Origin of the sequence: Sphingobium sp. SA916 (assembly GCF_002894065.1) — a bacterium.
Lineage (GTDB): Bacteria > Pseudomonadota > Alphaproteobacteria > Sphingomonadales > Sphingomonadaceae > Sphingobium > Sphingobium fuliginis.
Genome location: NZ_LXYF01000025.1, coordinates 1 through 101,299 on the forward strand (window position 1 = coordinate 1; position 101,299 = coordinate 101,299).

General features: G+C 66.0%; 99 protein-coding genes and 1 pseudogene. 51 read left to right on the forward strand and 49 right to left on the reverse strand.

Translation table 11 applies throughout. The annotated features are described in order from the left end of the window. The first annotated feature begins 174 nt into the window (after positions 1-174). Entirely contained in the window at positions 175-1,080 is a 906-nt protein-coding gene (locus A8G00_RS05495; protein ID WP_025551769.1) for a histone deacetylase, read from the forward strand. A 95-nt stretch (positions 1,081-1,175) separates the two neighbouring features. Here A8G00_RS05495 and A8G00_RS05500 read toward each other — a convergent pair whose 3' ends face one another. From A8G00_RS05500 to hisB, 7 genes are all read right to left on the reverse strand, one after another. Next, complete coding sequence (locus A8G00_RS05500; RefSeq protein WP_048575361.1) at positions 1,176-1,757, reverse strand: hypothetical protein; 582 nt, start codon at positions 1,755-1,757, stop codon at positions 1,176-1,178. A gap of 77 nt (positions 1,758-1,834) precedes the next feature. Continuing rightward, complete coding sequence (locus A8G00_RS05505; protein WP_048575360.1) at positions 1,835-2,155, reverse strand: phosphoribosyl-ATP diphosphatase; 321 nt, start codon at positions 2,153-2,155, stop codon at positions 1,835-1,837. A gap of 42 nt (positions 2,156-2,197) precedes the next feature. After that, positions 2,198-2,434 (reverse strand): PEP-CTERM sorting domain-containing protein, encoded by a 237-nt coding sequence (locus tag A8G00_RS05510; protein ID WP_025551763.1) that lies wholly within the window; start codon positions 2,432-2,434, stop codon positions 2,198-2,200. Between the two features lie 161 nt (positions 2,435-2,595). Then, positions 2,596-3,360 carry an imidazole glycerol phosphate synthase subunit HisF gene (gene hisF / locus A8G00_RS05515; RefSeq protein ID WP_044661851.1) on the reverse strand — a complete coding sequence of 255 codons (765 nt, stop codon included), beginning with the start codon at positions 3,358-3,360 and terminating at the stop codon, positions 2,596-2,598. Next, positions 3,357-4,094, reverse strand: a complete 738-nt coding sequence (hisA, locus tag A8G00_RS05520; RefSeq protein ID WP_044661852.1) for a 1-(5-phosphoribosyl)-5-[(5-phosphoribosylamino)methylideneamino]imidazole-4-carboxamide isomerase — start codon at positions 4,092-4,094, stop codon at positions 3,357-3,359. Before hisA ends, hisF begins: the two co-directional genes overlap by 4 nt. Continuing rightward, complete coding sequence (gene hisH / locus A8G00_RS05525; protein WP_025551759.1) at positions 4,091-4,708, reverse strand: imidazole glycerol phosphate synthase subunit HisH; 618 nt, start codon at positions 4,706-4,708, stop codon at positions 4,091-4,093. Before hisH ends, hisA begins: the two co-directional genes overlap by 4 nt. Further along, positions 4,705-5,292, reverse strand: a complete 588-nt coding sequence (gene hisB / locus A8G00_RS05530) for an imidazoleglycerol-phosphate dehydratase HisB (RefSeq protein ID WP_099185917.1) — start codon at positions 5,290-5,292, stop codon at positions 4,705-4,707. The genes hisH and hisB overlap by 4 nt, the downstream gene beginning before the upstream one ends. A gap of 98 nt (positions 5,293-5,390) precedes the next feature. Between hisB and A8G00_RS05535 the strand changes: the two genes are divergently transcribed. The 4 genes from A8G00_RS05535 to gmk all read left to right on the forward strand — a co-directional run bounded on the left by A8G00_RS05535 (position 5,391) and on the right by gmk (position 8,428). After that, positions 5,391-5,867, forward strand: coding sequence for an SspB family protein (locus tag A8G00_RS05535; RefSeq protein WP_044661853.1), 477 nt, complete (start codon positions 5,391-5,393; stop codon positions 5,865-5,867). 67 nt (positions 5,868-5,934) lie between these two features. Further along, entirely contained in the window at positions 5,935-7,320 is a 1,386-nt protein-coding gene (gene fumC, locus A8G00_RS05540; RefSeq protein WP_099186004.1) for a class II fumarate hydratase, read from the forward strand. 49 nt (positions 7,321-7,369) lie between these two features. Beyond that, positions 7,370-7,711, forward strand: coding sequence for a hypothetical protein (locus A8G00_RS05545; protein ID WP_048575357.1), 342 nt, complete (start codon positions 7,370-7,372; stop codon positions 7,709-7,711). A 51-nt stretch (positions 7,712-7,762) separates the two neighbouring features. Further along, entirely contained in the window at positions 7,763-8,428 is a 666-nt protein-coding gene (gmk, locus tag A8G00_RS05550; RefSeq protein WP_025551753.1) for a guanylate kinase, read from the forward strand. Between the two features lie 287 nt (positions 8,429-8,715). On the opposite strand, the gene A8G00_RS05555 is transcribed toward gmk, so the two are convergent. The 4 genes from A8G00_RS05555 to A8G00_RS05570 form a co-directional block, all read right to left on the reverse strand. Continuing rightward, entirely contained in the window at positions 8,716-9,783 is a 1,068-nt protein-coding gene (locus A8G00_RS05555) for a class I SAM-dependent methyltransferase (RefSeq protein WP_099185916.1), read from the reverse strand. Next, positions 9,773-10,675 carry a prolipoprotein diacylglyceryl transferase gene (lgt, locus tag A8G00_RS05560; protein WP_170825636.1) on the reverse strand — a complete coding sequence of 301 codons (903 nt, stop codon included), beginning with the start codon at positions 10,673-10,675 and terminating at the stop codon, positions 9,773-9,775. Before lgt ends, A8G00_RS05555 begins: the two co-directional genes overlap by 11 nt. Positions 10,676-10,951: 276 nt before the next feature. Then, positions 10,952-11,242 carry an acyl carrier protein gene (locus tag A8G00_RS05565; RefSeq protein ID WP_025549642.1) on the reverse strand — a complete coding sequence of 97 codons (291 nt, stop codon included), beginning with the start codon at positions 11,240-11,242 and terminating at the stop codon, positions 10,952-10,954. A 28-nt stretch (positions 11,243-11,270) separates the two neighbouring features. Further along, positions 11,271-12,278, reverse strand: a complete 1,008-nt coding sequence (locus A8G00_RS05570; RefSeq protein WP_061936224.1) for a GNAT family N-acetyltransferase — start codon at positions 12,276-12,278, stop codon at positions 11,271-11,273. Between the two features lie 88 nt (positions 12,279-12,366). Between A8G00_RS05570 and A8G00_RS05575 the strand changes: the two genes are divergently transcribed. The 19 genes from A8G00_RS05575 to A8G00_RS05665 all read left to right on the forward strand — a co-directional run bounded on the left by A8G00_RS05575 (position 12,367) and on the right by A8G00_RS05665 (position 36,287). Next, the gene (locus tag A8G00_RS05575; RefSeq protein WP_099186003.1) at positions 12,367-13,878 is read left to right on the forward strand and encodes an acyl-CoA ligase (AMP-forming), exosortase A system-associated; all 1,512 of its coding nucleotides are present in this window, start codon (positions 12,367-12,369) and stop codon (positions 13,876-13,878) included. Further along, on the forward strand, positions 13,875-15,107 hold the full coding sequence (locus tag A8G00_RS05580) for a pyridoxal-dependent decarboxylase, exosortase A system-associated (protein ID WP_099185915.1): 1,233 nt from the start codon (positions 13,875-13,877) through the stop codon (positions 15,105-15,107). The genes A8G00_RS05575 and A8G00_RS05580 overlap by 4 nt, the downstream gene beginning before the upstream one ends. A gap of 146 nt (positions 15,108-15,253) precedes the next feature. Then, positions 15,254-15,898 (forward strand): XrtA/PEP-CTERM system exopolysaccharide export protein, encoded by a 645-nt coding sequence (locus tag A8G00_RS05585; protein WP_044661858.1) that lies wholly within the window; start codon positions 15,254-15,256, stop codon positions 15,896-15,898. Between the two features lies 1 nt (position 15,899). Next, positions 15,900-17,411 carry an XrtA system polysaccharide chain length determinant gene (locus A8G00_RS05590; RefSeq protein WP_025549647.1) on the forward strand — a complete coding sequence of 504 codons (1,512 nt, stop codon included), beginning with the start codon at positions 15,900-15,902 and terminating at the stop codon, positions 17,409-17,411. Between the two features lie 13 nt (positions 17,412-17,424). Then, positions 17,425-18,372 (forward strand): P-loop NTPase, encoded by a 948-nt coding sequence (locus A8G00_RS05595; RefSeq protein WP_099185914.1) that lies wholly within the window; start codon positions 17,425-17,427, stop codon positions 18,370-18,372. Continuing rightward, on the forward strand, positions 18,372-19,958 hold the full coding sequence (locus A8G00_RS05600) for a hypothetical protein (protein WP_099185913.1): 1,587 nt from the start codon (positions 18,372-18,374) through the stop codon (positions 19,956-19,958). The genes A8G00_RS05595 and A8G00_RS05600 overlap by 1 nt, the downstream gene beginning before the upstream one ends. 30 nt (positions 19,959-19,988) lie before the next feature. Then, entirely contained in the window at positions 19,989-21,224 is a 1,236-nt protein-coding gene (locus A8G00_RS05605) for an XrtA/PEP-CTERM system-associated ATPase (RefSeq protein ID WP_099185912.1), read from the forward strand. Between the two features lie 7 nt (positions 21,225-21,231). Then, positions 21,232-22,077 (forward strand): XrtA system polysaccharide deacetylase, encoded by an 846-nt coding sequence (locus A8G00_RS05610; RefSeq protein ID WP_025549651.1) that lies wholly within the window; start codon positions 21,232-21,234, stop codon positions 22,075-22,077. Continuing rightward, a complete protein-coding gene (locus A8G00_RS05615; RefSeq protein ID WP_099186002.1) occupies positions 22,074-23,135 on the forward strand; it encodes a FemAB family XrtA/PEP-CTERM system-associated protein in 1,062 nt (353 codons plus the stop codon). The genes A8G00_RS05610 and A8G00_RS05615 overlap by 4 nt, the downstream gene beginning before the upstream one ends. After that, entirely contained in the window at positions 23,132-24,361 is a 1,230-nt protein-coding gene (locus A8G00_RS05620) for a TIGR03087 family PEP-CTERM/XrtA system glycosyltransferase (RefSeq protein WP_099185911.1), read from the forward strand. Before A8G00_RS05615 ends, A8G00_RS05620 begins: the two co-directional genes overlap by 4 nt. Beyond that, positions 24,361-25,881 (forward strand): exosortase A, encoded by a 1,521-nt coding sequence (gene xrtA / locus A8G00_RS05625; RefSeq protein ID WP_099185910.1) that lies wholly within the window; start codon positions 24,361-24,363, stop codon positions 25,879-25,881. Before A8G00_RS05620 ends, xrtA begins: the two co-directional genes overlap by 1 nt. A gap of 10 nt (positions 25,882-25,891) precedes the next feature. Next, positions 25,892-27,787, forward strand: a complete 1,896-nt coding sequence (locus A8G00_RS05630; RefSeq protein ID WP_099185909.1) for an XrtA/PEP-CTERM system amidotransferase — start codon at positions 25,892-25,894, stop codon at positions 27,785-27,787. 159 nt (positions 27,788-27,946) lie between these two features. Further along, positions 27,947-29,296 carry a sugar transferase gene (locus A8G00_RS05635; protein ID WP_048575347.1) on the forward strand — a complete coding sequence of 450 codons (1,350 nt, stop codon included), beginning with the start codon at positions 27,947-27,949 and terminating at the stop codon, positions 29,294-29,296. A 3-nt stretch (positions 29,297-29,299) separates the two neighbouring features. Then, positions 29,300-30,445, forward strand: coding sequence for a glycosyltransferase family 2 protein (locus A8G00_RS05640; protein ID WP_099185908.1), 1,146 nt, complete (start codon positions 29,300-29,302; stop codon positions 30,443-30,445). Between the two features lie 110 nt (positions 30,446-30,555). Further along, on the forward strand, positions 30,556-31,308 hold the full coding sequence (locus tag A8G00_RS05645; RefSeq protein ID WP_099185907.1) for a bifunctional 2-polyprenyl-6-hydroxyphenol methylase/3-demethylubiquinol 3-O-methyltransferase UbiG: 753 nt from the start codon (positions 30,556-30,558) through the stop codon (positions 31,306-31,308). Between the two features lie 2 nt (positions 31,309-31,310). Next, on the forward strand, positions 31,311-32,663 hold the full coding sequence (locus A8G00_RS05650; RefSeq protein ID WP_253257923.1) for a hypothetical protein: 1,353 nt from the start codon (positions 31,311-31,313) through the stop codon (positions 32,661-32,663). Then, entirely contained in the window at positions 32,660-33,799 is a 1,140-nt protein-coding gene (locus A8G00_RS05655) for a glycosyltransferase family 4 protein (RefSeq protein ID WP_103000265.1), read from the forward strand. Before A8G00_RS05650 ends, A8G00_RS05655 begins: the two co-directional genes overlap by 4 nt. Beyond that, on the forward strand, positions 33,796-34,548 hold the full coding sequence (locus tag A8G00_RS05660; RefSeq protein WP_099185905.1) for an FkbM family methyltransferase: 753 nt from the start codon (positions 33,796-33,798) through the stop codon (positions 34,546-34,548). The genes A8G00_RS05655 and A8G00_RS05660 overlap by 4 nt, the downstream gene beginning before the upstream one ends. Beyond that, a complete protein-coding gene (locus A8G00_RS05665) occupies positions 34,548-36,287 on the forward strand; it encodes an MFS transporter (protein WP_099185904.1) in 1,740 nt (579 codons plus the stop codon). The genes A8G00_RS05660 and A8G00_RS05665 overlap by 1 nt, the downstream gene beginning before the upstream one ends. 91 nt (positions 36,288-36,378) lie before the next feature. Here A8G00_RS05665 and A8G00_RS05670 read toward each other — a convergent pair whose 3' ends face one another. Both A8G00_RS05670 and A8G00_RS05675 read right to left on the reverse strand, forming a co-directional pair. After that, positions 36,379-38,106 carry an amidohydrolase gene (locus tag A8G00_RS05670; protein ID WP_099186000.1) on the reverse strand — a complete coding sequence of 576 codons (1,728 nt, stop codon included), beginning with the start codon at positions 38,104-38,106 and terminating at the stop codon, positions 36,379-36,381. A gap of 53 nt (positions 38,107-38,159) precedes the next feature. Next, positions 38,160-39,029, reverse strand: coding sequence for an NAD(P)-dependent oxidoreductase (locus tag A8G00_RS05675; protein ID WP_025549659.1), 870 nt, complete (start codon positions 39,027-39,029; stop codon positions 38,160-38,162). Positions 39,030-39,126: 97 nt separating this feature from the next. On the opposite strand from A8G00_RS05675, the gene A8G00_RS05680 reads away from it, so the two are divergent. After that, complete coding sequence (locus tag A8G00_RS05680; protein WP_044661875.1) at positions 39,127-40,374, forward strand: threonine ammonia-lyase; 1,248 nt, start codon at positions 39,127-39,129, stop codon at positions 40,372-40,374. A gap of 372 nt (positions 40,375-40,746) precedes the next feature. Here the strand turns inward: A8G00_RS05680 and wrbA are convergent, their stop codons facing one another. Together wrbA and A8G00_RS05690 are read right to left on the reverse strand one after the other, a co-directional pair. Further along, positions 40,747-41,346 (reverse strand): NAD(P)H:quinone oxidoreductase, encoded by a 600-nt coding sequence (gene wrbA, locus A8G00_RS05685; RefSeq protein ID WP_061936259.1) that lies wholly within the window; start codon positions 41,344-41,346, stop codon positions 40,747-40,749. 126 nt (positions 41,347-41,472) lie between these two features. Beyond that, positions 41,473-42,192: a pirin family protein gene (locus A8G00_RS05690; RefSeq protein WP_099185903.1), complete on the reverse strand. Its 720-nt coding sequence runs from the start codon at positions 42,190-42,192 to the stop codon at positions 41,473-41,475. Positions 42,193-42,299: 107 nt separating this feature from the next. On the opposite strand from A8G00_RS05690, the gene A8G00_RS05695 reads away from it, so the two are divergent. Continuing rightward, entirely contained in the window at positions 42,300-43,193 is an 894-nt protein-coding gene (locus tag A8G00_RS05695) for a LysR family transcriptional regulator (protein WP_044661877.1), read from the forward strand. A 209-nt stretch (positions 43,194-43,402) separates the two neighbouring features. Beyond that, the gene (ctrA, locus tag A8G00_RS05700) at positions 43,403-44,110 is read left to right on the forward strand and encodes a response regulator transcription factor CtrA (protein WP_025549663.1); all 708 of its coding nucleotides are present in this window, start codon (positions 43,403-43,405) and stop codon (positions 44,108-44,110) included. A 284-nt stretch (positions 44,111-44,394) separates the two neighbouring features. On the opposite strand, the gene A8G00_RS05705 is transcribed toward ctrA, so the two are convergent. The 3 genes from A8G00_RS05705 to A8G00_RS05715 all read right to left on the reverse strand — a co-directional run bounded on the left by A8G00_RS05705 (position 44,395) and on the right by A8G00_RS05715 (position 47,127). Continuing rightward, complete coding sequence (locus A8G00_RS05705; RefSeq protein WP_048575340.1) at positions 44,395-44,811, reverse strand: hypothetical protein; 417 nt, start codon at positions 44,809-44,811, stop codon at positions 44,395-44,397. Between the two features lie 281 nt (positions 44,812-45,092). Next, positions 45,093-45,776, reverse strand: coding sequence for a hypothetical protein (locus A8G00_RS05710; protein WP_099185902.1), 684 nt, complete (start codon positions 45,774-45,776; stop codon positions 45,093-45,095). Positions 45,777-45,876: 100 nt separating this feature from the next. Further along, positions 45,877-47,127: a S8 family serine peptidase gene (locus A8G00_RS05715; protein WP_099185901.1), complete on the reverse strand. Its 1,251-nt coding sequence runs from the start codon at positions 47,125-47,127 to the stop codon at positions 45,877-45,879. A 163-nt stretch (positions 47,128-47,290) separates the two neighbouring features. On the opposite strand from A8G00_RS05715, the gene A8G00_RS05720 reads away from it, so the two are divergent. Together A8G00_RS05720 and A8G00_RS05725 are read left to right on the forward strand one after the other, a co-directional pair. Continuing rightward, on the forward strand, positions 47,291-47,779 hold the full coding sequence (locus A8G00_RS05720; protein ID WP_044663090.1) for an RNA polymerase sigma factor: 489 nt from the start codon (positions 47,291-47,293) through the stop codon (positions 47,777-47,779). Next, on the forward strand, positions 47,776-48,471 hold the full coding sequence (locus A8G00_RS05725) for an anti-sigma factor (RefSeq protein ID WP_099185900.1): 696 nt from the start codon (positions 47,776-47,778) through the stop codon (positions 48,469-48,471). The genes A8G00_RS05720 and A8G00_RS05725 overlap by 4 nt, the downstream gene beginning before the upstream one ends. Before the next feature lie 292 nt (positions 48,472-48,763). On the opposite strand, the gene A8G00_RS05730 is transcribed toward A8G00_RS05725, so the two are convergent. From A8G00_RS05730 to A8G00_RS05755, 6 genes are all read right to left on the reverse strand, one after another. After that, a complete protein-coding gene (locus A8G00_RS05730) occupies positions 48,764-51,550 on the reverse strand; it encodes a TonB-dependent siderophore receptor (RefSeq protein WP_099185899.1) in 2,787 nt (928 codons plus the stop codon). A gap of 186 nt (positions 51,551-51,736) precedes the next feature. Then, positions 51,737-52,501, reverse strand: coding sequence for a metallophosphoesterase (locus A8G00_RS05735; protein WP_099185898.1), 765 nt, complete (start codon positions 52,499-52,501; stop codon positions 51,737-51,739). 43 nt (positions 52,502-52,544) lie between these two features. Beyond that, a complete protein-coding gene (gene dcd / locus A8G00_RS05740; protein ID WP_044661884.1) occupies positions 52,545-53,099 on the reverse strand; it encodes a dCTP deaminase in 555 nt (184 codons plus the stop codon). Positions 53,100-53,105: 6 nt separating this feature from the next. Further along, positions 53,106-53,564 (reverse strand): cytidine deaminase, encoded by a 459-nt coding sequence (locus A8G00_RS05745; protein WP_025549402.1) that lies wholly within the window; start codon positions 53,562-53,564, stop codon positions 53,106-53,108. Further along, positions 53,561-54,226, reverse strand: a complete 666-nt coding sequence (locus A8G00_RS05750; protein ID WP_099185897.1) for a glycoside hydrolase family 25 protein — start codon at positions 54,224-54,226, stop codon at positions 53,561-53,563. The genes A8G00_RS05745 and A8G00_RS05750 overlap by 4 nt, the downstream gene beginning before the upstream one ends. Positions 54,227-54,258: 32 nt before the next feature. Continuing rightward, entirely contained in the window at positions 54,259-54,741 is a 483-nt protein-coding gene (locus A8G00_RS05755; protein WP_025549400.1) for a UPF0262 family protein, read from the reverse strand. A 122-nt stretch (positions 54,742-54,863) separates the two neighbouring features. Here A8G00_RS05755 and A8G00_RS05760 point away from each other — a divergent pair, with 122 nt between their 5' ends. Then, positions 54,864-56,345, forward strand: coding sequence for a replicative DNA helicase (locus tag A8G00_RS05760; protein ID WP_025549399.1), 1,482 nt, complete (start codon positions 54,864-54,866; stop codon positions 56,343-56,345). Between the two features lie 103 nt (positions 56,346-56,448). On the opposite strand, the gene A8G00_RS05765 is transcribed toward A8G00_RS05760, so the two are convergent. From A8G00_RS05765 to A8G00_RS05800, 8 genes are all read right to left on the reverse strand, one after another. Continuing rightward, positions 56,449-56,844, reverse strand: coding sequence for an MAPEG family protein (locus A8G00_RS05765; protein WP_025549398.1), 396 nt, complete (start codon positions 56,842-56,844; stop codon positions 56,449-56,451). Positions 56,845-57,048: 204 nt separating this feature from the next. Further along, positions 57,049-57,840 carry a phosphoadenylyl-sulfate reductase gene (locus A8G00_RS05770; protein WP_044661887.1) on the reverse strand — a complete coding sequence of 264 codons (792 nt, stop codon included), beginning with the start codon at positions 57,838-57,840 and terminating at the stop codon, positions 57,049-57,051. Further along, a complete protein-coding gene (locus tag A8G00_RS05775; RefSeq protein WP_099185896.1) occupies positions 57,833-58,273 on the reverse strand; it encodes a DUF934 domain-containing protein in 441 nt (146 codons plus the stop codon). The genes A8G00_RS05770 and A8G00_RS05775 overlap by 8 nt, the downstream gene beginning before the upstream one ends. Then, positions 58,266-59,897 carry a nitrite/sulfite reductase gene (locus A8G00_RS05780; RefSeq protein WP_103000266.1) on the reverse strand — a complete coding sequence of 544 codons (1,632 nt, stop codon included), beginning with the start codon at positions 59,895-59,897 and terminating at the stop codon, positions 58,266-58,268. Before A8G00_RS05780 ends, A8G00_RS05775 begins: the two co-directional genes overlap by 8 nt. Positions 59,898-59,900: 3 nt before the next feature. Continuing rightward, positions 59,901-60,197 carry a DUF2849 domain-containing protein gene (locus A8G00_RS05785; RefSeq protein ID WP_044661890.1) on the reverse strand — a complete coding sequence of 99 codons (297 nt, stop codon included), beginning with the start codon at positions 60,195-60,197 and terminating at the stop codon, positions 59,901-59,903. Beyond that, the gene (cobA, locus tag A8G00_RS05790; RefSeq protein ID WP_025549393.1) at positions 60,194-60,982 is read right to left on the reverse strand and encodes a uroporphyrinogen-III C-methyltransferase; all 789 of its coding nucleotides are present in this window, start codon (positions 60,980-60,982) and stop codon (positions 60,194-60,196) included. Before cobA ends, A8G00_RS05785 begins: the two co-directional genes overlap by 4 nt. Before the next feature lie 127 nt (positions 60,983-61,109). Then, a complete protein-coding gene (gene astD, locus A8G00_RS05795) occupies positions 61,110-62,543 on the reverse strand; it encodes a succinylglutamate-semialdehyde dehydrogenase (RefSeq protein ID WP_099185894.1) in 1,434 nt (477 codons plus the stop codon). 145 nt (positions 62,544-62,688) lie between these two features. Then, positions 62,689-64,083, reverse strand: a complete 1,395-nt coding sequence (locus A8G00_RS05800) for a protein adenylyltransferase SelO (RefSeq protein ID WP_099185893.1) — start codon at positions 64,081-64,083, stop codon at positions 62,689-62,691. Between the two features lie 40 nt (positions 64,084-64,123). Here A8G00_RS05800 and A8G00_RS05805 point away from each other — a divergent pair, with 40 nt between their 5' ends. The 5 genes from A8G00_RS05805 to A8G00_RS25045 all read left to right on the forward strand — a co-directional run bounded on the left by A8G00_RS05805 (position 64,124) and on the right by A8G00_RS25045 (position 68,586). Beyond that, on the forward strand, positions 64,124-64,993 hold the full coding sequence (locus tag A8G00_RS05805) for an alpha/beta fold hydrolase (protein WP_025549390.1): 870 nt from the start codon (positions 64,124-64,126) through the stop codon (positions 64,991-64,993). 15 nt (positions 64,994-65,008) lie between these two features. Continuing rightward, positions 65,009-66,160: a glycosyltransferase family 4 protein gene (locus tag A8G00_RS05810; RefSeq protein WP_025549389.1), complete on the forward strand. Its 1,152-nt coding sequence runs from the start codon at positions 65,009-65,011 to the stop codon at positions 66,158-66,160. Positions 66,161-66,254: 94 nt separating this feature from the next. After that, positions 66,255-67,658 (forward strand): nitronate monooxygenase family protein, encoded by a 1,404-nt coding sequence (locus A8G00_RS05815; protein WP_025549388.1) that lies wholly within the window; start codon positions 66,255-66,257, stop codon positions 67,656-67,658. Then, positions 67,658-67,870, forward strand: a complete 213-nt coding sequence (locus tag A8G00_RS05820; protein WP_061936289.1) for a DUF2093 domain-containing protein — start codon at positions 67,658-67,660, stop codon at positions 67,868-67,870. Before A8G00_RS05815 ends, A8G00_RS05820 begins: the two co-directional genes overlap by 1 nt. 560 nt (positions 67,871-68,430) lie before the next feature. Next, a complete protein-coding gene (locus tag A8G00_RS25045; RefSeq protein ID WP_172451795.1) occupies positions 68,431-68,586 on the forward strand; it encodes a hypothetical protein in 156 nt (51 codons plus the stop codon). 87 nt (positions 68,587-68,673) lie between these two features. Here the strand turns inward: A8G00_RS25045 and A8G00_RS05825 are convergent, their stop codons facing one another. The 5 genes from A8G00_RS05825 to A8G00_RS05845 all read right to left on the reverse strand — a co-directional run bounded on the left by A8G00_RS05825 (position 68,674) and on the right by A8G00_RS05845 (position 73,779). Further along, positions 68,674-70,356 carry an acyl-CoA dehydrogenase family protein gene (locus A8G00_RS05825; protein ID WP_099185892.1) on the reverse strand — a complete coding sequence of 561 codons (1,683 nt, stop codon included), beginning with the start codon at positions 70,354-70,356 and terminating at the stop codon, positions 68,674-68,676. Continuing rightward, complete coding sequence (locus A8G00_RS05830) at positions 70,353-71,219, reverse strand: enoyl-CoA hydratase (RefSeq protein ID WP_099185891.1); 867 nt, start codon at positions 71,217-71,219, stop codon at positions 70,353-70,355. The genes A8G00_RS05825 and A8G00_RS05830 overlap by 4 nt, the downstream gene beginning before the upstream one ends. Positions 71,220-71,230: 11 nt before the next feature. Next, entirely contained in the window at positions 71,231-72,013 is a 783-nt protein-coding gene (locus A8G00_RS05835; protein ID WP_099185890.1) for an SDR family NAD(P)-dependent oxidoreductase, read from the reverse strand. Beyond that, a complete protein-coding gene (locus A8G00_RS05840; protein ID WP_099185889.1) occupies positions 72,010-73,263 on the reverse strand; it encodes a CaiB/BaiF CoA-transferase family protein in 1,254 nt (417 codons plus the stop codon). The genes A8G00_RS05835 and A8G00_RS05840 overlap by 4 nt, the downstream gene beginning before the upstream one ends. Positions 73,264-73,404: 141 nt before the next feature. Then, positions 73,405-73,779, reverse strand: a complete 375-nt coding sequence (locus tag A8G00_RS05845) for a cytochrome c family protein (protein ID WP_025549382.1) — start codon at positions 73,777-73,779, stop codon at positions 73,405-73,407. Positions 73,780-73,914: 135 nt separating this feature from the next. Between A8G00_RS05845 and A8G00_RS05850 the strand changes: the two genes are divergently transcribed. Beyond that, on the forward strand, positions 73,915-74,787 hold the full coding sequence (locus A8G00_RS05850; protein WP_025549381.1) for a DMT family transporter: 873 nt from the start codon (positions 73,915-73,917) through the stop codon (positions 74,785-74,787). Positions 74,788-74,939: 152 nt separating this feature from the next. Here the strand turns inward: A8G00_RS05850 and rplI are convergent, their stop codons facing one another. The 3 genes from rplI to rpsF are packed head-to-tail and all read right to left on the reverse strand — an operon-like array spanning position 74,940 to position 76,210. After that, positions 74,940-75,536, reverse strand: coding sequence for a 50S ribosomal protein L9 (rplI, locus tag A8G00_RS05855; RefSeq protein ID WP_025549380.1), 597 nt, complete (start codon positions 75,534-75,536; stop codon positions 74,940-74,942). 13 nt (positions 75,537-75,549) lie between these two features. Beyond that, positions 75,550-75,774, reverse strand: a complete 225-nt coding sequence (rpsR, locus tag A8G00_RS05860; protein ID WP_004212076.1) for a 30S ribosomal protein S18 — start codon at positions 75,772-75,774, stop codon at positions 75,550-75,552. Positions 75,775-75,787: 13 nt separating this feature from the next. Beyond that, entirely contained in the window at positions 75,788-76,210 is a 423-nt protein-coding gene (gene rpsF, locus A8G00_RS05865; protein ID WP_025549379.1) for a 30S ribosomal protein S6, read from the reverse strand. A gap of 290 nt (positions 76,211-76,500) precedes the next feature. Between rpsF and A8G00_RS05870 the strand changes: the two genes are divergently transcribed. Then, the gene (locus tag A8G00_RS05870; RefSeq protein ID WP_025549378.1) at positions 76,501-77,904 is read left to right on the forward strand and encodes a GntP family permease; all 1,404 of its coding nucleotides are present in this window, start codon (positions 76,501-76,503) and stop codon (positions 77,902-77,904) included. Positions 77,905-77,939: 35 nt separating this feature from the next. Here the strand turns inward: A8G00_RS05870 and A8G00_RS05875 are convergent, their stop codons facing one another. From A8G00_RS05875 to A8G00_RS05895, 6 genes and pseudogenes are all read right to left on the reverse strand, one after another. Continuing rightward, positions 77,940-78,299, reverse strand: coding sequence for an RcnB family protein (locus A8G00_RS05875; protein WP_025549377.1), 360 nt, complete (start codon positions 78,297-78,299; stop codon positions 77,940-77,942). Between the two features lie 396 nt (positions 78,300-78,695). Then, entirely contained in the window at positions 78,696-78,866 is a 171-nt protein-coding gene (locus A8G00_RS25050; protein WP_172451796.1) for a hypothetical protein, read from the reverse strand. 194 nt (positions 78,867-79,060) lie between these two features. Next, positions 79,061-80,266 (reverse strand): ABC transporter permease, encoded by a 1,206-nt coding sequence (locus A8G00_RS05880; RefSeq protein ID WP_025549376.1) that lies wholly within the window; start codon positions 80,264-80,266, stop codon positions 79,061-79,063. A 70-nt stretch (positions 80,267-80,336) separates the two neighbouring features. Further along, the gene (locus A8G00_RS05885; RefSeq protein WP_025549375.1) at positions 80,337-81,038 is read right to left on the reverse strand and encodes an ABC transporter ATP-binding protein; all 702 of its coding nucleotides are present in this window, start codon (positions 81,036-81,038) and stop codon (positions 80,337-80,339) included. 5 nt (positions 81,039-81,043) lie between these two features. Then, positions 81,044-82,597, reverse strand: a pseudogene (locus A8G00_RS05890) (efflux RND transporter periplasmic adaptor subunit); the annotation flags it as partial. A gap of 11 nt (positions 82,598-82,608) precedes the next feature. Beyond that, positions 82,609-84,078, reverse strand: a complete 1,470-nt coding sequence (locus A8G00_RS05895) for an efflux transporter outer membrane subunit (RefSeq protein ID WP_103000267.1) — start codon at positions 84,076-84,078, stop codon at positions 82,609-82,611. Positions 84,079-84,206: 128 nt separating this feature from the next. On the opposite strand from A8G00_RS05895, the gene fabD reads away from it, so the two are divergent. From fabD to mltG, 6 genes are all read left to right on the forward strand, one after another. Next, complete coding sequence (gene fabD, locus A8G00_RS05900; protein WP_061936395.1) at positions 84,207-85,142, forward strand: ACP S-malonyltransferase; 936 nt, start codon at positions 84,207-84,209, stop codon at positions 85,140-85,142. A gap of 8 nt (positions 85,143-85,150) precedes the next feature. Continuing rightward, positions 85,151-85,957: a crotonase/enoyl-CoA hydratase family protein gene (locus tag A8G00_RS05905; protein ID WP_103000269.1), complete on the forward strand. Its 807-nt coding sequence runs from the start codon at positions 85,151-85,153 to the stop codon at positions 85,955-85,957. A gap of 1 nt (position 85,958) precedes the next feature. After that, positions 85,959-86,699, forward strand: a complete 741-nt coding sequence (gene fabG, locus A8G00_RS05910; RefSeq protein ID WP_025549370.1) for a 3-oxoacyl-[acyl-carrier-protein] reductase — start codon at positions 85,959-85,961, stop codon at positions 86,697-86,699. 236 nt (positions 86,700-86,935) lie between these two features. After that, positions 86,936-87,169 carry an acyl carrier protein gene (locus A8G00_RS05915; RefSeq protein ID WP_007689016.1) on the forward strand — a complete coding sequence of 78 codons (234 nt, stop codon included), beginning with the start codon at positions 86,936-86,938 and terminating at the stop codon, positions 87,167-87,169. Positions 87,170-87,348: 179 nt separating this feature from the next. Next, the gene (gene fabF, locus A8G00_RS05920) at positions 87,349-88,608 is read left to right on the forward strand and encodes a beta-ketoacyl-ACP synthase II (protein ID WP_103000268.1); all 1,260 of its coding nucleotides are present in this window, start codon (positions 87,349-87,351) and stop codon (positions 88,606-88,608) included. Between the two features lie 10 nt (positions 88,609-88,618). Further along, positions 88,619-89,590: an endolytic transglycosylase MltG gene (gene mltG / locus A8G00_RS05925; protein ID WP_061936315.1), complete on the forward strand. Its 972-nt coding sequence runs from the start codon at positions 88,619-88,621 to the stop codon at positions 89,588-89,590. 215 nt (positions 89,591-89,805) lie between these two features. Here mltG and trpE read toward each other — a convergent pair whose 3' ends face one another. After that, complete coding sequence (trpE, locus tag A8G00_RS05930) at positions 89,806-91,308, reverse strand: anthranilate synthase component I (RefSeq protein WP_025550383.1); 1,503 nt, start codon at positions 91,306-91,308, stop codon at positions 89,806-89,808. Positions 91,309-91,333: 25 nt separating this feature from the next. Continuing rightward, positions 91,334-93,283, reverse strand: coding sequence for a peptidylprolyl isomerase (locus A8G00_RS05935; protein ID WP_099185882.1), 1,950 nt, complete (start codon positions 93,281-93,283; stop codon positions 91,334-91,336). Between the two features lie 194 nt (positions 93,284-93,477). On the opposite strand from A8G00_RS05935, the gene tpiA reads away from it, so the two are divergent. The 3 genes from tpiA (at position 93,478) to A8G00_RS05950 (ending at position 96,449) form a co-directional block, all read left to right on the forward strand. Continuing rightward, positions 93,478-94,218 carry a triose-phosphate isomerase gene (tpiA, locus tag A8G00_RS05940; RefSeq protein WP_099185881.1) on the forward strand — a complete coding sequence of 247 codons (741 nt, stop codon included), beginning with the start codon at positions 93,478-93,480 and terminating at the stop codon, positions 94,216-94,218. Between the two features lie 124 nt (positions 94,219-94,342). Beyond that, positions 94,343-94,723 (forward strand): preprotein translocase subunit SecG, encoded by a 381-nt coding sequence (gene secG, locus A8G00_RS05945; RefSeq protein WP_061936325.1) that lies wholly within the window; start codon positions 94,343-94,345, stop codon positions 94,721-94,723. Positions 94,724-94,814: 91 nt separating this feature from the next. After that, positions 94,815-96,449 (forward strand): CTP synthase, encoded by a 1,635-nt coding sequence (locus A8G00_RS05950; protein ID WP_044661906.1) that lies wholly within the window; start codon positions 94,815-94,817, stop codon positions 96,447-96,449. A 34-nt stretch (positions 96,450-96,483) separates the two neighbouring features. Here the strand turns inward: A8G00_RS05950 and A8G00_RS05955 are convergent, their stop codons facing one another. Then, positions 96,484-97,620, reverse strand: a complete 1,137-nt coding sequence (locus tag A8G00_RS05955) for a PQQ-dependent sugar dehydrogenase (RefSeq protein ID WP_099185880.1) — start codon at positions 97,618-97,620, stop codon at positions 96,484-96,486. A gap of 198 nt (positions 97,621-97,818) precedes the next feature. Between A8G00_RS05955 and rimP the strand changes: the two genes are divergently transcribed. The 5 genes from rimP to A8G00_RS05980 all read left to right on the forward strand — a co-directional run. Continuing rightward, the gene (gene rimP, locus A8G00_RS05960) at positions 97,819-98,343 is read left to right on the forward strand and encodes a ribosome maturation protein RimP (protein WP_044663095.1); all 525 of its coding nucleotides are present in this window, start codon (positions 97,819-97,821) and stop codon (positions 98,341-98,343) included. A gap of 12 nt (positions 98,344-98,355) precedes the next feature. Beyond that, entirely contained in the window at positions 98,356-99,927 is a 1,572-nt protein-coding gene (gene nusA, locus A8G00_RS05965) for a transcription termination factor NusA (RefSeq protein WP_025550393.1), read from the forward strand. A 6-nt stretch (positions 99,928-99,933) separates the two neighbouring features. Further along, entirely contained in the window at positions 99,934-100,170 is a 237-nt protein-coding gene (locus A8G00_RS05970) for a 4-oxalocrotonate tautomerase family protein (protein WP_048577539.1), read from the forward strand. Positions 100,171-100,311: 141 nt separating this feature from the next. After that, positions 100,312-100,968 carry a DUF448 domain-containing protein gene (locus A8G00_RS05975; protein ID WP_044661908.1) on the forward strand — a complete coding sequence of 219 codons (657 nt, stop codon included), beginning with the start codon at positions 100,312-100,314 and terminating at the stop codon, positions 100,966-100,968. A gap of 70 nt (positions 100,969-101,038) precedes the next feature. Further along, positions 101,039-101,299, forward strand: a 261-nt coding sequence (locus A8G00_RS05980) for a translation initiation factor IF-2 associated domain-containing protein (RefSeq protein WP_172451797.1), incomplete at its 3' end; no start/stop codon positions are given.

The window sequence follows — 101,299 nt, forward strand, 5'->3', positions numbered from 1 at the left end:
TGCGCCGCCGGGGCGGGCATGGTCGGCGCGACGGCCGGCGGTTGCGCCACCGCCGGCACCGCGACGGCGCCCAGCAGGGAAATTACGGAAAAACGGATCATTTCAGGACGGTTCATGCTGGACCAGATAGCGCAAAGCCCGCATCGTTCAAACTCGAAGATAGCGGAAAAGATGATGCTGCACGTCGTTCACCATCCGGCCTATGTCTCTCCGGCAACAGCGGGCAGTTCCTTTCGCTTCGACAAATATGGGCTGGTGATGGAGGCGCTGACCATGGCGGCCGCACCCTTTACCGTGCATGAACCCGCCCCCATGCCGCGCGTCTGGATAGAGGCGGTCCACGACCCCGATTATGTCGAGCAGGTCGCGACGCAGACCGTGCCGCGCGAAAAGGAAAGACGGATCGGTTTTCCGGTGACGGAGCGGGTGGCGCGCCGTTCCATGCTGTCGCCCGGCGGCACATGGCTGGCGGCGCGGCTCGCCATGCGCCATGGCTATGCGGCCAATGCTGCGGGCGGCAGCCATCATGCACTGCCCGGCAGCGGCGCGGGATATTGCGTGTTCAACGACCTTGCCATCGCTGCCAACCGGCTGATCGCGGAGGGGGATGCGCACCGGATATTGATCCTCGACCTCGACGTGCATCAGGGCGACGGCACGGCCGTGCTGACCGGCGGGCGAGGGGACATATTCACCCTGTCCATCCATGCGGACCGCAACTTCCCCGTGCGCAAGGCCCGCTCGACACTCGACATCGGCCTGCCCGACGGCACGGGCGATGAGGCTTATATGGAGGCGCTGATGAGGGCCCTCCCGCCCGTGCTCGACGATTTCCGGCCTGATCTGATCCTCTACCAGGCCGGGGTCGACCCGCATGAAGACGATCGCCTCGGCCGCCTGGCGCTGAGCGATGCCGGGCTGGACCGCCGCGACCGCGCCGTGATGCGCGCCGCGCGCCGCCGCGGCATCCCGCTCGCCAGCACCATGGGCGGCGGCTATGGCGAAGACCGCATGGCCATCGCCCGGCGCCACGCCGATTGCATGATCCGCCTGGCGGAAGAGGTGGGTGATGGCCGATAGCTGCCGCTGAGCGCGCCGCGTTCCTGCGAAGGCTCTCACGAGCCATTTGCCTGTTCAGCAAGGCAAGCGGAAAGTCGGCAAACCCCCTTCCGCGCTTAATGCAGCGTTGCCTCCCCCGTGGCGTCGGAACCGGCGGCCTGCCTGCTCTCCATGATTTTAGCCGCGACCAGTCCTGCCGCGACCAGCGCCGCGAAATCGCTGAAGGCCAGATAAAGGATATAGCCCCAGGGCGCATGGTTGAACACCGCTTGCCCGATATGCAGCCACAGCACGGCCGCCAGCGCGAACAGGACCGTCGCTCTCGCCCGTCCAGCCAGATCGCCGCTCACGATCCGCAGCATCAGCGCAATGACGATGCCGACGACCAGCGCCAGGATCAGGCCGCCGATCAGCGCCCCGGCATCGGTCACCGGAAATCCGCTATTGTTGTAGAAGACCGTGGCGACCGGCCCCTTGCCATAGAGGATGGTGCCCTGCGCGGTCGCCGGGTCGGGAATCACATAGACGCCGGTGCCCGACGGCGTCAGCGCCTGCGCCAGGGCCGCCTGCAAATTGCTGCCGGCGGCGGACTCCGCGCGATGAAAGGCGAGCGCGCTCAGCGGCGTCCCCCAGAAGAGGAAGCCGACGAGATACATGGCGACGCCGCCGATCAGGCCGCCCAACAGGGTCTTGAACATATGCCCTCCTGTCCTCTCAACGATCGAGAGGCTGACGGACAAACGCCGGAACGGCAATATCTTTCCGGGAAGGGCGCTCAATCGCCCTTGCGCGACGCCTTTTCCGCAATCCCCGACACGCCCTCGCGCCGATCGAGTTCGTCCAGCACTTCGTCCAGCGAGATGTCGAGGTCGGCCAGCAGCACCAGCAGATGGAACAGCAGGTCTGCGCTTTCGCCGATCGCGCCTTCGCGGTCCGCCGCCATGGCGGCGATCACCGTCTCCACGGCCTCTTCGCCCAGCTTCTGGGCGATCTTGCCGCGCCCCCTGGCGGTCAGCTTGGCCACATAGGACTGATCGGGATCGGCCTGCCGCCGCTGGCGGATGGTCCGTTCAAGATTAAAAAGGGTCGCGCGCATGGCGCCATCAAGCGCCACGCGCGCAAACCGTCAAACGAAAACTTACTTGCGCTTGCGACGGGCGACGAAAACCCGCGCGCCCAGCACCGCGGCGCCAAGGCCGAACAGCGCCATCTGCTCCGGTTCGGGCACCGGCGTCGGCGTGCCGCCGGACGAGGAACCGCCCGAGCTGCTGGAGCCGCCGCACTTCTTGCCCCAGCACCAGGTCGCTTCCGCCGGAGCCGCCGCGCCCATCAGAGCGGCCACGCCAGCGGCCAGAAACAGCTTGTTCACATTCATCATCTTCACCCCGCTATTGATTGAGTCAGGTGCGGGAAGAGGTGCAGGCACCGTGCCAGTTCCATTAATTGGAGGCGGAACGGGGCCATCATGGTTAACATAGGCCTGCCGATCTGGGTTAATGTAAAGACAACCGACGCTTTTCGGCGGAATCGGGTCGGTCAGGCGGTCCGGACGGCAATGCCGGCGGCCGCCAGCGCCTGATGCGCTTCAGCAATGCTATGTTGACCGAAATGAAATATGGACGCCGCGAGCACCGCGCTGGCATGCCCCTCCACCACGCCTTCGACCAGATGATCGAGCGTCCCGACGCCGCCGCTGGCGATGACCGGAACCGAAACCGCATCGGCAATGGCGCGGGTAAGGGCAAGGTCATAGCCCGCCTTGGTTCCGTCCCCGTCCATGGACGTGACCAGCAGTTCGCCCGCGCCCAGTTGGGCAAGCCGCACCGCATGCTCCAGCGCATCGATGCCGGTCGGCTTGCGGCCGCCATGGGTGAAGATTTCCCAGCGGCCATCGCCCACCCGCCGCGCATCGACCGAGCCGACGACGCACTGGCTGCCGAAGCGGTCGGCGATGTCCGCCACCACCTCGGGCCGGGTGACGGCCGCGCTGTTCACCGCGACCTTGTCCGCACCCGCGAGCAGCAGGGCGCGGGCATCCTCCGGACTGCGCACGCCCCCGCCCACCGTCACCGGCATGAAGCAGACCTCCGCCGTGCGCCGGACCACGTCGATGATCGTGCCGCGCGCCTCATGCGTGGCGGTGATGTCCAGGAAGCAGAGTTCATCCGCGCCCGCCGCGTCGTAAATCTTCGCCTGCTCGACCGGATCGCCCGCGTCGCGCAGATCGATGAAGTTCACGCCCTTGACCACGCGGCCATTGGCGACGTCCAGGCAGGGGATGACGCGGGTGCGGACGGTCATGCGGCCGCCTGCGCCACCGCCAGCGCCGCCTTCAGGTCCAGCCGCCCGTCATAGAGCGCGCGGCCCGTGATCACGCCTTCAATGCCCTCGTCGGCATGCAGGCTCAGCACCCGGATGTCCGCGATCCCCGCGACGCCGCCGCTGGCGATCACCGGAATGTCCGTGGCGCGGGCCAGATCGACGGTCGCATCGATGTTGCAGCCCTTGAGCAGGCCGTCGCGGCCGACATCGGTGAACAGCAGGCTGGCGACGCCCGCATCCTCGAACCGGCGGGCAAGGTCGACCACCGGCATGTCGGACTTCTCCGCCCAGCCGTCCGTCGCGACGAAGCCGTCCCGCGCATCCACCGCGACCACGATCCCGCCGGGAAAGTCCCGTGCCGCCGCCTTGACGAAGCCCGGGTCCTTCAGGGCCGCCGTGCCGATGACGATGCGCGACACGCCCAGGTCGAACCAGCGCTCCACCGCCTCCCGGTTGCGGATGCCGCCGCCCAGCTGCACATGGCCGGGAAAGGCCGCCACGATGGCCTCGACCGCTTCGGCATTGACCGCATGGCCCGCGAAGCTGCCGTCCAGATCGACTACATGCAGATGCTGCGCGCCCGCTTCCGCGAACAATATCGCCTGGGCGGCGGGATTGTCGCCATAGACGGTGGCGCGGTTCATGTCGCCTTCGGCCAGGCGCACGACCTGGCCGCCCTTGAGGTCGATGGCAGGGAAAACGATCAGGCTCATGGACGCCAATCCAGAAAACGGGAGAGGAAGGAAAGGCCGTAGCTCTGGCTCTTTTCCGGGTGAAACTGACAGCCAATGATGGTGTCGCGCGCCACCGCCGCGACCAGCGGCCCGCCATGATCGGTGACGGCGGCGACATGCGCCGGGTCGGCGGCTTCGAAATGATAGCTGTGCAGGAAATAGGCCTCGCCCGCTTCCAGCAGCGGAGGCGTGCCGCGCAGGGCCACGTCGTTCCAGCCCATGTGCGGCACCTTGATCGCCGGATCGCGCGGCTCGATCAGCCGGACGGTGCCGCCTATCCAGCCCAGCCCCTCGTGCCGGCCGAACTCTTCCCCCGCATCGGCCAGCAACTGCATGCCCACGCACACGCCCAGAAAGGGGACGCCGCGCTGGCGGACGGCCTCGTTCATCGCCTCCACCATGCCGGGAATCGCGACCAGCGCATCGCGGCAGGCGCGGAAGGCGCCGACGCCCGGCAGGACGATGCGGTCCGCCCCCGCCACGACATCCGGATCGGCGGTGATGACGGCGTCGTCCGCCCCCGCCTTGCGCAGGGCGTTGTGCACCGAATGAAGGTTGCCCGCACCATAGTCGATCAGGGCAAGCGCGGTCACAGCATTCCCTTGGTGGAAGGAATGGCGTCGGTCTTGCGCGGGTCGATCTCCACCGCCTGCCGCAACGCGCGGGCAAGGCCCTTGAAGCAGCTTTCGACGATATGATGGTTGTTGCTGCCGTAGAGATTTTCGATGTGCAGCGTGATCCCGGCGGCCTGGGCGAAGCTGTGGAAGAAATGCTCCACCATCTCGCTGTCCCATTCCCCGATGCGCTGCACGGTGAAGTCCACCTTGAACACCAGCCAGGGGCGTCCCGAAATGTCCAGCGACACGCGGGTCAGCGTCTCGTCCATCGGGGAATAGACGCTACCGTAGCGGGAAATGCCGCGCTTGTCGCCCAGCGCCTTCGCCACCGCCTCGCCAATGGCGATGGCCGTGTCCTCGGTCGTGTGATGCTGGTCCACATGCAGGTCGCCGACGGTCTTCACGTCCATGTCGATCAGCGAGTGACGCGACAGTTGCTCGATCATGTGATCCAGGAAACCGATGCCCGTCGAAACGGTGTAGATGCCGGTGCCGTCCAGGTTGACGGTCACGTCGATCTGCGTTTCCGCAGTGTTGCGGTGAATGTCGGCCGTGCGCATGGCAGCGCCCTATAACGAAGTGGACGGCCGTTGCAATGTGGCGTTGCACCTATAGCGCGCACTTGACCCGCGCCGCCGCGCCGTTAGGACATTGGCGCATGAGCGACGACCTGCCCGACAGCCTGATTCCCTATGACGAAATCGTGCAGGAGGCCCTGCGCGCCGTCGTCGGCCGCGTGCTGGGGGAAATCGAACGGACGGGCGGCCTTCCCGGCGCGCATCATTTCTACATCACGTTCAAGACGCAGGCGGCCGGAGTCGATATTCCACGCCATCTGGTCGAACGCTTCCCTGACGAAATGACCATCGTCCTCCAGAACAAATTCTGGGACCTGAAGGTCAGCGACGACGCCTTCGGTGTCAGCCTGACCTTCAACCAGGTGGCGGCGCATCTGCATATTCCCTTCGCGGCGATCACGGCCTTCGTCGATCCGGCGGTGAATTTCGCGCTCCAGTTCCAGGCGCAGGCCGACATTGCGCCCGAACCGCATGAAGAGGCGGAAAATGACGCGCCGCAGGTGACGACGGAGGACGGCTCCAATGTCGTGACCGTGGACTTCGGCAAGAAGAAATAAGGCTGGAAACAGGGGCGGGGGCTCCCCAGATTGACGGCACTCCGGCGACATCATGGGAGTGCCCGACTTGAACGACAGCCGCACCGAAACCGACAGCATCGGCGCCATCGAAGTGCCCGCCAGCGCCTATTGGGGCGCGCAGACCCAGCGGAGCATCGAGAATTTCCCCTTCGGCCCCGGAGAACGCATGCCGATCGGCATCGTCCACGCGCTGGCTATCGTGAAGCAGGCGGCGGCGCGGGTCAATCGAGGACACGGACTCGATTCGGGCCTGGCGGATGCAATCGAGGCGGCGGCGGCGCAGGTCGTCGCGGGCAACCATGACGACCAGTTCCCGCTCGTCATCTGGCAGACCGGCAGCGGCACCCAATCCAACATGAACGTCAATGAGGTGATCGCGGGCATCGCCAATGAGGCCCTGACCGGCAAGCGCGGCGGCAAGAGCCCGGTCCACCCCAACGACCATGTGAATATGGGCCAGTCGTCCAATGACAGCTTCCCGACCGCCCTGCACATTGCGGCGGCGCGGGCCGCCACGGCGGCCCTGTTCCCGGCGCTCGACCGGCTCCACGCCGCCCTCGACGCCAGGGCGAAGGCGTGGGAGGGCATCGTGAAGATCGGCCGCACCCATCTGCAGGACGCGACGCCGCTGACGCTGGGCCAGGAATTTTCCGGCTACGCCCATCAACTCTACCGCAGCCGCAAGCGGATCGAGCCGGCGGTCATGCACGGCATGATGGCGCTGGCGCAGGGCGGCACGGCGGTCGGCACCGGCCTCAACGCGCCCGCGGGCTTCGACGTGGCGGTGGCGAAGGAAATCGCGGCGCTGACCGGCCTGCCGTTCCGGACCGCCGACAACAAGTTCGAGGCGCTCGCCTCCAACGATCCGCTGGTGCACCTGTCCTCCACCCTGGCGACGCTGGCAGTGGCGCTGACCAAGATCGCCAACGACATCCGCCTGCTGGGCAGCGGCCCGCGCTCCGGCCTTGGCGAACTGGACCTGCCGGCCAATGAACCGGGCAGTTCGATCATGCCCGGCAAGGTCAATCCCACCCAGTGCGAGATGCTGACCATGGTCGCCGCGCAGGTCATCGGCAATCATCAGGCGGCGACGGTCGGCGGCCTGCAGGGGCATCTGGAACTCAATGTCTTCAAGCCGATGATCGGCGCGGCGGTGCTGCGGTCTATCCATCTGCTCAGCGTCGGCATGGACAGTTTCGCAGAACGCTGCGTCGACGGGCTGGAGGCGAATGAGAGGCGGATTGCCGAGCTGGTCGACCGGTCGCTGATGCTGGTCACCGCGCTCGCGCCCGAAATCGGCTATGACAATGCCGCCAGGATCGCGAAACACGCCCATGCCGAAGGGCTGACGCTGAAGGAAGCGGGCCTGCAATTGGGGTTGGTCGATGGGGAAAGCTTCGACCGGCTTGTCCGGCCCGAAAATATGGTCTGATCCACATCGGCATGGTGGAACCGGTCGCGCTGCGGTACATTGATGTCCCATGAGGAAAAAATCGCCCGACCAGCCGCTGATCGCCGTCCGCCCGCCCCGCAAGGACGGGCTGCTCAGAAAGGCGGCCCGCGTCGGTGCGACCGTCGTCGCGGCGCGGGTGGCCGCCGATACCGGCAAGAAGGGCGTGATCGGCCTGCTGGCGGGCATGGGGGCCAAGCGGCTCATCATGCGTCATCCCATGGGCACGCTGTTCGTGACGGGCGCCTATATGGCCGGAAAGGTCTATGAGGCGAAGCGCGAGGCGGATCGCAAGCGCAAGGTCAAGGCCCTGCCGGACGGCAGTCCGCCGCCGATCCTGATCGAGGAAGCGCGCAAGGCCCGCAAGGGCTGACGGCGCGACAGTCCCCCTTGCCAAATCCCGTCCATGACGCCAAGAGCGGCCATGGCCGACAGCATCTCCATAGAGACGCCCGATTTCAAGCGCCGCGGCGTCCTGTTCGTTCTTTCCTCGCCCTCTGGCGCCGGTAAATCCACCATCGCGCGCAAGCTGCTGGCTGCGGAGCCGGATCTTGCCATGTCGGTTTCCGCGACCACGCGGCCGATGCGGCCGGGGGAGGTCGACGGCAAGGATTATCATTTCGTCGATCTGGAGGAATTCCGGCGGATGACCGCCGATCACGAATTTCTGGAATGGGCGCATGTCTTCGGCCAGCGCTACGGCACGCCCCGCGCTCCGGTGGAGGCGATGCTGAAGTCCGGCCGCGACGTTCTGTTCGACATCGATTGGCAGGGCGCGCAGCAACTCCACCAGATTGCGGGCGGTGACGTGGTGCGGGTGTTCATCCTGCCGCCGTCGATGGAGGAACTGGAGCGTCGCCTGCGCGGTCGGGCGACGGACAGCAATGAGGTGATCGAAGGCCGCATGGCCCGCGCGGCGGGAGAGATCGCGCACTGGGACGGCTATGATTATGTCCTGTGCAATGTCGATGCGGAAGATTGCTTCCGGCGCGTCCAGACGATCCTGCACGCCGAACGCATGAAGCGCAGCCGCCAGACGGGTCTGATCGGCTTCATCCGCAGGCTCAGCCGCTATCATCAGGAAGATTGAGGGATTTGGGTGTACCATGCGCCTGCGAAGGCAGGAACATGACAGGTTTCAATCCCGCCGGGTCATGCCCGGGGATGATCGCCAGAGCATCGTGCGCAAAAGTGGGAACCGGTTTTGCGTTTAAAACGATGCGACGACAAAAGCTTGGAGCGCGCGGCCTGCGTACGATTTAACGCAGCGCGCTCTAGAGCAGATTCCGATCCGATTGCATCGGCTCGACTGCTCTAAGTTTTTGTTTTGTCGTGTTTTCCGAGTCAGCAGATGATTCCATCTGCTTGGAAAACGCTCTAACCCTCAAACCCCGCCGGTTCCGCCCAATCCGGATGCACCCAGGCCATCGCCTTGAACAGCGTCCCCATGGCATCCCCGGCGGTCAGCCGCAGGCGGGCTGCCTCCACCTCCTCGGCGCGGGCCGGCGTCGTGCGGGCGAGCTGATCGGCGCGGGCGTCGATGCCCAGCCGGCGCAGGAAGGCGCCCTGACCGACCGGCCCCATCACCCGAAGCCCCGCCTGCCGCGCCATATTGCCGATCATGGTGAAGTCGACATGGGTGGTGAGGTCGCTTTCGCCCGGCTCCAGAAAGGGGTCGGCGAAGCGGTGCGCTCGCACCGCCTGCAACGTGTCCCCCAAGGCCGGCCCCTCATAGCCATAGTCGACGATGATCGCGGCGCCGCCCTGCCGGGCGATCCTGTGCGCGAGTTCCAGCGCGACCGCGGCCCCGGCCAGCGGCGTTTCCAATATCGCGCCTTCCGGCGCTTCGGCGGCGAGGGCAGGGATGCCCGACTCGACGCGGCGATAGCCAGCCATGGGCGCGAAACGATCAGGTTCGCCCGGATCGGGGCAGATCACCACCCGTTCGCGCCATTCCTTTCCGCAGCGCACGATCTGGCGCACGGGCAGCGCGTCGAAAAATTCGTTGGCGACGACCAGCAGCGGCCCCTGTTCGGGCAGGCTGGAGACAGTGTCGTGATGGAAGATGTTGGGGATGATCGTCCTTTGCCGCTCCCGCAGGCTGGGGCTGGTCTCCACGAAATGCACCCGTGGGACGAGCGACAGGCCGGCCATGGCCCGGAGGGCATCGGAAGCGAGCGTGCCGCGCCCGGGGCCTAGTTCGACATAGCCGATCTCCGGCCGGCTGCCCGACCGCATCCAGACGTCCGCCAGGCATAGTCCGACCAGTTCCCCGAACATCTGGCTGATCTCCGGTGCGGTGGTGAAGTCGCCGGCGGCGCCCAGCGGGTCGCGAGTGCCGTAATAATGCTGGTTCGCCTCCGCCATATAATGGGCGATGGAGATCGGCCCGCCCGACGCGATCTGGCGCGCCAGGCGTTCCGACAGGCTGGGTTCAGCTGACACTCGCGCTGCCCGCGACCGGTTCCACGCGCACGCGGCGGCTCCTGGCGGTGAAGATCAGGTACAGGCCGCCCAGGATCATCGGCACGCACAGCCACTGGCCCATGTGCAGGCCGGTGCGCGCGGCGAATTCCATGAGCTGCGCGTCGGCCTCGCGGAAATATTCGACGCCGAAGCGGAAGATGCCATAGCCAAGCAGGAAGATGCCCACCAGCATGCCGGGCTTGTAGCGGGCGCGGGTCTTCCAGAAGGCGAAGGCGAGGATCAGGAACAGCACTATGCCTTCCAGGAAAGCCTCGTAAAGCTGGCTCGGATGGCGGGGGAAGGCGCCGCCGGTCGGGAAGACGATCGCCCAGGGCACATCGGTTTCCTTGCCCCACAGCTCCCCGTTCACGAAATTGGCGAGGCGGCCGAAGAACAGGCCGAAGGGCACGCAGCAGGCCACGAAATCATGGATGCGCAGCCAGGAGAGCTTCTCCTTGCGCGCCATGTAAAGGATGCCGAGCGACACGCCGATGGCCCCGCCATGGAAGGACATGCCGCCGTTCCACAGCTTGAAGATGTCCAGCGGATGGCGGAGGATTTCGGGCTGGTAGAAGAAGACATAGGCCAGCCGCCCGCCGATGATGATGCCCAGCGTCGCGTAGAAGATCATGTCGTCGGCATGGCGGCGCGCCATGGGCGAACCGGGCTGGGCGATCAGCTTCAGCAGATACCAGTAGCCGATCAATATGCCCGCCAGATAGGCGAGGCTGTACCATTTCAGCGTGAAGAAGCCGAGGTCGAGCGCGACAGGGCTGAGGCCGAGCTGGTCGAAGCGGATGGCGCCCGAAGCGGCGGCGGCAAGGTCAAGGATCAAGTTGGCGTTCCCCTTGGGAAATTCGGCCCCCGCCATAGAGCAAGGTGGGGGACGGAGGAAAGGGAGGAAGTTGACCGGGCCGGTTCATGAAGTCCGAACGACGCTCCCGGCCATGGTGGTGGCGAGTTGCGGCGGCCTTGAGACGGAAAGGGCGCCACTCGACCAGACAGGGGGCTTGGCATGCGTCAGGACCGACCTTGCAATCCTGCCTTCCCCAACGAGGGATCGGGCATCCCCGCCATCCGACCGTCCTCACCCCTTCGAAATCCGCCAGCGCCGGGAAACCTGCTTCCACAAACCGCAAACCGAAATTCAGCCCCCGATCTTCGCCCGCGCAAAGGCGACGAGCGACCCGAACGTCTCGAACGTATCGCCGTCTATATCCTCGTCCTCGATCAGGATGCCGAAGCGGTCCTCCATCTCGGTCAGCAGGCCCGCAACGGCCATGGAGTCCAGTTCCGGCAGCGCGCCGAACAGCGGCGTATCCGCATCGAAGGCGTCCACCCGGTCCTGCGACAGGGCCAGCACATCGCGCAGCAAGGCGCGCATCATCGTTTCAATATCCATTGCCCGGTCGACCGGTTGTGCATTGTCCGCCCGCATGATGGGCGCCTACCTAGTCGTTCCGCCGCTAACCTACAAGCGCCGAAATGGCCGCACGCGCGGCGGGCAGCCAGACCGAAGCGCGTCGGGGGTTGAAGAAATCCAGCCGGTAGAGCGTTTCCCGTTCCTCCATCCAGTCGGTCTTGTAGCCATTGTCGCCCGTTCCATAATCGATCGTCGCGACATGATCGCGATCGATGGCGTGCGCGAACATCGCATGGCTGAGCAGGCTGCCGGGGGAGGCGCCGTCGAACGCCTGATCATGGGCCAGCTTGTGAATGAGGGCGGTGCCGTTCTCCACCGTCCACAGCTGGGTCGCCACCGGCTGCTCCTCCAGCCGCGCAAAGCCCAGCCGGAGCGTCCCGGCGGCGCTTTCCCGCTGGGCCAGCGCATGGAGAAAGCCGAGATCGGCCTCCGGCTTCTTCCAGCTTCGTTCCTGCACGGCGGCATAGTCGCGCCACAGCGCCTCGGTCAGCCGGTCCGCGATGCTGAGGGTGAAGCGGCTCGCGCGGTTCTTGCGCGCGATCAGCGTACGCAGGCGGCCGGGCCGTTGCGCCCAATATTGCTCGAAAGTCCGCCCATTCAGGTGCAGCATATGCCGCCCCCCCATCGGCCGCCGGACGCTGAACCAGCCTGCACGGCGAAAGGCGTCGAGCAGCATGTCCGACGCGGCCGTGACCGGATAGAGGTCGATCTGGGCGCTGTCCGTCAACAGAGACTGGGCGATGACTTCGATCAGGCGACGACGGACGGTCTCGTCCGAAGGGCCAAGGAAGACCGGCCCCCAATCGAAGCTGTACCAGTTGGCGAGCGCGCCCAGCCGTCCCGCTCCGGACGAAAGCAGGAAAAGCCATGCCTGACACTCCCCCTCCAACGCCTGGAAGATGCGGACGTCCGTCGTGGAAAAGCAATGCGCATGGAGCGATTCGAACCAGTCGATGCGGTCGAACAGCGACGGCGTGCCGGCGCGGTCGAGCGCTGAACCCAGCACCTGACGCGCTTGGGCGACGCTGCGATATTCCCTTGCGACCAGCAAACCATTATCTCCCCGTCGACAGCATCGCCTTTAGGAAAAAAGTCTGGAGATGGAGTTAAGCGATTCCCCCGCGCCCATGGCGGACCCCATGATCGATGGCGCGCAGGTGCGGCCGATCGACCATCTGCTGCTTCGCGGCGACGCGGAACGGCCCGCGCTGGACGGGCGGTCGGGCACGCAAAGCTATGCGGATCTGGAAGCGACATTGGGGCGGCTGGCGGCATGGCTTGCCCGATTCGGGCTGGACAAGGGCGCGCGAGTCGCAAGCTGGGTCGCAAAGGGCCCGGTCGCGGCCCTGATGCCGCTCGCCGCGCCCCGCGCCGGGCTGGTTCATGTGCCGGTCAATCCGCTGCTCAAACATGCCCAGGTCGCGCACATATTGGCGGACAGCGGCGCGTCGCTGCTGATCGGGACGGCCAGCCGTCTGGCGACCCTGACGCCGGGCGACGTGCCGGGGCGATGCGACCTGCACCGGGAGGATGATGCGGCCTGCGCGATGAGCGGCGGGGAGGCGCTGGCCCCGTCCCATGCCGCGCCCGACGAACTGGCCGCAATCCTCTACACCAGCGGATCGACCGGGCGGCCCAAGGGCGTGATGCTGAGCCACGCCAATCTCTGGCTGGGCGCGGTGTCGGTGGCGGAATATCTGAAGCTGACGGCGGAGGACCGGACGCTTTGCGTGCTCCCCTTCAGCTTCGATTATGGGCAGAATCAGCTGTTTTCCACATGGTTCGCCGGCGGATGCGCCTGTCCGCTCGATTATCTGACGCCGCGCGACGTGGTGAAGGCGGTGGATCGGTGGGACATCACCACCCTCGCGGGGGTGCCGCCGCTCTGGGTGCAGTTGACCGAACTGGACTGGCCCGCCGATGTGGCGGCGAAGCTCAGGCGGCTCACCAATAGCGGCGGCGCGCTGACGCGGCCCCTGGTGGCGAAGTTGCGGGCGCTGTTTCCGCGCGCGGACCTCTACCCCATGTATGGACTGACCGAGGCGTTCCGCTCGACCTATTTGCCGCCCGCGCTGGTGGAAAGCCGCCCCGACAGCATGGGATCGGCCATTCCCCATGCGGAGATACTGGTCGTTCGCCCGGACGGTTCGATTGCGGGCGACGATGAGCCGGGTGAACTGGTGCATTGCGGGCCGCTGGTGGCGCAGGGCTATTGGCGCGATCCGGCGCGCACGGCGGAACGGTTCAAACCGGCGCCCGTCGGCTCCCACTATGGCGGCATGGCGGTGTGGTCGGGCGATACCGTGCGCCGGGATGCGCAGGGACTGCTTTATTTTGTCGGACGCGATGACGCCATGATCAAGTCCGCCGGCAACCGCATCAGCCCCACGGAGGTCGAGGAAGCGGCCGTCGCGGTGGAGGGCGTTGCCGAAGCGGTTGCGCTGGGCGTCCGGGACGATCGTCTGGGGCAGGCGGTGCTGTTGCTGTTGCGCGGCGCTTCGCCGGAGCTAAAGGCGCAGGTGGAGGCACGGCTTCGGCAGGAGCTTCCCAATTTCATGCAACCGCGCGAGATCGTCATGCTTTCCGAATTTCCCCGCAATCCCAATGGCAAGGTCGACCGTGTGGCGCTGGCGAAGGAATTTGCGGCATGAAGCCGATGGGACCGATCCCGCCCTTCTTCACCGGGGAGGAGGGCATGTTGCTGATCGGCGGCTGCGGCGCGGCGAGCCTGGTGGAGGAGGCCGGCGACACGCCGCTGTTCGTCTATGACATGGGCATCGTAGAGGGGCAGGCGCGGGCCTTCCGCGACGCCATGCCCGCGACGCTGTCGCTCCATTATGCGGTGAAGGCCAATCCCCATGCGCCCCTGCTGGAGCGCATGGCGAAGCTGGTGGACGGCTTCGACGTGGCGTCGGGCGGGGAAATGGCCCGGGCGCTGGAGGCGGGGATGGACGCTGCCCATATCAGCTTCGCCGGGCCGGGAAAGCGCGACGATGAACTGATCGTCGCCATAGACAGCGGCGCGACGATCAACCTTGAGTCGGAGGGGGAGGCGCGGCGGGCCATCGCCCTTGCGGAGCGGCGGGGCAGGACGCCGAAGCTGGCGGTGCGGGTGAACCCGGATTTCGACCTGAAGGGGTCCGGCATGCGCATGGGCGGCGGCGCCAAGCCCTTCGGCGTGGACGCGGAGCGCGCGGCGGCGCTGGCGCGCTGGGTGATCGATGCGGGGGCCCAATGGCGCGGCTGGCATATCTTCGCCGGCAGCCAGGCGCTGGGGGCGCAGGCGCTGATCGAGACGCAGGCGGCAACCATCGATCTCGCCACCCGCCTGTCCGACAGCATCGGCGCGGTGCCCCCGCTGGTCAATCTGGGCGGCGGCTTCGGCATTCCCTATTTTCCGGGCGACGAACGGCTGGACATCCGGCCCATCGGGGACGCGCTGGGCCGGCTGATCGACGGGCGGGCGGACATATTGCAGGGCAGTGCCTTCGCCATGGAACTGGGCCGCTGGCTGGTGGGGGAGGCGGGCGTTTACCTCACCCGCATCGTCGATGTGAAGAAGAGCCAGGGCGAAACCTTCGTCGTCGTCGATGGCGGGCTGCATCACCAGCTCGCGGCGAGCGGCAATTTCGGCACGGTGGTGCGCCGCAACTATCCCATCGCCGTCGCCAATCGCTTCGGGGAAGCGCCCGCGGCGGAGGCCGTAACGGTCGTGGGTTGCCTCTGCACGCCCATCGACAGGCTGGGGGACAAGGTCGCGTTGCCGCCGGTGGAGGAGGGCGACCTGATCGCGATCTTCCTGGCGGGGGCCTATGGCGCCTCGGCCAGCCCGGCGGCTTTTCTCGGTCATCCGGCGCCTCGGGAACTGCTGATCGGCTGATTTTAATCAACTGATTTGCCAATAACTTAACTCCTAACGCTATTTTTACCCTTTCGGGGCAAGAAGGCCGTCGAAGCTGAGTGCTTGACGGTTGCCGGCGCCTCCCTTTGGCGGCTGTCGGCGCGGCCGCGAAAAGGGGTGAATCTATGCGTTTCCTGTCACTTTCCCGTGCGTTGATCGGCATGTCCCTGCCGGCTCTGGCTCTTTCGGGCTGCGCTTCGGGCGGGGGCGCGCCCAATCTGCCGCCGGCGTCCTTCGTTTCGACGCAGGAGGGGCCGGGCGAGGAATATGTGATCGGGCCGCTCGACGATCTCACCATCTTCGTCTGGCGCAATCCCGATCTCGGCGCGAAGGTGCAGGTGCGGCCCGACGGGCGCATCACCACGCCGCTCATTTCCGACATGCCGGCGGTCGGCAAGACGCCCCGGCAACTGGCCGACGACCTGAAGGTGGCGCTGGGCAAATATATCGAAAATCCGCTGGTGTCGGTGATCGTCAACAATTTCTCCGGCACCTTCAGCCAGCAGGTGCGGATCGTCGGCGCGACCGAAAAGCCCGCCTCCATCCCTTATCGCGCCAATATGACGCTGCTCGACGCGATGATCTCGGTCGGCGGCCTTTCCGAATATGCGGCGGGCAACAGGGCGAAGCTGGTCCGCTTCAACAAGGAAACCGGCAAGCAGCAGGAATATCAGGTCCGCCTCGGCGACCTGCTGAAGCGCGGCGACAGCAAGGCGAATGTCATGCTGGCGCCCGGCGACGTCATCATCATTCCCGAAAGCATGTTCTGACATGGCGGCTCTCGTCGACGAACTGCTGGTCATTCTGCATGGCCTCTGGCTCCGCCGCTGGCTGGCGCTGGGCGTGGCCTGGGGCGTGTGCCTGGCTGGCTGGCTGGGCGTGGCGCTCATCCCCAACAGCTATGAATCCAAGGCGCGGGTCTATGTGAACACCCAGTCACTGCTGGAGGACAAGGTGGGCATCACCCAGGTCCAGGCGCAGCAGGACCTCGACAGGGTGCGCCAGACCCTGGCCAGCACGGCCAATCTGGAACGGGTGGTGAAGGAGACCGATCTCAACCGGACGGTCGACGGGCCGCGCGACCTGGCGGCGAAGATCACCGGATTGCGCGAGACCATCACCGTGATGGCGCAGCTTGACCCCAGCATGATCGACATCAGCGCCACATGGGCCGATTCCGGCCTGTCGGACGGCGCCAATGCGCGCATTTCGCAACAGATCGTGCAGAAGCTGGTCGACATCTTCCAGGAAACCAACCTGTCCTCCGACAAGGTGGAGACGCGGCAGAGCCTTGCCTTCCTCGACCAGCAACTGGCGGCGCGGGGCAAGCAGCTTGCCGCCGCCGAACAGCGCCGCGTCGAGTTCGAGCAGCGCTATGCGGGCATGCTGCCGGGCGCCGGATCGATCGGCCAGCGCATGGACGCCGCCCGGTCGGAGATCAACAGCATCGATTCGCAACTCGTGCAGGCGCAAAGCGCGCTGGCGGCGATGAACGGCCAGTTGGCGGGCACGCCGCAGACCTTGCCGGGCGTCGGCGCTTCGGGCGGGCCTTCGGCGCTGGCCCAGGCGCAGGCGGACCTTGCGTCGATGCGGGCGCGGGGCTTCACCAGCAGCCATCCCGACGTGATCGCGGCGCAGCGGCAGGTGGACCTGCTGCGCGGGCAGGGCGGCGGCAGCGCGGGCAGCACGCCCAATCCCGCCTATCTTTCGATCAGGTCGATGCAGGCGGAACGCGCCGCCACGGTGCAGGGGCTTTCCGCCCGCAAGGCGCAGTTGCAGGCGGACCTGAACGCCATGGCTTCGCGCCAGACGGATGAACCCGGCCTCGCCGCCGAGCAGGAACGGCTCGACCGCGACTATCAGGTGCTCAAGACCCAATATGACAAGATGCTGGCGGACCGCGAGGAAATCCGTCTGCGCGGCGATGTGAAGTCGGAAACCGGATCGGTCCAGTTCCGCGTCATCAATCCGCCCAGCCTGCCGACCGCTCCGGCCGCGCCGAACCGGCCGCTGCTGCTGCTGGGCGTGCTGATCCTGGGGCTGGGCGCGGGCATCGGCACGGCCTTTGCCGTGGCGCAGCTCAAGGGCGGCTTTCCCAATGCGGCGCGGCTGGAAAAGGCGCTGGGCGTCTCCGTGATCGGATCGATCAGCCAGACCGTCAGCGCGGCGCAGCAGGCGATGGAGAGGCAGCGGATGAAGTGGTTTGCAGGCGCCAGCGGCGGCCTCGCGGCGCTGTGCCTGCTGCTGATCGTCATCGAATTCGTCCAGCGCGGGCTGGCTTGAGGAGGGACCGGATATGAACAGGCACAAGTCCCTTTCCGGCGGATCGCTGATCGAGCGGGCGACCGAAATCTACGATTTCAGCGCGGCCCTGCGCGGGCGCGCGGCGCCCGCGGTCGAAGTTCCGGCGGGCGAACCCGTGGTGGAGACCGCGCAACCCGCGCCCGCCGCCGTCGAAACGCCGGTCCCCGAAACGCCGGCCCCCGGCTATCGCGCGCCGGACTGGACCGGGCCGGTACAGCCGATCGACCGCATCGCGCTGGTCGAGGCGGGCTATCTGCTGCCCGACGGCCCCGTCACCGCGATGAGCGAGGAGTTCCGGCTGCTCAAGCGCGACCTGCTGGCCGAACTGGCGGGCAATGCGCGGGGCAACCGGGTGCTGGTCTGCTCCGCCCATAGCGGGGAGGGCAAGAGCTTCTGCGCGATCAACCTGGCGCTCAGCCTGGCGGCGGAGAAGGATCGCGAAATCCTGCTGGTCGACGCCGATTTCGGCAAGCCCGGCATCCCGCAGGCGCTGGGGCTGACCGCAGGGCCGGGCCTGATGGACGCGCTGGCCGATCCGGCGATTGCCATCGAGGATTGCGTGCTGCGCACCGACATTCCCTCTCTCTCCGTGCTCCCGGCCGGACAGCGGAGCAACAACGACACCGAATATCTGGCCTCCGCGCGGACGGAAATGCTGCTGGGCCGCCTGACCGAGGGACGGCCCGACCGCATCGTCCTGTTCGATTCGCCGCCCCTGCTGGCCGCTTCTCCTGCGGCTGTGCTGGCCGGCCACGCCGCCGTCGCGCTGCTGGTGGTGCGGGCGGACAGGACGACGGAAGGCGCGCTGCGCGATGCGGCCGGACTGCTCAAGGGCGCGTCCAAGGTGAAGCTGCTCCTGAACGGTGTGAACTTCGCCAGCGGCGGACGGCGTTTCGGCAGCTATTATGCGCATGGCCATGATCGGGAGCATGCGGGCTGATGATCTCTCGCATAACCCTTCTTCTCGCGGGGATCGCCCTGGCCTCGCCCGCCCTTGCGCGGGACGAGCAGCGCAAAGTCGACGTCACGCCCTATCTCGGCATCGACCAGGTCGTCGTCGCGCCGATCCAGGGCGGCGGCGACGTTCTGACCTATACCAACGTCACCGCGGGCGTGACCGCCAGCGTGCAGACGCGGCGGCTGGAAGCCGCTGCGGACCTGCAATATGCACATAGCTTCGGCTGGGGCGATGACCTCAGCGATCAGGACATCATCAGCGGGATCGTCAGCGGCCAATATGGCCTCGCGCGCGGGCTGTCGCTGAATGCAGGCGGCCTGGCGACGCGGGTCCGCACGGACGGGTTCTCGGGCGCGTCGGTGCGCAATGACGGCTATAGCAGCCAGGTCTATGCAGGCTATGTCGGCCCGTCCTATGTCACGCGGCTGGGCGATCTGGACATCAGCGCCTCCTACCGGCTCGGCTATGCGCGGGTCGAGGATGACGTGAATGTCGATTTCCCCGGTGCGCCTCTGGGCAATGGCTTCGCGGAGTCGACCACCCATGACCTGATGGGTTCCGTCGGCGTCGGGCCGGGGGTGTGGATGCCGCTGGGCCTCGTCGCCAGCGCAGGCTACAGCCGGGAGGATGCAAGCCAGCTCGACCAGCGGTTCGAGGACAAATGGGCGCGGCTCGACGCCACCCTGCCGGTATCCCCCACGCTCGCCCTGATCGGCGGCATCGGTTATGAGAAGATCGAGATCAGCCAGCGTTCGCCCTTGCTCGACGGCAATGGCGTGCCGGTAATCTCCTCCAGCGGCCGCTACGTCACCGACGACAGTTCGCCTCGCCAGCTCATCTATGATTTCGACGACATCATCTGGGATGTCGGCGTGCTCTGGCGGCCGAGCCACCGCACCTCGCTGACCGCGCGGGTGGGCGAACGCTATGGCGGCATGACCTATTCGGGCAGCTTCATCTGGCAGGGCCGGGACAAGTCGTTCGCCCTGGTCGTGTTCGACGGCATCGACAGCTTCGGGCGCGTCATCACTTCCGATGTGGCGGCGCTTTCGGGCAGCGACCTCAATATCGTGCGCAATCCCTTCACCGGCGACTTCACCGGCTGCGCCTTCTCCACCAGCGGGGGCGGGCAGTGCTTCAACGATGCGCTGGCCGGGGTCACGGGGGCGAATTTCCGCTATCGCGGCGTGGCGGCCCAGTTCGCGGCGGAGCGCGGGCCCTGGGGCATGGGTGTCGGCCTTGGCTATTCGCAACGCAAGTTCGTGACGCCTTCGGGTGAGACGGTGCTGGTGCGCGGCACGCGGGACCAGAACTGGTACGGCAACGCCTCGCTCACCTATCGCGTCGACAGCCAGTCGAGCATCGATACGGCCGTCTATGCCAATTATTTCGACGCCAGCGGCAACCGGCTTGACGTGCTGAACCTGGGCGCCTTCGCCAGCTATTACCGGCTCGTCACGCGCAATCTGCAGGCGTCCGCCTCGGTCGGCGTCGACAGTGCCAAGGCGGACAATCTGGACGCCGTCATCAACGCCATGGGCCAGCTTGGCCTTCGCTACACATTTTAAGCCAATGCCCCGTCGGGTGGAGAGATAGTCATGTACGACCAGTTCTACGGATTGCAGGGACGCCCGTTCCAGCTGACGCCGGACCCGCATTTCTATTTCGAGAGCGCGACCCATCGCAAGGCGCTGTCCTATCTGGGCTATGGCCTTGCGCAGGGAGAAGGCTTCATCGTCATCACCGGCGACATCGGCGCGGGCAAGACGACGCTGGTCGGGCACCTCATGAACACCATCGACCCGTCGCGCCTGACGGCCGTGAAGATCGTCTCGACGCAGGTGGAGGGCGACGACATGCTGCGCCTTGCCGCGCAGAGCTTCGGCCTGGGCGTCGACGGCATGCCCAAGGCGCAGATACTGAAGCAGATCGAGGGCTGGCTCCATGCGCAGGCGCGAGCGGGCAAGCGGTCGCTGCTGATCGTGGACGAGGCGCAGAACCTGCCCATTTCCGCGATCGAGGAATTGCGGATGCTGTCCAACTTCCAGTTGGGCGGGCAGTCGCTGTTGCAGATATTCCTGCTGGGCCAGCCGGAATTTCGCGACCTGCTGAAATCGCCGGAACTGGAGCAGCTTCGCCAGCGGGTGATCGCCACCCATCATCTGGAACCGATGATGCGGCGGGAGGTCGAACCCTATATACTGCACCGCCTGTCGCTGGCCGGATGGCAGGGCGATCCGCAATTCACGCCGGAGGCTTTCGCCGCCATCTATGCCGCGACCGGCGGCGTGCCGCGCCGGATCAACGTGCTGGTCAGCCGCGTGCTGCTGCTGGGCGCGCTCGACCAGCTTTCGGTGATCGATGCCGAAGTGGTCTATGCGGTGGTGAACGACATGGGCGCGGACGCGGACGTAACGCCGGAACCGATGGCGCGCAGCGTGCTGGACGATGCCGGGGAACTGGCGGACATGCCTGCTGCCGTGCCGTTCGCGGCCGACCCCGCGGTTTCCGACGAGGTTGCGTCCTTGCGCGCCGAGGTGGAGGCGCTGCGGGCCGCCAGCCCCGGGCCGGCCACGGACCTGCTCGATGAGATCGCTTCCCTGCGGGCGGAGATCGACACGCTTCGGGCCGAGAACGACTTTGCCCGCAGCGCGCCGAGCGTCGATCCCGAAGCGCTGAAGGACTGCTTCGCCCTTGTCGAGGAACGGCTTTCCACGCTGGAGTTCCGCGTGACGGAGCAGGACACGGCGCTGCGCCGGGTGCTGACGCTGCTGGTCGAATGGGTCGAGCGCGAGGAAAGGCTGGGCGAAACGCAGCAAAGCGCCGCCGCCTGACGGACCCATGCTGAACGCCCTATCCGTCGATGTCGAGGACTGGTTCCAGGTCGGCGCTTTCGAGCGCACGATCCGGCGCGAGGATTGGGCGGGCCTGACCCATCGCGTCGAGCGCAACACCGATGCGGTGCTGGCGCTGTTCGAGGAGGCGGGGGTCAGCGCGACCTTCTTCACGCTTGGCTGGGTGGCGGAGCGCTATCCGGCGCTGATGCGGCGCATCAGCGCGGCGGGGCATGAGGTCGCCAGCCATGGCTATGACCATAAGCGGGTCTTCACCTTCGACGGGGCGCAGTTCCGCGCCGACCTGCGCCGGTCGCGGGCGATCCTGGAGGATGCGACCGGCCAGGCGGTGACGGGCTATCGCGCGCCCAGCTTTTCCATCGACCGGCGCAACCCCTGGGCGCATGAGGTGCTGGCGGAGGAAGGCTATGCCTATTCCAGCAGCGTCGCGCCGATCCGGCACGATCATTACGGATGGCCCGAAACGCCGCGCTTCGCCTGGCGGCCGGTCAAGGGATCGCCGCTGGTCGAACTGCCCGTGACCACCGCGAGGTTCGCGGGGCGGACGCTGGCGGCAGGCGGCGGCGGCTTCTTCCGGCTGCTGCCCTATGGTTTTTCGCGCTGGGCGATCCGGCAGGTGAACCAGCGGGATGGGCGGCCGGCGATCATCTATTTCCATCCGTGGGAGATCGACCCCGGCCAGCCGCGCGTCGAGGGCGCGCCGTTGCGCTCACGGGTGCGGCATTACAGCAATCTGTCGGTCATGGCGGCCAAGCTGCGTCGTCTGACGCGGGACTTTTCATGGACCCGCGTGGATGCGCTGGCGGCGCAGGAAGCGGAGCGGGCGGCATGATGGCGGGGGAAATGCTCGTCACCGCGCTGGACCTCGACGATCCGGCGCAGCGGAGCGCGGCGGATAAATTCGTGATGGCGCATCCGGCGGGGACGCCCTTCCACCGGCCGGCCTGGTTGACGGGCGTGGAGCGTGGGACCGGCAATCGGGCGCACATGCTGGCCGCCGTGGCGCCTTCGGGGGAGATGGCCGGGCTGCTGCCGCTGCATCATGTGAAAAGCGCCCTGTTCGGGCAGGCTCTGGTGTCGTCGGGCTTCGCCGTCGACGGCGGCATTCTCGCCAGCGATCCGGCGGCGGTGCCTGCTCTGGCCGCAGCCTGCGAGGGCATGGCGCGGGACGGCCGCATCGCCTCGGTCGAAATCCGTGGCGGTCCGGCGCCGGGCAGGGGCTGGGCGCTGCATGAGGGCAGCCATCTGGGCTTTGCGCGCCCTATCGCGGCGGATGATGAGGCGGAACTGCTCGCCGTGCCGCGCAAGCACCGGGCGGAGCTGCGCAAGGCGCTGGCCAATGACGCGCTGCGCGTCGAGATCGGGCGGGAGGCGCGGCATCGACAGGCGCATTACCGCGTCTATTCGGAAAGCGTACGCAATCTCGGCACGCCGGTCTTCCCGGCACGGCTGTTCCGCGAAGTGCTGGCGGCCTTTGGCGAGGATGCGGACATATTGGCGGTCTATGAGGGGGAACGGCCGGTTTCGGCGGTGCTGACCCTCTATCATCAGGGGCGGGTCATGCCCTTCTGGGGCGGCGGCATTGCGGATGCGCGGCGGCTGCGGTCGAACGAACTCATGTATTTCCGGCTGATGGGTCATGGCCGGGCGCGGGGCATGCGCGTCTTCGACTTCGGCCGTTCCAAGACAGGCAGCGGACAGGCGGCGTGGAAGAAGAGCTTTGGCTTCGACCCCGTGCCGCTTTCCTATCATAGCTGGTCGGCCACGGGCGAGCGGCGGGACATCGATCCCAACAGCCCGCACTATCAGCGGCGGATCGACCTCTGGAAGAAGCTGCCTCTGCCGGTTGCGAACCTCATCGGACCGCTCATCGCGCGGGGGCTGGGGTGAGGGGGGACATCCTCTTCCTCTGCCATCGCATCCCCTTTCCGCCGGATCGGGGCGACAAGATCCGGTCCTATCATCTGCTGGAGCGGATGGCGGAGGTCGCGCCCGTCCATGTCGGCTGCTTTGCCGACGATGCGCGGGACATGGGCTTTGCCCCCGACATGGCGAAGCTGACAGCCAGCCAGTGCGTGCTGATGCGCGACCGCTCGCGCATCATGGCGGGTCTCAGAGGGCTGGCGAAGGGGCAGCCCCTGCTGGTGTCGCTGTTCGATCATCCCGATCTGCATCGCTGGGTCGCGAAGACGCTGGCGGAACGGCCCATTGCGGCGGTCGTCACCTATTCGGCGCAGATGGCGCATTTCGTGCCCATGCTGCCGGACGGGGTGCGCTTCGTCATGGATTTCGTGGATTTCGATTCGGCCAAATATGCCGCTTATGGCGCGCAGGGCTCCGGCCCCATGGCCTGGATCAACCGGCGCGAAGGGCGCATGCTGCTGGACTTCGAGCGGAAGGTGGCTGAACGCGCCGACCTCTGCGCCTTTGTGAGCGAGGCGGAGGCGGCGCTGTTCCGGCGCGAAAGCGGGCTGGGCCCCGATAGAATCGTTGGCATCGACAATGGCGTCGCGCTGGACTTTTTCGATCCCTCGGCGGATTTCCCCGCCGTGGATCGGCCGGACGGGCGGCTGCTCGTCTTCACTGGCCAGATGGACTATCGCCCCAATGTCGAGGCGGTGGAGAGCTTTGCCCGCGAAACCCTGCCCGCGATCCGCGCCCGCTGTCCGCAGGCGCTTTTTGCCATTGTCGGCCGCAATCCCACGAAATCGGTGCAGGCGCTGGCGGCTTTGCCCGGCGTGATCGTGACCGGCGCCGTGCCCGATGTCCGCGGCTGGCTGGCGGCGGCGGACGTGGTGGTGGCGCCGCTGCGGATCGCGCGGGGTATCCAGAACAAGGTGCTGGAGGCGATGGCCATGGCGCGGCCCGTCGTCGCCTCCCCCCAGGCCGCCGAAGGGATCGACGCCCGCGATGGCGAGCACCTGTTGATCGCCGCCGACCCGGGGCAGGAGGCGGAGACGCTTCTTGCGCTGCTCGCCGATCCAACCCGCGCCGCGCGCCTTGGCCATGCGGCGCGATCCCGGATGGAGGAGCGCTACCGCTGGTCCGCGACGCTGGCGAAGCTGCCGGACATGCTGTTCGGATCGCCGGGCGCCGCCGACATGAGGGCCGCGTGATGGAAAGCGCGCTCCCCATGCGGCCGGAGGTGAAGCTGTCCGGCTGGCGCGGTCATCTGACGGCGTTCGCCATCATCGCCGGCACGATCCTGGCGCTGTTCCACCGCGACCTGCTGGGCATGATGGCGATCTGGTGGAACGCCTCGACCTATGGCCATTGTCTGTTCGTGCCGTTTCTTGTCGCGTGGCTGGTGCAGCAACGTTTGCCCGGCCTGCGCCGGCTGGAGCCATCCGCCTGGGCGCCGGGGCTTATCTGGCTGGGGCTGGGCGCTTTCGCCTGGATGCTGGGCGCGGCGGCGGGCGTGGCCGTGCTGCGGCACGGCGCGCTGATCCTGATGTTGCAGGGTTCTGTCATCGCGCTGCTGGGACCGGCCGTGGCGCGGGCGCTGCTCTTTCCGCTGTTCTACGCCTTCTTCATGGTGCCCTTCGGCGAGGAGATCGTCGCGCCCCTGCAACTGGTGACGGCGCATATCAGCATGATCCTGCTCGGCCTGACCGGTATTCCGGCGCAGATGCAGGGCATCTTCATCACCACGCCCAATGGCTATTTCGAGGTGGCGGAGGCCTGTTCCGGCGCGAAGTTCGTGATCGCCATGACGGCCTATGGCCTGCTCGTCTGCAATGTCTGCTTCACCAGCTGGAAACGGCGGGTCGCCTTCATGATCGGCGCGCTTTCCCTGTCGATATTGGCGAACGGCGTGCGCGCCTTCGCCACCATCTTCGTCGCGGAAGTGACCACCATCGATGCGGCGGCGGGCTTCGATCATGTGGTCTATGGCTGGCTGTTCTTCGCCGTCATCATGATCGTGGTGATGGCGATGGCCTGGCCCTTTTTCGACCGGCAGCCCGGCGATCCCTGGTTCGATCCCGAACATCTGCGCCATGAAGGCCATGCTTCGCCGGGCGCCGTCGCGGGCGGCGCGCTGGCGATGATCGTGGCCGCGCCCCTGTGGCTGGCGGCGAGCGCGGCGGTGGGCCAGCCTCTGCCCGGCGCACCCGCCATGCCGGAGGTCAAGGGCTGGGTCCGAAGCGACGAACCGCCGCTCCCGCTCTGGCGGCCGCGCTTCGACGGCGCCGATTATCTGGCCATGGCGAGATACCGCAATGCGGAGGGACAGGTGGTCGATCTCGCCATTGCGACCTTCGACCGGCAGGATGAGGGGCGCGAACTGGTCGGCTTCGGTCAGGGCGCGGCGGGCACCGACAGCGGATGGACCTGGTCGCAGCCCGCCGCCGCGCCCGAAAATGCGCGCGGCGAGCAGATCACCGGCCCGGGCCGGCTGGTGCGCCATGTCGTCAGCTTCTATGCCGTCGGCAAGGGCCAGCCCACCGGCAGCGCCCATCTCGTCAAGCTGGAGACGATGAAGGCGCGCCTGCTGGGCAGTGACCAGCGCGCCGCCGCCATCATGGTTTCGGCAGAGGAACGGGCAGGCCGTCCTTCGGACGCCGCCATTGCCGCCTTCCTCCATGATCTGGGCGATGTGAAGGATTTGGCTGACCGCAGCCTCCGAACCCGCTAAGACCCTTCGAATGTGCGGAATTGCGGGCATTTTCCACCTTGAAACGGCCAAGCCGGTCGATCCGGCGCGGGTCGGGTTGATGCTGGACGCCATGCCGTGGCGCGGGCCGGACGACAGCGGCATCTGGACCGCGCCCGGCGTCGGGCTGGGCCATCTGCGCCTCTCGATCATCGATCTGGGCAGCGGCGCGCAGCCCATGCTGACGGAGGATGACAGCCTGGCCGTCGTCTTCAACGGCGAAATCTATAATTTCCGGGAAGTCCGCACGGAACTGGAGGCCAAGGGCCACGTCTTCCGCACGCATAGCGATACGGAGGTCATCCTGCACGGCTATCGCCAATGGGGCGAGGCCTGCGTAGAGAAGTTCAACGGCATGTTCGCCTTTGCCCTGTTCGACGCGCGGGCGCAGGCGCTCTGGCTGGTGCGCGACCGGCTGGGGGTGAAGCCGCTCCATTATGCGCTGCTGTCCGACGGCAGCCTGATCTTCGGTTCGGAACTGAAGAGCCTGCTCGCCCATCCCCTTTTGCGGCGTGCGCCGGACCTGTCGGCGGTCGAGGATTATCTCGCTTACGGCTATGTGCCCGACGACGCCTGCCTGGTCGCGGGCGTGCGCAAGCTGGGCGCGGGCGAGACGCTGCGCATCGTGCGCGGGCGGCCCCTGCCGCAGCCGCAGCGCTATTGGGACGTCAGCTTCGCCGACCGCAGCAGGGCGAGGCCGGAGGCGCTGGAGGAGGAACTGGTCGCGCTGATGCGACAGGCGGTCCGATCCCGGATGGTGGCGGACGTGCCGCTGGGCGCCTTCCTGTCGGGCGGAGTGGACAGCAGCAGCGTCGTCGCGCTGATGGCGGAGGCGTCGAAACAGGCGGTCAAGACCTGCACCATCGGTTTCGACGTCAGGGAACTGGACGAGACCGCCTATGCCGACAGGGTGGCGCGGCGCTTCGCCACCGACCATCGCACCCGCATCGTATCGCCCGATGATTATGGGCTGATCGACACTCTGGCGCTCCATTTCGACGAACCCTTTGCCGATGCTTCCGCGCTGCCGACCTACCGGGTGTGCGAACTGGCGCGGGAGCAGGTGACGGTCGCGCTCTCCGGAGACGGCGCGGACGAGGCCTTTGCCGGCTATCGGCGGCATCGGTTCCAGATGCAGGGCGAAAGGCTGCGCTCGCTGATCCCGGCTTCGGTGCGGCAACCGCTGTTCGGGACTTTGGGCCGCTGGTATCCCAAGGCCGACTGGGCGCCCCGCCCCCTGCGCGCGAAATCGACCCTGCTCGAACTGGCGGGGGAGGGCGGGGAAGCCTATGCCGCATCGGTCGGCGTGACGCCCCATGCGCTGCGGCAGCGGATGTTCAGCCAGGACATGAAGACCCGGCTCGGCGCCTATCGGGCGGAAGATCGCTATATCAGGACCATGGCGGAAGCGCCCGCGCGCGATCCGCTGGACCGGGCGCAATATGCCGACATTCGCATATGGCTGCCGGGCGACATCCTGACCAAGACCGACCGGATGAGCATGGCCGTCAGCCTGGAGGCGCGGGAACCCCTGCTCGACCACCGGCTGGTCGAGTTCGCCGCGCGGCTCCCGGTGGCGCAGCGGATTCGCGGGAACAGCGGCAAATATCTGATGAAGAAGGCGATGGAGCCTTTCCTGCCGCAGGACATACTCTACCGCCCGAAAATGGGCTTCGTGACCCCGATCAGCGCCTGGTTCCGTGGACCGTTGGCGGGCGAGGCCACGGCGATCGCCGGAGGATCTGCATTGGCGAAGACTGGCTGGTTCGACGCGAAGATGCTCGGCAAGATCGCGGCGGACCACAAGGCCGCGCTGGCCGATCATGGGCGGCTGCTGTGGCAGTTGCTGATGCTCGACAAGGCTTTGGGAAGGTTGTTTGCGCTTTGATCCGGACGATGCACGCTCCTGCGAAGGCAGGAGCCCGATCGCGAGGTCAGAGCCGGGTTCCCGCCTTTGCAGGAACCTGTTGATCTCCATTCAAACTCTTGAAAGCTGCTCCGACCAGTGCCAACGGAGCGGACACGCCAAGCTGATCAGGGTCCATAAGTGACAGTCTCCAAGGAAATATTGCGGGTGCGCCTGTACCTGCTGTGTCTGCTGGGGGACATGGCGGGGCTTTTCCTGTCCTTTCTGCTCGCCAATTATCTGGTGCTGGGCGCATGGCTGGGCGAACCGGGCAAGCCGCACGGCATCGTCATGTTCGCGATGATCGCGCCGCTTTACGTGCTGCTCGGCGTGCAGGGCGGCGCCTATGGCATCCATATGCTGGAGGATCTGCGGCGCGGCATTTTCCGGGGGTTGATGGCGCTGGCGCAGGCGGCGATGCTGATGCTGCTGATCGTCTATCTGGGGAAGATCGCGGAACAGCTTTCGCGTCTGACCTTCATCGTCGGCCTGGGCATTTCGGCAGTTGGCGTGGCTGCCGTCCGACTCGCCATCGGGCGGCTCGGCGCGCATCTGCTGGGCGAGGTGCCGCATCTGACCGTGGTCATCATGGACGGCGTGACCATCGACACCGGCCCGCACATGCATGTGATCGAGGCTGGGGCAGCCGGCCTGCAGCCCAAGGGGCATGACGCGGACATGGCGGCGCGGCTCGCCGCCGCCGTGGGCATGGCGGAACGGGTGATCGTCGCCTGCCCGATGGAGCGGATGGACGACTGGTCGGTGGCGCTCAAGTCCCTGTCGGCGCGGGGCGAGATCGTCGTGCCGGAACTGCTGCGCTTCGCCCCGGCGCGGGTGGACGAGTTCGACGGTCAGCCGACGATCATCGTCGCGGGCGGGCCGTTCCAGTTCCGCGACCGCCTGATCAAGCGATTCTTCGACATCGTCGTCGCGACGGCGGCCACCATCGCGCTTTCCCCCGTGCTGATCGCGGCGGCGCTGGCGGTGAAGCTGACCAGTCCCGGCCCGATCATCTTCCGCCAGCCGCGCATCGGCCGCGACGCCCGGCCGTTCAACATCTATAAATTCCGTTCCATGCGGACGGAGGCGAGCGACCGGAAGGCCGACAAGCTGACGGCGCGCGATGACGATCGGGTGACGGCTGTGGGCCGTTTCCTGCGCAAGACCAGCATCGACGAGCTGCCGCAACTGTTCAACGTGCTGCGCGGCGACATGAGCATCGTCGGCCCGCGCCCCCATGCGGCCGCCGCGAAGGCCGGCGACCGCCTCTATTGGGAGGTGGACGAGCGCTATTGGGAGCGGCATTGCATCAAGCCGGGCATGACCGGACTGGCGCAGGTGCGCGGCCATCGCGGATCGACCGACCATCATCAGGACCTGATCGACCGGCTCCAGTCGGACCTGGAATATGTCACCAAATGGTCGATCTGGCGCGACCTGCGCATCATCGTCGCGACCATCGGCGTGCTGGTGCACCACAAGGCCTATTGAGGGATGGGCCTGTTGACGGACAGCATCGACCTGATCGCGGCCCTGGCGCTGCTGCTCTCGCTGGCGGCGGTGGCTTGGCCGTTTCTCTTCTACCCCCTGATCCTGCGCCTGCTGCCGACAAAGGCGGAGCAGCCGGCCGCTGGGCCGCCGCCATCCGCATCGCTGCTCTTCTGCGCTTATAATGAGGCAGCGGCGATGCCGGAAAAACTGGCCAATCTGGCGATGTTGAAGGCGCGCCATCCGGCGCTGGAAATACTGGCCTTCGACGACGGCTCGTCGGACGAGACGGCGGCGCTGATCGAAGCGCGGGGCGATCTGGTGACGCTGCTGCGCGGGCCGGGGCGCAGCGGCAAGGCGCATGGCATGAAGCTGCTGGCGGCGCGGGCGCAGGGCGATGTGCTGATCTTCACCGACGCCAATGTGATGCTGGACCCCGACGCCATCGACAATCTGCTGGCGCGCTATGCCGATCCGGACATCGGGGGCGTGCTGGGGTCCCTGCATTATATGGGCGACGGGGAAAGCGCCACAGCCTCGGTCGGGTCGCTCTACTGGCGGATCGAGGAACGGTTGAAGGACGAGGAATCGCGCACCGGCAATGTGCTGGGGGCCGACGGGTCGATCTTCTCAATCCGCCGGGCGCTCTATCCCGACTTTCCCGACAGCGTGCTGGACGATCTGACGGTGTCGATGGCGGTGGTCTTCGCCGGCAAGCGGCTGGTGAAGGCGAAGGACGTGATCGCCCGGGAGCGGCTGGTCGCCGGGCGTGGCGACGAATATCGGCGCAAGGTGCGCATCGCCGCCCGCGCCTGGCATACGCACAGCCATTTGCGGCCGCAATTGCGACGGATGCGCGGGGTCGACAGGTTCAAATATGCCTCGCGCAAGATCGTGCGATGGTTCGGCGGTCTCTTCATACTGACGGGGATCGTCGCGGCGGGGACGCTGGCGATGCGGATTTCCCCGATGCTCTACATGGTTGGCGGGCTGACTGGGGTATTCATCCTGTGGCGCGGGCTGCGGTCCAGGGGCGGACCCTTCGCGGCGGCGGTGGACATCGTGCTCGCCTATTTCGCGACCTTGCAGGGCGTGGCCAAGGCGATGACGGGGCGAACCGTGACTATCTGGAACCCCGCCAAGTCGCGCTGATTCCCGCCTTTGCGGGATGTCGGGCCTGATGGGCCACGCACAACGGAATCGCTCGCCAAAGCGGCGGCATATTGTATAGGCCGGTGCCAACTGCTTTTTGGAGCCAAGGCGTGATCACTTTCCAGCGGGTGGCGAAAGCCGCCGGCAAGCATCTGACCCGGACAATGCTGGCCGTGCGCAAGGCCATGGGCGCGCGGGCGAACCGGGCCTGCCCGGCCTGTGGGCAGGCGGTTGTGGGGTTTTTCCGCTATGGCGACAATGCCGAATGGGGCTGTCCGAACTGCGGCGCTTCCCCGCGCGAACGGTTGATGAACCATCTGATCGCTAGCCATGTGCTGACCGTGCCGGAACAGGGCGCGGTGCTGCACATGGCGCCCAATGAAGGCAGCCTGGTGCGCCGCTTCTCCACCGCCGCCGACTATACGCCCGCCGATCTCGATCCCGGCCGCTACCATGTGCCGAACATGCGGCGCGTCGACCTGATGGCGCTCGATGCCAGCGACCGCTACGACCTTTTCTATGCCAGCCATGTGATGGAGCATGTGCCGGACGATCATGCCGTGCTGCGCAACATCCATCGCGCGCTGAAGCCCGGCGGCGAAGCCTGGCTGATCGTCCCGTTATGGGACAGGCCGACCGAGGATGGCAGCTTCGACATGCCTCCGCGCGAACGCGAACGGCGTTTCGGCCAATGGGACCATGTGCGCCAATATGGCCCGGATTTTGCCGACCGCATCCGGGCCGCCGGCTTCGATCTGGAGGAGATCGACGCCAGCGCCATCGATGCCGATACCCGGCATTATTTTGCGCTGGACGACAGGCTGTTCCGCGCGCGCAAGCCGCTCGCGACCGGCGCCCGGTGAGCATGCCGCCCGGCAGCGCGCTTGCCCGGATGGAGGGGTCGGCGCGCATCCTTGCCCTGATCAAGCTCGCCAATGTCGGGCTGACCCTGATCTGGGGCTTTGCCGTCACCTATGTGTTCGTGCGCGCCCTGCCGCTGCGCGAGTTCCAGTCCTTCCTGCTGCTGGTGGCGTTCGGCAATTTCACCATCTCCGCCGAGTTCGGCCTGACGAGTATCGTCTATGCGCGGCTGCGGCGGCATTGGTTAGGGAATTTGGGGCCGGCGAATTTGGGGCCGGGGAATTCAGGACCGGGCCAGGACGGGGCGGGCGGATTCCGGCTGGAGGAAATGGGCGTCCTGTTCCTGTTCCTTGGCCTGCTGATCGTCGGCGGCCTGGCGATCCTGTCGGTTTCACTGGCGGCGGGCGGATTGCGCACGGGCATGCCGCTGCTGTTCCTGCTCTTCTTCCTCTCCGCCTGTCTCAACCTGCCCGCGCTGCTCGCCAAAAGGGCGCTTGCGGCGGTGGACGGCAATTTCCTCTGGGAAGCGCTGGATTGCCTGCGCCGGGTGATGACCATCGCGCTGCTGCTGTTCATCCTGCAAGGGCTGGACCCGCGCGTCTCCGTCGCCCTGCAACTTTGCGTGAGTGCGGCGGTGATCGGCTATGCCATCGCCCTGGTGCATCGGCGCCTCGGCATGGAGGCGCGGCACTGGCTGTCCTTCAGGGTCGGTGGCGGCCATGTCAGGCGCCATTATCTGCGGGACATCGGCGCATCGGCTGCCTTCACCATTTCCGAAATCCTCGCCTATAACGCGCCCTATTTCACCATCGCCGCCGCGACCCATGACGCGCGGCCGATGTTGATCTTCGACTTTTTCTTCAAGATGTCCCGCTCGCTTTCCATGCTCGTCAGGGCGACGGTGGAGGCGGCCTTGCCCCGGATCACCCGCGCTTTTCATGCGGGCGACGGGGTAAGGCTGCGTCAGTTGATGGTGCGGGCGCTTGGCGCGGCGCTTTTCTTCGCGCTCGCCGCTTCGGCGGCCTTGCTGCTGCTGGGCAAATGGCTGTTCGCAAAGCTGTTCGACGGCCGCGCGGCGATCGACCGGATCGACCTGCTGCTGATCGGCGGGGCGCTGCTGGCGCTCGCCCTGATCTGCGTGTCCGTCTATGTGCAGGGCGCGCTGGGACGGTTCACGCTGCTGCTCGGCCGGTCCTTGCCCTTCCTCGCCGGTTCGCTGCTCAGCGTGCCGCTGGCCCGGATATTCGCGCCGGAGCGGTTCGACCTGCTGTTCCTGATCCTCTACACGCTGACCCTGTTCGCCGCCGCATTCATCCACGGCCTTTCCCTGCGCCAGTTGATGGGGAAGCGCGCATGAAGGTCGCGATGTGCGATCCGTCGCTCTTCACCGGCCGCTATGACGACAGCCTCTGCGCGGCGATGGCGGCAGAGGGCGTGGACGTCACCCTGCTCGGTCGACCGATGCGGGAGACGGATGCCATCGTGCCGCAGGGCTATGGCTATGAGCCGCGCTTCTTCCGCCGGAGCGAGACCCTGCGCCAGCGCATCGGCGAAGGTCGGGCCTTCCGCCTGCTCAAGGCCGCGGAATATGGTTTCAGCTGCGCGCTGGGCGACCTCGCCCCACTGGCCAGGGCCGATGTGGCGCACATGCAATGGCTGCCGCTTGCGCCCGCCGACCGGATCATGTTGCGGCGGTTGAAGGGCAGGACCGCGCTGGTCCATACCGTGCACAATGCCGATGCCTATCATGCCGACGCCGGGGTGCAGGGCAGGGGCTATCGCGGCCTGCTCGACATGTTCGACGCGCTGATCGTCCATGGCGGGACGACGCGGACCGCGCTGGAGCGGCAGGGCATCGATCCGAAACGCATCCATGTGACGCCGCATCCGCCGATGCGACTTGCGACGGCCGGGACGGAGGATCTGGGGCAGGTGCCCGACGCTGTCCTGCCGCGCCTGCTCTTCTTCGGCACGATCCGCCCCTATAAGGGCGTCGACCTGCTGCTGCAGGCGTGCCTGTCGCTCTGGCGCGCCGGGCATCGTTTCGAACTGGTGCTGGCGGGCAAGCCGTTCATGGACGTCGCCCCGCTGCTCGACAGCGTCCATGCCGCCGGCTTTGGCGAGCGGCTGATCGCCGATCTCGCTTTCCTGACCGAACAACGGCTCGACGCCCATATGGCGAAGGCGGACATATTGGTCTTCCCCTATCGGCATATCGACAGCAGCGGCGCTTTCCTGTCGGCCCTGCACCATGGCAAGGCGATGGTCACGTCGGACGCGGGCATGTTCGCCGGCCTGCCGGAGGAAGTCGCCGTCAGGACCCCGGCGGGAAATGCACCCGCGCTTGCGCAAGCCCTCTTGCCCCTCGTAGAAAGCGCGGCCATCAGGCAGGCTTTGGGAGCGCGCGCGCGCACCTATGGAGATTCAATGGGCAATTGGAAGGACATGGCGCTGGCCACCATCGCCATCTACCGCAGCGTGACAGGGAAATGAGCCGCCATGTCCGGGAACTGCGCGACCGGGCGCTGGCGGTGCGGCTGGCGCTGGCGGGGCGGATGCATCAATATCCGGAAATCCAGGCGCTGCGCCGTTTCCTGAGCGCCTTTGCGGTCGATTGCGTGTTCGATGTCGGCGCCAACCGGGGCCAATATGCGACGATGCTGCGCAAGGATGCGGGCTTCGACGGCACGATATTGTCCTTCGAGCCCAATCCGGACATCTTCTCCGAACTGGAACGGAATGCCTCGTCCGACCGTCAATGGCATGTGTTCAACATGGCCCTGTCGGATTTCGACGGCATGGCGAGCTTCAACATCATGGCGGCCGACCAGTTCAGTTCGCTGAAGACGCCGTCCGGGGAACAGGACGCGATCTTCGCCGAACGCAACAGGGTGACGCGCTCGGTCGACATGCAATGCCGCCGGTTGGAAAGCCTGCTGCCCGAACTGAAGCGCGCCCATGGCTTCACCCGACCCTTTCTCAAGATGGATACGCAGGGGCATGACCTGTCCGTCTGCGAAGGCGCAGGCGATGCGCTCCACGACATGGCGGGCGTGCAGACCGAACTCGGTGTCCGGCCGATCTATGAAGGCGGGACCGGCTATCGCGCGATGATCGACTGGCTGGCGGAGCATGGCTTCGTCCCCTCCGCCTTCTTCGCCAACAACAAGGGGCATTTCCCCCTGCTGGTCGAGATGGACGGCATTTTCGTCAATCGGGCGCTGCTGCCGCTGGAAGGCTGATGTTCAATCGGTTGCGCCCCATCAGTGCCACCCGTCTGCTCCTTGCGGGCGCGATCGGGCTGACGCTCTGGCTGGGCGCGACCTTCCTCTGGCATGTGACCTACAGGCAGGGCATCAGCCTGGCGGTCATCCTGTTCCTCGATCAGGATTTTCCGGCGCTTCTGGGCGCGTTGCTGCTGCTGACGCTGGCCGCCCCCTTTGCGGAGGGTCTGGGCTGGCGCCTGCCTGCGCCGCGCGCGCGCATAACGGTGCCGCTGGTGCTGCTGTTCGGCCTGATCGCCTGGGCGGGCCATTACTGGCTGTTCCAGGACTATTCCATCTCCCGCGACGAGGAGGTCGCCCGCTTCGCCGCCGCCTATATGCGGGAGGGTTTTCTGGCCCGCCCGATCCCGATGGAGTGGGAGGCCTATCGCCGGGCGATCATGCCCGAATTTTTCTCCCCCTTCGGCGCGGCGGATTATTGGACCGCGGCCTATCTGCCGGTGAACAGCGCGATCCAGGCGCTGTTCTGGCAATTGGGCGACCCGAATCTGGCCGGGCCGGTGCTGCTGATGGCGGGGCTGTTCGCGCTGTGGCGGGTGGCGCTGCACCTTTTTCCCGACAGGCCCGACGCGGTCTGGGTGACGATGCTGCTGGGCCTGTCTTCGGCACAGCTCTGGGTCACGGCGATGACGCCCTACGCCATGACCGGGCATTTCGCGCTCAACATGATCTGGCTGGCGCTGGTGCTGCGCGGCGGGCTGATCGGGCATCTGAGCGCCGGGGTGGTCGCGCTGGCGGCGGCGGGGCTGCACCAGTGGCATTTCCCGCCGATCTTCATCGCGCCCTTCATTCTCTGGATGCTGCTTGGGAAACGGTGGAAGGTCGCGATCTTCCACATCCTCGTGCTGGCTGCCATCGTCATAGTCTGGGCGAAGCTATGGCCCGCCTTCCTGACGCATGTGCTGGGGCAGCCGACCGACGTGCGTCCTTCCGCAGGCGTGGCGGACAAGGTGGGCAGCCTGTTCGAGCGGTTGGGCGACCGCTGGCAGCCGCTGGTGAATCTCAGCCGCTTTGCCGCCTGGAACAATATATTGATGGTGCCGCTGGCGACGCTGGGCGTCTTCGCGATGCGCTGGCGCAAGGCGATCCGGGGGCAGGAGATCGCGCTGCCGCTGGCGCTGGGCTGCTTCGCCGGATGCGCCCTCGCCCTGGCGCAGGGCTATGGCTGGGGCTATCGCTACGCCCATGGCTTCATCGGGCCTTTCTGCCTGCTGGCGGGCCTTGGCTGGGCGCGTTTCCGGACCGGCGCCATGCGCCCCATGTTCCTGGGCGCGGCCATAACATTGCTCAGCAGCGCCTTTCTCGTGTGGCGGACGCACGGCTTCGTTGCGCCCTATGCCGCAAGCCACAGGATGATCGACGCTTCCAGGGCCGATGTCGTGCTGGTCGACCCGCGCGGCGGGCTTTACGTGACGGACCTGGTGCGCGGACGCAACGGCGTGCCGGGCAAGCCGATGGTGATGAACCTCGGCATGCTGACGCTCGAGCAGGTGGACAATCTCTGCAGGAATTATGTGGTGGAGCTGTTCGACCGCGCGGAGTTCCGGCCCCTTGGCGTACCGCTGGCGCGATGGAATCTGGGGCGCATGGACGCGCTGCGGGCGCATATGAAGGAAGAGGGCTGCGACAAGCCGGTCCAGCCGCCGCTGCCGGAGACGGAGGAAGAAGCGTTCAACGCGGCGGGGGCTGTGCTTTGATCCTGTCGTCGTCCCAGCATTGAGCGGCCAGCATTGAGCGGCCGGCATTGAACGGCCGGCATTGAACGGGATGACGCCATGTCGGCCGCCGCTACTGCCCCTTCACATAGACCCGCTTGCCGCCGATCCACGTCTCCAGCACTTGCGTCCCGCGAATCTCGACCGGGCTTGACGTGGAAATATCCCGGTCGATCAGCAGGAAATCCGCCCGCTGCCCCGGCACCAGACTGCCGAAGCGCTTTTCCGCGAAGCCCGCATAGGCTGCCGTCCTGGTGAACCCGTCCAGCGCCGCCTCGAACCTTACCCGCTGTTCCGGCATCCATCCGCCCGCCGGCTGCCCCGATGCATCTTCCCGTGTCATGGCGGCGGCGATGCCGGGGAAGGGATTGGGGCTTTCCACCGGCACGTCCGACCCGAAGGCCAGCGGCACGCGATTGTCCAGCATCGCCTTCCACGCATAGGCGCCCTTCAGCCGCGCCTCGCCCAGCCGCGCCGTGGCCATGCGCCAGTCGGAGGTCTGATGCACCGGTTGCATCGACGCGACGATGCCATATTGCCCGAAGCGCGGCAGTTCCGCCGGATCGACGATCTGCGCATGCTCGATGCGCCAGCGCCGGTCGCCCTTGTAGGTTTCGCTGAGTTCCTGCACCGCATCCAGCACTTCGCTGTTCGCCGCGTCGCCGATGGCGTGGACCGCGATCTGGAAATTGTCCATCGCGGCCCGGCTCATGATGTTGCGAAGCTGGGTGGACGGGATCATCGCCAGGCCGCGCTGCCCCGGCGCATCGGCATAGTCCGCCTTCAGCCAGGCGCCCCGCGATCCAAGCGCGCCATCCAGGATCAGCTTGATCCCCCCCATGCGCAGATGATCGTCATAGAGCCAGGGCGTCGGCTCAGGCCCGGCGATCACCACCATATTCTCAAGGCCATAGGCATAGGACATGATCCGCACCCGCAGCGCGCCGCGGTCCGCCGAACGGCGAAAGGCCTGCCAGTCGTCGATGCTGGTGCCCATGTCGGCAATGCCGGTAATGCCTTGCCGCAGCAGCGCCTGCTGCGCCTTCTCCAGCGCGATGTCGCGATCCTTGGGCGCTGGCGGGGGCACGACGCGCGTGATCAGATCCATCGCCTTGTCGACGAACACGCCCGCAGGCTTTCCCGCCGCCATTTCGATCCGGCCGCCGGGTGGCGCCTTGGTCGCCGCGGTGACGGCCGCCGCCTTGATCGCCAGCGAATTGGCCCAGCCCGCATGGCCGTCGACCCGTTCCAGCCAGACCGGAACGTCGCTGACCGCAGCATCCAGCTCGGCCGCCGTCGGAAAACGGCCCAGGCCCCAAAGCTCCTGATTCCAGCCCTTGCCGATGATCCATTTCCGGCCCGTATTGGCGGCGGCATAGGCCCTGATCTTCGCCTGCGCCTCCGCCAGCGATTTGGTTTCCGAAAGGTCCAGCGTGATCAGCGACAGGCCATAGCCCATCACATGCCCATGGGCGTCGATCAGCCCGGGGATCAGCGTCTTGCCGCCCGCGTCCAGCTTGAAGTCCGGGCGGCTGGGCTGTGCCTGCTCCGGCTCGCTCTTCTTCCGCTTCCGGGGGCGCGGCTGCTCCGGCTCCCGATAGCGGTCGGGCAGCAGCTTATCCACCTTGCCCTCATCGTCGATGGTGAGCGCCCGGAAACGCACCACGCGGCCATTGGCATCCAGCGCGATGCCGTTCACATTGTCGATGATGCCCGAAGCCAGCGCAGGGACGGGCAGCGTCAGGGCAAGGGCGACGGCAATCCTGCATCCGTTCGCGCGGAGCTTGCCGCAGCGGCGCATTGTCCTTGGGTCAAGCCCGGGGCGGACGGCGCTGCTGGTCATGCCGGCCTTGTTCATGCCCGCGTGATCCGCCGAACGAGCGCGCTGGTGTCCTGCCGGTGGCCCCCCATGGCCTGCACGTCGGCATAGAATTGATCGATCAGTGCCGTCACCGGCAGGGTGGCGCCATTGGCCCGCGCTTCCTCCAGCGCCAGCCCCAGATCCTTGCGCATCCAATCCACCGCAAAGCCGAAATCGAAACTGTCCGCCGCCATCGTCTTCCAATGCTTGTCCATCTGCCAGCTTTGCGCCGCGCCGCCGGAAATCGCCTCGAACAATGTGTCGAGGTCCAGTTCAGCCGCCTGCGCGAAACGCAGCGCTTCGGCCAGGCCCTGCACAACGCCCGCGATGCAGATCTGGTTCACCATCTTGGCGGTCTGCCCCGCGCCTGCCTTCCCGACATGGACAATGCGCGGCGCATAGGCCTGCATGACGATCCGGGCGGCTGCGACCGCGGGCTCGCTGCCCCCGCACATGACTGCAAGGCTGCCCTTTTCCGCCCCGGCCTGACCGCCGGTCACCGGCGCGTCGACGCAATGCAGCCCCCGGCTCTCGCCCTCCACGAACAATTGCCGCGCGATCCGCGCCGACACCGTCGTATGGTCGATGAACAGGCCGCCCGGCTTCATCGAGCGAAAGGCGCCGTCGCGGCCCAGGGTGATCTGGCTCAGATCGTCGTCGGTGCCGACGCAACTGATGACGATCTCCGCATCCTCCGCGGCCTTGGCCGGGTTGATCGCGACCGCGCCGCCATAGGCCTCCGCCCAACGCTTCGCCTTGCCGATGGAACGGTTGTAGACGGTCAGCTCATGCCCCGCCTTCGCCAGATGCCCCGCAATCGGGCCGCCCATGACGCCCAGGCCGATAAACGCGATTTTAGCCATATGCCTCGATCAGTTGGATGCGCGCCCGCAAGCCATAGGCAGAGTTTTCGGTCAGTGCCAGTTCCTTCCGAAGCAATTTTAAGCTAGGTGGCGCGCCATGAACACGCTGAGCAAGATAGAGAGCGCCGTGCCGCTGCCCATTTCCGTCGACGACATCCTCGCGGCGCGGGTGCGAATTTCCGGCTCCGTCGTGCATACGCCGACGCTGGTCAGCCAGACGCTGTCGGCCATGTTCGGCTGCAAAGTGTATCTGAAGTTCGAAAATCTCCAGTTCACCGCCGCCTATAAGGAACGCGGCGCGCTCAATCGCCTGCTCCAGCTGGATGAGGAGGCGAAGCGGAAGGGCGTGATCGGGGCTTCCGCGGGCAATCACGCGCAGGGCCTGGCCTATCACGGCAAGCGGCTGGGCGTGCCGGTCACCATCGTCATGCCCAACACCACGCCCACGGTGAAGGTCACGCAGACACAGGGTCATGGCGCCACCGTCGTCCAGTTCGGCGAGAAGTTCGACGATGCCTATGCCCATGCGCGGCTGCTGGAGGTCGAGCAGGGCCTGACCTTCGTCCATCCGTTTGACGAACCCGACATCATGGCGGGGCAGGGCACGGTCGCGCTGGAAATGCTGGAGGACGCGCCGGAGATCGACACGCTGATCGTGCCCATCGGCGGCGGCGGCCTGTTTTCGGGGGTGGCGACGGCGGCCAAGGCGATGAAGCCCGACATCAAGGTCTATGGTGTGCAGGCGGAGCTTTATCCGTCGATGTACGACTATATCAAGGGCGCCAACCTGCCCTGTGACGGCGATACGCTAGCGGAAGGCATTGCCGTCAGGGAACCGGGCGAACTCACCCGCCGCTTCGTCGAGCGGCTGGCGGACGATGTGCTGCTGGTCAGCGAGCGCCATTTGGAGGAAGCGGTGAGCCTGCTGCTCCAGATCGAGAAGACGGTGGTGGAGGGTGCGGGCGCCGCTGGCCTCGCGGCGCTGCTGACGCACAAGGAACTGTTCGCCGGGCGCAGCGTCGGGCTGATCCTGACCGGCGGCAATATCGATACGCGGCTGCTGGCCAATGTGCTGCTGCGCGACCTGGCGCGCTCGGGCCGGCTGGCGCGGCTGCGCATCATCCTGCAGGACCGGCCGGGCGCGCTGTTCCATGTGGCGCGGATCTTCGACCAGGAAGCGGTCAACATCCTCGAACTGTCGCACCAGCGGATCTTCACCAATCTGCCTGCCAAGGGCCTCAGCCTCGACGTGGAATGCGAGACGCGGGACGGCGCCCATCTGGAACGCCTGATCGCCGCCCTGCGGGCAGTGGGCTATGAGGTCGCGCCGATCGAGGTCGCCTAGCCTGATTAGAAGACTGAGCGAGCAGAAGGGTGGAAAGCGGACACCCGTTTTATCCCTCTCCCTTGAGGGAGAGGGCTGCGCAGACTTGGCAGCCTGCTGCCTTAGTCGTAGTTGGGTGAGGGAGGTGCGATCCAATGGATCGCACGGACCGCAGGCCCGCTCCTCCTCGTCCAGATCAGCCTGGGCTCCTTCATCGCCAGGGCTTCCCGTCCTTCTCAAGGGAGAAGGAAGGTCTTGCACTGGCCACTTCCCGCAAAACCCGAAAATAAAGGGAGCCGGCGCGCAGTCCCATGCGCCGGCCCCCCATTTGCGTTGATGCCTTGCGACCCAAGGCTCTCAACGACTGCACCGTACAGACGGCGCAGCGATGCGTTATCCGTGCAGTTTCAGTGCCGTTTCCGCAACGCGCCGGCCCTGATAGCGTGCGCCCTCCAGTTCTTCCTCGCCGGGCTGGCGGCTGCCGTCGCTATCCGCCAGCGTGGTGGCGCCATAGGGTGATCCGCCGCGGACCTTGTCGACGCCCATCTGCCCGGCAAAGCCATAGTCCAGGCCGACGATCACCAGACCGAAATGCAACAGGTTGGTGATGATCGAGAACAGGGTGGTCTCCTGCCCGCCATGCTGGCTGGCCGTCGAGGTGAAAGCGCCGCCCACCTTGCCGTTCAGCGCACCGCGCGCCCAAAGGCCGCCTGCCTGGTCGAGGAAGGCCGCCATCTGGCTCGACATGCGGCCGAAACGGGTGCCGGTGCCGATGATGATCGCATCATAATCCGCCAGCTCCGCGACAGTGGCGACGGGCGCTTCCTGATCGAGCTTGAAATGAGCGGCTTGCGCCACTTCCAGCGGCGCCGTCTCCGGCACGCGCTTGATGTCGACCTGCGCGCCGGCAGCCGCCGCGCCTTCCGCCACGGCCTTCGCCATCGTCTCGATGTGGCCGTAGGAGGAGTAGTAGAGAACCAGAACCTTTGCCATGAGTATCTCCATTTCGTCTAATGCATTGATCGTAAAAAGGTTTCGAAAAAATCGGCCGCCCGCGCAGAGGGAGGGGGGGAGAAGCGCGGGCGGCCTTTCGGCCCGTCCGGGGGAAGGGGACGGACCTTATTCGCTGTCCACCAGGACGATTTCGGCGTCCTCGATCGCCTTGATGGTGATGGGCGCGCCGCCGATGATCGCAGCGCCGTCACGCGCCTCGAAGATCTGGCCGTCGATCTCGATCCGCCCGGTCGCCGGAACCAGATAGAGATGACGTCCTTCGGCACTGTCGTAGGTCACGCTTTCGCCCGCCCTGACGGTGCCGCCCAGCAGACGGGCGTCGGCGCGGATGCGCAGCGCTTCCACATCCTCGGCATGGCCGCTTGCCAGGACCACCAGCTTGCCGGACCGGTCGCCCTTCGGAAAGGGCTTGGCGCCCCAGCTCGGCTGGCCGCCGCGACAGCGGGGCATGACCCAGATCTGAAAGAGCGTCGTCGTCTCTTCTTCCAGATTATATTCGGCATGGCGGATGCCGGTGCCCGCGCTCATCACCTGGACGTCGCCGGCCTCGGTCCGGCCCCTGTTCCCCAGGCTGTCCTGATGGGTGATCGCGCCCTTGCGGACATAGGTGATGATCTCCATGTCCGCATGCGGATGCGGCGGAAAGCCGGAGCGGGGGCCGATTTCATCATCGTTCCAGACCCGGATCGCGCCCCAGTTCATGCGGGCGGGATCATGATAGTCCGCAAAGGAAAAATGGTGCCGCGCGTTCAGCCAGCCATGGTCGGCATGACCGAGGGACGCGAAGGGGCGGCGTTCGATGCGGCTCCCGACTGTCGTGCTCATATTCAGGCCTTTCGATTGCGTTGCCGGAAGGTTCCGGCTTGCTTTCCGTCAATCTAGCGATCAGGATCGTTTCTTGAATAAGCAGCATTGAAACGGATTGTTTCCTTATGCGTCTTCCCGATTTCGAGGCATGGGCGATGTTCGCCGCCGTGGTCGAGCATCGCAGCTTCACCGACGCGGCCAAGGCGCTGAGCGTTTCCAAGGCTACCGTGTCCAAGGCGGTGACGCGGCTGGAGCAGCATCTGGATACCAGCCTGTTCAGCCGCACCAGCCGCCGTCTGGCCCTTACCGAAAGCGGCAAGCGGCTGGCCGAGCATGCGGCGCGCATCCTGTCGGAAGGGCAGGCGGCGGAGGAAGCGGCGAGGGACGAAACGGCCGAACTTTCCGGCACGGTCCGGCTGGGCGCGCCGATGACCTTCGGCCTGCTCCGCGTCGCTCCGCTGGTCGCCGAATTCACGAAGCAGAACCCGCAGGTGGACATCGACCTCCACCTGTCCGATGCGCGCATCGACCTGGTGGAAATGGGCTTGGATGCGACCATCCGCATTGCCGACATGCCGGACAGCTCGCTCCGCGCCCGGCGCCTGGCCGACGTCAAGCTGCATGTCGTGGCGTCGCCCGCCTATCTGGCGGAAAGGGGACGCCCCACCCATCCGTCCGACCTCGGCAGCCATGATTGCCTCTGCTATTCCAATACCCCGACGCCCGACGTCTGGCGCTTTTCCGGCCCCGGCCAGCAGAATGTCGTGGTGCAGGTGCGCGCCCGGCTGACGGTCAACAGCGGAGAGGCGATGCTGCCCGCGCTGCGCACCGGCGTCGGCATTGCCCGGCTGCCCGATTTCATTGTCGGGGACGCGCTTGCATCGGGCGAACTGGAGGAGATTCTGGTCGACTGGCGGCCGCCGCCATTCGGCATCCACCTGGTCACGCCGCCATCGCGTCTGCGGCCGGCCCGGGTGGACGCCGTGCTCGATTTCCTTACCCGCCATCATGGCTGTTGAGGACTCGTTCCACAGGTGAATCCATCTTGACTCCATCTGAATCATTTCGGCTGCAAAATGTTGAAAACAGATTCAAAATCCCACGACTCGCGGATTCCTGCCGGTTAGCGAAAAATTAACCTTTGTCCTTCAGAAGTTTTTTGGTTAATGAATTGGAGCGGCCGTCGTTCTCTGGGGGTGAACGGGACTGCTACGCAAAGGGGCTTCACATGCGCGTGCTGCTAATCGAAGACGAACCGACAACCGCGAAGGCGATCGAGCTGATGCTCACGACGGAGGGGTTCAACGTCTATACGACCGACCTTGGCGAAGAGGGTCTCGACCTCGGCAAGCTCTACGACTACGACATCATCTGCCTGGACCTGAACCTGCCGGACATGCATGGCTATGACGTGCTCAAGAAGCTCCGCGCGGCGAAGGTGCAGACGCCGGTGCTGATCCTGTCCGGCGTGGCGGAAATGGACAGCAAGGTCCGCTCCTTCGGCTTCGGCGCCGACGATTATGTGACCAAGCCGTTCCACCGCGAGGAACTGATCGCCCGCATCCATGCGGTCGTGCGCCGGTCCAAGGGCCATTCGCAGTCGGTCATCCGCACTGGAAAGCTGGCGGTCAACCTGGACGCCAAGACCGTGGAGGTGGACGGCAACCGCGTCCACCTGACCGGCAAGGAATATGCGATGCTGGAGCTGCTTTCGCTCCGCAAGGGCACGACGCTGACCAAGGAAATGTTCCTGAACCACCTTTATGGCGGCATGGACGAGCCCGAACTCAAGATCATCGATGTCTTCATCTGCAAGCTGCGCAAGAAGCTGGCGCTGGCCTGCGGCGGGGAGAATTACATCGAAACCGTCTGGGGCCGCGGCTATGTGCTGCGCGATCCGGACGAGGCGGAGGAATTCGCGACCAAAGTTGCCTGATCCGAGCCATTGCGACAGGAAGAAAAGGCTGGCGATCCTGACAGGATCGGCGGCCTTTTTCCTTTTTTCGCCTCTACGGGACGGGCTCCTGAAGCGTTTTCCAAGCAGATGGAATCATCTGCTGACTCGGAAAACGCGACAAAACAAAAACTTAGAGCAGTCGAGCCGATGCAATCGGATCGGAATCCGCTCTGGAGCGCGCTGCGTTAAATCGGACGCAGCAAATGAACGTCGCGCAATCCAAACGGCCGAATGCCGATCGTCTGCTCAGGGCAGAAGCGAAATCACCGCCATTTATTGTTGGTGTCCGGCCCCTGTAACCGCGTCCGGAATCCGGGCCGCTTCGTCTCCGCCGATGGCCGGAACGCCTCGGGCACCTGATACCCCTCAGCCGGGCGATCGGCAGGGGTGCGACTTTTCACCACCTCCGGATTGATCTGCGCCTCCAGATGCACGCCGAAGCTCTGTCCCTTCCGCCATGCGATCTTTCCCTGCGCCGGTCGGCAGTCGGGCAGGAGGATGACGACGCTTTCCCCCACGGCAAGGTCGAGCTCGCACCGCCCGCCAAGGCCCATTTCCGACACGTCGCGAACGAGGATGTCGATCTCGCCATAATCCGGATGACGCATGCGCGCCTTCAGCAGCCGACGCTGGCGGTCATGCAGCCGCTTGGAGGCGAAATCGGAATCCGAAACGGACATTCAGTCCCGTATCTCTTCAATATCTGGTGCCGCGACGCACCTATGGCGACCCTTGGCTCCATTCGGCACTGCCGGCCGGACCCATATGAAATGACGGTGTAGACATTCAGGCGCGCCATGAAAAGCGCCATCATCTTAAACCATTTATATCAAAGGCTTTTAGTGTTTCGTTCAGAAAGAGGGAAGGCCGGCGGCCCGATAAGGGTCGCCGGCCTTCGATCAGGCGGTGAGGCGGCAATGCGGCTGAAAGCCGGTCGGGGATATGTCGCCTCCGGGCGAGGTCAGTTGGCCGCCTGATCCGAAGCGGCCGAGCTGGCCGAACCCGAAGCCTGTCCGCTGCCCGAAAGCTGTCCGGAAGCATCGACGGACCCCAGGCCGCTCGCGCCGTTCGCCGCACCGTTGGCCGCGCCCGCAGCGCTGCCGGCGGCGTTGCCTGCTGCCGAACGTGTCCGGTTCACGGCGTTGGCGGCGCGGTCCCGCGCTGCTCCTGCGGTGGCGCTGGCGCGGTCCTTGGTTTCGGCGACGGTTCCAGCGGCCCGGTCCCGCGCCGCGCCGGCCGTGTTGCCGGCCTGGTCGCGCAGGCCGCCCACGGCATTGCGCACATCGCCTGTCCCCAGCGTGTCGGCCGTCAGGCTGCCGCCTGCCGATCCGCTGGCGGAGCCCGAAGCGCTGCCGCTGCGGCTCTTGCCATGGCGGCTGACCGATCCGGAGGCGGAACCGCTGCCGCTGCCATGGCCCGAACCGCTGGCGCCGACACGGCCATTCTCCAGGTCGATGCTGCGGTCGAGGCCGACGCCGCCCGATCCGCCGAGCGTGCCGCCCAACGACCCGCCCGCGCCACCCAGCGCGCCGCCCAGGCCACCGCCCAGCATGCCGCCGCCACCGCCGCCCAGCAACTGGGCAGAGGCGGGCGCGGCCGTCAGGGCGGCAAGAGCGGCGGTTGCAATCAGGAACTTGACTTTCATCGATCGTCTCCTTGTTCGTTGTCGATCCGATGACAGGACAACGCGACGGCGATCGGATTTAATCCCAAAATGTCGGAAAAAACTTTCAAATCATTGAAAATCAATCATTATTTCTGCAATTGCCGCAAATGATGCTAAGGCCGGAGCCCCGCTTCGCCTCCGCCCGCAGGGCCGCCACGCTGCCTTTGGCGAACAGCCGTCCCGCCACCAGCGGCGCAGCGAAGGATGTACCGCGGACTTTACCCTTGCCGCCGTCGGCCCGGGCCGCATTCATGTCCGCCCCCGGTGCGGCGAAATCCACATGACGGGCCCGCCCCGCCTCTGGCAGGACGCGGCCCCGCCCGTCAATGCCGGTGACGGCGATCACCCCGGCATAGGATGCCGGATAGGCCGGCGGCGCGGCCGGCCCGTCATTGCCGACCGCCGCGACCACGGACACGCCACGTTCCCGCGCCAGACGGATGGCGCCGGCCAGCAGGGGATTGTCCGGGCCCACCAGGCTCACCGTCACGACATCGGCCCCGCGCGCCGCCATCCAGCCAAGCGCCCGCGCCATGGCGAAGGCGCTGCCGCCCGCCGGGTCGTCGCCATAGACATCGGCCACCAGCAAGGGCGCGCCGGGCGCTGCGCCCCTTATGCTGCCCGTGCCGCTGATGAGGGAGGCGACCGCCGTCCCGTGCGCGCTGGCGCGGGGAGCCCCTCGGGCGAAACCCCGCTGTTCGACCGGGCCGGTCAGGCTGGGGTGCCGGGCCACCCCGCCGTCGATCAGCCCCGCCGCCTTGCCCCGCACCGACGCGGTTTCCGCGAGCGCGGCGGCGGCAAGACCCATGGAAGCGCCGCTCGGGAAATAGAGATTGTCGGCACTGGCCTGCGCTTCCGGGGCGAGGGACCGGACCTGCTTCAACGCACGCGACAGGCTGCGGCCCTGCGGCACGGTCAGGCGGGTCACGGCAAGGTCCAGCCCCTCTATGGCGGCATCTTCCACGCCATAGCCGGCGGAGCGCAGCGCGGCGACGCTTTCCGGCCGCGCCCCGGTCAGCAATATGACGCCGCGCCGCGCCGGTTCGCGCCGGTCGTCCAGTTCCACCGAATCGGCATGCCGCCGCACCAGATCGTCGATCCGCGCTGCCCGCGCCGCCAACAGCCGATCGGCCAGCCGGGCAGGCGACAGCCGCTCAAGCCCGGCCTGATCCAGCGTTCCTTCCACCCGATCCATCACATGCGGCACGATGCCGCCTGCCTGGCCGCTCACCTGACCCAGGGTGCTGCCCGGGGAAGGCAGCAACTGGGCCTGCCCGGCCGGCGCGGTCAGAAGCAGGCCGGCAACGATCCAACGACGCGCGAATTTCATCTCGACCTCTCCACCGCCGGCACTTCCACCATCAGACTGCCTTCCGGTCCTTTCGCTCTCAAAATGATTCATTGCGAAAAAATTTCCGATACAAGATTCATGCTCAGGGATGAAACGTGCGGCGGCAGCCGTTTCATCCTTCAGGAAGCTGAATGGAGACCGGATGTCGTTCGAAAGCGATCTGTTGGCGATCCTGCCCCGGCTGCGGCGCTTTGCCGCCAGCCTGTCGCGGGATCGCGCCGATGCGGACGATCTCTGCCAGGCGGCGTTGGAAAAGGCGCTCCGGGCACGCGATCAATGGCAGCCGGGGACGAGACTGGATAGCTGGATGTATCGGATCATGCGCAATCTGTGGATCGACGAGGGCCGCTCCCGGCAGCGCGCCGCCCGCACCTTCGCGCCGGAGGAGGCGGGCGAGCATGTCGGCCATGCCGGCGACCGCGATGTGGAGGCGCATGTCATGCTGTCCGATGTCGACCGCGCGATGCAAAGCCTGCCCGACGAGCAGCGGGAGGCCATCGCGCTCGTGCTGGTGGAGGGGCTGTCCTACCGGGAAGCGGCGGAGGTGCTGGACATTCCGATGGGCACGCTGACCTCGCGGCTGGTGCGCGGGCGCGGCGCTTTGATCGAACTGCTGGGGGAAGCGGCATGACGGACATGGACGAAGCCATGCTGATCGCCTTTGTCGACGGCGAACTGGACGAGGTGAACCGGCGGCGCGTCGAACGTGCCGTGGCGGAAGATCCGGCGCTGGCCGCGCGGCTCGACATGCATGTTCGCCTGCGGGAGCGGTTGGCCGGCCATTATGCGCCCATCGAAGCCGAGCCTGTGCCGGCCGCGATGCGGACCTTGTTGCAGGAGGATGCGAAGGTCGTCCCGTTCGCCCCTCCGGTCCCGGCGCGTCGGCGCGTCTGGGCCATGGGCGGCGCCATCGCCGCGAGCCTGCTGCTGGGGCTTGGCGTCGGGCATTTTTCCGGCGGGAGCGACGGTCCGATTTCAATAGAGCAGGGCACGATGGTCGCACAGGGCGAGTTGGCGTCGTCGCTCGAAACCCAGCTCGCTTCCGCGCAGGAGGAAGCGCCGATCCGCATCGGCCTCAGCTTCCGGCGCAAGGGCGGCGGATGGTGCCGCAGCTTCGAAGGGCAGGCCCTGTCGGGCGTCGCCTGCCGCGAGGGGCAAGGCTGGCAGGTGCAGCAGCTCGTCCCGGGCGCGGGACGGGAAGCGGCCTATCGGCAGGCATCCTCGGGCGATGCGCGTCTTATGGCGACTGTCGATGCCTTGATGGACGGCTCCCCCCTCGATGCCGCGCAGGAGAAGGCGGCGAAGGACAGGCGGTGGCAATAGGATAGCTGAAGGAAGGGCGGTATCGGACACCCGCTTTATCCCTCTCCCTTAAGGGAGAGGGCTGCGCAGACTTGGCAGCTTGCTGCTTAGTCGTAGCTGGGTGAGGGGGTCGCGATCCAGGGGATCGCGCGGGCAGCAGGCCCGCTTTCCCCCTTACCAATCAACCCAGCCCCCTTCGCCCCCAAGGCTTCCTGTCCTTCCCCCTCAAGGGAGGAGGAAGGTCTTAAAAGGGCCAAAGCCGGCCCCAATGGCACAGCAAGAACAGGCTAACGCATCCCCATGGCCGCTTCGCTCAAAATTCGAAATTCAACCGCCCATAATAAAATCCGCCGCTGGTCCCATAGGGCGAATATTGGTTGTAAAGGGAAAAGCCGTTGCCCTGTAGCAAAGTGGGCAGCTTGTCTGGATAGATGTTGAACAGATTGTTCGCCCCGGCCGTCAGTTTGATGCCCTTGCGCAGTTCCATCCCCAGTTCCAGGTCGAAGATGACCTTGGGATCGATTTCCGCATCCAGGGAAGGCGTGGTCGGATGGACCATCGTCACCTTGCCGTAGCGCGTGGCGCGCAGGTTCAGGCTGGCAGGCCCCTTGGTCCAGAGGATGTTGGCGATGAACTTGTCGCGCGGCGTGCCCTTGGTGAAGTCGCCCTGTTTCGACCGGCCGATCAGCACCAGCTGGGAATTGGCCAGTACCGGCGGTACGGCATCGACATGGGTGAAGACGGTCTTGTTGAAATTGGCCGACAGGCTGAACAGCGCATTGCCCCAGTCGCCCAGGCCCGCCCGCCAGGTGCTGACCACGTCCAGTCCCCGCGTCCGGGTGTCGGCGGCGTTGGAGAAGTAGAAGCCGCCCGCCGAGGATGTGATGCCCGCCGCCGCCAGCACGCTGCGCACGAGCGGTCCCTGCAGGGTTTCGGACAGCAGGATGCGGTCCCTGATCTTGATCTGATAGGCGTCGACCGTGATGTTGAGGCGCGGTGTCGGCGTGAGGACGATGCCGGCCGAAAGGTTTCTGGACTTTTCCGGCTTCAGCGCCGTGGCGCCAAGCGCGACGGCCGCGGCGGAATCGACCGGCAGTGCGGATACGGGCAGCAACACGCCGCCGACATTGATCGTGCTGGCGGAGGAATAATGCTGCTGTTGCAGGGTCGGCGCGCGGAAGCCGGTGCTGGCCGTGCCGCGCAGCGCCAGGCCGCGCACCGGCTCGATCCGCACCGACGCCTTGCCGGTGTCGGTGGTGCCGAAGTCGGAATAATCCTCATGCCGCCCGGCCAGCGCGACCTCGAACCCCTCCACGACCTGCTGTTCCAGGTTCAGATAGGCGCTCCAATTGTCGCGGCTCCATTTCCCGGCGGAGGAGAGGGGGAAACCCGTCACCCCCTGCGACCCGGATGTCCGCAGCACACCGGCATTGGGACCGGTGGTCGACCGGTATCCGCCGTCGATATAGGAAACGGGGTCGCCCGCACCGATGGCATAGCCGTTCCAGCGATATTCCGCGCCCAGCGCCACCAGCAACGGTTCGGCCAGGCCCAGATCGACCGTCTTCTGAAGGTCGAGATTGGTGGTCCACTCCTTCGACGTGACGGCGCCGATATACATGTCGGTGGGGCTGGCCGGACCGAGCGAGGCGTTGATGACCGAGCTTTCCCGATATTTCACCCAGTTGCGGGAAAAGCTGCTGGACAGATCGTAATGGAATGTGTCGGACAGGTCGCCGCGCAGCCCCGCCGCAGTCTGGAAGTCCTCGTCATAGATGTGGAGATGCGGGCTGTAGCCATTGGGGAACAGTTCGGGGATGTTGTTCGGCGCGTCGGGGAAGCGATAGGTCAGCCAGGCGTCGCTATGCCGGCGCGACGCCGTGCCGAACAGGTAAAGTTCGACCTGATCGCTCACCGGCAGCGACAGGTCATAGGCGAAGTTGATGCCCGACACCTGCGGCTGCCCGCCCCGGTTTACGTCGCGATCGACGGTCGCCTCACGCGGGTCGAGCGCACCCGTGGCCGATGAATAGAGCTGGCCCACCCGCGCATAGAACTGGCCCGGATTGGGCGCGCTGCGATAGGTGCGGCCCTGAAGGAAGGCGTCCAGCGTGAAATGGACATGGCCACCGTCCCCGATGCCGAAGCCCTTGCTGATCTGGAACCGGCCCTGTTCGCCGCCGCCGTCCGCCGTGGCCCCGCCCAGGAAGGACGCGCTGCCGCTGGCATCGTTCTTCAGCAGGATGTTGACCACGCCTGCGATCGCGTCGGACCCATATTGCGCCGACGCCCCGTCGCGCAGCACCTCGATCCGCTCGATGGCGGAGGAGGGGATAAGGTCCAGGTCGGGCGGCGACTGGCCGTTCTGGGTCGTGCCGTTGATGAACAGGGTCGCCGTATTGTGGCGCCGCTTGCCGTTCACCAGCACCAGCAACTGGTCGCCCGCAAGGCCGCGCAGCGACAGCGTCTTGACGGCGAAGCTGGCGCCCGCGCCGCTGTTCGACACGTTGATCGACGGCACCAGCGTGCCCAGCAGGTCGCGCACCGATTGCTTGCCGCTCGCCTCCAGGTCCCTGGCGCTCAGCACGTCGATGGGCGCCAGGCTTTCCGCGACGGTGCGCGTGGTCTGGCGGGTTCCCGTGACGATGATCGGGGCCGAGGCATCGTCCCCATCGGCGGGCGCCATGGCGACCGGGGCCGCCGACGCCCCCGCCACGCCGACCTGCGCAAGCTGGACCGCCAGCGGACTGCGATGGGCGACGGTGCGGTTGGCCGGCACGGCGAGGGCGATGACGCCGACGCCCGCTTCGCTATGCTTGAGCGCGGTTCCGGCCAGCAGCCGTTCCAGCGCGTCTTCGGTCGACAGCCAGCCCTGCACGCGCCGACTGCGGATCGACGCGACCTCATCATAGGGGAAGAGGATGCGCACGCCCGACTGGGTTGAAAGCTGGCGCAGGGCGCTGCTCAGCGGCTGCGGGGCGATGTCGAACTTGTGCCGCTGCGACAGGGTGGCGTCCATTTTCGAGGATGCCATCAGCTCCGTGGGCAAAACAAGGTATGTGGCGAGGGCGAACCCCGCCAGTGCATGGCGAATGCGCATCGATTGTTCCCCTGTTGCAGACGGCTTTTTGCCGTTCCGACATTTTCCAACGAAGAAAAGGTCCCGACCCGCCATCCATTCCGGAGCGGCGGACAGGAACGATCGGATGCGACCGATAAAGGATCGGGAAATCAGCGGGAAATGAGATTATCTTATCATAATATTACAAATGGCGCTCAGCCCGGATCAGGCGCTGGTCTGCAGAAACCAGCGCCGGTCCTTTTCCAACCCGATCGCGGTCAATCGGCCGCTGCGGAAAGCGCCGGTGTCGATGCCGATCCTGTTGGGCTGCACATCCACATCCTCGCTGATGTTGTGGCCATGGACGATCATCTTGCCGAAATGTCGCCCATGGTTCAGGAAATCGCCCCTGATCCACCGCAGATCGGCAGGAATCTGGGCATCAAGCGCGACGCGAGGCCGCACCCCCGCATGGACGAAGAGATAGTCGCCAAGCGGCAGCATATCGGCAAAGTCGTCCAGGAAATCGACATGATCGCGGGGGACATGGGCCAGCATCCACTGCGCCATCGCCTCGTCGCTCATAAGCGCGCTGTCCTCCGCCCCCAGGCCGTAGCTGGCCAGCGTCTCCACCCCGCCATATCGGCGGAAGAGGCGCGCCGCCTGCGCCTTTCCGCGGGCGGCTGCGATGAACATCTCCTCATGATTGCCCTTGAGGAAGCGGATGTCGCCGGTCGAGCGCGCCAGGCCCATCGCCCTTTCCACCACCTGCCGCGACTGCGGGCCCCGGTCGACCAGATCGCCCAGCAGGACCAGCAGCCGGGGCAGGGGATCGCGCTCCGCCTCGTCCAGAGCGATCCGGTCCAGCAATTGGGCGAAAAGGTCGTCGCGGCCGTGAATGTCGCCTATGGCATAGACGCGCCTGTCACCGCCCACGCTGGGGGAGGGCGCATCGTCCCGCGCCTTCCGCCTGCGGAACGGCATCAGCATGGCGGGCTTGCCTCACACATCATGCCGCCACTGTCGCACAGCGTTACAGGCGCGGCAATGTGACGCCCTGCTGCCCCATATATTTGCCCGCGCGGTCGGCATAGCTGGTCTCGCACGGCTCGTTGCCCTTAAGGAACAGGAACTGGCACGCGCCCTCATTGGCGTAGATCTTGGCGGGCAGCGGCGTGGTGTTGGAAAATTCCAGCGTCACATGCCCTTCCCAGCCCGGCTCCAGCGGGGTCACGTTCACGATGATGCCGCAACGCGCATAGGTGGACTTGCCAAGGCAGATCACCAGCACGTCGCGGGGCACGCGGAAATATTCGACCGTCCGCGCCAGCGCGAAGCTGTTGGGCGGGATGATGCAGACGTCGGTCTTGCGGTCGACGAAGCTGTTGGCGGCGAAATCCTTGGGGTCGACCACGGCGCTGTCGACATTGGTGAAGATCTTGAATTCGTCCGCCACCCGCGCGTCATAGCCGTAGGAGGAGAGGCCATAGCTGATGCAGCCGTCGCGCCGCTGGCTTTCCACGAACGGCTCGATCATGCCGCTGGTCCGGGCCTGTTCGCGAATCCACTTATCCGACAATATCGACATGGCTGTTCAGCTCTTTCTGGGGGTGATGCCCAAATCGGCAGGGCCGAAGGCATGGGGCAGGAGTTCGGCGACGCGATGTTCGGCCAGCGCGTCTCCTTCCGGCGCCGCGCAGTAAATGGCAAGCGTGCGCCCGGCCATCTGCTCGGCTTCGTTCATGATCTGGCGACACCGGCCGCAGGGGGTGACGATGGCGTCTCCCGATACGGAGCCGTCCGGCCCGATGGCGCCGCCCACGACCGCGATCGCCTCCACATCGGCAAGGCGGCCCTGCGCGTTGGCCGCCGCCAGCGCCACCGTTTCGGCGCAGAGCGACAGGCCGTAGCTCGCATTCTCGAAATTGCAGCCGGTCACGATCTGCCCGTCGGTCAGCCGCACCGCCGCGCCCACGGCGAAGCGGCTATAGGGCGCGTGGGCATGGCGCATCGCCGTCCGCGCCGCCCCGATCAGCTTTTCCGTCGCATTCATCGCGCCATCACATCCCATCGCACCGGTCCGTCGATGCCGTCGATATGCCGCATATCATTGGCTGTCCACATCACCCATTTGCGCTTCTCGCGATCGGGCGCGAAGAAATTGCGGTCCAGCCATAAGGTCCGGTTGATCCCCGATGCAATGGCATATTGCGCGTCGAAATCGTCGCTGACGTTGAGCAGGACCGGCGTGCCCGCATGACTCTCGATCAGGTTGATCAGCGTATTCAGTTCCGACAGCACCGCGTCCTGTCCCGGCCGCGCCCGGCAGCCCGGCTCGAACGCCAGCCTGATCACCGGCGGCAGCGCGGCATTGTCCCGCGGAACCATGGTCATGAAGCCTGTCGCCTGTTCCGAAGCCCTGGCGCAAAGGCTGAAATCCAGCGCCGCGCCATAGCGCAGCCCCGCCGCCCGCGCGCCTGCCCAGTTCGCCTCGAAGGCCGGATCGCGCAAGCGCCCGCCGCGCGAGGCGCGGATATAGGCGAAATCCGCCCCCTGTGCCGCCAGCGTGCCCCAGTCGATGGAGCCATTGTCCGAGGATACAGACACGCCCTGGGTCGGAAACGCCCCCCGATCCGGCGCCCATTCGCGCGCATAGAGCCATCCGCCCAGGGCCATCAGGCCCAGGACGGCAAGAAACAAGCAAAAACGGGCCATGAAATGGCCGGCACTGATGATACGGATGCCCCTTACCCCTTGATGTGCAGGACGCAGATCAGCGTGAACAGGCGACGGGCCGTATCGAAATCGACCTTGATCTTGCCGTCCAGCCGCTCGATCAGCGTCTCGGCGGCGGCATTGTGGATGCCCCGGCGTGCCATGTCCACCGTTTCGATCTGCTGTGGCGATGCGTTGCTGATCGCCTGGTAATAGCTGTCGCAGATCGCGAAATAGTCCCGGATCGGGCGGCGGAACCGGCCCAGGCTCAGGATGATCGCCTCCAGCGGATCGCCATTTTCCCGACGTATCTCTATGACCAGCCGGCCTTCCTCGACACGCAGGTGCACCTTGTAGGGGCCGGCATAGCCGTCCTCATGGCTGCGCTGCGGCTCGAAATAATTGTCCTCCAGCAGGTCGAAGATGGCGATGCGCCGTTCCTGCTCCACATCGGCATTGCGCCAGAGGATCGTCCGCTCGTCGAGCGTGATATCGATGATGCGCGGATCGGCCATGGACGCTATGGTCAGTGCGGCGACACGCGCCGAAAAGCAAGGGGGACTCTTGTCCACAGCTTTTCCGAATGCTTTCAACGTTCCGCCTTGCAAGGGCGGTTGCTCGGCGCGATGAGGGGACAATGGTCGAACTCGTGCAAATCACCCCCGCCGCAGAAGCCGGCATCACCGAACTCCCCCGCAATGTGGAGGCGGAGGCCGCCCTGCTGGGCGCGCTGATGATCGACAACCGCATTGCCGAGGATGTGCAGCTCAAGCTCAAGCCGGAGCATTTCTTCGAGCCCCTGCACGGCCGCATCTACGAATCCGTGATGAAGCTGGTCGAGCGCGACATGGTCGCCAACCCGGTGACGCTGAAACCGATGCTGGAGCAGGACCCGGCGCTCAAGGAACTGGGCGGCGTCGGCTATCTGGCGCAACTGACGGGCAATGGCGCGGCGCTGCTGGGCGCCCGCGACTTCGCCACGCAGATCTACGACCTTGCCTTGCTGCGACAGCTTGTCCATGTCGGCCGCGAACTCGTTGAAAACGCTCTGGATACCAGCGAGGACGTAAACCCCCGCGAACAGATCGAGCAGGCCGAGGTCGCGCTTTACAAGGTGTCGGAGGGGGAGGGGGAGACCGGGTCGGTCAAGAGCTTCGCCACGGCCACCACCATGGCGGTCCAGATCGCGGAGCGCGCGCTCAACAGCGGCGGGCATGTTTCGGGCATCACCACCGGCATCAACAGCCTGAACGAAAAGATCGGCGGCATGCACAATTCGGACCTCATGATCCTCGCGGGTCGTCCGGGCATGGGCAAGACGTCGCTGGCGACCAACATCGCCTATAATGCCGCCTCGCGCTGGCTGCGCGACAATGCCGACGGCATTCCGCCGGAAAAGAATATGGGCGCGAAGACCGCTTTCTTCAGCCTGGAAATGTCCGCCGACCAGCTCGCCACCCGCGTTCTGGCCGAACAGTCGGGCATCAGCGGCGAAGCGCTGCGCATGGGCAAGATCAGCCGCGCCGATTTCCAGAATCTCTCCCGTGCGGCGCGGGAATTGCAGGAACTGCCGCTGTTCATCGACGACACGCCGGGCCTGACCATCGCCGCGCTGCGCACCCGCGCCCGCCGGCTGAAGCGGCGGCATGACATAGGCTTCGTCGTGGTCGACTATCTCCAACTGCTCCAGGGCACCGGAAAGGGCGACAATCGCGTCAACGAGATTTCGGAAATTTCCCGTGGTCTGAAGACCTTGGCGAAGGAACTTAACTGCCCGGTTCTGGCCTTGTCCCAGCTCAGCCGCGCCGTCGAACAGCGCGAGGACAAGCGGCCCCAGCTATCGGACCTTCGTGAATCGGGCTCCATCGAACAGGACGCGGACATGGTCTGGTTCGTCTTCCGCGAGGATTATTATGTCGCCGCGAAGGAGCCGGGGAACAAGGAAAGCCCCGAACATCTGGAATGGGCGCAGGAAATGGAGCGCATCTACGGCCTGGCCGAGGTGATCGTGGCCAAGCAGCGCCATGGTTCGACCGGGCGCATCCGCATGAAGTTCGACGCGAAGATCACCCGCTTTTCCGACCTGGCGGAGGGCAGCTATCTGGAGGATTACGAATAGAACCAGGGGTCTTTACAAGCCGCAGCGTGCTAAAAATATGTGACCGCCGGAATCTCGGAAAACCGCCATTTGCAGCCTGCCAATGGCTGCATCCCCACACATCCTAGCCCGAAACAAAAGCCTGGAACACCAGCGCCAGCCCCACCAGGCTGACGAGATAGGCAATGGTCCGCACCATGGGAATGCCCATGCCGTACAGCGGCAGGTAAACCGCCCGCGCCCCCAGCCAGAGCCACCCGCCAAGGGCTGTCGTTCCGCTGGTTTTCCCCGCGATCACCACGCCCAGAAGCACGATGATCGCGATCGGATAGGTTTCGAGGAAATTCGCCTGCGCCCGCACCAGCCGCCCGCCGACGGGATCGAGCGGCGGCAATTCCTCATCCCGCGCGCCCATGTTCCATTTGGTGCCATATTGCCGCGTCTTGATATGCGCCGCCGCGAAGATGTGGACCAGCAGCAGCACGCAACTCCACGCCAATATCTTCAGCTCGACGGCCATATCTCGTCCTCCGCTCAGTCTGTCATGACCGCCGACCATATCGCGCCCGCATGGTCCGCGCCATAAGTCTCGATTGCCGTAGGCGGCGGATTGGCTGCCGGCGCCCATCATCGGGGCCATAGGCCCTCTTTTCGCAACGGGAGGATTCGGAAGAGCGCAATATTCCCACGAGTCGGGATATTCTCGACGCAACCGCCTTTTCGGTCAGAACACCGGCTGGTTGGCCGGATCGTCCGGATCGGCCGCGGGGGAGGGGATCGGCGTCACCGGCGAGTGAATGCCGCACTCGACCTTGTCCCACCCGCGCCAGCGCCCGGCGCGGGGATCTTCGCCCGGCAGCACCTTGGACGTGCACGGTTCGCAACCGATGGACAGATAGCCCTGCGCCTCCAGCGGATGGCGCGGCAGCTTCTCCGCCTCGAACCAGGCCTCCAGATCGTCCTTCGTCCAGTCGCCCAGCGGGTTGATCTTCAGCCGGCCGTCCTCGACCTCGAAACGGGGCAGGTTCTGCCGCGTCACCGACTGGAACGCCTTGCGTCCGGAAATCCACGCATCCAGTCCATCCTTGGCGCGGTTCATCGGCTCGACCTTGCGGATTTCGCAGCAGCCGTCGGGATCGTAGGACCAGCGCAGGCCGGTCTCGTCCTTCGCCGCCAGCACTTCGGCATGGGGCGTGACGGCGCGGCTGTCGGTAAAGCCCAGCGTGCTGATCAGCGTTTCGCGATAATCCAGCGTCTCGCGGAACATCTTGAGCGTGTCGACGAAGATCACCGGCACGGTTCTGTCCGCCTTGGCCACCAGCGACAGCAGCACCGCGCTTTCCGTACCGAAGGAGGAGACGACGGCGACATTGCCCGCTAGCCCCTCGGCAAAGACGGTCTTGAGCATCGACAGCGTGTCGACGCCCTCGAAGCGCGCGTTGAGCGCATCCGCATCCGCCTGGGTGAAGGCGGGGCGGGCGTCGATCACGTCGAGCTGGCGGGCAGGTTCAGCCATTTGCATTCTCCGGGTGCCGTTTCGCCCAGATGGGGCGGCGGCCATCGATCGTCTTCTGATAGACGTCGTCATAACGATGGAGCGCGCGCTCCACGGCGGCATCGTCCAGCGCCTTGTCGGGCCGGAAGCTGTCGAAGCCGCAGCGGCGCATCGCGACGATCTGGTCCACCAGCACATCGCCCACGGCGCGCAGTTCGCCCTGATAGCCCGCCTCGCGCAATATCCGCGCCGCCGAATAGCCGCGTCCGTCGCCGAAAGCCGGGAAGTTCACCTCCACCAGCGACAGCCTGTCCAGATGGGGCAGCAACTCGCGGGCATCCTCGCCCGCTTCGATCCGGACGGCGGTCGAATTGGACTGGCCGGTGAAGGATTCGACCGTGACCGCCGGTTCCTGGCCGGTTTCGCCTTCGCGGAAGGACAGGAACTCAACCATAGATCGCCTCCTTGAAGGGCTTCATGCCAAGACGGCGATAGGTGTCGAGGAAGCGTTCGCCTTCCTCCCGCTGTTCGAGATAGAGGTTGGTGACCTTCTCGATCGCGTCGACCACGCCGTCCTCCGAAAAGCCCGGGCCGGTGATCTGTCCGACGCTCGCATCCTCCGCGCCCGACCCGCCGAGCGAAAGCTGGAAATTCTCCACGCCCTTCCGGTCCACGCCCAGCACGCCGATATGACCGGCATGATGATGGCCGCAGGCATTGATGCAGCCGGAAATCTTGACCTTCAGCTCGCCCAGTTCCTTCTGCCGGTTCGCCGCGGCGAACCGTTCCGACAGCTTCTGCGCCAGCGGGATGGAGCGGGCATTGGCGAGGCTGCAATAATCCAGGCCCGGACAGGCGATGATGTCGGTGATCAGGTCCAGATTGGCCTCGGCAAGGCCAGCTTCGTCCAGCTTCTGCCAGATGGCGTGGAGGTCCGCCTTCTTCACATGCGGCAGGACCAGGTTCTGCGCATGGGTGACGCGCAGCTCGTCAAGCGAATATTGCTCGGCCAGATCCGCAACCAGCGCGATCTGCTCCGCCGAGGCATCGCCCGGAATGCCGCCGCGCGGCTTCAGGCTGATGTTGACGATGGCATAGCCCGGCTGCTTGAGCGCCGCGACCTGACGGTCCACCCAAAGGGCGAAGGCCGGATCGCTGCGGTCGATGCTGTCCTCCAGGCCCGTTTCATAGGCGGGGCCGGCGAAATAGGCGCGGATGCGGTCCAGTTCCTCGGTCGGCGGGTTGAGGCCCAGCGTCCGCATATGGGCGAACTCCTCCTCGACCTGCCGCTTATATTCCTCGACGCCCAGTTCATGGACCAGGATCTTGATCCGCGCCTTGTACTTGTTGTCGCGCCGGCCATAGCGATTATAGACGCGCAGGCACGCCTCCAGATAAGAGACGATCTCATCTTCGGGCACGAAGTCCCTGATAAGCGGCGCAACCATGGGCGTGCGACCCATGCCGCCGCCGGCATAGACTTCCGCGCCTGTCCGGCCGTCGCGCGACACCAGCTTCAGGCCGATGTCGTGCAGGCGCATGGCGGAACGGTCATCCTCGCTCGCGATCACCGCGATCTTGAACTTGCGCGGCAGATAGGTGAATTCGGGATGGAAGGTCGACCATTGGCGCAACAGTTCCGCCCAGGGACGCGGGTCGGCTACTTCGTCCGCCGAAACCCCGGCATATTGGTCGGACGAGATATTGCGGATGCAATTGCCGCTGGTCTGGATGGCATGCATCTCGACCGTCGCCAGTTCGGCAAGGATGTCCGGCGCATCGGCCAGCTTGATCCAGTTATATTGCAGGTTCTGGCGCGTGGTGAAGTGACCATAGCCCCTGTCGTATTTCGCCGCGATCTCGCCCAGCTTGCGCATCTGCCGGCCGCTCAGCGTGCCATAGGGAATGGCGACGCGCAGCATATAGGCGTGCAACTGGAGATAGAGGCCGTTCATCAGCCGCAGCGGCTTGAACTGGTCCTCCGTCAGTTGCCCGGCCAGACGGCGCTGGGTCTGGTCGCGAAACTCCTCGACGCGGGCGTCGACGATGGACTGGTCGTAGCTGTCGTAACGATACATGGTTCAGATCACCCAGTTGCCGGCATCGGCGTCATTCGGTTTCAGCGTCAGGTCGGGGCGCACCGTCGGCCCTAGCGCGCGGATGCGGTCCTTGATATGCGCGGGGCGCACGCCTTCTGCGGTCACGGTCGCATCGATCACATAGGCGCCCACGACCCGCAACGCGGCTTCCTCCGCCCGGGCCAGATCCTCGCCCTTGTCGCCCACGTCGACGGAATCGCCGACCTGCCGCGACCAGCCGTCGCCCGCCCACCAGATCACGTCCCCGGTGCCGAGATCATTGCCGGTCAAAATCTTCACTTGTCAGTCTCCGCCCCAAATGTCTCCTGCGCGGCCCAGCCGGCCAGCACATCCTGCGCCAGCGCATAGGCCGCAACCTCCCCGACCACAATCAGGGCAGGGCTTTTCACCTTCTCCCGCGCGACCATCTCGCCCAGATCGGCAAGCAGGGTACGCAGCGTCCGCATGTCGGCGCGCGTGCCGTTTTCCAGCACGGCCACGGGAATGGCCGGCGACACGCCGTCGGCCATCAGCTTGTCGGCAATGTCCGTCGCCGTCGCCACGCCCATATAGATGACGAGCGTGCGCCCCGCGCCCGCCAGCCCGGACCAGTCCTGATCGGTCAGCCCCTTGCATTGCCCGGCCACGAAGCTGACCGCGCTTGCCGCGTCGCGATGGGTGAGGGGCAGTTGCGCCTGCGCGGCGCAGCCGATGGCGGCGCTGATCCCCGGCACGACCTCCACCGGCACCCCGGCGGCGCGGCAGGCTTCCATTTCTTCGCCGCCACGGCCGAAGATGAAGGGATCGCCGCCCTTCAGCCGCACGACCCTGCGCCCGGCGAGCGCCAGTTCGACCAGCAGGGCATTGATCCCGTCCTGCGGCACCGAATGACGGCTGCGCTGCTTGGCGACAGAGATCAGTTCGGCCCGTGGGGAGGCGAGCGCCAGGATCTCGCCGGAAACCAGCCCGTCATGCACGATCACCTCGGCCTCGCCGATCAGCCGCGCGGCGCGCAGCGTCAGGAGTTCCGGGTCGCCCGGACCGGCGCCGACAAGGGTGACAGTGGCAATGGGAGTTTCAGCCATGTTGGGCAGATGGCGAAAACAGCCCGCGGTTTCAATTCAGAATGCGTTGGCCAGGGCGAAGGAAAATTTGGGGAGGATCGATTTGATCCTGTCGCCCCGTCGCTCTGCTGCCAGACCACCCGGCCGCTCAATCGCCCATCAGGCTGGTATCGACGTCCTTCAGGCCAATGCCGATGGATGCGCGCGGCTGCTCGATCTCCACAGACACGACCGGATAGGCGCAATAATCGGCCGCATAATAGGCGCTGGGCCGATGATTGCCGGAAATGCCCACTCCGCCGAAGGGCGCGGAGGAGGATGCCCCATTGGTCGGCCGGTTCCAGTTGACGATGCCCGCCCGGATATTGGCCCAGAACTGGTTATATTGTTCCGGCGATCCCCCGATCAGCGCGGCGGAAAGGCCATAGCGCGTATTGTTCGCCTCCCGGATCGCGGATTCGAAATCCGGCGCCCGGACAACCTGCAACAGGGGGCCGAACAGCTCGACGTCGGGCCGCTCCGCCATGGCGGTCACGTCGATGATCGCCGGCGTCACGAAGGGCAGCCCCTTGGTCGTGCGGACCATGTGCTTGATGGGCTTGCCGCCGTTGCTCATCAGATAGAGGAAGCTCTCCGTCAGATGATCCGCCGCCTGATTGTCGATCACCGGCCCCATGAAAGGCGCGGGGTCCGCATGGGGGTGGTCGACGATCAGCCGGTCCGCCAGCCTCTTGACCTCTCCGACCAGCGTGTCGGCCAGCTCCTCCCTGACGATCAGCCGGCTCGCGGCCGTGCAGCGCTGCCCGCTCGACAGGAAGGCCGACTGGACGATCAGCGTCGCGGCGCTGGCGATGTCGGCCGTATCCCAGGCGACGATCGGGTTGTTCCCGCCCATTTCCAGCGCCAGTATCTTGCCGGGATTGGCCGCGAACTGCCGGTTGATCGCGATGCCCGTCTGCGCCGACCCGGTGAAGAGAATGCCCCCCACATCGGGATGGGCGGCCAGCGCCTTGCCCTCGTCGGGTCCGCCCAGTACCAGCCGGACGCCATCCTCCGGCACGCCCGCCTCATGGTAGAAACGCACCAGCATCTCGCCCACGGCCGGCGTCTTTTCCGACGGCTTGAAGACGACGGCATTGCCGGCCAGCAGCGCGGGAACGATATGCCCATTGGGCAGATGCGCCGGGAAATTATACGGCCCCAGCACCGCCATGACGCCATGCGGCTTGTGCCGCACGGACTGACGCGCGCCCATCGCCGCTTCAAGCCGTCTCTGCCCGGTGCGTTCGGAAAAGGCGGCGACGGAAATGTCGACCTTGTTCATCACCGCCGTCACTTCGGTCCGCGCATCCCACAGGGGCTTGCCGGTTTCGCGGGCGATCAGGTCGGCCAGCGCCTCCTCATTGGCGCGCACGACATTGACGAAGCGGCGCAGCGTTTCGATGCGGTAGGCGACAGGCTGGGCGGCCCATTTCGGCCAGGCGGCACAGGCGCGGGCGACCTCCGCCTCCACGTCGCTGGCAGTCCCCTGCCACAAAAGAGCACCAGTGGCGGGTTCGAACGAAGTCAGCGTGGCGGACATGGCACCGATATGGAGGATAATGGGGCGTTAGGGAAGGGGCGGCAAACGGCTCCCTCCTCCCTCGGGGAGGGGGAAGCGGGCGTGGCGAGCGGAACGGCAAGCCGACGTAACGGAAAGCCCGTCCGCCCCGCCAGCGGAGGAGAATTCAGGGCACATCAGGGGCGCCGCCCAATGCGTCGCCCATGCGCCGGATCGCCGCAACCTTCGCATGCAGCGGCGTCCAATCGTCCCGCTCGGCAATCCCGCTCCAGATCGCCTCCACCTCATCGATATGCATGGAGCAGGGCGCCGGATCGGCCCAATAGGCATGATCCTGGGGCCCGCTCGCCTCGAACCCGGCAATGGCCTCGCGAAATCCCGCCCATTCCTCCCCGGCATAAGGCGCGCCGTCGCGGGGATCGCCGCCGCGCCAGTCCTGGAAGAAGCGATCGATCGGCCTTTGCGTCGCGATCATGCCGCGCACCGCCGCTTCGATCATGGTGGAGGCGTCGTCCGTCGGCGCCACCCCCAACCGCCAGCAGAAGCGCCGCGCCATCGCCTCGGCATAGAGCGCCGGAAAGCGCTCCAGCTGCTCGATCAGCGGTTCGGCCTCCACCAGGGGACGCAGCGACACGGCAAGCTGCGCCACGTCCCAGTGGATCGCTTCCGCCTGCCGTCCGAAGGCATAGAGCCCGGCATGGTCGAAATAGGCGGCGGTGAACCCCGCTTCCCAAAGCGGCGCGAACCGCCAGGGCCCATAGTCGAAGCTCTCGCCCGTCACATTGATGTTGTCGCTGTTGAGCACGCCATGGACGAAGCCCGCCACCATGTAGCTCGCGGCCAGATCGGCCGTGCGCTCCACGACCCGGCCCAGCAGTTGCGCGGGAGGATTGTCGCCCGGCGCCTCGCCGTAGAGCTTCGTCAGCGCATAGTCGACGAGCCGCTCCAGCAGCGCCTTGTCGTCGAAATAGGCCGCCCGCTGGAAAGACCCGATGCGGATATGCGAGTGGCTGAGCCGCACCATCACCGCCGCGCGGGTGGGGGAGGGTTCGTCGTTGCGCTCCAGCGCCTCGCCCGTCTCGATGATGGAAAAGGTCCTGGAGGTGTTGACGCCCAGCGCCTCGAGCATCTCCGTCGCCAATATCTCCCGCACGCCGCCCTTCAGCGTCAGCCTGCCGTCCCCGAAACGGCTATAGGGCGTCCGGCCGGAACCCTTGGTGCCCAGGTCGAGCAACCGGCCGGCCCCGTCCCGAAGCTGCGCGAACAGGAAACCGCGGCCGTCCCCGATGTCGGGATTGTACACGCGAAACTGATGCCCATGGTAGCGCAGCGCCAGTGGCTGGGGCAGCGATCCCTCCAGCGGCTGGAACCGGCCGAAATGCGCCAGCCATTCCTCATCGCTCAGGTCGCTCAGGCCCACGGCTTTCGCCCAGCGGTCATTGCGGAAACGCAGGATGGTCCGGGGAAAGTCGGCCGCCGCGACGGGATCGGCAAAATCGGGCTGCAGCACGGCGATTTCGTTCGCGGGGCTGAATTTGGCGGGTTGCAGGGCAGGGCGCATGCGGCGATATGGGGGATGCAGGGTGGAAGGATCAAGCAGCTTGAGCAGCTATAGCGACGGATACTGGTGGTCCCCCGATGGGCTGAGGCTCCATTATCGCGATTATGCTGGCGGCGAAGATGGCCGCCCTCCCTTGCTCTGCCTGCCGGGCCTGACCCGCAACGCCCGCGATTTCGAACCGCTGGCGGCGCGCCTCGCCGGGCCATGGCGCCTCATCTGTCCCGACTTGCGCGGCCGCGCCGAAAGCGCGCAGGCGAAGGACCCGATGACCTATGTCCCGCTCACCTATCTGCAGGACATCAGCCGCCTGCTGGCGGATCTGGCCATCACCCGCTTCGTCGCCATCGGCACGTCGCTGGGCGGCATCATCACCATGCTGATCGCGGCGACCCATCGCGAATGGCTGGCCGGAGCGCTGCTCAACGATGTCGGACCGACACTGGAGGAGGCGGGGCTGGCGCGCATCCGCACCTATGTCGGCATCGGCCAGTCGCATCCAAGCTGGGTGCACGCCGCCCGCGCGCTGGAGGAATCCAACGGCGACGTCTATCCCGGCTATGGCCTCGACCAATGGCTGGCGATGGCCAAGCGCCTCTACCGCCTCAACAGCGCGGGGCGCGTCGTGCTCGACTATGACATGCGCATAGCGGAGCCTCTGCGGGTCGCGGGCAGCGAGGCGAGCGTGGACATGTGGCCGGTCATGCAGGCCTTTCGCGGAATTCCGACACTGGTGCTGCGCGGCGAGCGCTCCGACCTGCTCTCCGCGGCCACCGCCGCCCGCATGGTGGAGGACATCGGTCCCGGCGCGGAGTGCGCGGTCATCTCCAATGTCGGTCACGCCCCCGTTCTCGACGAGCCTGAATCCGTCGCCGCCATCGACCGGCTGCTGGCGCGGGTCCTGAATGGCTGAAGCGGCTTGAGCGGCATGGAGCGTTTCGCCGCGGGCCGGCCTCGGCAGATCGACGGGCCGCCCCGGCTGCTGCATGTCCACGGCAGCTTCTCGCTTGGCGGGAAGGAGGCGCGGGCCGTGCGCCTGATGAACCTTTGGGGCGACCGCGCCCGTCACAGCATCGTCAGCGCCGCGCCCCAACTGATGAGCGCGCGGGACGCCATCGACCCCGCCACGCCGGTCGATTTCCCCCAACCTCCTCCACTCGCCGGCAGGCCGGGCCTCGGGCGTTTCCGGGCGATTGCGGCCTTCCTGTCGGACTACGACCTCATCCTCAGCTATAATTGGGGAGCGATGGATGCGGTGATGGCGCGGCGCATCCATGGCGGTCCGCCGCTGATCCATCATGAGGACGGCTTCAACGCGGATGAGGCGGGCGGCCTCAAGCCGCAGCGCAACCTCTATCGCCGCCTGGCGCTTCAGCGCGCCCATGCGCTGGTCGTCCCGTCCGTCCGGCTCGACGGCATCGCCCGCGAGGTGTGGCGTCAGCCGCCGCGAAAGGTCCACCTGATCCGCAACGGCATAGACACGGCGCGCTATGCCCTGCCGCCTGTGCCGGATGCCATTCCAGCCCTCGACCGCACGGCCGGCAAGCTGCTGGTGGGGACGGTGGCGGGCCTGCGCCCGGTCAAGAACATCCGCCGCCTCGTCCGCGCCGTCGCGCCGCATCGCGACCGGCTGCAACTGGTGGTGGTGGGGGAGGGGCCGGAACGCGACGCCATAGCGGCGGAAGCCAGGGATCACGGACTGGCCGACATCTGCATGGCCGGATTCCTGCCGGAACCGTGGCGCTTCATGGGCCTGTTCGACATCTTCGCTTTGTCTTCGGACAGCGAGCAGTTCCCGATCTCGCTGGTGGAGGCGATGGCGGCGGGCCTGCCCGTCGCATCGACCGATGTGGGGGACGTCGCTGCCATGGTCGCGCCCGAAAACCGGCCGTTCGTCGTCCCGGACGAAGCAGCCCTGTCCTCGGCGCTCGGTGCGCTGGCCGGCGATCCCGGTCTGCGGCAAAGGCTTGGCGAGGCGAACCGCCAACGCGCCTGCCGCGATTTCACCGAAGCCGCCATGGTGGACGCCTATGCCGGCCTTTACGGTCAGGCACTATCCAGCCCCCATATTTTGCGGTAGGGCGCGCCCAAATATTCGTCATCCGACCGTAAAGCTGCTATAGGGCGGCGTTCAGGTGGTCGGGGGCCACGGGATTTTTGCGCGGGAGATTGCGTTGTTCAAGGGGTTGAAGCCCATCGTTTACGGCGGCCGGGAAGTCTGGCCATTGGTCGAAGGCGGCAAGGGGGTAGCCGTTTCCAACCATGCCAGTTCCGGCGCCTGGGCGGCGGCCGGCGGCATCGGCACGGTGTCGGCGGTCAATGCGGACAGCTATGACAGCTTCGGCAACGTCATTCCCCAGATCTATCATGGCCGCACCCGCCGCGACCGCCATGAGGAACTGATCGCCTATGCGATAGACGGCGCGGTCGAACAGGTGAAGCGGGCCTTCGAAATCGCCGGTGGCAAGGGCGCGATCAACATCAACGTGCTCTGGGAAATGGGCGGTGCGCAGCGCGTCCTCCACGGTGTCCTCGAAAAGACGAAGGGAATGGTCGCGGGCGTGACCTGCGGCGCGGGCATGCCCTACAAGCTGTCGGAGATCGCCGCCTCCTACGGCGTCAACTATCTGCCCATCGTCAGTTCCGGCCGCGCCTTCCGCGCCCTGTGGAAGCGCGCCTATTCCAAGGCATCGGAATGGCTGGCGGCGGTGGTCTATGAGGACCCGTGGCTGGCGGGCGGCCATAACGGCCTGTCCAACGCCGAAGATCCCAAGGTGCCGCAGGACCCCTATCCCCGCGTCCGCGACCTGCGCGCCACCATGCGGGAGGGGGGCATTTCCGACGATGTGCCTATCGTCATGGCAGGCGGCGTCTGGGCGCTCAAGGACTGGAACGACTGGATCGACAATCCGGAACTGGGCGCGATCATGTTCCAGTTCGGCACCCGTCCGCTGCTGACGCAGGAAAGCCCGATCCCGCAGGCGTGGAAGGAACGGCTGATGCAGCTGGAGCCGGGCGACGTGCTGCTCCACCGCTTCTCGCCGACCGGCTTCTACAGTTCGGCCGTCCGCAATCCCTTCCTGCGCTCCCTGGAAGCCCGATCGGAACGGCAGATCCCGTTCAGCACCGAACAGGCCGGCGACCATACGCATCAGCTCGACGCCGGCGTGAAGGGCAAGAATTTCTGGGTGACGCGCGGCGACCTTCTGCGCGCCCGCGAATGGGTGGGGCAGGGCTTCACCTCCGCGCTCAAGACGCCGGACAATACGCTCGTCTTCGTGACGGAGGAGGAAAAGGCCGAAATCCGCAAGGACCAGACCGATTGCATGGGCTGCCTCAGCCAGTGCGCCTTTTCAAGCTGGATGGACAGCGAGACCAATTCGACCGGCCGCCTGGCCGATCCCCGCAGCTTCTGCATCCAGAAATCGCTGCAGGAGGCCGTTCATGGCGGCGACCTCGACAAGAATCTGCTCTTCGCGGGCCATGGCGCCTACAAGTTCAAGCAGGACCCCTTCTATTCGAACGGGTTCGTGCCGACCGTGAAGCAACTTGTCGACCGCATCCTGACCGGCGACTGATGGCGGACATTCAGGGATTGGCGGTGCTGCACTACGACACGCCGCATTTTGAGGTCGTGCGTCCGGGACAGTTCGTCCTTTGCGCGGTTTCCGGCGCGCGCATCGATCTGGAAGACCTCAAATATTGGAGCGCGGAGTTTCAGGAGGCCTATAGGGGACCGGAGGAAGCGACCCGTTCCTTCCTGAAGCATCGCGGCGCGGATTTTCGGTAAAGGCCTGAATTCAGGGCGAATTGCTGGAATTTTATCGGAACTGGCCACGCCCGGGCCTTTTTGCACGACGCCGGTTCAAGCCTCTGCTTTTTCCATCCGGCGCTTTTATGTCTCCGCCTGCCGCACTTATCCTATTCCTTTGTCCCCGCTGATGGTTTATCCTTCATGAACGAAGCGACGGAGATCGCTCGACCAAGGAAGGATGTAAGCGATGTCGCGGATCGACATTTTTGGTGATCGCCTCTGTGTTGTGACGAGCCTGCTGATCGTGGGCTGGTTCCTTTATAATGTGGCGTTCTGACGGGCGTCCCACCTCGTTCCGGACGGCTCGCTTCCACCCGCAGGACGGATTCTGCGTCCCCATATCGTGAAACCTGTGGTCTCGCCGTCTTAAGCAAAGCTTTCTTCCATCTCTCTACAAATTGAGTAGATATATTGCCGAGCGCAACGCTCCGCGGCTTTTGAAGGATGTCAGCTTGCTCCGCGTTACCAACGGCTAAAGCGCACGGTACTGAAGCGACGACGCAAGGTTTCGTGTTCCTCCTCGACAGGAGAAGACGATGACCCAGAATGCCATTCGTGCCCGCCGGCAACGCCGTTTCGGCTCCAGCCCGCAAATCCACATCCCCCATTCCTCCTGGACACGTCCCGAACGCGCGTCCGAAACCGCGACGCCGGTCAAACCCGACGAATTCTGGAGCCGCCTGGGGCTTTAAATCCAGCCGCTTGCGAAAGGGGGGCGCCGGGACCGTGGTTCAGGGGCGCCTACGCCCCCCCGCCGCCTTTCGCCATGAGCCGCATTCTCAATTCCCGCCGTCCAGCAGCCGCCGTGCGATCACCTGCGCCTGGATTTCCCCCGCGCCCTCGAAGATGTTCAGAATGCGCGCATCCGCGAGCAGGCGGCTCACCTGATATTCGGTCGCAAAGCCGTTGCCGCCATGGATCTGCAACGCATTGTCCGCCGCCGCCCAGGCGACGCGGGCGCCGATCAGCTTGGCCATGCCGGCCTCCAGGTCGCAGCGCTTCCCCTCATCCTTGCGGCGCGCGGCGAAATAGGTGAGCTGGCGCGCGCCCATGATCTCCGCCGCCATCATCGCCAGCTTGTTGGCGACACGGGGGAAGTCGAAGATCGGGCGGCCGAACTGCTTGCGGTCGAGCGCATAGGAAAGGCCGATGTCGAGCGCGGCCTGCGCCACGCCGATGGCGCGGGCGGCCGTCTGGATTCGCGCGGATTCGAATGTCGCCATGAGCTGCTTGAAGCCCTGCCCCTCAACGCCCCCCAGCAGGTTCTGGGCGGGCACGCGGAAATCGTCGAAGCCGATCTCATATTCCTTCATGCCGCGATAGCCGATCACCTCGATCTCGCCGCCGCTCATGCCCGGTGTGGGGAAGGGATCGGCCACCGTGCCGCGCTGCTTGGGCGCGATCAGCATGGAAAGGCCGCTGTAATTCTTCGTGCCGGGATCGGTGCGGACCAGCAGCGTCATCACGTCCGCGCGGGCGGCGTGGGTGATCCAGGTCTTGTTGCCGTTCACCCGATATTCGCCATCGGCCAGCGCCGCGCGAGTGCGCAGCGAACCCAGGTCCGAGCCGGTGTCGGGCTCCGTGAAGACGGCGGTCGGCAGGATCGATGCATTGGCGATCTGCGGCAGCCAATGGGCCTTCTGCCCGTCGGTGCCGCCGGTCAGGATCAGTTCCGCCGCGATTTCGGATCGGGTGGCGAGCGACCCCACGCCGATCCATCCGCGCGACAGTTCCTCCGACACGACGCACATGGCGGTCTTGCCCATGCCCAGCCCGCCGAACGCTTCCGGAATGGTCATGCCGAACACGCCCATTGCGCCCAGTTCCTCGACCAGGGGCAGGGGGATCAACTCGTCCTTCAGATGCCAGTCATGGGCGAAGGGCGCGACCTTCTCGTTCGAAAAGGCGAAGAACTGCTCGCGCACCATGTCGAACATTTCGTCCAGCCCGCAATTTTCCAGCGTGGTATGACCCCGCCGGGCAATGAGGTGGCGGGCGATGGCCGATTTCACCGCCTGCCCGCCGCCCTCACGGACAAGGGTGCGGAAAGCAGGCGCGTCGAGCGTCGACAGGTCGTCGGTCAGGTCGGTGGCGCGGATCACCTCGCCCTGGTTCATGGAAATGCCGCCCAGCATCTGCGCGCCATATTCCGCGAAGAGGAGTTGGGCGAGCAGCGCTTCGACCTCCCCGAAGGCACCTTGGGCGTCGAGATGGGCGGCCCAGTTGGCGACCTCCCGCATCATCTCCGCATAGGAGGCGAACCAGCCGAAGCCGTGGACGACATGCTGCTCCACATCGGCCAGCACGCGGTCGACCTGTCCCTTGTCGTTGGCGATGCGCGCCTTCACCTGCGGTTGGACGGCGGCGACGAAGGCCTGTGCGGCATCCGCCGCGCCCGAAAGCAGCGCGGGAAGGCCGGGAAGGACCAGCACCGTCTTTTCCAGTTCCACCGCCGCGCTCATCCTTCGCCGGCCTGCTTCTTGTTGGCCGTCGCCATCGCCTTGGCGTCCAGCCCGCCGACGAGATTGCCGGTCATCAGCTGGTTATGCGCATGGGCCAGATGGTGCATGTGGAACACGCCGTCCATCGCCTGCCGCTTGCCGCGCAGGTCTTCCACGAAGTTGAACGCCTGCTTGGTAAGCGCCATTCCGAAGCGGTCATGCTGGGCGATTTCGGCGGCGATCTTCGCGACTTCCTCACGCAGCGTCTCGCGCGGGAAAATCTCGTTCACCATGCCGAACTGATAGGCGCGCTGGGCCGGCATGCGGCGGCCGAGCAGCAGCAGTTCGCGGGCGACGCGCGGCGGCAGTTCGAAGGCATGGGCGAAATATTCGACGCCCGGCTGGGCCATGCGCTGCACCGGGTCCTGGAAGAAGGCGTCCTCCGACGCGACGATCAGGTCGCAGACCCACGCCAGCATCAGCCCGCCCGCGATGCAGGCGCCCTGCACCATGGCGATCATCGGCTTGGGAATTTCCTGCCAGCGGCGGCAGAGGCCGAGATAGCCGTCCTGCTCCAGTACATATTGCCGCTCCGCGCCGCCTTTGTTGAGGTGATCCCACCAAAGGGTCGTGCGGAACCGGGGCATGTGGCTGTCCTTCTCCGGCGTGCCGATGTCGTGGCCGGCGGAAAAATGCTTGCCTTCGCCGCCCAGCACGATGACCTTCACGGCATCATCCTCGACCGCGCGTTTGAACGCGTCGTCGAGCTGCCCAAGCAGCCGGTAATTCTGCGCATTGCTATATTGCGGGCGGTTCAGCATCACCCATGCGACGCCGTCCTCGACCCTGTAGGTCACATATTCAGGCTGCACTTCCTCGGACATGGTCGCTCTCCTCAGCGCGGCGGCATGCGCAGGCCGCCGTCCAGCCGCACATATTCGCCGTTCCAATAGTCATTCTCGATCATCGCCAGCGCCATGGCGGCGAACTCTTCCGGCTTGCCGAAGCGCTTGGGGAAGGGGACCGTGGCCGACAGCGCGTCGCGCACCTTGTCGCTCGCCCGCGCCATCAGCGGCGTGTCGAAAATGCCGGGCAGGATCGCGTTGACGCGGATGCCCTCGCCCATCAGGTCGCGGGCCATCGGCAGGGTGAGGCTGACGATGCCGCCCTTCGACGCGCTATAGGCCGCCTGGCCGATCTGCCCATCGATCGCCGCCGCGCTGGATGTGTTGATGATCACGCCCCGCGCATTGTCCGCCAGCGGCTCCAGCGTCAGCATCCCCGCCGCCGACTTGGCGCAGCAGCGGAAGGTGCCGATCAGGTTGATCTGGATGATCCGTTCGAACTGGTCGGTGGGGAAGGCCTTGATCGCGCCGGTTTCGCGGTCGCGCGAGGCGGTCTTGACGACATTGCCGGTGCCTGCGCAATTGACGATGATCCGTTCCTGCCCATGGGCGGCGCGGGCCTGTTCGAATCCCGCATCGACCGATGCTTCGTCGGTGACGTCGACTTTGCAGAAGGTGCCGCCGATTTCGGCTGCGACCCTGTTCCCCGTCTCCTCGTTGAAGTCGAACAGGGCGACCTTCACCCCCCTGGCGGCGAGCGCGCGGGCGGTCGCTTCGCCCAGCCCGGATGCGCCGCCCGTCACGATGGCGGCAACGCTGTTGTCGAGTTTCATGCTTCTGTTCCCTCCTGGGCAGGGCGCTGGGCGATCGCGCCTTCGGCGGCCAGCGCATCGAGCGCCGCATCGTCGAGGCCGAGCCACTGGCCCAATATCTCGCGGCTATGTTCGCCCACGCGGGGCGGGCAATATCGGTAGTCGGCGGGCGTGGCGGACAGCTTGCCTGGATAGGCGACGGTCGGAATCTCCACCCCATCCTCTTCCCGGCGGAAGCGGTGGACGGTCTGCCGCGCCGCGATGAAAGGGTCTTCGAACACGTCCTTGATCGTATTGACCGGTCCGGCGGGCACGCCCGCCGCGACGAAGCGCGCCATCAGCGCGTCGCGGGGGAAGGGGCGGACGATCTCCTGCACCTTCGCCTCGATTTCCTCGCGGTTGATCAGCCGCTGGGCGCTGGTGGCGAAGCGCGGATCGGTGCCGAGTTCCGAATGGCCCATTTCCGTGCAGAAGGCGCGGAACTGCCGGTCGTTGCCAATGGCGATGATCATCACGCCGTCCGCCACCTCGAACGTCTTGTAGGGTACGACGGTCGGATGGCGGTTGCCCAGACGCCCCGGCACCACATTGCCGACGAGCCAGTTCATGCCCTGATTGGCGAGCATCGCGATCTGGGTGTCGAGCAGCGACACGTCGATCTGCTGCCCCTCGCCGGTCCGTTCGGCATGGCGCAACGCCATCAGGATGGAGACGGTGGCGAACATGCCGGTCGACAGGTCCGCCATGGCGACGCCGGCGCGCAGCGGGCCGCCATCCTCTTCCCCCGTGATGCTCATGAAGCCGCCCATGCCCTGCGCCACGAAGTCGTAGCCGCCACGATCGGCATAGGGGCCGGTCTGGCCGAAGCCGGTGATGGAGCAATAGACGAGGCGAGGGTTCACGCCACGAAGGCTCTCATAATCGAGGCCGTATTTCTTCAGGCCGCCGACCTTGAAATTCTCGACCACTATGTCGGCCTGCGCGGCGAGCCTGCGGATGAGGTCCGCGCCCTGCGGCGTGGCCAGGTTGATCGCGGCGGAACGCTTGTTGCGGTTGCAGGACAGATAATAGGCGCTGGTGCCGATCTCCGGCTCGCCATCCGCGCCGGTCAGATAGGGCGGGCCCCAGGCGCGGGTGTCGTCGCCATGGCCGGGCAGCTCGATCTTGATCACATCCGCGCCGAAATCGGCCAGGATCTGCGTCGACCAGGGGCCGGCGAGGACCCGCGAAAGGTCCAGCACCTTCACCCCTTCGAGAGCGCGGGCGTTCATGCCTGCGCTCCCGTCATCATCCTGTCGTCGGAAAATCGCATCCGCTCCTGTCCCTGAAGTTCTGCTGCATCGCTTGACTCAACAGATAGCGGGACAGGGCGGCTAGCGCAATGATTTTTGCACTATAGGATAGTTTTCAGATCATTTCTTGCCCGCCGTGGCGAGATAGGCGATCAGATTGGCGCGATCCGCGGGGTTGGGCAGGCCCGCGAAGATCATCTTGCTGCCCGGCACCTTCGCCGTCGGCTTGGCCAGGAAGGCGTCGAGCGACTTTGCGTCCCAACGGATCTTGGCGTTCTTCATCGCCGCCGAATAGGCGAAACCCGGAACCGTGCCGGACGTCCGGCCCACCACGCCGGCCAGCGAAGGGCCCAGCCGGTTGACCCCCGGATCGACCGTGTGGCACGCCATGCAGCGGGCGAAAACCGCCTTGCCCTTGGCGGCGTCGCCCGCCTGGGCGAGTGCGGGGCTCGCAATCAGCGTGGCAGCGGCAAGCGCGACGAATTTCGAAATCATCAGTTATCCTCTTCCCTTCATCACTGGCTGGAATCTATACCAGTGTGCACAAATAACAAATAGCAGCCTGAGTCTGAACAGGAATTGAAGATCGGGCCGGAAGAAGGACATGCGATGGAGGGTGGTGGAGAGGCCATGCGGCGCTTTGGGCCGCTGGGAATGGTCCTGGCCCTGCTGGTGAACCTGATGTTCGCGCTCAACGTGATCGCGATGAAGGTGGTGGTGGACGCCACCGCGCCGCTGCTGTCGGTGGCGCTGCGCATGGGGGTGGTGTTCCTGCTGTGCGCGCCCGCGATCCGGTCGCTGCCCGGGCGGACGGGCTGGCTGGCGCTCTACGGGTTCCTGAACGGCGGCCTGTTCCTGCTGCTGCTGAACATCGCGCTGTTCATGGCCACCAATGTCGGCGCCCTGGCCATTGCGGGGCAGCTCAGCGTGCCTTTCTCCCTGCTGCTGGGCGCGCTGCTGCTGGGGGAGAAGCTCAACGCGCGCAAGGTCGCGGGGGTCATGCTGGCCTTTGCCGGAGTCGCGGCGCTGGTTTTCGATCCGCACATCCTGACCGAAGTGCCTGCCGTGCTGGTGATGGCGAGCGCGGCGATGACCTGGGGCGGCGCCACGCTGGTGCAGCGCAGGCTGGCGGGCGTCAGCGTGATGAACGGCCAGGCCTGGAATGGCCTGATGGGCGCCCTGACCCTCGCTCCCTTCGCGCTGATGTTCGAACGGCCGGCCATCGCCGGCCTGGCGCATGTCGGATGGGTGCCGGCGGCCTGGTTCGCCTTCAGCTGCCTTGGGTCGACGATCATCGGGCAGGGAACGCTGGCCTGGCTGCTCCAGCGCTATCCGATCTCGACGATCATGCCGTTGATGCTGGCGGCGCCGGTGATGTCGACGGTGTTCGCCTCGCTTTATTTCGGAACCCCCATCACCGCCGTGATGATCGGCGGCGGGACGCTGGCGCTGGCCGGCGTGACGATCATCGCCCTGTCGCCGGACCGCAAGGCGAGGGGCTGAGCTTCACGTCGCGGATCGGGTTGGAAAGCGATGTTTCCACGGACCTTCCAACCCACCGGAAAGTCTCTCACCCATTCGACGCATATGCCGGCAACAACAAAAAAGCCGCCCGGTGAGGGGCGGCTTTCCTGTTATCGTCCGGAAAGGAAAACTCAGGCTTCTTCGGCCGGAGCTTCTTCGGCTTCCACGGCGATTTCGCCGGGTTCCGCATTCGGATCGTAGTCTTCGGTGAAGCCGCTTTCGTCCTTTTCGAACAGATCGGCCATCACATCGACGCCCTGCGACTGAAGTTCGGCTTCTTCCGGCGAGCGGGCGACGTTCACCGTGACGGTGACGGCCACTTCCGGATGCAGCGCGACCTTGACGTCGAACACGCCGAGCGTCTTGATCGGGCGCTCCAGAACCACCATCGCCTTGGTGACGTTGGTGACGCCATCGGCGTGCAGCGCTTCGACGACGTCACGGACGGCGACCGAACCATAGAGGTGGCCGGCGTTCGACGACTGGCGGATCAGGACGATCTGCTTGCCGTTCACGCCTTCGGCAGCCTTTTCGGCGTCCGAGCGGCGAGCGGCGTTGTCGGCCTCGATCTTCGCGCGGTTCGCTTCGAAGACCTTCTTGTTGGCGGCGTTCGAACGCAGTGCCTTCTTGTTGGGCAGCAGGTAGTTACGCGCGTAACCGTCCTTCACGGTGACGACGTCGCCGATGGCGCCCAGCTTCTCGATGCGTTCAAGGAGAATGATTTCCATGGGTCTTTCTCCCTTACTTCACGATATAGGGCAGCAGGCCCAGGTGACGGGCGCGCTTGATGGCCTGGGCCAGCTCGCGCTGCTTCTTGGCGGACACCGCGGTGATGCGGCTGGGGACGATCTTGCCGCGCTCGGACACGAAGCCCTGCAGCAGACGGACGTCCTTGTAATCGATCTTCGGCGCATCCTTGGCGGCGAAGGGGCAGCTCTTGCGGCGGCGGAAAAACGGGCGTGCCATGGTTCAGATCTCCTTATTCGCCGGCGGCTTCTTCGCGCTCGCGGCGCGGGCCGCGATCGCCCCCACGATCATTGCGGTCGCCACGATCGCCGCGCGGACCGCGTTCGGCGCGTTCCTGCTTGCGCATCATGACCGACGGACCGGTCTCCAGCTCATCGACCTTGATGGTCATGTAGCGGATGATGTCTTCGTTGATCTGGGTCTGGCGCTCCAGTTCCGCGACGACGCCGGCCGGGGCGTCGATGTTCAGCATCACATAATGCGCCTTGCGGTTCTTGGCGATCTTGTAGGCCAGCGAGCGCAGGCCCCAGGTCTCGACCTTGGTCACCTTGCCCTGCATATCCTCGACGATCTTGGTGGCGGTTTCCGCCAGAGCGTCCACCTGCGCCTGTGCCAGATCCTGGCGCGCAAGGAACACATGCTCGTAAAGAGCCATGGGTATTGCCTCATCTGTTGGCCGATCGCTGACGCCCACCCCATGTGGAACGCCCCTCCGGCTGTCGTCTCAAGCATTGATTCGCGCGACCGCGAGTCACCCCGGGTCGTGCGAAGCGGCGCCTATGACGGAAATGCGCGGGAAAGGCAAGGGCGGATCGGCGCAGCAGGGGCACGCAATTTTACCGTTGGGGATGAGCTTGTCGAAGCCCTTTTCTTCTTTAATCTCGGTTGCGAGGATTGACGGGCGGGGCTTCGGCAGGTTCAGCCCGAACGGAGGGGGGGTATCTTATGGCGGTCGGAATAGCGGCCCTGTCGCTGATATTGCTGATGGTCGCGGCCTATCGGGGGATGAGCGTCATCGTGATGGCGCCGCTGCTGGCGATGCTGGCCGTGTTCCTGACCGATCCCGCCGCCGTGCCAGCGGTCTTTTCCGGCGTCTTCATGGAAAGGGTGGGAAGCTTCCTGAAGCTTTATTTCCCGGTGTTCCTGCTCGGCGCGCTGTTCGGCAAGCTGATAGAGGTTTCCGGCTTCTCGCGCGCGATCGTGACCGCCGTGATCGGGCTGGTGGGGGCAGGCCAGGCGATCCCGGCGATCATGCTGGTGTCGGCGCTGCTGACCTATGGCGGCGTTTCGGTGTTCGTGGCGGTGTTTGCCGTCTATCCCTTCGCCGCGGAGATGTTCCGGCAGGGCGACATTCCCAAGCGGCTGATACCCGCGACCATCGGTCTTGGCGCCATCACCTTCACCATGGATGCGATGCCGGGAACGCCGCAGATCCAGAACATCATCCCGACCAGCTTCTTCGGCACGACCGCCTGGGCGGCCCCGGTGCTGGGGCTGGCAGGATCGGTCTGCATCATGGGGCTGGGCCTCACCTATCTGGGCTGGCGCAGGCGCGCGATGCAGGCGGCGGGGGAGGGCTATGGCGCGCCGGAGACCCTGGTGAACGAGCCGGAAGCCGCGGACCGGGGCGATCGGACCGTGCATCCGCTGATCGCCCTGCTGCCGCTGCTGGTGGTGGGATTGGGCAATCTGGCGCTGACCATGCTGATCCCGCGCCTTGTGGCGGGGGAGGAGGTGGCCGTGTCGCTGGCCGGCCTGACCGATCCCGTCGTGGTGAAGGTGGCTCAGGTCGCCGCGCTCTGGGCGGTGGAGGGCGCCTTGCTGCTGGGCATAGGGACGATCCTGCTCTTCGCCTTTCCGCAAGTGGCGCGGCGCTTTGCCGATGGGTCGAAGGCGGCCGTGGGTGGCGCGCTGCTGGCGGGGATGAATACAGCGGTCGAATATGGCTTCGGCGCGGTGATCGCCGCGCTGCCGGGTTTCCTGGCGGTGAAGGAAGCGCTGAAGGCCGTGCCCGATCCACTGGTCAATGAGGCGATTACCGTGACGTCGCTTGCCGGCATCACCGGCTCGGCTTCGGGTGGGCTGTCGATCGCGCTTGCCGCCATGGCGGAACAGTTCGCGGCGGCGGGCGATGCGGCGGGCATCCCGCGCGAGGTGCTGCACCGGGTGGCCTCCATGGCGAGCGGGGGGATGGACAGCCTGCCGCACAATGGCGCGATCATCACCTTGCTGGCGGTGACGGGCCTGACGCACCGGCAGGCCTATAAGGATATTTTCGCCCTGACGCTGATCAAGACCTTCACCGTCTTCGTGGTGATCGCGGTCTATTATCTGACGGGGCTGGTATAGAACGCCCCGGAGCGCGGCTCCGGGGCGTCTCGGCCTTAGCGGATCGCGCCGGTGACGACCGATGCGATGATGCCGCTGGCGATGGCGACCAACAGCGCGTCATTGCCCGAACGAACCCAATGATAGCCGCGCGGCGGGGTGCGCAGGCGATAGCCGCGATAATTGTCGATCACGCGATAGTTGCTCGCATGGCGGCGGTCGAAACGCTGGCCCTTGGCCCAGCGGCGATGATTGTCCTTGCGGATCACCGTGGTCTTGGTGACGGTGCGGCCATGGGGGCCATGCTTCACCACCTGATGCACTTCCCGCTGCGGCGCGGCCTGCGCCTGGCTGACGACCATGGGGCTTGCGATCATGGTGGTGGCGGTCAGCGCCGCGAGAAACTTCCTGAACATGGACTTGCTCCTTCTTCTTCGATCTTGCCGCCGGCTGTCCGGCGTTGAAGCAGAAGTAGGACGCATTTGTCGCAGGCTTGTGCCATCGGTCAGCAAAGAATGTCGGAAAATGTAACAGGTGCGGAATTAGTCTGAATATCGGTTCATAATTCCTGTTTTTCCAGTGATTTGCATGAATGTCCGTTCAGCTTTTCGAAGAAGGGCGCATTTCCATTTTCCGCCTGAGCCATGGCATGGAAAAAGCCCCGAAGGGGCTTCGGGGCTTCGTTCCAGAGCGCGCTGCATCAGGTGGATCGGACGCGGGCCGCACGCTCCAGGTTTCTGTCGCCACATCTGCTTTATCGCCAGCCGGCACCCCCTTTCGCGCACGATGGTGGGTAGAAGGCGCGGATGAGGTCAGTTGGAAAGCGGCGTTGCCGTCACGACCATGCGCTGGAGCAGGATCGGACGGTCCTTGCCTTCCAGCACGGGTGCGGGCCGGGGACCGGGGACGCCGCCCCAGGGGCCGACGCCCAGGCCGAACAGCAGGGCGCAGGCCGACAGGCCCAGAATGGCGGTCTTGATCATGATCTCCCTTTCGCAATGCCCTGCGGGCGTCATGGGGGAGCGATAGGCGGCGCTTGTCGCAGGACTGTGCCGGCAGCCGGATAAATTGTGAGAAAATGTAACGGGCAGGGGGAGTTGAATGTTTCCCGCAAAGGCGGGAACCCGGCCCAAGACCCGGAACCGGCGCCCTGCCTGCGCCATGAACAAGCGATAGCCTATTCGTGGCGCAGGGCGTCTATCGGGTTGAGCGCGGCGGCGCGGCGGGCCGGAAAATAGCCGAAGACGACACCGATCGCGGCCGAGAAGAGAAAGGCGATCAGATTCACCTTCACATCGAAGATGAAGGGCACCTGCATCAGCGGAGCGATCGCGACCGAGGCGATCAGCGCCAGGAACAGGCCGATCAGCCCGCCCAGGCAGGACAGCACGATGGCCTCGACCAGAAACTGCATCAGCACTTCGCGAGCCACCGCGCCGATGGCGAGGCGGATGCCGATCTCGCGGGTGCGCTCCGTCACCGACACCAGCATGATGTTCATGATGCCGATGCCCCCCACCAGCAGGGAAATCGCCGCCACCGCCGCCACGATCTGCGTCAATATGGTGGTGGTGCCGGTCAGCGTGTCGCTGATCTGCTTGGTGTCGAAGACGTTGAAATTATCTTCCGCGCCCGGCTTCACCTTGCGGCGTTCGCGCATCAGCTCCTCCAGGCTGGTCTGGACCGTGCTGGTGTCATAGGCGTCGTCCACCGCGACCATGATCTGGCTGATGTCGCGGTCGCCGGTGAAGCGGCGCTGGACGAACTTGATCGGCATGACCACCACATCGTCCTGATCCCCGAAGCCGCCCTGGCCCCGCGTCGCGAGCGCGCCGATCACCTGGCAGGATACGCCCTTGATGCGTATGCGCTTGCCGATGGGGTCATTGCTCTGGAACAGGTTGGTGCGCACCGTATTGCCGATGATGCAGACGGGTTTTCCCGCTTCCTCCTCCTCCGGCATGAAAAGGCGGCCGGTGTCGGCCTTCCAGCTTTGCACCTCGAAATAGGCGGCGGTGGTGCCATAGACGGTGGTGGACCAGTTGCTGCCTTCATAGATGGCCGTGCCGCTCGACTGCACCATCGGCGCGACCGCGCGGACGCCGGTAAGCTGGTTCTCGATGGCGGTCAGGTCGGCGGGCTTGAAGTCGGGCGGGCGCGGTCCGCCACCGCCCCGGCCGAACCCCTGGCCGGGACGAAGTTGCAGCACATTGGCGCCCAGCGAGCTGATCTGTTCGCGCACGGCGGCGGTCGCGCCATTGCCCAGCGTGACCATGGTGACGACCGCCGCCACGCCGATGATGATGCCCAGCGTGGTGAGGAAGCTGCGCAGCTTGTGCCGGTTGATCGCGCGAAAGGCGAGGATGACGGTGGTGCCCAGCATCTTCAGCGCGCGCCTTCGTTCATTTCCGTCATCCCCGCGGAGGAGGGAATGACGGGGTAAAATATCGCCATCACGCCGTCACTCCCTGCTCGACCCGCTCCACCAACCCATCCTTGAAATGCACGATGGTCCGCGCGAAGGCCGCCATGTCCGGCTCATGCGTCACCATCAGCACGGTGATGCCGCCATTGCGGTTGAGGTCGGTCAGCAGTTCCATGATCTCCACCGATCTTTCGGAATCGAGGTTGCCGGTCGGCTCGTCCGCCAGCAGCACGTCGGGCTGGGTCACGATGGCGCGGGCGATGGCGACGCGCTGCTGCTGCCCGCCGGACAGTTCGGCGGGCGTATGGTCCCACCAGTCCTTCAGGCCCACCTTGTCGAGCGCCGCCATGCCGGCCTCATATCGGGTCTTCTTGTCCTCGCCGCGATAGAGCAGGGGCAGTTCGACATTTTCCAGCGCCGTGGTGCGGGACAGCAGGTTGAACCCCTGGAACACGAAGCCCAGATAGCGGCGGCGCAGCAGGGCGCGCTGGTCGCGGTCGAGCGTTTCGACATGACGGCCCTTGAACAGGAACTCCCCGCCGGAGGGCACGTCGAGGCAGCCCAATATGTTCATCGTCGTCGACTTGCCGGAGCCCGAAGGCCCCATGACCGCCACGAAATCGCCTTGCGCAATGTCGAGGTCGATGCCCTTCAGCGCCTGAAAGGCGGTCGGGCCGGAGCCATAGACCTTGGTGACGCCGCGAAGGGAGATGATCGGATCGGCGGCCATGCGCGTCAGGTTCCGCTCTGCCGGCCGGTGCCGCGCGGCTCGCCGCCCTGACCCTTCGGCGCCGATGGCGCGACCGGCGCGGTTTCGGCCTTCCCGTCGCCCGAATTGCCGAGCTTCCCGACAGTGGCCGGGCTGCCGTCGGTGGACCGGCCGCCTTCCGTCCGGCGGTTGCGGTCGCGCGGCCCGCCGCCCTGCGAACCGCCATCGGCCTGATCCTCCGCCGGCGCCTGCTGGCCCGCCGCAAGCTGCCCGGTGATGACGCGCATGCCCGGTTTCAGGTCGCCGCCCATGATGACCGTGCGCGCGCCGTCGCTGGCGCCGACGGTCACCTGCACGGCCTTGGGATTGCCGTCCTCGCCCACGACATAGACGGTCTGGCTGCTGCCGATGCCGAAACTGACCTGCCGGCTCGCGCCGCCGCGCCGGAACCTGCGGGGGCCGGGGACGATCTGGCTGGTGATGCCGCCACCCTGGTTGCCCGCGCTGGGCTTGAAGCGAAGCGCGCTGTTGGGGACCAGCAGCACGTCATGCAGTTCCTGCGTCACGATGTCGGCGGTCGCGGTCATGCCGGGGCGCAATATCTCGTCCTTGTTGTCCACCGACAGCACCGCCGTATAGGCGACGACGGTGCCCGTCGTGCTGCTGGCCGCGCTGCCCCCCGATGATGAGGAGGAACTGCTGCTGCTGGCGCTGTTGGAGCCCACATTGACCCGCGTCACCCGCGCCGGAAAGGTGCGGCCCGGGAAGGCGTCGACGGAGAAATTGGCGCTCTGGCCCTCCTTCACCTGTCCCACATCCGCCTCGTCGACGGAAACCTCCACCTCCATCTGTGTCAGGTCTTCCGCAATGGTGAAGAGCACCGGCGCGTTGAGCGAGGCGGCGACGGTCTGGCCCGGCTCTATGTCGCGGGACAGGACGACGCCGGTCACGGGCGAGACGATCTGGGCGATGGAAAGATTGGTCTGCGCCGTGGAAAGCTGCGCCTGGGAAACGCGAACCTGCGCCTGTGCGGAGCGGAGGTTGGCGAGGGCGGAACTATAGTCGGCCCGGGCGGCGTCCAGTTCCGTCCTGGCGGGAACGCGCCCGCCGGAAAGCTTGAACACGTTGAGCTGGCGGTCGAGCGTCGCCCTGGCCAGCGCCGCCTGCGCTTCCGCCTGCGCCACGCTGGCCTGCGAGGAGGAAAGCTGCGCGCGGTTCTGGTTGATCGTATCCACCAGCCGCCGGGTGTCGAGTTCGGCCAGCTTCTGCCCCCTGGTCACGCGGTCGTTCACATCGACATAGACCGCCGTGATCTTGCCCGACTGTTCGGAACCGACATCGACCTGATTGATGGGCTTCAGATTGCCGGTGGCGGATACGGAGACGGTAAGGTCGCCCTTGCGCACTTCCCGCGTCGCATAATTGGGCTTGTCGTCGCCCGAAAAGCAGCGCGCAAGCAGCAGGATGAGGATCAGCAGGGCGACGCCCACCGCGCCCCGGACCACCCATTTGCGCCACGGCTTTTCCGGCCGCGCGCCAAGAAAGTCGTTGATGTCCTGATCGCTGGTCACATCATTGCTCGTCTTTTTGCTCATGAGGGGGGACGGCCTTCCATATTCTGCCAGCCGCCGCCCAGCGCATTGTAAAGCTGGGCCAGGCCAAGGACCTCGTCGGATTGCGCGCCGGCAAGGCTGTTGCGCGCGTTCAAAAGCGAATTCTCGCTCTGGGAAAGCGTCTGGAAATCGATCAGGCCCGCCTGATACTGGCTGCGCGCCAGTATCGCGGCATTGTTCGACGCTTCATAGGCGGTCGCGAACTCCGCCTTGCGGGCGCGGGCGCTCGACAGCGACGCCATGGCATTCTCCACATCCTCCAGCGCGGTCAGCACCGTCTGCTTGTAGGCGGCGAAGGCGGCGTCGGTGGCCGCCCGTTGCGAACGGACCTGCGAGGCGAGGCGTCCGCCGTCGAAGATGACCTGCGCCACATTGGCGAATACGCCGCCGGTGACCAGGCTGAACAGGTCTTTGAAACTGTTGGACGTGGTGCCGATATTGCCGCTGATGCCAAGGGAAGGATAAAGCTGCGCCTGCGCCACGCCGATGCGCGCCGTCGCGGCGGCCAGCGCCCGTTCGGCCGAGCGCACGTCCGGCCGCTGGCGCAGCGTGTCGGCGGGAATGCCGGTGGCGATCTGCGCGGGCGCGGCGGGAATCGGCGCCGGCGTTTCAAGGCTCCGGGTCGCTTCGCCGGGCGCCTGCCCCGTCAGCACGGCGATACGGTTGAGGCTGCCCCGAAGGCTCGCCTCAAGCTGCGGTACGGTGGCGTTGGTCTGCGCCAGTTGCGCCCGCGCCTGCTCCGCGTCGATCGAGGAGACGAGGCCCGCCTGAAGCCGCCAGTTGGCGATGTTGTAATTGTCCTGCTGGATCGCCTGCGTCTCCCTCGCGACGCGCAACTGCTCCTGCGCCAGACGCGCCTGCACATAGTTGGTGACGAGTTCGGAGACGATCGTCGCCCGCACATTGGCCAGGTCATAGCCGGATGCGGCAAGATCGGCCCGCGCTGCCTCCGCCGAACGGGACAGTTCACCGAAGAGGTCGACCTGCCAGCTTGCATTGGCGCCCACCGAATAGCTGCTCGACCAGTTGGAGCCGCCGCCGCCGATCGGATTGCCGCTGGGGTCCAGCCGCCCGCCCGCATCCCGGCTGCTGTAGTTGCGCCCGCCGCTGGCCGATCCGTTCACCTGCGGCAGGAAGGCGGCCCTTGCCTGCCGCAGCGACTCCCGCGCCTGGCGCAGACGCGCCTGCGCCTGAACGATGTCCAGATTATGGGCGATCGCCCGGTCGATCAGGCCGCTCAGCGCCGGATCGTCGAGCCGCGTCCACCAGGTGCCAAGCTCCGCTTCGTCGAGCGGAGCGCCGCCGCCCTGGCTATAGGCCGCCGGCACGCCGAGCGCTGCGGGGGCAGGGGCGCGATAATCGGGACCGGCTGCGCAGCCCGACAGGACCAGCGCGGTTCCCGTGATCCATCCAAAGCGATATCGCACCTTTTCCTTATACTCCGTCATCGTTAAAGGCGGTCCTCCAACGAGAACTGCCGAAATGGGCCGGGCGCCTCAACGGCATTTGTGTCTCAAAGTGTAACGACTTCGAAAAATTGCGCTTTTGCAGGGGCGCGCATGTCAGAAGGTGGATGATGAGGGCATTTCTTTTTCCAGGTCAGGGCAGCCAGTCGGTCGGCATGGGCAAGGCGCTGGCCGATGCGAGCCCGGCCGCGAGGGAGCTGTTTCAGGAGGTCGATGACGCCCTGTCGCAGCATTTGTTCCGCATCATGGTGGAGGGGCCGGAAAGCGACCTGACGCTGACGGAAAACGCCCAGCCCGCGATCATGGCCAATGCGCTGGCGACCCTGCGCGTGATGCAGAAGGAAGGCGGCTTTTCGCTGGCGGAGAAGGGCGATTATGTCGCCGGTCACTCGCTGGGTGAATATAGCGCGCTCTGCGCGGCGGAGGCGTTCGACATCGGCACCACGGCGAAGCTGCTGAAGCTGCGCGGGCGGGCGATGCAGGCGGCGGTGCCGGTGGGCGAGGGCGCGATGGCTGCCCTGCTGGGGGCCGACATCGAAAAGGCGCAGGCATTGGCGGAGGCGGCTGCGCAGGGTGAGGTCTGCACCGTCGCCAATGACAATGATCCGACGCAGGTGGTGATTTCCGGCCATCGCGGCGCGATCGAGCGCGCCGTCGCGCTGGTGAAGGACCATGGCATCAAGCGCGGCGTCCTGCTGCCGGTTTCCGCGCCCTTCCACTGCCCGCTGATGCAGCCCGCGGCGGAGGCGATGGAGGATGCCCTGGGCAAGGCGGCGATCAACACGCCGCTGCTGCCCGTCTATGCCAATGTGCTGGCAAGCGCGATCGCCGATCCGGACGAGATCAGGCTGCGGCTGGTCGAGCAGGTGACGGGCCGAGTGCGCTGGCGCGAATCCGTCGCCGCCATGTGGGACGCGGGCGTCACCGAATTCGTCGAACTGGGCGGCAAGGTGCTGGGTCCGATGGTGAAGCGCATCGCTCCCGACGCCACCGTGCGCAGCGTCGTGACGATGGACGATATCGAGGCCGCGCTGGGCGCGCTGTGAGCGGCGGCATGAGCAGCGCTCCCGTCCTGACCAGCCGTGACGGAGCCGTCCTGACGGTCACGCTCGACATGCCGGACCGGCGCAACCCGATCTCCGATCCGGCGATGGTCGACGCCCTGTGCGCGGTGTTCGAGCAGGCGGATCGCGATCTGTCGGTGCGGGTGGCGATCCTGACCGGGGCGGGCAGCGCCTTTTCATCGGGGGGCGACCTCAATGCGATGCGCCCCGATGCGGGCGGCCTGCGCGCGGGACTGCCGGCGCAGACGCGGCGCAACTACCGGGCGGGAATCCAGCGGCTGCCGCTGCTGTTCCAGGCGCTCGAACTGCCGGTGATCGCGGCGGTCAACGGCCCGGCCATCGGCGCGGGCTGCGACCTGACGCTGATGTGCGATGTCAGGATCGCGGCGCAATCCGCAAAATTCGCGGAATCCTTCGTCAAGCTGGGCATCGTTTCCGGCGATGGCGGCGCGTGGCTGCTGCCGCGCATCGTCGGCTTCTCCAAGGCGACCGAACTGGCGCTGACCGGTGAGACCATCGACGCGGAAGAGGCGCTGCGGATCGGGCTGGTGAGCGAGGTGGTGCCGGACGCCGACCTGCTGGCGGCGGCGCGCAGGGTGGCGGACAGGATCGCCGCCAATCCGCCCCATGCCACGCGGATGACCAAGCGGCTGCTGCGCGCGGCGCAGACGGCGGAATTGAACCAGATCATGGAAATGGCGGGCGCGATGCAGGCGCTGGCCCATGCGACGGCGGATCATGATGAGGCGATCGACGCCATTTTCGAGCGCCGGACGCCGAACTTCAAGGGAGATTAGAATGTTCGATCTGACAGGCATGACCGCGCTGGTGACGGGCGCTTCGGGGGGCATCGGCTCCGCCATTGCGAAGGCCCTCGCCGCGCAGGGCGCCACGCTCGCCCTTTCGGGCAGCAATGAGGAGAAGCTGAAGGCCTTCGCCGCGGAACTGGGCGGGGACCACAAGACGCTCGTCTGCAACCTCGGCGACCCGGCGGCGGTCGACGCGCTGGTGGGCCAAGCGGTGGAAGCGCTGGGCGGCAAGCTCGACATCCTCGTCAACAATGCCGGCATCACCCGCGACAATCTGATCCTGCGTATGAAGGACGAGGAATGGTCGGACGTGATCGCCGTCAATCTGGAGGCCGCCTTCCGCCTGGCCCGCGCCGCCGCCAAGCCGATGATGAAGGCGCGTTTCGGCCGCATCGTCTCCATCACCTCGGTCGTGGGCGTCACCGGCAATCCGGGACAGGCCAATTATGCCGCGTCCAAGGCCGGCATCATCGGCATGTCCAAGTCGCTGGGACAGGAACTGGCGAGCCGGGGCATCACCGTGAACTGCGTGGCGCCCGGCTTCATCCGCTCCGCCATGACCGACGCGCTGAACGATGCGCAGAAAGGCGCGATCCTCGCCAGGATTCCGGCGGGCGATCTGGGCGCGGGGGAGGACATCGGCGCGGCCGTGGTCTATCTCGCCAGCAAGGAAGCGGGTTACGTCACCGGCCAGACGCTGCACGTCAATGGCGGCATGGCGATGATCTGAGGGGGAAGGATCGGTCGGTCCCAAAGTCCCACGCTGCGGCTTTATTCCATCGCGGCAGAAAATTTTGGGCATTTGCAAAAGGGCAACCTTGTGCCATCGGGGCTGAGGAGTCGAATGCAGGTGGGGCGATGCCATCCGATTGTTTCTTGCCTCTTGCCTCTCGTTGGGCTTGCCTCTAGGGCATGCCTTAACAAATATTCAGAACCATCAACGATACCCAGTAAGAAGGACCACTCATGAGTGAGACCGCGGATCGCGTAAAGAAAATCGTCGTCGAGCATCTGGGCGTCGAAGCCGAAAAGGTGACCGAGGATGCGAGCTTCATCGACGATCTGGGCGCTGACAGCCTGGACATCGTTGAGCTGGTGATGGCGTTCGAGGAAGAATTCGGCGTCGAAATCCCTGACGATGCGGCCGAGAAGATCGCCACCGTCAAGGATGCCATCGATTATATCGACAGCAAGCAGTAAGAACGTTCGGCGGCCTGCCCGGCATCGGGTGGCCGCTGCGTTTACAAAAGGGAATGGCTCCTCCTGTCCGGCAAAACCGGGTCTTGGGGAGCCTTTTCGTATCTGGTCCCGTTCACAATCGCCTTTCCAATGGCTAGATGGGCGGCGTTGAGCCAAAGACTATTTTTCGGAGCAAGCATATGCGTCGTGTTGTCGTCACCGGCCTTGGCATGGTCAGCCCGCTCGGCGGGGATGTGGAAACGACCTGGAAGAACATCATCGCGTCGAAGTCCGGCGCGGCGACGATCACGCGCTTCGACGCCAGCGAATATAAGTGCCGCATCGCCTGCGAAGTGAAGCCGGCGGATCATGAATATGGCTATGATGCCGGGCTGGACGTGGATCACAAGATCCAGCGGCAGGTCGACCCGTTCATCGTCTACGGCATTTCCGCCGCCAGCCAGGCGCTGCGCGACGCGGGTCTCGACAATATGAGCGAGGAGGAGCGGCTGCGCGCCGGTTGTTCCATCGGTTCGGGCATTGGCGGCCTGCCGGGCATCGAAAGCGAATCGCTGGTGCTGGCGAACCGGGGGCCCGGCCGGGTCAGCCCGCACTTCGTCCACGGCCGCCTCATCAACCTGATCTCCGGCCAGGTGTCGATCAAATACGGTCTCATGGGCCCCAATCACGCCGTCGTCACGGCCTGCTCGACCGGTGCGCATTCGATCGGCGATGCTGCCCGCATGATCGCGCTGGACGATGCCGACGTGATGCTGGCGGGCGGCGCGGAAAGCGCGATCTGCCCGATCGGCATCGCCGGCTTCGCCCAGGCCCGCGCGCTTTCCACCGCCTTCAACGACACGCCGGAAAAGGCCTCGCGGCCCTATGACGTCAACCGCGACGGCTTCGTCATGGGCGAAGGCGCGGGCGTGGTCGTGCTGGAGGAATATGAGCGGGCCAAGGCGCGCGGCGCGAAAATCTACGCCGAAGTCGTCGGCTATGGCCTGTCGGGCGACGCCTATCACGTCACCGCCCCCCATCCGGAGGGCAATGGCGCCTATCGTTCCATGGAAATGGCGCTCAGGAAATCCGGCCTCGGCCTTGGCGACATCGACTATGTGAACGCGCACGGCACTTCGACGCCTTTGGGCGACGAGCTGGAACTGGGCGCGGTGAAGCGGCTGTTCGGGGAACATCTGGGCACCATGTCGATGAGCTCGACCAAGTCGGCCATCGGCCATCTGCTGGGCGGCGCGGGCGCGGTGGAGAGCATCTTCTGCATCCTGGCGCTGCGCGACCAGATCGTGCCGCCGACGCTGAACCTCGACGAGCCGAGCGAACGCTGCAAGGGCGTCGACCTCGTCCCGCATGTCGCCAAGGAACGCAAGGTGCGCGCGGTGCTGAACAATTCGTTCGGCTTCGGCGGCACCAACGCCTCGCTCATCATGAAGGCGGTCTGAGACATCGGCGATGCGACGGCTTGGCTTGGGCATAGTGCTGATCGGCCTGGCCGTCGCGGCGTTCGTCGCTTTCCGCTTCGTCTATGGCTGGACCGAGGCAGGCCCGGCGACGAAGGACATCGCCATCGTCGTGCCCGAAGGCTCGACCATCGCGGACACCGCCATTCTCCTGAAGCAGAAGGGGGCGGTGCGCTCCGCCGACGCCTTCCTGACGCGGGCCAAGGTCTTCGGCCGCGGCAAGTCGATCAAGGCGGGCGAATTCCTGATTCCCAAGGGCGCCAGCAATTCCGATATTTTCCGCATCCTCCAGGGCGGCAGGACGCTGACCCGGCTGGTCACCATACCGGAGGGCATGCCCTCCATCCTGGTCCATGAACGGCTGATGGCGAATGAGGAACTGACGGGCGAGATTCCGGTGCCGGAGGAAGGCAGCGTTCTGCCCGACAGCTATGCCTTCGACAAGGGCGAGAGCCGGGCGGCGGTGCTGAAGCGCATGCAGGGTGCGATGAGCAAGGCGCTGGCGAAGATGTGGGCGGAACGGGCGCCCAACACGGTCGCAAAAACGCCCGGGGAAGCCGTCATCCTCGCCAGCATCGTCGAAAAGGAAACGGCCGTGCCTGCCGAGCGGCCGACCGTCGCCGGGGTTTACGGCAATCGCCTGAAGGCGCGCATGATGCTCCAGGCCGATCCGACGATCATCTATCCGATCACTCGGGGCAAGCCCTTGGGCCGGCGGATCAGGAAGTCTGAAATCGCCGCGGTCAACGACTATAACACCTATGCGATGACCGGTCTGCCCAAGGGGCCGATCGCCAATCCGGGACGCCTGTCGATCCTCGCGGTGCTGCACCCGGCGGAGACAAAGGCGCTCTACTTCGTCGCGGACGGGAAGGGCGGCCATATCTTCGCGGACACGCTGCAAGAGCATAATGACAATGTGCGCAAATGGTTCGAAATCCGGCGCGCCAGGGGTGAGCTTTGAAGTGAGCTGACCGATGGCGCGCTTGGGTGGGGAGCGGATGTTCCCCCTCCCGCAAGCCGGAGGGGGTTAGGGGGTGGGCTGGCGCAACATCCGCGTTGTTTTGCAACGGCCAAGTCAGAAGCTCGCTCCGCTCGCGCCCACCCCTAACCCCTCCCGTTTACGAGAGGGGAATGTCCTGGGATGGCCATAGACCGCCGCCAATCACCGCAACAACCCTACTGCCCAAACCCTGACTCGCGCGCCAGCGCCACCGCTTCCCGCGCAGCGGCGAGCAACGCGCCACTCTTCGCCTCGCACTCCCGCTGCTCATATTCCGCCGTCGAATCCGCGACGATGCCAGCGCCCGCCTGCACATGCATAACGCCGTCCTTGAGCACGGCGGTGCGCAGCACGATGCAGCTATCCATATTGCCGTCCGGCCCGAAATAGCCGACGCCCCCGGCATAGGCCCCGCGCGTTTCCGGCTCCAGTTCCGCGATGATCTCGCAGGCGCGCACCTTGGGCGCTCCCGACACGGTCCCCGCGGGAAAGCCCGCGAACAAGGCGTCCAGCGCGTCCCGGTCCGGCGCCAGCCGTCCCACCACGTTCGACACGATATGCATCACATGGCTGTAGAATTCGACGCTGTAGCTGTCCGTCACGGTGACGGTGCCGGCCGCCGCGACCCGCCCCACATCGTTACGCCCCAGGTCCAGAAGCATCAGATGCTCCGCCCGCTCCTTGGGGTCGGCCAGCAGGCTTTCGCGGTTGGCGGCATCTTCGACGGCATTCCTGCCGCGGGGCCGGGTGCCGGCGATGGGCCGGATCGTGACCTCGCCGTCCCGCGCCCGGACCAGAATTTCCGGACTCGACCCGATCAGCGCAAAGCCGGGCAGGTCGAGATAATAAAGGAAGGGCGAAGGGTTGATCCGCCGCAATGCCCGGTAAAGCGCAATCGGCGGCAGCGTGAACGGGCTGGTGAAGCGCTGCGCCAGCACCACCTGAAAAATGTCGCCCGCAACGATATAGTCCTTCGCCTTTTCGACCATCGCGGCATAGCGGCCCGGCTCCAGCACCGGCGTCACGGCGACTTCCGCAATCCCGGCGGGAGCGGCCTGCGCGGGGAGGGGAGCCGCCAGCCGGGCGGCAACGGCGTCGATCCGTTCCAGCGCCTGCTCGACGGCGCGGTCGGCATCGGCAAAGCTTCCCTTCCACACCGGGGCGACCAGGAACAGTGCATCGGCCAACCGGTCGAACACCAATATCACCGTCGGCCGCACGAACAGCATGTCCGGCAGCGCAATCGCATTTTCGGGCGGACGCGGCAGTTTCTCGACCAGCCCGACCGTCTCATAGCCGAAATAACCGACCAGACAGGCCAGCGCAGCGGGCAGCGCCGGATCAAGCTCAGCCCGGCATTCCGCCACCAGCGCCCGCAACGCGTCCAGCGCATCGGCGCCTTCCGGCACGAAGGCCTCCCGGTCGGTCGCCCATTGCCGGTTGATCTCCGCCGCATGGCCCTGCGCCCGGAAGACGAGGTCGGGGGCGAGCCCGATCAGGCTGTGGCGGCCTCGCACCGCGCCGCCCTCGACCGATTCCAGCAGGAAATCGCCGCGATCGGGCTCGAACAATTTCAGCGCGGCGGAAATCGGCGTGTCCGTGTCGGCGATCTGGCGCCGCCACACCAGCGCGGATTGCCCCGCCGCCAATGCCTTGCGCGCGCTCTCGATGCCGTCCATCTCCGCCGGTCTCCCCGCAACCACCTTACTGACCGCCACTATTGGCGTTGGCGAGCGCGCGCTGCACGCCGGCCACCGCATTGGCGTTCCGCCTGACGCCCAGCTCCTTCTCGACCGCCCGCTCGAACTGCTGGCCATATTCCTGGCCGACCACTTCGCTGAGCTGGTCGCGGACCTGATTCACCAGCGCCTTGTCGCTGCCTGCATCGCCGCGCTTGATGCCGTTCAACTGCACCACGAAATAGCCGCGATCCTGCCCGGCGGGCAGCGTCTTCACGCTGTTGGTCGCCATGGTGAACAGCATCGCCACCTCGGCGGGCGGACGCTGGCCGTCGCGCATGATGTCGGCGCGGCGGCCGCCCACCACCTGCGGCTTGGGCAGGGCGACGCCGGCGGCGGCGACCGCCTCGTCCAGCTTCATGCCCTTGGCGACCTTGGCGCGGATCTGCTCGGCCAATGCCTTGGCCTTCTCATTGCCCTGCGCCAGCTTGTACTGCATCGCGACCAGCGGCTTCACCTTGGCGAGCGGCGGCGGCGCGGCGGCCTGTATGTCGCCGGGCGCGGTCAGGGCATAGCGCTTGTCGGCAACGATCGGGACCAGTTGCGCATCGTCGTCCTGGCTCATGCCGAAGACAGGGGCGAGCAGCGGCTTCACATCCGCCGGCACCTGATAGGCCACATCCTCCACCTGCTTGCCGGAGGAGACGAGGAACGGCGTCGTTTCCAGCTTCAGGCCATTGTCCTTCACCACTTCCTCGAAGCTGCCGCCATTGGCGATCTGATCCTCGATCTTGCCGGTGAAGTCATTGAGCAGCCGCTTCTCCTTCTGCGCGCGCAGCGTGGTGACGATCTCGTCCCGCACCGCCGCCAGCGCGCGGGCCGGGGTCGTGCTGACCGCCGTGACCCGCAGCAGCACCCAGCCCAGCGATCCACGCAGCGGCCCCACCAGCTCGCCCTGTTTCGCGGCAAAACCGGCATTGGCGACGGCGGCGGACGCGGCGGAGGCCAGCGCCTCCCGGCTCTGGTCCTTCAGTTCGGAGACGGAGAGGCCGGCCGATTGCGCTGCGCCGGCGAGCGACTTGCCGCCCTTCACCTGATCCGCGATCGCCTTGGCGCCCGCCTCGGTCGGCAGGATCAGCTGCTCGAAGCTGCGGCTCTCCTTCGCGGCGTAGGCGGCCTTGTTCTGATTATAATAGCCGGCGATCTCCGCATCGGTCGGCTGCGCGGCCTGCGCGAAGCGTTCGGCGTCGATCACGGCGTAGCGGATGCGGCGCTGTTCCGGAATCGTATAGCGCGCGGCATTCTTCCTGTAGAAATCGCCGAGTTGCGCGTCGGTCGGGTCGGCAATGTCCTTGAACGCGGTCGCGGGAACGAGGGCGATGGTGCCCTGGCGCGCCTCCAGCAGCAGCGAGGCATAGGGCAGCACCATGGAGTCGGTCAGCTTCACGCCCAGCCCCAGCGGGGCCAGCATCTGCCGCTCCAGTATCTCGCGGCTGATGTCGTCGCGCAGCGCCTGTTCGGTGATCCGCTCGCGCAGCAGCAACTGCCGGAAATTCTCCTGGCTGAAATTGCCGGCCGCATCCTGGAAGGCGGGGATCTGCGCGATCTGGGCATCGACCAGCCGCTTGGAGATGTGCACCTTCTGGTCGCTCGCATATTCCTTCAGCGTCATCGACGCGACAAGCTGGTCATAGACCTGCGCCGCGCCGCCCTGCGCCAGGAAGTCGCCGATCTGCAATCCCGGATTGGACCTGCGCGCATTTTCGAACACGCGCTGCACCCGGTCCTGCAATTCGGTCATGGTGAGGCGCGACCCGCCCGCCTTGGCGGCGGTCTCGCCGCCGCCAAGGGACGATCCGAACTTGCCGCTCGTAATGTCCCCCATGATGAAGGCGGCCGCGATGATCCCCAGGAAGATCAGGGCCGCAAAGGCGCCGAATTTGGAGCGGATGAAACGGCGAAAGACTGAAAGCATGGAGGAAAGTCCGTAAAAGCGGCTTTGATGGCGGCCCGCTTTAAGGGCGGATCGTCGCGCGGGCAAGGGGCGCTGGGGTGCCAAGGCTGGACAAATGGCCGCACGCCGTTCATCGGCTCGGCCAACCCGGCGGCGCGGATTGGAGAGCCGTGCCGCAGGGGACCGTGCAGCAATAACCATAAGGGGAAAGATCGATGAGCAGGCGAAAGCTGGTTGTCGGCAACTGGAAGATGAACGGCCTGCGCGCCCAGCTGGGCGAGGTGGAGGCGATCGGCGGCCTCGCGCGCGACTATCCGGCGGTGGAAGTCGGGCTGTGCCTGCCCGCGACGCTGATTTCGCCGGCGGACGGCGTGAAGGGTGCGATCTTCATCGGCGCGCAGGACTGCCATATGAAGGAAAGCGGCGCGCATACCGGCTGTCTGTCCGCGGCCATGCTGGCGGAAGCCGGGGCGAGCTGGACCATCGTCGGCCATAGCGAGCGGCGGCAGGACCAGGGCGAAACCGACGCGGACATCGCGGCGAAGGCGCTGGCGGCGCGGGCGGCGGGGCTGAAGGTCATCCTCTGCGTGGGCGAAAGCCTCGACGTGCGCGATGCCGGCAACGCGGAAGCGGTGGTCGCGGCCCAGTTGCTGGCGTCCCTGCCGGACGGGGCGGCGGCGGACTGGCTGGCCATCGCCTATGAACCGATCTGGGCCATCGGCACGGGCCGGATCCCCACCATGGAAGCGGTCGCCGCGATGCACGCCGCCCTGCGTGCCGCGCTGGCGAGCCGGATCGGAGTCGAGGCGGAGGGGATGCGAATCCTCTACGGCGGATCGATGAACGGCGACAATGCGGCGGAGCTTCTGGCGCTGGCCGATGTCGACGGCGGCCTGATCGGCGGCGCGAGCCTCGCGGCGGCGAAATTCGCCCCGGTGATCGCGGCAGCGGCCTGATCGCCAATAAACAAGCCCCTCCCGCTTGCGGGAGGGGGGGAGAGAGGACGGGGGCGGTTGCCCCCGCGCCCCATCATCGCTATGTGCGCGGCAACCCACCCTTTACCGGACAGATATTCGTCTCATGTTCACCTTCATCCTCGTCGTGCAGGCCATCGTCGCTGCCCTGCTGGTCACCGTCATCCTGATGCAGAAGTCGGAAGGCGGCGGCCTGGGCGTCGGCGGCAGCCCGGCGGGGTTCATGTCGGCGCGCGGCGCGGCGGATTTCCTGACCCGGTCGACCACGGTCCTCGCCGGCATCTTCGTGACGCTGTCGGTCGTGCTTGCGGTGATCGCCTCGGTCCAGCACCGGCCGAGCGACATCGACACCTCGCTGGTGAAGCAGGCGCCCCCTCAGGCTCCGGCATCCGCTCCGGCCCCGGCGACCGGCAACGATCCGCTGGCAGGCGCTGCGGGCGCGGCGGGCGGCAACGCCGCCAACGGCGCGGTCCCGCTCGCCAACTAGGCGGCCTGACCTCCCCATTTCGCTTTTTTCGCACGCGCGATGATTCGCGCGCTTGCCCAACTCGTTTGTAAAAGGCTAAGCCTCTCCTCCCATGGCGCGGTATATTTTCATCACCGGCGGCGTGGTCTCCTCGCTTGGCAAGGGCCTGATGGCCGCTTCGCTCGCAGCACTGCTGCAGGCGCGAGGTTTCCGTGTGCGTATCCGGAAATTCGATCCCTATCTCAACGTCGATCCGGGCACGATGAGCCCGTATCAGCATGGCGAGGTCTATGTGACCGACGACGGGGCGGAAACCGACCTCGACCTCGGTCATTATGAGCGCTTCACCGGCGTTTCGGCGCGGCAGTCGGACAATGTGACGCAGGGCCGGGTCTATCAGACCATCATCCAGCGGGAACGGCGCGGCGACTATCTGGGCGCGACGGTGCAGGTGATCCCGCACGTCACGGACGAGATCAAGGCCTTCGCCCTCGCCGAATCCGACGACCTCGATTTCGTGCTGTGCGAGATCGGCGGCACGGTGGGCGACATCGAATCGCTTCCCTTCATGGAGGCGATCCGCCAGCTCCACAACGATCTGGGGCGCAACCGCTCCATCTTCGTCCATGTGACGCTGGTCCCCTATATCGCGGCGGCGGGCGAGCTGAAGACCAAGCCGACCCAGCACAGCGTGCGCGAACTGACGTCGCTGGGCATCCAGCCCGACATATTGCTCTGCCGCTGCGAACATCCGCTGCCGGAAAGCGAGCGGCGCAAGATCGCCCTGTTCTGCAACGTCCGCCCCGAAGCGGTCATCCCGGCCCTCGACGCCAGCAGCATCTATGCCGTCCCGACCCAATATCATGCGGAGGGGCTGGACGACGAAGTGCTGCGCGCCTTCGGCATCGAAAACGCGCCCGCGCCCACGCTCGACCGCTGGCACGACATCATGGACCGGCAGCAGAATCCGGAAGGCGAAGTCACCATCGGCGTGGTCGGCAAATATGTCGGCCTGCCGGATGCCTATAAGTCGCTCTATGAAGCGCTGACCCATGGCGGCTTCGCCAACCGGGTGAAGGTCAACATCAAATGGCTGGACGCCGAACTGTTCGAGGAAGAGGGCGCGGACATCGCCGCCCGCCTGGAACCGATGCACGGCATCCTCGTTCCCGGCGGCTTCGGCGTGCGCGGGTCGGAAGGCAAGATCGCCTCGGTCAAATTCGCCCGCGAACGCAATGTGCCCTTCTTCGGCATCTGCCTCGGCATGCAGATGGCCTGCATAGAGGGCGCGCGGAACACGGCGGGCATCGCCAACGCCTCCACCACCGAATTCGGTGAAACCAGCGAGCCGGTGGTCGGCCTCATCACCGAATGGATGAGCAAGGAAGGCCTGCAGAAGCGCACCGCCGAAACCGACCTTGGCGGCACCATGCGGCTGGGCGCCTATCCGGCGAAACTCACCGGCAACAGCGTCGTCGCGGGCATCTACAACGCCACCGACATCAGCGAACGCCACCGCCACCGCTATGAGGTCAATGCCGGCTATCGCGAGCCGCTGGAAAAGGGCGGCCTGATCTTCTCGGGCATGTCGCCGGACGGCACGCTGCCGGAAATCGTCGAGCGGCCCGACCACCCCTGGTTCGTCGGCGTGCAGTTCCATCCGGAACTCAAGTCCAAACCCTTCGACCCGCACCCGCTCTTCGCCAGCTTCATCGAAGCGGCGGTGAAGCAGAGCCGGCTGGTGTAAGAGGAACGGGGCCGCAAAGGCCCCGTTTTTTCGTTCAGGCAGCAGGCGTCAGCTTCAGCAACCGCCCCTGCGACCCGTCCTTGCCATCCTCCAGCAGCCAGAGCGCCCCGTCCGGCCCTTGCTCCACCTCGCGGATACGCGCGCCCATGTCCCACTGATCCGCCTTGGCCGCATTCTCCCCGTCCAGTTTCACCCGCACCAGCGCCTGACTCGACAGCCCGCCGATGAACAGCGAATCCTTCCATTGCGGAAACAAGTCGCCCGAATAATAGACAAGCCCGGCCGGGGAGATCACCGGATTCCACCAGACTTTAGGCGCCTCAAACCCGTCGCCCGCCCTGTGATCGGGAATGTCCCGCCCGTCATAATGGCTGCCGTTGGAGGCGAGGGGATAGCCATAATTCAATCCCGGCTTGATCAGATTGACCTCATCCCCGCCTTTCGGTCCCATTTCCTGCTCCCACAGCCGCCCGTCCTTGTCGAAGGCGATCCCCAGCAGATTGCGATGCCCATAGGACCAGACCGCCGGATGGAATCCCTTCGCCGCCAGCGGATTGCCCGCGGCCGGCGTGCCGTCCAGATTAAGCCGCAACACTTTCCCCAAAGTCGACTTTGGGTCCTGCGCCGGATCGAATTTCTGCCGCTCGCCATTGGTGAAGAACAGATATTTCCCGTCCGGCGAGAAGGCGATTCGTCCCGAATAATGGCCATTGCCATCCACATATTGGCTGGCGCGGAAGATCACCTTCACGCCGTCCAGCTTCGTCGTCCCGTCGCTCGCCTGATTGAAAACCCCCGTGGCCAGCGCCACGCCCTTGCCGCCCTGACCCGCCTCTGAGAAACTGAAATAGAGCGTCCCGCTCCGTGCAAAGTCCGGTGCCGGCACCACGTCCATCAGCGCGCCCTGACCCGCGCTGTCGACCGGCGGAATGCCCGCGACCGGGATTTTCGTCCCGTTCTTCGGATCGAACAGGATCATCTCGCCCGCCTTCTCCGTCACCAGCATCCGGCCATCGGGCAGGAAGGTCATGGCCCAAGGCGCATCGAAATCAGCGATCACGGAAGTCCTGAACGGTTTCGCCGCCGACGCGGCGCTGTTCTGCCCCACGGCATCGCCCGCCGAACAGGCGATCAGGGCCAGCGGCAGGGCGGTGAGGGCAAGATGGCGCATATCGTCTCCTCTCGGCTGAATCGCGGAATTGATGACGCTACCAGAATGCGCATCAAATGCCTCGCGACAAATGAGTTGCAGCTTTGCGGCATCCCGCCTATATCGCCCCTGCTTCCTTACATCGTCAAACATGTCGGGGTCGCGGGCGGATCGCCTGCGGCGACGGGAAGCCGCAATTTTGTTTTTTTGGGAGATCCCATGGCGGACATCGCCGAACTGACGGCCCTGATCGAACCGGAGGTGAAGGCCCTGGGCTTCGACCTCGTGCGCATCAGGCTGTTCGGCTCGGGTGACGAGCATACGCTTCAGATCATGGCCGAGCGCCCTGAAACGAAGCAGCTTGTCATAGAGGATTGCGCCACCATCTCGCGTCGCCTCTCGGACGTGCTGGATGAAGCCGATCCGATAGAGGAGGCCTATCGCCTTGAGGTCAGCTCTCCGGGCATCGACCGTCCGCTGACCCGCCTCGCCGATTTCCTGGAATGGGCCGGGCATGAGGCGAAGATCCAGGCTACGGAGGCCGTGGCCGGGCGCAAGAGCTTCCGGGGCGTGCTCAAGGGCATTGAGGGCGACGACATCCTGTTCCAGGATGCCAAGGCCGGCGATGTCGTCATCCCTTTTGCGCTGGTCGGGGATGCCAAGCTGATACTGACCGACGCGCTGATTGCTGCTAGTATGCCGCTCTCCTCCGATGGGGCGGACGAGTTCGAAACCGAGGAATAAGGGTTTACGTCCATGGCCAACGCCATTTCCGCCAACAAGGCCGAACTGCTCGCCATCGCGAACAGCGTCGCCAGCGAAAAGATGATCGACAAGGCGATCGTCATCGAGGCGATGGAAGACGCGATCCAGCGCGCCGCCCGCGCCCGCTACGGCGCCGAAAACGACATCCGCGCCAAGCTGGACCCGGACACCGGCGACCTTCGCCTCTGGAGAGTCGTCGAGGTGGTCGAGCAGGTCGACGACTATTTCAAGCAGGTGGACCTGAAGCAGGCGGCCAAGCTCAAGAAGGACGCCGTGATCGGCGACTTCATCGTCGATCCGCTGCCGCCCATCGACCTCGGCCGCATCGACGCTCAGTCGGCCAAGCAGGTGATCTTCCAGAAGGTCCGCGATGCCGAGCGGGAGCGCCAGCATGAGGAATTCAAGGACCGCGTGGGCGAAATCATCACCGGCGTCGTGAAGTCCGTCGAATTCGGCCATGTCGTGGTGAACCTGGGCCGCGCCGAGGGCGTCATCCGCCGCGACCAGCAGATTCCCCGCGAAGTCGTCCGCGTCGGCGACCGCATCCGCTCGGTGATCCTGAACGTGCGCCGCGAAAATCGCGGGCCGCAGATTTTCCTCAGCCGCGCGCACCCCGAATTCATGAAGAAGCTGTTCGCGCAGGAAGTGCCCGAAATCTACGATGGCGTGATCGAGATCAAGGCCGCCGCCCGCGATCCGGGCTCCCGCGCCAAGATCGGCGTCATCAGCCGCGATTCGAGCATCGACCCGGTCGGCGCCTGCGTCGGCATGAAGGGCAGCCGCGTGCAGGCCGTCGTGCAGGAAATGCAGGGCGAGAAGATCGACATCATCCCCTGGTCGGAAGATACCGCGACCTTCGTCGTCAACGCGCTCCAGCCCGCACAGGTCGCCCGCGTCGTCATCGATGAAGAGGAAGAGCGCATCGAAGTCGTCGTTCCCGACGATCAGCTTTCGCTCGCCATCGGCCGCCGCGGCCAGAATGTCCGTCTCGCCAGCCAGTTGACCGGCAAGGCCATCGACATCATGACCGAGGCCGACGCATCCGAAAAGCGCCAGAAGGAATTCGTCGCCCGCTCCGAAATGTTCCAGAACGAGCTGGACGTGGACGAGACCCTCTCGCAGCTTCTGGTGGCCGAAGGCTTTGGCGAGCTGGAGGAAGTGGCCTATGTCGGCATCGACGAACTGGCCGCGATCGAGGGCTTCGACGAGGAACTGGCGCAGGAACTGCAAAGCCGCGCTCAGGAAGCGTTGGATCGCCGCGAAGCCGCCGCGCGTGAAGAGCGCCAGGCGCTGGGCGTCGAGGATGCGCTGGCCGATATGCCGCACCTCACCGAAGCCATGCTGGTGACTTTGGGCAAGGCGGGCATCAAGACGCTGGACGATCTGGCCGACCTCGCCACCGACGAACTGGTCGCCCGGAAGCGCGTCGACCAGCGTCGCCGCCGCGAGAACAAGGAAGAGGACAAGGGCGGGATTCTCGCCGAATACGGCCTCAGCGAAGAGCAGGGCAATGAGATCATCATGGCCGCCCGCGCCCACTGGTTCGAAGGCGAGGAAGCGTAAGAACAGATGCCCTTCGTCGACATCCGTCTGGCCGGAAACGCCACCCGCGAGCAGAAGGCGGCCATCGTCGCCGACGTCACCCGGTCGCTCGTCGAGCGGCTGGGCAAGTCGCCCGCTGCCGTGCAGGTGGTGATTTCCGAAATCCCGACGGAAAATTACGGCGCAGGCGGCCAGCTCATCGCCGACCGCGACGCGCCCAAGCCCATAGGGGAGGACGCCCATGCCGCGGTCACTTCCCGATGAGAGGCTGAGTCCCAACATCGCCGCGTCAGGGATGTGCTCCTGCGAAAGCAGGAGCCCAGTTCTGCCCTGGCATGCTCCCGACAGCGTGGAACTGGATTCCTGCCTGCGCAGGAATGCGGCCCATTATTGGGAGGCGCGCCCATGACCGAACGCAAATGCATATTGTCGGGCGACCGCGCCGACCCGGACATGCTGGTCCGGCTCGCCTGCGGCCCGAATGGCGAAATCCTGCCCGACATCCGCGCCAAGGCGCCCGGCCGGGGCGCGTGGATCGGTGTGCCACGCGCCGAACTCGAACAGGCGCTGGCAAAGGGCAAGCTCAAGGGCGCGCTCGCCCGCGCCTTCAAGACCGGCGACCTGCAAATCCCCGACGCGCTGCCCGCCCTGATCGAGGAGGGCTTGCGCAAGGCCCTGCTCGACCGTCTGGGGCTGGAGGCGAGGGCGTCCATGGTCCTCACCGGCTCGGAAAAGATCGATGTCGCCTGCCGCAAGGGTCAGGTGAAGCTGCTGCTCCACGCCGCCGACGCGGCGGCCGACGGCAACCGCAAGCTCGACCAGGCCTTCCGCGTCGGGCAGGACGCCGAAGGCACGGATTTGGCGGGCATCGTCTTGCCTGTGGACCGACACGCCCTATCTATGGCAATGGGGCGGGACAATGTCGTCCATATCGCGGTGACCGACTCGCGTGCGGCGTCACGTCTGCGCGGCGCCATAGGCCGCTTGGAAAGCTATCTGGGTTGCGCTAACGGAGCGCCGGTGCATGGGGAGCAGGACTCCGCAGGGGCACTGGGCGCCTGAGGTAGCATTGGAATGAAGGCGCCGACGGGCCTTGCCGGTCGGGTTGATGTGAAGGGTATAGTTCAGTCGTATGAGTGACAGCAAGGAAGACAAGCCGGTTCTGGGCCGCAAGCCGCTGGGGATCAAGCGCACGGTCGAGTCCGGTCAGGTGCAGCAGCAGTTCAGCCATGGCCGCAAGAATACGGTCGTGGTCGAGGTGAAGCGGCGCCGCATCCTGGGCAAGCCGGGTGAAGCCGGACACGCTGCGCCTGAACCGCAGGCCGATCCCACGCCCGTGGCCGCCGCTCCGCAGGCCCCCGCGCCCCAGCAGCCGCAGGCCCGCGCGCCGCAG

Excerpts from the sequence above, each read along its gene's own strand:
- A8G00_RS05780 (WP_103000266.1), bottom strand. The coding sequence starts at position 59,897 with ATGTATCGTTACGACAGCTACGACCAGTCCATCGTCGACGCCCGCGTC.
- A8G00_RS05745 (WP_025549402.1), bottom strand. The coding sequence starts at position 53,564 with ATGAATGCGACGGAAAAGCTGATCGGGGCGGCGCGGACGGCGATGCGC.
- A8G00_RS05595 (WP_099185914.1), top strand. The coding sequence starts at position 17,425 with ATGAACAGGCACAAGTCCCTTTCCGGCGGATCGCTGATCGAGCGGGCG.
- A8G00_RS05885 (WP_025549375.1), bottom strand. The coding sequence starts at position 81,038 with ATGGCCGCCGATCCGATCATCTCCCTTCGCGGCGTCACCAAGGTCTAT.
- tpiA (WP_099185881.1), top strand. The coding sequence starts at position 93,478 with ATGAGCAGGCGAAAGCTGGTTGTCGGCAACTGGAAGATGAACGGCCTG.
- fabF (WP_103000268.1), top strand. The coding sequence starts at position 87,349 with ATGCGTCGTGTTGTCGTCACCGGCCTTGGCATGGTCAGCCCGCTCGGC.
- A8G00_RS05915 (WP_007689016.1), top strand. The coding sequence starts at position 86,936 with ATGAGTGAGACCGCGGATCGCGTAAAGAAAATCGTCGTCGAGCATCTG.
- rplI (WP_025549380.1), bottom strand. The coding sequence starts at position 75,536 with ATGGAAATCATTCTCCTTGAACGCATCGAGAAGCTGGGCGCCATCGGC.
- A8G00_RS05565 (WP_025549642.1), bottom strand. The coding sequence starts at position 11,242 with ATGCGGGCGGACAATGCACAACCGGTCGACCGGGCAATGGATATTGAA.
- A8G00_RS05935 (WP_099185882.1), bottom strand. The coding sequence starts at position 93,283 with ATGCTTTCAGTCTTTCGCCGTTTCATCCGCTCCAAATTCGGCGCCTTT.
- A8G00_RS05850 (WP_025549381.1), top strand. The coding sequence starts at position 73,915 with ATGCGGCGCTTTGGGCCGCTGGGAATGGTCCTGGCCCTGCTGGTGAAC.
- rpsR (WP_004212076.1), bottom strand. The coding sequence starts at position 75,774 with ATGGCACGCCCGTTTTTCCGCCGCCGCAAGAGCTGCCCCTTCGCCGCC.
- A8G00_RS05950 (WP_044661906.1), top strand. The coding sequence starts at position 94,815 with ATGGCGCGGTATATTTTCATCACCGGCGGCGTGGTCTCCTCGCTTGGC.
- rpsF (WP_025549379.1), bottom strand. The coding sequence starts at position 76,210 with ATGGCTCTTTACGAGCATGTGTTCCTTGCGCGCCAGGATCTGGCACAG.
- lgt (WP_170825636.1), bottom strand. The coding sequence starts at position 10,675 with ATGGCGGGGGCCGAATTTCCCAAGGGGAACGCCAACTTGATCCTTGAC.
- A8G00_RS05905 (WP_103000269.1), top strand. The coding sequence starts at position 85,151 with ATGAGCAGCGCTCCCGTCCTGACCAGCCGTGACGGAGCCGTCCTGACG.
- A8G00_RS05775 (WP_099185896.1), bottom strand. The coding sequence starts at position 58,273 with ATGGTTGAGTTCCTGTCCTTCCGCGAAGGCGAAACCGGCCAGGAACCG.
- ctrA (WP_025549663.1), top strand. The coding sequence starts at position 43,403 with ATGCGCGTGCTGCTAATCGAAGACGAACCGACAACCGCGAAGGCGATC.
- A8G00_RS05765 (WP_025549398.1), bottom strand. The coding sequence starts at position 56,844 with ATGGCCGTCGAGCTGAAGATATTGGCGTGGAGTTGCGTGCTGCTGCTG.
- A8G00_RS05735 (WP_099185898.1), bottom strand. The coding sequence starts at position 52,501 with ATGCTGATGCCGTTCCGCAGGCGGAAGGCGCGGGACGATGCGCCCTCC.
- A8G00_RS05755 (WP_025549400.1), bottom strand. The coding sequence starts at position 54,741 with ATGGCCGATCCGCGCATCATCGATATCACGCTCGACGAGCGGACGATC.
- A8G00_RS05680 (WP_044661875.1), top strand. The coding sequence starts at position 39,127 with ATGAACACGCTGAGCAAGATAGAGAGCGCCGTGCCGCTGCCCATTTCC.
- A8G00_RS05875 (WP_025549377.1), bottom strand. The coding sequence starts at position 78,299 with ATGTTCAGGAAGTTTCTCGCGGCGCTGACCGCCACCACCATGATCGCA.
- A8G00_RS05800 (WP_099185893.1), bottom strand. The coding sequence starts at position 64,083 with ATGCGCCCTGCCCTGCAACCCGCCAAATTCAGCCCCGCGAACGAAATC.
- astD (WP_099185894.1), bottom strand. The coding sequence starts at position 62,543 with ATGTCCGCCACGCTGACTTCGTTCGAACCCGCCACTGGTGCTCTTTTG.
- A8G00_RS05545 (WP_048575357.1), top strand. The coding sequence starts at position 7,370 with ATGAGGAAAAAATCGCCCGACCAGCCGCTGATCGCCGTCCGCCCGCCC.
- A8G00_RS05615 (WP_099186002.1), top strand. The coding sequence starts at position 22,074 with ATGATGGCGGGGGAAATGCTCGTCACCGCGCTGGACCTCGACGATCCG.
- A8G00_RS05760 (WP_025549399.1), top strand. The coding sequence starts at position 54,864 with ATGGTCGAACTCGTGCAAATCACCCCCGCCGCAGAAGCCGGCATCACC.
- A8G00_RS05500 (WP_048575361.1), bottom strand. The coding sequence starts at position 1,757 with ATGTTCAAGACCCTGTTGGGCGGCCTGATCGGCGGCGTCGCCATGTAT.
- A8G00_RS05670 (WP_099186000.1), bottom strand. The coding sequence starts at position 38,106 with ATGCGCCGCTGCGGCAAGCTCCGCGCGAACGGATGCAGGATTGCCGTC.
- A8G00_RS05655 (WP_103000265.1), top strand. The coding sequence starts at position 32,660 with ATGAAGGTCGCGATGTGCGATCCGTCGCTCTTCACCGGCCGCTATGAC.
- A8G00_RS05495 (WP_025551769.1), top strand. The coding sequence starts at position 175 with ATGCTGCACGTCGTTCACCATCCGGCCTATGTCTCTCCGGCAACAGCG.
- dcd (WP_044661884.1), bottom strand. The coding sequence starts at position 53,099 with ATGTCGATATTGTCGGATAAGTGGATTCGCGAACAGGCCCGGACCAGC.
- A8G00_RS05650 (WP_253257923.1), top strand. The coding sequence starts at position 31,311 with ATGCCGCCCGGCAGCGCGCTTGCCCGGATGGAGGGGTCGGCGCGCATC.
- A8G00_RS05710 (WP_099185902.1), bottom strand. The coding sequence starts at position 45,776 with ATGAAAGTCAAGTTCCTGATTGCAACCGCCGCTCTTGCCGCCCTGACG.
- A8G00_RS05845 (WP_025549382.1), bottom strand. The coding sequence starts at position 73,779 with ATGATTTCGAAATTCGTCGCGCTTGCCGCTGCCACGCTGATTGCGAGC.
- A8G00_RS05730 (WP_099185899.1), bottom strand. The coding sequence starts at position 51,550 with ATGCGCATTCGCCATGCACTGGCGGGGTTCGCCCTCGCCACATACCTT.
- fabG (WP_025549370.1), top strand. The coding sequence starts at position 85,959 with ATGTTCGATCTGACAGGCATGACCGCGCTGGTGACGGGCGCTTCGGGG.
- cobA (WP_025549393.1), bottom strand. The coding sequence starts at position 60,982 with ATGGCTGAAACTCCCATTGCCACTGTCACCCTTGTCGGCGCCGGTCCG.
- secG (WP_061936325.1), top strand. The coding sequence starts at position 94,343 with ATGTTCACCTTCATCCTCGTCGTGCAGGCCATCGTCGCTGCCCTGCTG.
- fabD (WP_061936395.1), top strand. The coding sequence starts at position 84,207 with ATGAGGGCATTTCTTTTTCCAGGTCAGGGCAGCCAGTCGGTCGGCATG.
- A8G00_RS05575 (WP_099186003.1), top strand. The coding sequence starts at position 12,367 with ATGATCGATGGCGCGCAGGTGCGGCCGATCGACCATCTGCTGCTTCGC.
- hisF (WP_044661851.1), bottom strand. The coding sequence starts at position 3,360 with ATGACCGTCCGCACCCGCGTCATCCCCTGCCTGGACGTCGCCAATGGC.
- A8G00_RS05600 (WP_099185913.1), top strand. The coding sequence starts at position 18,372 with ATGATCTCTCGCATAACCCTTCTTCTCGCGGGGATCGCCCTGGCCTCG.
- A8G00_RS05505 (WP_048575360.1), bottom strand. The coding sequence starts at position 2,155 with ATGCGCGCGACCCTTTTTAATCTTGAACGGACCATCCGCCAGCGGCGG.
- A8G00_RS05695 (WP_044661877.1), top strand. The coding sequence starts at position 42,300 with ATGCGTCTTCCCGATTTCGAGGCATGGGCGATGTTCGCCGCCGTGGTC.
- A8G00_RS05895 (WP_103000267.1), bottom strand. The coding sequence starts at position 84,078 with ATGACGGAGTATAAGGAAAAGGTGCGATATCGCTTTGGATGGATCACG.
- A8G00_RS05605 (WP_099185912.1), top strand. The coding sequence starts at position 19,989 with ATGTACGACCAGTTCTACGGATTGCAGGGACGCCCGTTCCAGCTGACG.
- A8G00_RS05690 (WP_099185903.1), bottom strand. The coding sequence starts at position 42,192 with ATGAGCACGACAGTCGGGAGCCGCATCGAACGCCGCCCCTTCGCGTCC.
- A8G00_RS05820 (WP_061936289.1), top strand. The coding sequence starts at position 67,658 with ATGGCGGACATTCAGGGATTGGCGGTGCTGCACTACGACACGCCGCAT.
- A8G00_RS05825 (WP_099185892.1), bottom strand. The coding sequence starts at position 70,356 with ATGAGCGCGGCGGTGGAACTGGAAAAGACGGTGCTGGTCCTTCCCGGC.
- gmk (WP_025551753.1), top strand. The coding sequence starts at position 7,763 with ATGGCCGACAGCATCTCCATAGAGACGCCCGATTTCAAGCGCCGCGGC.
- A8G00_RS05830 (WP_099185891.1), bottom strand. The coding sequence starts at position 71,219 with ATGTCCGAGGAAGTGCAGCCTGAATATGTGACCTACAGGGTCGAGGAC.
- wrbA (WP_061936259.1), bottom strand. The coding sequence starts at position 41,346 with ATGGCAAAGGTTCTGGTTCTCTACTACTCCTCCTACGGCCACATCGAG.
- A8G00_RS25045 (WP_172451795.1), top strand. The coding sequence starts at position 68,431 with ATGACCCAGAATGCCATTCGTGCCCGCCGGCAACGCCGTTTCGGCTCC.
- A8G00_RS05810 (WP_025549389.1), top strand. The coding sequence starts at position 65,009 with ATGGAGCGTTTCGCCGCGGGCCGGCCTCGGCAGATCGACGGGCCGCCC.
- hisA (WP_044661852.1), bottom strand. The coding sequence starts at position 4,094 with ATGAGCCTGATCGTTTTCCCTGCCATCGACCTCAAGGGCGGCCAGGTC.
- A8G00_RS05665 (WP_099185904.1), top strand. The coding sequence starts at position 34,548 with ATGTTCAATCGGTTGCGCCCCATCAGTGCCACCCGTCTGCTCCTTGCG.
- A8G00_RS05870 (WP_025549378.1), top strand. The coding sequence starts at position 76,501 with ATGGCGGTCGGAATAGCGGCCCTGTCGCTGATATTGCTGATGGTCGCG.
- A8G00_RS05580 (WP_099185915.1), top strand. The coding sequence starts at position 13,875 with ATGAAGCCGATGGGACCGATCCCGCCCTTCTTCACCGGGGAGGAGGGC.
- A8G00_RS05975 (WP_044661908.1), top strand. The coding sequence starts at position 100,312 with ATGACCGAACGCAAATGCATATTGTCGGGCGACCGCGCCGACCCGGAC.
- A8G00_RS05630 (WP_099185909.1), top strand. The coding sequence starts at position 25,892 with ATGTGCGGAATTGCGGGCATTTTCCACCTTGAAACGGCCAAGCCGGTC.
- A8G00_RS05715 (WP_099185901.1), bottom strand. The coding sequence starts at position 47,127 with ATGAAATTCGCGCGTCGTTGGATCGTTGCCGGCCTGCTTCTGACCGCG.
- xrtA (WP_099185910.1), top strand. The coding sequence starts at position 24,361 with ATGGAAAGCGCGCTCCCCATGCGGCCGGAGGTGAAGCTGTCCGGCTGG.
- A8G00_RS05750 (WP_099185897.1), bottom strand. The coding sequence starts at position 54,226 with ATGGCCCGTTTTTGCTTGTTTCTTGCCGTCCTGGGCCTGATGGCCCTG.
- A8G00_RS05720 (WP_044663090.1), top strand. The coding sequence starts at position 47,291 with ATGTCGTTCGAAAGCGATCTGTTGGCGATCCTGCCCCGGCTGCGGCGC.
- trpE (WP_025550383.1), bottom strand. The coding sequence starts at position 91,308 with ATGGACGGCATCGAGAGCGCGCGCAAGGCATTGGCGGCGGGGCAATCC.
- A8G00_RS05660 (WP_099185905.1), top strand. The coding sequence starts at position 33,796 with ATGAGCCGCCATGTCCGGGAACTGCGCGACCGGGCGCTGGCGGTGCGG.
- A8G00_RS05840 (WP_099185889.1), bottom strand. The coding sequence starts at position 73,263 with ATGAACGCCCGCGCTCTCGAAGGGGTGAAGGTGCTGGACCTTTCGCGG.
- A8G00_RS05955 (WP_099185880.1), bottom strand. The coding sequence starts at position 97,620 with ATGCGCCATCTTGCCCTCACCGCCCTGCCGCTGGCCCTGATCGCCTGT.
- A8G00_RS05835 (WP_099185890.1), bottom strand. The coding sequence starts at position 72,013 with ATGAAACTCGACAACAGCGTTGCCGCCATCGTGACGGGCGGCGCATCC.
- A8G00_RS05510 (WP_025551763.1), bottom strand. The coding sequence starts at position 2,434 with ATGAATGTGAACAAGCTGTTTCTGGCCGCTGGCGTGGCCGCTCTGATG.
- A8G00_RS05705 (WP_048575340.1), bottom strand. The coding sequence starts at position 44,811 with ATGTCCGTTTCGGATTCCGATTTCGCCTCCAAGCGGCTGCATGACCGC.
- rimP (WP_044663095.1), top strand. The coding sequence starts at position 97,819 with ATGGCGGACATCGCCGAACTGACGGCCCTGATCGAACCGGAGGTGAAG.
- A8G00_RS05675 (WP_025549659.1), bottom strand. The coding sequence starts at position 39,029 with ATGGCTAAAATCGCGTTTATCGGCCTGGGCGTCATGGGCGGCCCGATT.
- A8G00_RS05640 (WP_099185908.1), top strand. The coding sequence starts at position 29,300 with ATGGGCCTGTTGACGGACAGCATCGACCTGATCGCGGCCCTGGCGCTG.
- A8G00_RS25050 (WP_172451796.1), bottom strand. The coding sequence starts at position 78,866 with ATGATCAAGACCGCCATTCTGGGCCTGTCGGCCTGCGCCCTGCTGTTC.
- A8G00_RS05590 (WP_025549647.1), top strand. The coding sequence starts at position 15,900 with ATGGCGGCTCTCGTCGACGAACTGCTGGTCATTCTGCATGGCCTCTGG.
- A8G00_RS05770 (WP_044661887.1), bottom strand. The coding sequence starts at position 57,840 with ATGGCTGAACCTGCCCGCCAGCTCGACGTGATCGACGCCCGCCCCGCC.
- A8G00_RS05610 (WP_025549651.1), top strand. The coding sequence starts at position 21,232 with ATGCTGAACGCCCTATCCGTCGATGTCGAGGACTGGTTCCAGGTCGGC.
- nusA (WP_025550393.1), top strand. The coding sequence starts at position 98,356 with ATGGCCAACGCCATTTCCGCCAACAAGGCCGAACTGCTCGCCATCGCG.
- A8G00_RS05725 (WP_099185900.1), top strand. The coding sequence starts at position 47,776 with ATGACGGACATGGACGAAGCCATGCTGATCGCCTTTGTCGACGGCGAA.
- A8G00_RS05880 (WP_025549376.1), bottom strand. The coding sequence starts at position 80,266 with ATGCTGGGCACCACCGTCATCCTCGCCTTTCGCGCGATCAACCGGCAC.
- mltG (WP_061936315.1), top strand. The coding sequence starts at position 88,619 with ATGCGACGGCTTGGCTTGGGCATAGTGCTGATCGGCCTGGCCGTCGCG.
- hisB (WP_099185917.1), bottom strand. The coding sequence starts at position 5,292 with ATGCGCACGGCCGACATTCACCGCAACACTGCGGAAACGCAGATCGAC.
- A8G00_RS05535 (WP_044661853.1), top strand. The coding sequence starts at position 5,391 with ATGAGCGACGACCTGCCCGACAGCCTGATTCCCTATGACGAAATCGTG.
- A8G00_RS05585 (WP_044661858.1), top strand. The coding sequence starts at position 15,254 with ATGCGTTTCCTGTCACTTTCCCGTGCGTTGATCGGCATGTCCCTGCCG.
- A8G00_RS05970 (WP_048577539.1), top strand. The coding sequence starts at position 99,934 with ATGCCCTTCGTCGACATCCGTCTGGCCGGAAACGCCACCCGCGAGCAG.